The organism is Micromonospora sp. NPDC047548 (assembly GCF_040642975.1).
In the GTDB taxonomy this organism is placed as follows: Bacteria; Actinomycetota; Actinomycetes; order Mycobacteriales; family Micromonosporaceae; genus Micromonospora.
Genome location: NZ_JBEYTI010000005.1, coordinates 1 through 113,673, shown reverse-complemented (window position 1 = coordinate 113,673; position 113,673 = coordinate 1). Strand labels below are relative to the sequence as shown.

Annotated in this window: 104 protein-coding genes, 2 tRNA genes and 1 pseudogene (1 of these 107 only partly in view); 42 read left to right on the top strand and 65 right to left on the bottom strand. The window is 72.4% G+C overall.

What is annotated here, in order from left to right; genetic code table 11:
- On the bottom strand, positions 1–35 hold the start of the coding sequence (locus ABZ807_RS07305; protein ID WP_357153915.1) for a hypothetical protein. Its footprint begins 2,800 nt before the window's first position; only the first 35 of its 2,835 coding nucleotides appear in the window; the start codon lies at positions 33–35; its stop codon lies beyond the left edge, outside the window.
- 7 nt (positions 36–42) lie between these two features.
- Positions 43–1,830: an HSP90 family protein gene (locus ABZ807_RS07300; protein ID WP_357153913.1), complete on the bottom strand. Its 1,788-nt coding sequence runs from the start codon at positions 1,828–1,830 to the stop codon at positions 43–45.
- Between the two features lie 113 nt (positions 1,831–1,943).
- On the opposite strand from ABZ807_RS07300, the gene ABZ807_RS07295 reads away from it, so the two are divergent.
- Positions 1,944–3,239, top strand: coding sequence for an MFS transporter (locus ABZ807_RS07295; RefSeq protein WP_357153911.1), 1,296 nt, complete (start codon positions 1,944–1,946; stop codon positions 3,237–3,239).
- 34 nt (positions 3,240–3,273) lie between these two features.
- Positions 3,274–3,702 carry a hypothetical protein gene (locus ABZ807_RS07290; RefSeq protein ID WP_357153910.1) on the top strand — a complete coding sequence of 143 codons (429 nt, stop codon included), beginning with the start codon at positions 3,274–3,276 and terminating at the stop codon, positions 3,700–3,702.
- Here the strand turns inward: ABZ807_RS07290 and ABZ807_RS07285 are convergent.
- The 8 genes from ABZ807_RS07285 to ABZ807_RS07250 form a co-directional block, all read right to left on the bottom strand.
- Complete coding sequence (locus tag ABZ807_RS07285; RefSeq protein WP_357153908.1) at positions 3,674–5,308, bottom strand: hypothetical protein; 1,635 nt, start codon at positions 5,306–5,308, stop codon at positions 3,674–3,676. The two genes, ABZ807_RS07290 and ABZ807_RS07285, sit on opposite strands and share 29 nt — an antisense overlap.
- Positions 5,309–5,403: 95 nt before the next feature.
- Entirely contained in the window at positions 5,404–6,306 is a 903-nt protein-coding gene (locus ABZ807_RS07280) for a sulfurtransferase (protein ID WP_357153906.1), read from the bottom strand.
- A 138-nt stretch (positions 6,307–6,444) separates the two neighbouring features.
- Positions 6,445–6,858 (bottom strand): hypothetical protein, encoded by a 414-nt coding sequence (locus ABZ807_RS07275; RefSeq protein WP_357153904.1) that lies wholly within the window; start codon positions 6,856–6,858, stop codon positions 6,445–6,447.
- A gap of 35 nt (positions 6,859–6,893) precedes the next feature.
- Positions 6,894–7,661: an SGNH/GDSL hydrolase family protein gene (locus tag ABZ807_RS07270; protein ID WP_357153902.1), complete on the bottom strand. Its 768-nt coding sequence runs from the start codon at positions 7,659–7,661 to the stop codon at positions 6,894–6,896.
- 166 nt (positions 7,662–7,827) lie between these two features.
- Positions 7,828–9,198 (bottom strand): permease prefix domain 1-containing protein, encoded by a 1,371-nt coding sequence (locus ABZ807_RS07265; protein ID WP_357153901.1) that lies wholly within the window; start codon positions 9,196–9,198, stop codon positions 7,828–7,830.
- On the bottom strand, positions 9,195–9,569 hold the full coding sequence (locus ABZ807_RS07260; protein WP_357153899.1) for a PadR family transcriptional regulator: 375 nt from the start codon (positions 9,567–9,569) through the stop codon (positions 9,195–9,197). The genes ABZ807_RS07265 and ABZ807_RS07260 overlap by 4 nt, the downstream gene beginning before the upstream one ends.
- Before the next feature lie 440 nt (positions 9,570–10,009).
- The gene (locus ABZ807_RS07255) at positions 10,010–10,507 is read right to left on the bottom strand and encodes a hypothetical protein (RefSeq protein WP_357153897.1); all 498 of its coding nucleotides are present in this window, start codon (positions 10,505–10,507) and stop codon (positions 10,010–10,012) included.
- The gene (locus ABZ807_RS07250; RefSeq protein WP_357153896.1) at positions 10,476–11,534 is read right to left on the bottom strand and encodes a hypothetical protein; all 1,059 of its coding nucleotides are present in this window, start codon (positions 11,532–11,534) and stop codon (positions 10,476–10,478) included. Before ABZ807_RS07250 ends, ABZ807_RS07255 begins: the two co-directional genes overlap by 32 nt.
- A gap of 263 nt (positions 11,535–11,797) precedes the next feature.
- On the opposite strand from ABZ807_RS07250, the gene ABZ807_RS07245 reads away from it, so the two are divergent.
- The 4 genes from ABZ807_RS07245 to ABZ807_RS07230 all read left to right on the top strand — a co-directional run bounded on the left by ABZ807_RS07245 (position 11,798) and on the right by ABZ807_RS07230 (position 15,232).
- Positions 11,798–13,567, top strand: a complete 1,770-nt coding sequence (locus tag ABZ807_RS07245) for a proline--tRNA ligase (protein ID WP_357153894.1) — start codon at positions 11,798–11,800, stop codon at positions 13,565–13,567.
- A gap of 55 nt (positions 13,568–13,622) precedes the next feature.
- Entirely contained in the window at positions 13,623–14,042 is a 420-nt protein-coding gene (locus ABZ807_RS07240) for a CBS domain-containing protein (RefSeq protein WP_357153893.1), read from the top strand.
- 111 nt (positions 14,043–14,153) lie between these two features.
- Positions 14,154–14,579, top strand: a complete 426-nt coding sequence (locus ABZ807_RS07235) for a SufE family protein (RefSeq protein WP_357153891.1) — start codon at positions 14,154–14,156, stop codon at positions 14,577–14,579.
- Between the two features lie 20 nt (positions 14,580–14,599).
- Positions 14,600–15,232, top strand: a complete 633-nt coding sequence (locus ABZ807_RS07230) for a DsbA family oxidoreductase (RefSeq protein ID WP_357153889.1) — start codon at positions 14,600–14,602, stop codon at positions 15,230–15,232.
- Between the two features lie 56 nt (positions 15,233–15,288).
- Here the strand turns inward: ABZ807_RS07230 and ABZ807_RS07225 are convergent, their stop codons facing one another.
- The 5 genes from ABZ807_RS07225 to ABZ807_RS07205 all read right to left on the bottom strand — a co-directional run bounded on the left by ABZ807_RS07225 (position 15,289) and on the right by ABZ807_RS07205 (position 18,885).
- Positions 15,289–15,837 (bottom strand): YbaK/EbsC family protein, encoded by a 549-nt coding sequence (locus ABZ807_RS07225; protein WP_357154201.1) that lies wholly within the window; start codon positions 15,835–15,837, stop codon positions 15,289–15,291.
- A gap of 72 nt (positions 15,838–15,909) precedes the next feature.
- Entirely contained in the window at positions 15,910–16,104 is a 195-nt protein-coding gene (locus tag ABZ807_RS07220; protein ID WP_357153887.1) for a hypothetical protein, read from the bottom strand.
- Positions 16,105–16,141: 37 nt separating this feature from the next.
- Positions 16,142–16,924 carry an NAD(P)H-binding protein gene (locus tag ABZ807_RS07215; protein ID WP_357153886.1) on the bottom strand — a complete coding sequence of 261 codons (783 nt, stop codon included), beginning with the start codon at positions 16,922–16,924 and terminating at the stop codon, positions 16,142–16,144.
- A 231-nt stretch (positions 16,925–17,155) separates the two neighbouring features.
- Positions 17,156–18,535, bottom strand: a complete 1,380-nt coding sequence (locus tag ABZ807_RS07210) for an MFS transporter (RefSeq protein ID WP_357153883.1) — start codon at positions 18,533–18,535, stop codon at positions 17,156–17,158.
- A gap of 89 nt (positions 18,536–18,624) precedes the next feature.
- Positions 18,625–18,885 carry a hypothetical protein gene (locus ABZ807_RS07205; RefSeq protein WP_357153881.1) on the bottom strand — a complete coding sequence of 87 codons (261 nt, stop codon included), beginning with the start codon at positions 18,883–18,885 and terminating at the stop codon, positions 18,625–18,627.
- Positions 18,886–19,106: 221 nt separating this feature from the next.
- Here ABZ807_RS07205 and ABZ807_RS07200 point away from each other — a divergent pair, with 221 nt between their 5' ends.
- Entirely contained in the window at positions 19,107–23,615 is a 4,509-nt protein-coding gene (locus ABZ807_RS07200) for a cation-translocating P-type ATPase (protein ID WP_357153879.1), read from the top strand.
- Between the two features lie 94 nt (positions 23,616–23,709).
- Here the strand turns inward: ABZ807_RS07200 and ABZ807_RS07195 are convergent, their stop codons facing one another.
- Positions 23,710–24,672, bottom strand: a complete 963-nt coding sequence (locus tag ABZ807_RS07195; RefSeq protein WP_357154199.1) for an L-threonylcarbamoyladenylate synthase — start codon at positions 24,670–24,672, stop codon at positions 23,710–23,712.
- Between the two features lie 33 nt (positions 24,673–24,705).
- Entirely contained in the window at positions 24,706–25,086 is a 381-nt protein-coding gene (locus ABZ807_RS07190) for a hypothetical protein (protein WP_357153877.1), read from the bottom strand.
- 52 nt (positions 25,087–25,138) lie between these two features.
- Here ABZ807_RS07190 and ABZ807_RS07185 point away from each other — a divergent pair, with 52 nt between their 5' ends.
- Positions 25,139–25,261, top strand: coding sequence for a hypothetical protein (locus tag ABZ807_RS07185; protein ID WP_357153875.1), 123 nt, complete (start codon positions 25,139–25,141; stop codon positions 25,259–25,261).
- Between the two features lie 248 nt (positions 25,262–25,509).
- On the opposite strand, the gene ABZ807_RS07180 is transcribed toward ABZ807_RS07185, so the two are convergent.
- Positions 25,510–25,644: a hypothetical protein gene (locus ABZ807_RS07180; RefSeq protein ID WP_357153873.1), complete on the bottom strand. Its 135-nt coding sequence runs from the start codon at positions 25,642–25,644 to the stop codon at positions 25,510–25,512.
- A gap of 1,381 nt (positions 25,645–27,025) precedes the next feature.
- On the opposite strand from ABZ807_RS07180, the gene ABZ807_RS07175 reads away from it, so the two are divergent.
- A complete protein-coding gene (locus tag ABZ807_RS07175; protein ID WP_357153872.1) occupies positions 27,026–27,379 on the top strand; it encodes a tyrosine-type recombinase/integrase in 354 nt (117 codons plus the stop codon).
- 331 nt (positions 27,380–27,710) lie between these two features.
- On the opposite strand, the gene ABZ807_RS07170 is transcribed toward ABZ807_RS07175, so the two are convergent.
- A complete protein-coding gene (locus tag ABZ807_RS07170) occupies positions 27,711–28,727 on the bottom strand; it encodes a CU044_5270 family protein (RefSeq protein WP_357153871.1) in 1,017 nt (338 codons plus the stop codon).
- Positions 28,727–29,281: a sigma-70 family RNA polymerase sigma factor gene (locus ABZ807_RS07165; RefSeq protein ID WP_357153869.1), complete on the bottom strand. Its 555-nt coding sequence runs from the start codon at positions 29,279–29,281 to the stop codon at positions 28,727–28,729. Before ABZ807_RS07165 ends, ABZ807_RS07170 begins: the two co-directional genes overlap by 1 nt.
- 288 nt (positions 29,282–29,569) lie before the next feature.
- On the opposite strand from ABZ807_RS07165, the gene ABZ807_RS07160 reads away from it, so the two are divergent.
- Positions 29,570–30,064: a tyrosine-type recombinase/integrase gene (locus ABZ807_RS07160; protein WP_357153867.1), complete on the top strand. Its 495-nt coding sequence runs from the start codon at positions 29,570–29,572 to the stop codon at positions 30,062–30,064.
- A gap of 65 nt (positions 30,065–30,129) precedes the next feature.
- On the opposite strand, the gene ABZ807_RS07155 is transcribed toward ABZ807_RS07160, so the two are convergent.
- The 6 genes from ABZ807_RS07155 to gyrB form a co-directional block, all read right to left on the bottom strand.
- Positions 30,130–30,202 (bottom strand) — tRNA-Ala (locus ABZ807_RS07155).
- Between the two features lie 42 nt (positions 30,203–30,244).
- Positions 30,245–30,373 carry a DLW-39 family protein gene (locus ABZ807_RS07150; protein WP_357153865.1) on the bottom strand — a complete coding sequence of 43 codons (129 nt, stop codon included), beginning with the start codon at positions 30,371–30,373 and terminating at the stop codon, positions 30,245–30,247.
- Between the two features lie 40 nt (positions 30,374–30,413).
- Positions 30,414–30,490 (bottom strand) — tRNA-Ile (locus ABZ807_RS07145).
- A 355-nt stretch (positions 30,491–30,845) separates the two neighbouring features.
- Entirely contained in the window at positions 30,846–31,736 is an 891-nt protein-coding gene (locus ABZ807_RS07140; RefSeq protein ID WP_357153863.1) for a DUF3566 domain-containing protein, read from the bottom strand.
- Between the two features lie 4 nt (positions 31,737–31,740).
- On the bottom strand, positions 31,741–34,263 hold the full coding sequence (gene gyrA / locus ABZ807_RS07135; RefSeq protein WP_357153861.1) for a DNA gyrase subunit A: 2,523 nt from the start codon (positions 34,261–34,263) through the stop codon (positions 31,741–31,743).
- 130 nt (positions 34,264–34,393) lie between these two features.
- The gene (gene gyrB / locus ABZ807_RS07130) at positions 34,394–36,340 is read right to left on the bottom strand and encodes a DNA topoisomerase (ATP-hydrolyzing) subunit B (RefSeq protein ID WP_357153860.1); all 1,947 of its coding nucleotides are present in this window, start codon (positions 36,338–36,340) and stop codon (positions 34,394–34,396) included.
- A 520-nt stretch (positions 36,341–36,860) separates the two neighbouring features.
- On the opposite strand from gyrB, the gene ABZ807_RS07125 reads away from it, so the two are divergent.
- Entirely contained in the window at positions 36,861–37,415 is a 555-nt protein-coding gene (locus ABZ807_RS07125; RefSeq protein WP_357153858.1) for a hypothetical protein, read from the top strand.
- A gap of 50 nt (positions 37,416–37,465) precedes the next feature.
- On the opposite strand, the gene ABZ807_RS07120 is transcribed toward ABZ807_RS07125, so the two are convergent.
- Positions 37,466–37,951, bottom strand: a complete 486-nt coding sequence (locus tag ABZ807_RS07120) for a MarR family transcriptional regulator (RefSeq protein ID WP_357153856.1) — start codon at positions 37,949–37,951, stop codon at positions 37,466–37,468.
- A gap of 104 nt (positions 37,952–38,055) precedes the next feature.
- On the opposite strand from ABZ807_RS07120, the gene ABZ807_RS07115 reads away from it, so the two are divergent.
- Positions 38,056–38,286: a hypothetical protein gene (locus tag ABZ807_RS07115; RefSeq protein ID WP_357153854.1), complete on the top strand. Its 231-nt coding sequence runs from the start codon at positions 38,056–38,058 to the stop codon at positions 38,284–38,286.
- Between the two features lie 7 nt (positions 38,287–38,293).
- Here the strand turns inward: ABZ807_RS07115 and ABZ807_RS07110 are convergent, their stop codons facing one another.
- The 5 genes from ABZ807_RS07110 to dnaA form a co-directional block, all read right to left on the bottom strand.
- Entirely contained in the window at positions 38,294–38,845 is a 552-nt protein-coding gene (locus ABZ807_RS07110; protein ID WP_357154197.1) for a DciA family protein, read from the bottom strand.
- A 199-nt stretch (positions 38,846–39,044) separates the two neighbouring features.
- Positions 39,045–40,178, bottom strand: a complete 1,134-nt coding sequence (gene recF, locus ABZ807_RS07105) for a DNA replication/repair protein RecF (RefSeq protein WP_357153852.1) — start codon at positions 40,176–40,178, stop codon at positions 39,045–39,047.
- Positions 40,179–40,195: 17 nt separating this feature from the next.
- On the bottom strand, positions 40,196–41,068 hold the full coding sequence (gene gnd / locus ABZ807_RS07100; RefSeq protein WP_357153850.1) for a phosphogluconate dehydrogenase (NAD(+)-dependent, decarboxylating): 873 nt from the start codon (positions 41,066–41,068) through the stop codon (positions 40,196–40,198).
- Positions 41,069–41,109: 41 nt separating this feature from the next.
- On the bottom strand, positions 41,110–42,243 hold the full coding sequence (dnaN, locus tag ABZ807_RS07095) for a DNA polymerase III subunit beta (protein WP_357153848.1): 1,134 nt from the start codon (positions 42,241–42,243) through the stop codon (positions 41,110–41,112).
- Between the two features lie 786 nt (positions 42,244–43,029).
- Complete coding sequence (gene dnaA / locus ABZ807_RS07090) at positions 43,030–44,814, bottom strand: chromosomal replication initiator protein DnaA (RefSeq protein ID WP_357153846.1); 1,785 nt, start codon at positions 44,812–44,814, stop codon at positions 43,030–43,032.
- A gap of 636 nt (positions 44,815–45,450) precedes the next feature.
- On the opposite strand from dnaA, the gene rpmH reads away from it, so the two are divergent.
- The 9 genes from rpmH to ABZ807_RS07045 all read left to right on the top strand — a co-directional run bounded on the left by rpmH (position 45,451) and on the right by ABZ807_RS07045 (position 54,338).
- Positions 45,451–45,588 (top strand): 50S ribosomal protein L34, encoded by a 138-nt coding sequence (gene rpmH, locus ABZ807_RS07085; RefSeq protein ID WP_074478258.1) that lies wholly within the window; start codon positions 45,451–45,453, stop codon positions 45,586–45,588.
- A 34-nt stretch (positions 45,589–45,622) separates the two neighbouring features.
- Positions 45,623–46,039, top strand: coding sequence for a ribonuclease P protein component (rnpA, locus tag ABZ807_RS07080; protein WP_357153844.1), 417 nt, complete (start codon positions 45,623–45,625; stop codon positions 46,037–46,039).
- Positions 46,040–46,083: 44 nt separating this feature from the next.
- Complete coding sequence (gene yidD / locus ABZ807_RS07075) at positions 46,084–46,323, top strand: membrane protein insertion efficiency factor YidD (protein WP_357153843.1); 240 nt, start codon at positions 46,084–46,086, stop codon at positions 46,321–46,323.
- A 3-nt stretch (positions 46,324–46,326) separates the two neighbouring features.
- Complete coding sequence (gene yidC / locus ABZ807_RS07070) at positions 46,327–47,307, top strand: membrane protein insertase YidC (RefSeq protein WP_357153841.1); 981 nt, start codon at positions 46,327–46,329, stop codon at positions 47,305–47,307.
- A 211-nt stretch (positions 47,308–47,518) separates the two neighbouring features.
- A complete protein-coding gene (locus ABZ807_RS07065) occupies positions 47,519–48,100 on the top strand; it encodes a R3H domain-containing nucleic acid-binding protein (RefSeq protein ID WP_357153839.1) in 582 nt (193 codons plus the stop codon).
- A gap of 106 nt (positions 48,101–48,206) precedes the next feature.
- A complete protein-coding gene (gene rsmG / locus ABZ807_RS07060) occupies positions 48,207–48,920 on the top strand; it encodes a 16S rRNA (guanine(527)-N(7))-methyltransferase RsmG (protein ID WP_357154195.1) in 714 nt (237 codons plus the stop codon).
- Positions 48,921–49,183: 263 nt separating this feature from the next.
- On the top strand, positions 49,184–50,503 hold the full coding sequence (locus tag ABZ807_RS07055) for an AAA family ATPase (protein WP_357153837.1): 1,320 nt from the start codon (positions 49,184–49,186) through the stop codon (positions 50,501–50,503).
- Between the two features lie 27 nt (positions 50,504–50,530).
- The gene (locus tag ABZ807_RS07050) at positions 50,531–51,583 is read left to right on the top strand and encodes a ParB/RepB/Spo0J family partition protein (protein ID WP_357153835.1); all 1,053 of its coding nucleotides are present in this window, start codon (positions 50,531–50,533) and stop codon (positions 51,581–51,583) included.
- 1,873 nt (positions 51,584–53,456) lie between these two features.
- Entirely contained in the window at positions 53,457–54,338 is an 882-nt protein-coding gene (locus ABZ807_RS07045; protein ID WP_357153834.1) for a hypothetical protein, read from the top strand.
- 246 nt (positions 54,339–54,584) lie between these two features.
- Here ABZ807_RS07045 and ABZ807_RS07040 read toward each other — a convergent pair whose 3' ends face one another.
- Positions 54,585–55,553, bottom strand: a complete 969-nt coding sequence (locus ABZ807_RS07040; RefSeq protein ID WP_357153832.1) for a D-alanine--D-alanine ligase — start codon at positions 55,551–55,553, stop codon at positions 54,585–54,587.
- Positions 55,554–55,590: 37 nt separating this feature from the next.
- A complete protein-coding gene (locus ABZ807_RS07035) occupies positions 55,591–56,901 on the bottom strand; it encodes a PLP-dependent aminotransferase family protein (protein ID WP_357153830.1) in 1,311 nt (436 codons plus the stop codon).
- A gap of 296 nt (positions 56,902–57,197) precedes the next feature.
- Between ABZ807_RS07035 and ABZ807_RS07030 the strand changes: the two genes are divergently transcribed.
- Complete coding sequence (locus ABZ807_RS07030) at positions 57,198–57,863, top strand: GNAT family N-acetyltransferase (RefSeq protein ID WP_357153828.1); 666 nt, start codon at positions 57,198–57,200, stop codon at positions 57,861–57,863.
- A 104-nt stretch (positions 57,864–57,967) separates the two neighbouring features.
- On the opposite strand, the gene ABZ807_RS07025 is transcribed toward ABZ807_RS07030, so the two are convergent.
- The 7 genes from ABZ807_RS07025 to murJ all read right to left on the bottom strand — a co-directional run bounded on the left by ABZ807_RS07025 (position 57,968) and on the right by murJ (position 66,477).
- The gene (locus ABZ807_RS07025; RefSeq protein WP_357153825.1) at positions 57,968–59,125 is read right to left on the bottom strand and encodes an N-acetylmuramoyl-L-alanine amidase; all 1,158 of its coding nucleotides are present in this window, start codon (positions 59,123–59,125) and stop codon (positions 57,968–57,970) included.
- 207 nt (positions 59,126–59,332) lie between these two features.
- A complete protein-coding gene (gene trxA / locus ABZ807_RS07020) occupies positions 59,333–59,656 on the bottom strand; it encodes a thioredoxin (RefSeq protein WP_088959679.1) in 324 nt (107 codons plus the stop codon).
- A gap of 35 nt (positions 59,657–59,691) precedes the next feature.
- Entirely contained in the window at positions 59,692–60,645 is a 954-nt protein-coding gene (gene trxB, locus ABZ807_RS07015; protein ID WP_357153823.1) for a thioredoxin-disulfide reductase, read from the bottom strand.
- Between the two features lie 193 nt (positions 60,646–60,838).
- Positions 60,839–61,873, bottom strand: a complete 1,035-nt coding sequence (locus ABZ807_RS07010) for a hypothetical protein (protein ID WP_357153822.1) — start codon at positions 61,871–61,873, stop codon at positions 60,839–60,841.
- Positions 61,870–62,634 (bottom strand): RNA polymerase sigma factor SigM, encoded by a 765-nt coding sequence (gene sigM, locus ABZ807_RS07005; protein ID WP_357153819.1) that lies wholly within the window; start codon positions 62,632–62,634, stop codon positions 61,870–61,872. The genes ABZ807_RS07010 and sigM overlap by 4 nt, the downstream gene beginning before the upstream one ends.
- Before the next feature lie 43 nt (positions 62,635–62,677).
- Complete coding sequence (locus ABZ807_RS07000) at positions 62,678–64,288, bottom strand: protein kinase family protein (RefSeq protein ID WP_357153817.1); 1,611 nt, start codon at positions 64,286–64,288, stop codon at positions 62,678–62,680.
- 443 nt (positions 64,289–64,731) lie between these two features.
- On the bottom strand, positions 64,732–66,477 hold the full coding sequence (murJ, locus tag ABZ807_RS06995) for a murein biosynthesis integral membrane protein MurJ (RefSeq protein ID WP_357153815.1): 1,746 nt from the start codon (positions 66,475–66,477) through the stop codon (positions 64,732–64,734).
- A gap of 126 nt (positions 66,478–66,603) precedes the next feature.
- Here murJ and ABZ807_RS06990 point away from each other — a divergent pair, with 126 nt between their 5' ends.
- A complete protein-coding gene (locus ABZ807_RS06990) occupies positions 66,604–68,070 on the top strand; it encodes a CCA tRNA nucleotidyltransferase (protein ID WP_357153813.1) in 1,467 nt (488 codons plus the stop codon).
- A 45-nt stretch (positions 68,071–68,115) separates the two neighbouring features.
- Here ABZ807_RS06990 and ABZ807_RS06985 read toward each other — a convergent pair whose 3' ends face one another.
- Genes ABZ807_RS06985 through ABZ807_RS06975 form a run of 3 tightly spaced genes read right to left on the bottom strand, consistent with a single transcriptional unit; the run spans position 68,116 to position 70,365 of the window.
- Positions 68,116–69,645, bottom strand: coding sequence for an SPFH domain-containing protein (locus tag ABZ807_RS06985; protein ID WP_357153811.1), 1,530 nt, complete (start codon positions 69,643–69,645; stop codon positions 68,116–68,118).
- 42 nt (positions 69,646–69,687) lie between these two features.
- Positions 69,688–70,209 (bottom strand): hypothetical protein, encoded by a 522-nt coding sequence (locus ABZ807_RS06980; protein ID WP_357154193.1) that lies wholly within the window; start codon positions 70,207–70,209, stop codon positions 69,688–69,690.
- Positions 70,210–70,239: 30 nt separating this feature from the next.
- Positions 70,240–70,365 (bottom strand): hypothetical protein, encoded by a 126-nt coding sequence (locus ABZ807_RS06975; protein WP_357153809.1) that lies wholly within the window; start codon positions 70,363–70,365, stop codon positions 70,240–70,242.
- 164 nt (positions 70,366–70,529) lie between these two features.
- On the opposite strand from ABZ807_RS06975, the gene ABZ807_RS06970 reads away from it, so the two are divergent.
- The 3 genes from ABZ807_RS06970 to ABZ807_RS06960 are packed head-to-tail and all read left to right on the top strand — an operon-like array spanning position 70,530 to position 71,636.
- Entirely contained in the window at positions 70,530–71,009 is a 480-nt protein-coding gene (locus tag ABZ807_RS06970; protein WP_357153807.1) for a methylated-DNA--[protein]-cysteine S-methyltransferase, read from the top strand.
- Positions 71,010–71,046: 37 nt separating this feature from the next.
- Positions 71,047–71,253, top strand: coding sequence for a ribbon-helix-helix protein, CopG family (locus ABZ807_RS06965; protein ID WP_357153805.1), 207 nt, complete (start codon positions 71,047–71,049; stop codon positions 71,251–71,253).
- On the top strand, positions 71,250–71,636 hold the full coding sequence (locus tag ABZ807_RS06960) for a type II toxin-antitoxin system death-on-curing family toxin (protein WP_357153803.1): 387 nt from the start codon (positions 71,250–71,252) through the stop codon (positions 71,634–71,636). Before ABZ807_RS06965 ends, ABZ807_RS06960 begins: the two co-directional genes overlap by 4 nt.
- An 88-nt stretch (positions 71,637–71,724) precedes the next feature.
- Here ABZ807_RS06960 and ABZ807_RS06955 read toward each other — a convergent pair whose 3' ends face one another.
- Positions 71,725–72,804, bottom strand: a complete 1,080-nt coding sequence (locus ABZ807_RS06955) for an inositol-3-phosphate synthase (protein ID WP_357154191.1) — start codon at positions 72,802–72,804, stop codon at positions 71,725–71,727.
- A gap of 23 nt (positions 72,805–72,827) precedes the next feature.
- The gene (locus ABZ807_RS06950) at positions 72,828–73,466 is read right to left on the bottom strand and encodes a PadR family transcriptional regulator (protein ID WP_357153801.1); all 639 of its coding nucleotides are present in this window, start codon (positions 73,464–73,466) and stop codon (positions 72,828–72,830) included.
- A 174-nt stretch (positions 73,467–73,640) separates the two neighbouring features.
- On the opposite strand from ABZ807_RS06950, the gene ABZ807_RS06945 reads away from it, so the two are divergent.
- Positions 73,641–74,099 (top strand): DUF5318 domain-containing protein, encoded by a 459-nt coding sequence (locus ABZ807_RS06945; protein WP_357153799.1) that lies wholly within the window; start codon positions 73,641–73,643, stop codon positions 74,097–74,099.
- A 139-nt stretch (positions 74,100–74,238) separates the two neighbouring features.
- On the opposite strand, the gene ABZ807_RS06940 is transcribed toward ABZ807_RS06945, so the two are convergent.
- A complete protein-coding gene (locus ABZ807_RS06940; RefSeq protein ID WP_357153797.1) occupies positions 74,239–74,874 on the bottom strand; it encodes a hypothetical protein in 636 nt (211 codons plus the stop codon).
- On the opposite strand from ABZ807_RS06940, the gene ABZ807_RS06935 reads away from it, so the two are divergent.
- Together ABZ807_RS06935 and ABZ807_RS06930 are read left to right on the top strand one after the other, a co-directional pair.
- Entirely contained in the window at positions 74,843–77,080 is a 2,238-nt protein-coding gene (locus ABZ807_RS06935) for a transglycosylase domain-containing protein (protein ID WP_357153795.1), read from the top strand. The two genes, ABZ807_RS06940 and ABZ807_RS06935, sit on opposite strands and share 32 nt — an antisense overlap.
- A gap of 117 nt (positions 77,081–77,197) precedes the next feature.
- Complete coding sequence (locus ABZ807_RS06930) at positions 77,198–78,691, top strand: glycosyltransferase 87 family protein (RefSeq protein ID WP_357153793.1); 1,494 nt, start codon at positions 77,198–77,200, stop codon at positions 78,689–78,691.
- 124 nt (positions 78,692–78,815) lie between these two features.
- Here the strand turns inward: ABZ807_RS06930 and ABZ807_RS06925 are convergent, their stop codons facing one another.
- Together ABZ807_RS06925 and ABZ807_RS06920 are read right to left on the bottom strand one after the other, a co-directional pair.
- Positions 78,816–80,858 carry a hypothetical protein gene (locus ABZ807_RS06925; protein WP_357153791.1) on the bottom strand — a complete coding sequence of 681 codons (2,043 nt, stop codon included), beginning with the start codon at positions 80,856–80,858 and terminating at the stop codon, positions 78,816–78,818.
- Positions 80,859–80,863: 5 nt separating this feature from the next.
- On the bottom strand, positions 80,864–81,646 hold the full coding sequence (locus ABZ807_RS06920; protein WP_357153789.1) for a deoxyribonuclease IV: 783 nt from the start codon (positions 81,644–81,646) through the stop codon (positions 80,864–80,866).
- Between the two features lie 656 nt (positions 81,647–82,302).
- Here ABZ807_RS06920 and rpsF point away from each other — a divergent pair.
- From rpsF to rplI, 4 genes are all read left to right on the top strand, one after another.
- Positions 82,303–82,593: a 30S ribosomal protein S6 gene (rpsF, locus tag ABZ807_RS06915; protein WP_067301247.1), complete on the top strand. Its 291-nt coding sequence runs from the start codon at positions 82,303–82,305 to the stop codon at positions 82,591–82,593.
- Positions 82,594–82,675: 82 nt separating this feature from the next.
- Positions 82,676–83,218, top strand: a complete 543-nt coding sequence (locus tag ABZ807_RS06910) for a single-stranded DNA-binding protein (protein WP_357153788.1) — start codon at positions 82,676–82,678, stop codon at positions 83,216–83,218.
- 41 nt (positions 83,219–83,259) lie between these two features.
- On the top strand, positions 83,260–83,499 hold the full coding sequence (rpsR, locus tag ABZ807_RS06905) for a 30S ribosomal protein S18 (RefSeq protein ID WP_007073789.1): 240 nt from the start codon (positions 83,260–83,262) through the stop codon (positions 83,497–83,499).
- A gap of 14 nt (positions 83,500–83,513) precedes the next feature.
- Complete coding sequence (rplI, locus tag ABZ807_RS06900) at positions 83,514–83,960, top strand: 50S ribosomal protein L9 (protein ID WP_357153787.1); 447 nt, start codon at positions 83,514–83,516, stop codon at positions 83,958–83,960.
- Positions 83,961–84,042: 82 nt separating this feature from the next.
- Here the strand turns inward: rplI and ABZ807_RS06895 are convergent, their stop codons facing one another.
- Positions 84,043–85,470 (bottom strand): hypothetical protein, encoded by a 1,428-nt coding sequence (locus ABZ807_RS06895; RefSeq protein ID WP_357153785.1) that lies wholly within the window; start codon positions 85,468–85,470, stop codon positions 84,043–84,045.
- Positions 85,471–85,885: 415 nt separating this feature from the next.
- Here ABZ807_RS06895 and ABZ807_RS06890 point away from each other — a divergent pair, with 415 nt between their 5' ends.
- The gene (locus ABZ807_RS06890; RefSeq protein ID WP_357154189.1) at positions 85,886–88,552 is read left to right on the top strand and encodes a replicative DNA helicase; all 2,667 of its coding nucleotides are present in this window, start codon (positions 85,886–85,888) and stop codon (positions 88,550–88,552) included.
- Positions 88,553–88,630: 78 nt separating this feature from the next.
- Here ABZ807_RS06890 and ABZ807_RS06885 read toward each other — a convergent pair whose 3' ends face one another.
- From ABZ807_RS06885 to ABZ807_RS06865, 5 genes are all read right to left on the bottom strand, one after another.
- The gene (locus ABZ807_RS06885) at positions 88,631–89,311 is read right to left on the bottom strand and encodes a maleylpyruvate isomerase N-terminal domain-containing protein (RefSeq protein WP_357153783.1); all 681 of its coding nucleotides are present in this window, start codon (positions 89,309–89,311) and stop codon (positions 88,631–88,633) included.
- Positions 89,312–89,410: 99 nt separating this feature from the next.
- The gene (locus ABZ807_RS06880) at positions 89,411–89,827 is read right to left on the bottom strand and encodes a zf-TFIIB domain-containing protein (RefSeq protein ID WP_357153781.1); all 417 of its coding nucleotides are present in this window, start codon (positions 89,825–89,827) and stop codon (positions 89,411–89,413) included.
- 30 nt (positions 89,828–89,857) lie between these two features.
- Entirely contained in the window at positions 89,858–90,493 is a 636-nt protein-coding gene (locus ABZ807_RS06875) for a phosphoribosyltransferase (protein ID WP_357153779.1), read from the bottom strand.
- 10 nt (positions 90,494–90,503) lie between these two features.
- Positions 90,504–91,799: a glycosyltransferase 87 family protein gene (locus tag ABZ807_RS06870; protein WP_357153777.1), complete on the bottom strand. Its 1,296-nt coding sequence runs from the start codon at positions 91,797–91,799 to the stop codon at positions 90,504–90,506.
- On the bottom strand, positions 91,796–94,321 hold the full coding sequence (locus ABZ807_RS06865) for a bifunctional diguanylate cyclase/phosphodiesterase (RefSeq protein WP_357153776.1): 2,526 nt from the start codon (positions 94,319–94,321) through the stop codon (positions 91,796–91,798). The genes ABZ807_RS06870 and ABZ807_RS06865 overlap by 4 nt, the downstream gene beginning before the upstream one ends.
- Before the next feature lie 624 nt (positions 94,322–94,945).
- Here ABZ807_RS06865 and moaC point away from each other — a divergent pair.
- The 4 genes from moaC (at position 94,946) to ABZ807_RS06845 (ending at position 97,682) form a co-directional block, all read left to right on the top strand.
- On the top strand, positions 94,946–95,437 hold the full coding sequence (gene moaC, locus ABZ807_RS06860; protein ID WP_357153774.1) for a cyclic pyranopterin monophosphate synthase MoaC: 492 nt from the start codon (positions 94,946–94,948) through the stop codon (positions 95,435–95,437).
- Positions 95,434–95,904, top strand: a complete 471-nt coding sequence (locus tag ABZ807_RS06855) for a MogA/MoaB family molybdenum cofactor biosynthesis protein (protein ID WP_357153773.1) — start codon at positions 95,434–95,436, stop codon at positions 95,902–95,904. Before moaC ends, ABZ807_RS06855 begins: the two co-directional genes overlap by 4 nt.
- A 90-nt stretch (positions 95,905–95,994) precedes the next feature.
- Positions 95,995–97,254 carry a molybdopterin molybdotransferase MoeA gene (locus tag ABZ807_RS06850; protein WP_357153771.1) on the top strand — a complete coding sequence of 420 codons (1,260 nt, stop codon included), beginning with the start codon at positions 95,995–95,997 and terminating at the stop codon, positions 97,252–97,254.
- 14 nt (positions 97,255–97,268) lie between these two features.
- On the top strand, positions 97,269–97,682 hold the full coding sequence (locus ABZ807_RS06845) for a molybdenum cofactor biosynthesis protein MoaE (protein ID WP_357154187.1): 414 nt from the start codon (positions 97,269–97,271) through the stop codon (positions 97,680–97,682).
- A gap of 18 nt (positions 97,683–97,700) precedes the next feature.
- Here the strand turns inward: ABZ807_RS06845 and ABZ807_RS06840 are convergent, their stop codons facing one another.
- A complete protein-coding gene (locus ABZ807_RS06840) occupies positions 97,701–99,146 on the bottom strand; it encodes a glycosyltransferase 87 family protein (protein WP_357153769.1) in 1,446 nt (481 codons plus the stop codon).
- A gap of 203 nt (positions 99,147–99,349) precedes the next feature.
- Positions 99,350–99,895: a DoxX family protein gene (locus tag ABZ807_RS06835; RefSeq protein ID WP_357153767.1), complete on the bottom strand. Its 546-nt coding sequence runs from the start codon at positions 99,893–99,895 to the stop codon at positions 99,350–99,352.
- A 134-nt stretch (positions 99,896–100,029) separates the two neighbouring features.
- Between ABZ807_RS06835 and ABZ807_RS06830 the strand changes: the two genes are divergently transcribed.
- Positions 100,030–100,575, top strand: coding sequence for an N-acetyltransferase (locus ABZ807_RS06830; protein ID WP_357153765.1), 546 nt, complete (start codon positions 100,030–100,032; stop codon positions 100,573–100,575).
- Between the two features lie 21 nt (positions 100,576–100,596).
- Here the strand turns inward: ABZ807_RS06830 and ABZ807_RS06825 are convergent, their stop codons facing one another.
- Positions 100,597–101,838, bottom strand: coding sequence for an ATP-binding protein (locus ABZ807_RS06825; RefSeq protein ID WP_357153762.1), 1,242 nt, complete (start codon positions 101,836–101,838; stop codon positions 100,597–100,599).
- A 152-nt stretch (positions 101,839–101,990) separates the two neighbouring features.
- Positions 101,991–102,470: pseudogene (locus ABZ807_RS06820) on the bottom strand (flagellar basal body protein FliL); the annotation flags it as partial.
- A 294-nt stretch (positions 102,471–102,764) separates the two neighbouring features.
- Between ABZ807_RS06820 and ABZ807_RS06815 the strand changes: the two are divergent.
- Positions 102,765–103,748 (top strand): EamA family transporter, encoded by a 984-nt coding sequence (locus tag ABZ807_RS06815; RefSeq protein ID WP_357153760.1) that lies wholly within the window; start codon positions 102,765–102,767, stop codon positions 103,746–103,748.
- 11 nt (positions 103,749–103,759) lie between these two features.
- Positions 103,760–104,401 carry an A24 family peptidase gene (locus ABZ807_RS06810; protein WP_357153758.1) on the top strand — a complete coding sequence of 214 codons (642 nt, stop codon included), beginning with the start codon at positions 103,760–103,762 and terminating at the stop codon, positions 104,399–104,401.
- A gap of 134 nt (positions 104,402–104,535) precedes the next feature.
- On the opposite strand, the gene ABZ807_RS06805 is transcribed toward ABZ807_RS06810, so the two are convergent.
- The 5 genes from ABZ807_RS06805 to ABZ807_RS06785 all read right to left on the bottom strand — a co-directional run bounded on the left by ABZ807_RS06805 (position 104,536) and on the right by ABZ807_RS06785 (position 111,255).
- Positions 104,536–107,730: a UvrD-helicase domain-containing protein gene (locus ABZ807_RS06805; RefSeq protein ID WP_357153757.1), complete on the bottom strand. Its 3,195-nt coding sequence runs from the start codon at positions 107,728–107,730 to the stop codon at positions 104,536–104,538.
- A gap of 94 nt (positions 107,731–107,824) precedes the next feature.
- Positions 107,825–109,072 (bottom strand): metallophosphoesterase, encoded by a 1,248-nt coding sequence (locus ABZ807_RS06800; protein WP_357153755.1) that lies wholly within the window; start codon positions 109,070–109,072, stop codon positions 107,825–107,827.
- A gap of 12 nt (positions 109,073–109,084) precedes the next feature.
- Positions 109,085–109,330, bottom strand: a complete 246-nt coding sequence (locus tag ABZ807_RS06795; protein WP_357153753.1) for a MoaD/ThiS family protein — start codon at positions 109,328–109,330, stop codon at positions 109,085–109,087.
- A 3-nt stretch (positions 109,331–109,333) separates the two neighbouring features.
- Positions 109,334–110,344: a GTP 3',8-cyclase MoaA gene (gene moaA / locus ABZ807_RS06790; RefSeq protein ID WP_357153751.1), complete on the bottom strand. Its 1,011-nt coding sequence runs from the start codon at positions 110,342–110,344 to the stop codon at positions 109,334–109,336.
- Complete coding sequence (locus ABZ807_RS06785) at positions 110,341–111,255, bottom strand: fructosamine kinase family protein (RefSeq protein WP_357153750.1); 915 nt, start codon at positions 111,253–111,255, stop codon at positions 110,341–110,343. Before ABZ807_RS06785 ends, moaA begins: the two co-directional genes overlap by 4 nt.
- A gap of 185 nt (positions 111,256–111,440) precedes the next feature.
- Here ABZ807_RS06785 and ABZ807_RS06780 point away from each other — a divergent pair, with 185 nt between their 5' ends.
- Entirely contained in the window at positions 111,441–112,499 is a 1,059-nt protein-coding gene (locus ABZ807_RS06780; RefSeq protein ID WP_357153748.1) for a DUF4192 domain-containing protein, read from the top strand.
- 5 nt (positions 112,500–112,504) lie between these two features.
- On the opposite strand, the gene fdhD is transcribed toward ABZ807_RS06780, so the two are convergent.
- On the bottom strand, positions 112,505–113,362 hold the full coding sequence (gene fdhD / locus ABZ807_RS06775; RefSeq protein WP_357153746.1) for a formate dehydrogenase accessory sulfurtransferase FdhD: 858 nt from the start codon (positions 113,360–113,362) through the stop codon (positions 112,505–112,507).
- Between the last annotated feature and the right edge of the window lie 311 nt (positions 113,363–113,673).

The following is a 113,673-nucleotide window of genomic DNA, read 5'->3' as shown; positions in this document are numbered from 1 at the left end:
TCGTGCAGCACCCGCCACAGGTCGTCGTCGCTCACGGTCGGTTCACTCCCGTCCCGGTACGGCCCGGCCGAGCAGGCCGAGGAAGGAACTGTTCAGCAGCGCGGCGTCGGCCGCACGGATGGGGTGGTGCCCGAGCAGCAGCGCCTGCCCGTAGAGCGCCTCGACGGCGAGCCCGACCAGCTCCGGGTCGGTCAACGTGGTGACCCGGCGGACCAGCGGGTTGCGGTGGTTGAGCACCAGTTGCGGGCGGTCCGGCGGGGCGGAGGCGGCCAGCGCGTCCAGCACGCCGCCCCACAGCTCGTCGGCCTTCTCCCGGCTGGCGGCGAGCTGGTCGTTGAACGCCGCCGAGCGGCTGACCAGGTAGAGCGCCGGCAGCGAGACCGGGTCGTACGCCCGGACCACCACCTCGCAGCCGAGCCGTTCCAGGGCTCGCTGAGCGCCGGTCAGGAACGGCCGCAGGGCCAGCTCGACCTGCGGTTCGAGGGCGTCGAAGCGGGTGGTCAGGTCGCTCGGCTCCAGCCGTTCGATGAGCAGAGACCGGTCCACCGCGGGTAGCCGCTCGATCAGCTCGGTGTCGTACGTGTAGCCGCCGTTGACCACGGCCAGGTCCTGCGCCGCCGCGACCGCGGCGAGCTGGCGGAACTCGTCGAGGCTGGCGGCGTACCGGATGAGGCCGTGGCGCTGCCGGAACTCGGCGAGGGTGAGGGTGCCGACGTTGGTGTCCATCGGCCACCACTGGTCGACCAGGCGGAGCATCTCGTCGTCGTGCAGGGCGAGCGCCTTGACCCCCAGGTGGTGCACCTGGAGGAACTCGGCGAGCCGGCGCGGGTCGTGCTTGGCCAGCCGGACCAGCCAGCCGCGCACCTGGTCGCCGAGGGCGTCCCGGGTGCCGGTGAGCAGGGTGTCCTCGTAGAGCGCCTCGCGGCTGGCGGTGGGCCGCAGCTCGCTGGCGTCCACCACGCAGTGCGCGAAGAAGGCCCAGTCCGGCAGCAGCCCGTCGGCGTGCTCGGTGAGCAGCATCCGCTTGAGGTAGACCCGGTGCCCGGCCCGCGCCGCCGGGTTCACCGGGGTGGGCAGGATGAAGGCCACCCCGGTCAGCCCGGCCTCCGGCACGGCCAGCGGCACCACGTCGAACGGGACGAAGCCGAGGGTCTCCCGGGCGTAGCGGATCAGGGCCGCCCGGTCCAGCGGCGCGCCGGGGCCGGTCGGCCAGGGTGGCGGCCCGGCCGTGGTCGGGGTGTCGCCGACCCGGACGTCGACCGGCAGCAGGCTGCCGTAGAGGCGGGCCAGCTCGGTCACCGTCGGCACGCCGAACCACTGGTCGGCGTCGCGGCGGGGCACCAGCGTCACGGTGGTGCCGGGCTCCGGCCGGGCCTGCTCGGCCGGAGCGAGCCGGACGGCGTACCGGCCGTCGGACCAGCCCGTCCAGAGCACGGTCGGCTGGTCGGCGTGCCGGGTGACCACCCGGATCTCGTCGGCGACCAGGAAGCAGGAGAGCAGGCCGATGCCGAACTGGCCGAGGAACTCGTGCCGGGAGAAGCCCAGCTCGTCCCGCTTGGAGCTGCGGCCGATGGTGGCCAGCAGCTCGTGCACCTGCGCCTCGGTGAGGCCGACGCCGGTGTCGTGCACCCGCAGCGTGCCGTCGCCGGTCAGCTCCGGCGGCTCGATCCGTACCCGCGCGGGGGCGTCCGGCTCGGTCGCGCGCCGGGCGGTGATCGCGTCCACGGCGTTCTGGAGCAGTTCCCGGACGTACACCCGTGGGCTGCCGTAGAGGTGATGACTGAGCAGGTCGACCACGCCACGGAGGTCGACCTGGAAGGTGCGGTCCACACGCTCTCCCCGGTCCGATTCGGCGCTCACCGTACCGGTGATCACCGACGCTGTCCGACCCCTTTCCGGCCGGCTTGACCCTCGACCCGGTCGAGGCGACAGGGTCGGTCGGCATGACCGCCACCCCACTCGGCCGCGACTACTGGCTGCTCTGGTGCGCCGCCGTCTCCTCCCGGTTCGGCGATGCCCTGCGTACGCCGGCGCTGGCGCTGCTGGCCGCGACGCTGACCCGCGACCCCCGGGCGGTGGCCCTGGTGACTGTCGCGGCGCAGCTCCCGCCGCTGCTGTTCGGCCTGCTCGGCGGCGTGTACGCGGACCGCTGGGACCGCCGCCGGACGATGGCGCTGGTGGACACCCTGCGGGCCGTCGTGGTGGCCGCCCTCGCGGTCCTGGTCGCCACCGACCGGGCCGGTGTCCCGGCGCTGGTGGTGACGGCGTTCCTGCTCGCCGCGCTCGGCACCCTCTTCGACGCGGCCTCCTTCGCCGTGCTCCCCGCGCTGGTGGCCCCGGCCGCCCTGCCCGCCGCCAACGGCCGCCTCCAGGCCGGTACGGCGGTGGCCGGCGGCTTCCTCGGCGCCCCGCTGGCCGGCGTCCTCTTCGCGGTCTCCGCGGCCCTTCCCTTCACCGTCGACACGCTCACCTTCGCCGTGGCCGCCCTCCTCGTCCTCGCCCTCCCCCCCACCCGGCGATCTTGCGCCTGCGGCCGGGACAGCGCGCACGAGGAGGAGCGAGGTGAAAAACACCAGTGCGAGATCACCGCGAGCGGGTGGCGGGCCGGGGTGTGGCGGGAGGCGTGGGCGGGAGTGCGGTGGGTTCGGGGGGACCGGGTGTTGTGGGGCGTGACCCTGGCGACGGCCGGGTCGAACCTCGCGATCGGCGGGGTGCTGGCGGTGCTGGTGCTCTACGCGCTGGAGGTGCTGCGGGTGCCGGCCACGGCGTACGGGGTGTTCGCCGCCGGGGTGATGGTCGGCGGGCTGGTGGGGGCGCTCGCCGCCGGGCGGCTGGCGGCCCGGGTCGGCACCCTGCCCGCGCTACGCGGGGTGCTGCTGGCGCAGACCGTGGCGCTGACCGGGCTCGCGCTGGCCCGGAACCCGGTGCCCGGTGGTCTCGCGCTGGCCTGCTTCGCCGCCGGCACCACGGTCTGGAACAGCCTCTGGTCCTCCTACGGGCAGCGGCACGTGCCCGCCCACCTGCTGGGCCGGGTCGGTGCGGCGCAGCGGGTGGTCGGCCAGGTCAGCGCCCCGGTCGGGGCGGCGGTCGCCGGGTTCGCCGGTCAGGCGTACGGGGTGGGCCCGATCGGCTGGGCGGCGGCCGGGATCTTCGCCCTGGTCACGGCCGGGGCATGGCGCACGCTGCGCGGGGCGGGTTCCGTCGCCGAGCGCCGGACGGACCCGGTGCCGCGTCCCTAGGCTGGAGCGGACGGCGGACGGACGGAGGGGCGGCATGGCGCAGCGGGAGACCGGTACGCCCGGCCGGCGGCCGGTCCTGGCCGGCGTCCTGCTCACCGCGGCGGGCTTCTTCGACGGGCTCTCCGGGCTGGGCGACCTGGCCGACGACCGGTACGTGGTGTTCACCCGCGACGGGCTCTACCACCTCGACCTGACCGGGTGGGCGTGGGCGCACCTGGCCACCGGGCTGCTGCTGGTGGTGGGCGGGCTGCTGGTGCTCTCCGGGCGGCGCTGGTCGGTCCGGCTCGCCGCCGCCGCGGCGGTGGTGGGCATCGTCTTCCACCTGCTCGTGATCGCCTACGAACCGTTGTGGGCGCTGATGGTGATCGGGCTGGCGACGGCGGTCCTCTGGCTGCTCCGGCGCCGCCCGCGGCCGGAGGACGCGGGCGGCGAGGTCAGCGAGGCTGGCAGATCCGTCCGGTGAAGGCCGCGTCCGGCACCCGGCTGCCCTGCCAGACCGGGTTGACGGACAGCGGCAGCGGCGGGGCCTGCCAGGCGGCGGCGACCTCCTGGAGCAGGGCGTAGCCGCGCTCCGGGTGGCTGACCGGCTCACCGGCGAGGAAGTTGACCAGGCGTGCCTGGATCAGCGGCCTGGGGAGCAGGCCGCCGTGCACGCCCGGCATCTGGAAGACCGGGATGGCGCTGTACTCGCCGGGCGGCGCCTCGGTCGCCGTGGTGGTCGGCAGGAACGCCAGGATCCGTACGCCGGGTACCGGGCACATCAGGTCGTTCCGGTAGAAGGGCGCGTTGTCCATCAGTGACCGGACGAATGGCTCGTCGGGGCCGACGCCGCCGCCGAAGACGTCGGCGAGGCCGAAGACCGCGCGCAACTCCCAGCCCGCGGCCAGGCCCCACCCGCTGGACGCGCCGGGCGGCGGGTAGTAGGACCGGCCCGCGTTGATCAGCGGGCTGAACATGGCCAGCGTGTCCACCTCCGGGTGCGGCCGGACCGCCAGATAGGTCCGGGCCACCAGGGCGCCCTCACTCAGCCCGATCAGCGCCACCGGCCGGCCGGTACGTCGATGCAGCGCGTCCACCTGGGTCTCGAGCAGAGCGGTACTGGACCCGATCGACCGGTGGGTGTCCCGCGCCGAGTACGGCAGCGGTCGGCCGTCCGGGGCGAGCCCGCGGTAGGAGAACTGCTGCACGTTCGGGTCGGCGGCAGGTTCCCCGCCGTACGTGCTCCCGTGCCCGTCGATGAAGATCACCGCGTGCCTGACATCGGCCGGCAGGGGCCGGTTGAGCAACTGAATCCGGCTCCTCGACGACGTCGCGGGCAGGAGCAGGAGCAACGGCTGGACCGCCAGCGGCACGACGAAGGCGAGCAGGACGGCCAACGGCGCCACCGGCACCCGCGCCCACTTCACTGGACGACGCGGCAGCAGGGCGGCCGACACGGTGCGCTGCCAGAGCAACCCGTTGATCACCCCGGCGACCGCTGCCGTCGGTCCCGTCCACCCGATCGGCACCGCCCAGACCACGGCGCCGCCCACGGTGAGCACCACGAAGTTGAGCAGGGACCAGCCGACCAGTTCGATCGAGGGCAGCCCACGCCACCAGGCGCCGACCACGGCGGCGCGTTGCAGGAACGGCGCGAGCAGGAACATCGGCAGCAACGAGGCGAGCAACAGCCAGGAGAGGGCGACCACCGAGGCGGCGATCGACAGGGCCGCCCAGGGCGAGACCACCAGGGTGATCACCACGGTGAGCACGAGGTTCCGCCGGATCAGCCAACGCAGGCCCGGCCACGGCACCTGTCGGGGCCAGGCCAGGGCGACCAGCCCGGTGGTGAGCAACGCCCGGAACAGGATGAGCCCGACCAGTCCGACGGCAAAGGTCGGCCACGAGTTGTGGTAGACGAACAACCACCGCAGGTCGTGGTACGTGTCGTACGGCCAGACCGCGGTGACCTGCGGAGCGAGCCCCCAGGCGGCGCGGAAGTCCAGCGCATCGAAGATGACGCCCTCGATCGCGGGGGGCAGAGCGGCCAGCCCGAGCAGCGCGACGAACCGCTTGTCCAGACGTCCCACGCCCCCTCCTCGGCGGTCCGACGGCTGCTTCTTCGCAGCCTGCACCGCTGCGGGCCGGCGCGGCGGCGCAACGCCGGATTGCCGCCCGAAAGCGGTCAGCCGGCGAGGCCGCCCGGCTGGTCGCCCTTCACGACGGGGGCCCGGACCAGGTTGCCCCACTCGGTCCACGAGCCGTCGTAGTTACGCACCTGCGGGTAGCCGAGCAGGTGGTGCAGCACGAACCAGGTGTGGCTGGACCGCTCACCGATCCGGCAGTACGCCACCACGTCGTCCGCCGGGCTCAGCCCGAGCTGGTCGGCGTAGATGGCGCGCAGTTCGTCGGCGGACTTGAAGGTGCCGTCGTCGTTGGCCGCGGACTTCCACGGCTTGCTGACCGCGCCCGGAATGTGCCCGCCGCGCAGCGCGCCCTCCTGCGGGTAGTCCGGCATGTGCAGCATCTCGCCGGTGTACTCGCCGGGCGAGCGGACGTCCACCAGCGGCCGACCGGCGGCCACGTGCGCCATCACCTGCTCCCGGTACGCCCGGATCGGCGTGTCGTCGCGCTGCGGCACCGGGTACTCGGCGCGCGGCCGGGTCACCTTCTCCCGGGTCAGCTCCCGCCCCTCGGCGATCCACTTCTGCCGGCCGCCGTCGAGCAGCCGAACGTCGGCGTGGCCGAAGAGCGAGAAGACCCAGAGGGCGTACGCGGCCCACCAGTTGAAGTTGTCGCCGTAGAAGACCACCGTGTCGTCGCGGCCGATGCCCTTGGCGGCGCACAGCTCGGCGAAGCTCCTGGCGTCGAGGTAGTCCCGGGTGACCTGGTCGTTCAGCTCGGTGTGCCAGTCGACCTTGACGGCGCCCGGGATGTGACCGGTGTCGTAGAGCAGCACGTCCTCGTCGGACTCCACCACAACAAGGCCCTCGTCGCCCAGGTGCTCGGCCAGCCACTGGCTGGTGACCAGGCGCTGCGGATCGGCGTACGACTGGAGGCGGGGATTCGGATCGCTCGACACCGGCATGATCCCCAAGGTACGCCGGATCGCGGCACGACGGCCGGCCATCGGAAATCGGCAGCGGAGGTGACCGCCGGCCCGGGACAGTGACGGAACCCGCGGACCACAGAGGATCGACGCGCGCACCACGCGGACCGGCCGGTGTCAGGCGCGGCGGTGCACCAGCCGGCCGGCGACCACGGTGGCGAGGCAGGTGCCGTCGGCGGCGACGACGGCCAGGTCGGCCCGGCCGGCCGGGACCAGCGCCGGCGGCCGTACCCGGTCGAGCACCGCGACATCGTTGCGGACGGCGGCGGCCCGCAGGTCCGGCTCGGCCACGTGCGCGGCGAGCACCGCCGCGACGCCGAGCCGGAACAGCGCGTGCACCCGCTCGCGCGGGCTCGGTGCGGGCGGCAGGGGCCCGTCGTGCACCAGCGCCGGCCCGAGCGTGCCGGCCCACCGCCGCACCCGCACCTGCGGGTACGCCTCCGTCAGCTCGTCCAGCGGTGCGACCGCCTCGATCCGGTTCCCGCCGACGAGCACGGCCTGACCCGGGACCGGTTCGTCGTCAAGGGTCACCCGGAGCAGTGTGGCGGCGTGGATGGTCCGCACGGTCAGTCGGTGATCGGGCCGAGCAGCGGGCGCTTGGCGGTGACCGTGTCGCCGGAGGAGCGCCCGGTCAGCCGGCGCTTGACCCACGGGGCGAGGTGCTGGCCGGCCCAGCGCAGGTCGGCGGCGCGGGCGGCCAGCCACGGCGTGCGGGCGGGCCGCTCCGGGACCAGCAGCCACTCCTCGTCGCAACCCACCCCGAGCGCGGTCAGCACCTGGGCGGCGACCCGCCGGTGCCCGGCGGCGGAGAGGTGCAGCCGGTCGGTGCTCCAGAGCATCGGGTTGAGGAAGGTGTCGTCGGCGTACAGGTCGACCAGCATCGCGCCGTGCCGCTCGGCGGTCTCGCCGACCGCCCGGTTGAGCAGCTCGACGCGGGGGGCGACCAGGCGCTGGCCGGGCAGCCGCGCCATCACGTCGGCGAACCGGAAGAGGATCACGTCGGCGCCGCCGGAACGGAGCTGCCGGACGACGTCGTCGAAACGGGCGACCAGGGCGTCCGGGTCGAAGTTGCGGCGCAGCACGTCGTTGCCGCCGGCGGCGAAGCTGATCAGCTCCGGCTTCATCGCGAGGGCGGCGGGCACCTGCTCGGCCACCACGTTGGGGAAGAGGCGACCCCGGATCGCCAGATTGGCGTACCCGAAATCCGGTCCGGCCTCGGCGGCCAGCCGGGTCGCCACCAGGTCCGCCCAGCCGCGGTAGGTGCCGTCCGGGTACGCGTCGTTCATGCCCTCGGTGAAGCTGTCCCCCACCGCGACGAAGCTGCGCCAGCGCACGCCGCCTCCCTCACGCTCTTCGTTGCCTGCGGCGACCAGTCTGTCACCGGCCCCCTCCGACGCGCTGCTACCCGCCTGGGGAACGTGGCGAAGGTCATCGATCACGGTCTGGCCGCTCGATGACCGGCCTCCGGTACGGCCCCCAGGCGACGAACACCCGACACTCTCAGGCGAAGTGGAAAACGGGCGGGAAGGCGAGGACGACTGTCCAGGCCCAGACGGCATACACGATCATGTAACGGGTCTGCCAGTGTTCCAGGCGGGCGAAGGGCATGCGGCCACGCACGAAGCCGAGGAACAGCCATGCCGACCACGCCAGGTTGGTGAGCAGGATGACGTTCTCGCCCAATGCCGCGGTCTTGTTGGGGCTGAAGCCCCATTCGGTGATCCGGCCGGTGATCGCCAGCAGCACCATGACGTCGATGATCAAAGCGCTGACGACGAGCGCGAGTTGCAAGCGGTCAAAAAGACCGGGCCGGGCCACGAGGTCACGGGCGGAAATGGCATACAACAGCAGGCCCAGCACGACGACGAGCAGCAGGTCGAAGAGGATGAGCGCATCGCGCTCGACGTCGATGCCGTTGTTGGTCCAGATGATGGCGACCAGGAAGGCCAGCAGGGTGGCCGCGAAGAGCGGCGTGAAGACGCGGGTCAGCACCGGCGCCATGTTCTCGATGACGCTCTGCTTGGCCTCGACCAGCCATGCCGACACGATGACTGCGGCCATGGCGCCGCACGGCAGCAGCCACGATTCGGTGAATCCCTCGGCGTCAAGGCCGATGGCATTGAAGGTGCCCACCGTGAAGGCGGTGAGCACGCCGCCGCCCAGTCCAATGAGGCTCAGGTAGATCAGCCACTCCCCGGTGAACCGGATGAAGTCCATCCGTCGCCGGTCTGACCGCCAATCACCGCCCACATAGGCGACGCCGACAACCAGCCACAGCGCGAGCGGCAGGTGGATCGCCGTGAGCACAACGGTCTGCGAGTCATCGGCCAGCGGATACGCGTTCGCGGCGACCGCGCCGAGAATGAACAGCAACGCGAGCACCCCGATGATGCGAAGACCGACCCGGCGTTGCCAGGCGAAGTAGGCGGCCAGCGCCGGCAGCGCGAAAAGGCTGACGTTTCGCGCGTAGAAGGCGGCATCGTCCCCTGACATGTCAAGCCCGAACCAGGCCGGCACCTTGATCGCGAGCGCCGCGACGGCCGCACAGAGCACCATGACAGGCAGCTCGCGACGGGAGCGGGCGGCGGCGGGCGCGTCCGGCTCCCCGGGTAGCACGAGCTGCTTCCACAGCCGCTCGGAATGCTCGCGAGCGAACTCCCGCGACAGCTCATCGAGGCTGCCCATGCGTTTGACAGCGATGAGGAACGCCTCGTCGGCTCGCAGGCCCGCCTCGGTCAGCTCGGTGATCCGGCTACGAAGATGGTCTTCCAGTTCCTCGGCATCGGTGTGGTGCAGCTCCCGGCGGCGGTGCATGTAGGCCCGCCACTCGGCGATCTGGCCCTCCAGATCGTTGTCGCCGTCGACGGTCATCGTCCCGCCTCCCATGCCGGTGCCGTGATTGGCTTGATGGACTGCGCCGTGCTCCAGACGCCCCGCAGGGCGTCGACGACCGCGGCCCACTGGCGGCGCTGCTCGGCGAGCTCGGCCCGGCCCTGGTCGGTGATGCGGTAGTACTTGCGGCGGCGTCCTCCGGGCGGGGTCTCCCAGGCTGACTCGACGTGGCCGAGTCGCTCCAAGCGGTGCAGCAGCGGGTAGAGCAGGCCGTCGGTCCACTCCAGCTGCCCGCCCGATAGTTCGTTGACCTGCTTGAGGATTGCGTAGCCGTAGCTCTCGCCTTCGGCGAGGATCCCCAGCACGAGCGGCGTCGCCGAGGCCGCGACGAGGTCTTTGGTGATGCGCATGTGGCCGCCTAACCCTAGAACTGCAATGCATAGTAGTTCTAGGTATGGTGAGCGCGCAATCCCCGCCGCCATCAGGGCACCGCGCCGCCCTGCACCCGATCAGGAGGCGGCGGACGCGCGTGCCGATGCGCTCGTGGAGCGCGGTTTTGCCAAGGTGGGAACGCGACCAGGGGCCACGGCAAGATCCCGGAATGTCTGTTTCAGGTCATGCTTCGGGATGTGCGAGTCGCTTCGCCTTGGGCAGGTCGGTCAGCCGCTGTGCGGCTGGGTCGTCCGCGAGCAGAGCACAGCAGCCCGGTGGCCACTGCACATCTCCGATCACGGCGATCATGAAGCAGCCTGCTTGACGTCAACGCACCCTGGTCGCCGCTTGCGGCAGCGCCGCTGCGCTCGATTGCCCAGCTGGGAAGGGCCGTCACGCGCCAGGGATCGATCTGGCTTCACTGCAACGGCGCGACCCAGACGGGGAACGACCGCGGAAGCGCATCCTCGGCGGTGGGCGACGCCGTAGCAGCCTCGGCGACCACGAGTTCCTCCCATGGAACGAGCCCAGGGCTGGAGTCAGCGGCGGCCAGGGCGACGACCTCGTTGGCATCGGTAGTCGAGCGATATGGCGCCCCGAACGGAAGCCGGTGGGCCGGCGCAGCCACATCGATTGGTCCATCGGGTGCTCCGTAGCGCCAGGTGTTCACGCGATGCTCGCGGTCAGGGTCGTCGGGCAACAACATCACTTCGTCGTCGTCAAGGTACGAGCGCACCAGGGTTGCAAGATCGCTGCCGTCCACTGCCAGCTCGAGGAAGGGCTGGAATGGCTGAGAAATATCCGTACGGCGGGGCGAAGGGATCACGAGTTCCCGGACATGATCAGTCTCCAGTCTTGATCTTTGCAGGGCAGCGGCTGGGGACTCAGGTCCCCTGGGCTCCAGCAGCACGAACACCGGTTGATGTCGGTGCCGCGTCCAGCCGTTCGTACCGCCGTTCCGGGTAGGCCTCAGCAAGGTGGTACGCGCCGGTCACCGCGGCCAGCAGGCCGGACATCGTCTGGGCCGCAAGTAGCAGGCCGAACCCGCCGCCGCCGGACGCCTCGAACGGGCTGCCCGGGGCCAGCAGGATGATGAGTTGATAGGCACCGGAGCAGCACATCGATCCGGCACCGACCCAGACCGCCGTAACAGGCGCCCAGGCAGGCAACTCCCGCGGCCAGCGGGACACCAGGACGACCAATCCGAGCAGGCCAGTCAGCGCAAGGGCGGCCGATGAGGCGTCCACAACCTGTTGGGTGAGGCTCCGACCGGCATCGGAGGCAGCGGGCAGGCCTGCCCCACCGCCCCCGGCCCAGTACAGGCGTACCGCCACGACGAGCGCGGTGAGCCCACCGACGGCGACGGTCGACATGACCTGTACGCCGTGCGTGGCGCCCGGCGGATGGGAGCCGACAGAGCCGCGCACGATGCCGCCCCACCGCGCTCGAAGATGCAGCCCGAACGCGACGGCCAGGCCGGCGCCCTGCAGGATGAATCCGCTGTAGACGACGGCGTACACCCATCCCTGCAGGCCGGCAATCGGGGCGTCGCCGCTCTCCGTGCCGCCGGCTGCGACGCCCCCGGCCAGGGACTCGGCCAGGAAGCTGAGCGGCGCGGCAACCATCACCGGCGCGAGCAGCCCGCTGGCGACCCACATCGGGAACAGCACCAACCACGCCGGGATCCGGCACCCCCAGCGGTGGACGAGTGCCAACGCCAGCGCGGCCCCGGTGACCTCCATCCCTGCGGTGATCAGGTTGGCGACGACGAAGGGCGTCGTTTGCATCAGGCCGGGATCGTTGACGCCGACGTCACTTCCGAGGAGCCAGGCAGTCTTGATGGCGAGATACGGCAGCATCGCCGCAACAGTGGTGTAACCGACCACGAGTGGGAGGCGATCGGAACTGATCTTCATACGGTTCAGCCTGGTTCGGTCCGCCACCGATTGGCTCCCCGTTGAGAGTGGAGGTGCTCCCCCGCACAGGGGGTCTCGGGCTGCGGGTCGCTGCGGCTGGAAACGAGGGCGGGCCGTCCCGGTGGACGACCCGCCCCGGTCGTACCCGATGGGTCAGTCGACGGCGACGATGATCAGACGTCACTCCTCGCACCCCGGGTTGCCCTCATCGGCGCTGATTTCCGACAGTCCCGCGACCGTCCGGGCTAATTGGATCGCCGGTCCCGCCGCACCGGTCGTACGCTGCGCGGATGCTGCTACGTACGTCGACCCTGCTGCTGCGGACCCTGCGCGAGGACCCGGCGGACGCCGAGGTGCCGAGCCACCGGCTCCTCGTCCGTGCCGGCTACATTCGCCGCGCCGCGCCGGGAGGCTACGCCTGGCTGCCGCTGGGCAAGCTCGTGCTGGACCGGATCACCGAGGTGGTCCGGTCGGAGATGACCGCCATCGGCGACCAGGAGGTGCACTTCCCGGCGCTGCTGCCGGCGGAGCCCTACCGGACCAGCGGCCGGTGGACGGAGTACGGCGACGACATCTTCACCCTCGCCGACCGCAGGGGCGCCGAGCACCTGCTCGCCCCGACCCACGAGGAGGTGGCCACCCTGCTGGTGAAGGACCTCCTCACCTCGTACCGGGACTTCCCGGTGACGCTGTTCCAGATCCAGACGAAGTTCCGGGACGAGGCCCGCCCCCGGGCCGGCCTGCTGCGCGGGCGCGAGTTCCTGATGAAGGACGCCTACTCGTTCGACCTCGACGAAACCGGCCTCCAGGAGTCGTACGACCGGCACCGGGCGGCGTACCGGCGGGTCTTCGACCGGTTGAGGCTGGACTACACGGTGGTGCAGGCGATGTCCGGGGCGATGGGCGGCTCGGCCTCGGAGGAGTTCCTGGCCGCGACGCCGGTCGGTGAGGACACCTTCGTCGGCTGCACCGCCTGCGACTTCGCGGCGAACACCGAGGCGGTGACCACCCGCGCCCCGGCCGCCGGCGACCCGGAGGCGCACCGGGCGAGCGAGGCGCACGACACTCCGGAGACGCCCACCATCGCCTCGCTGGTCGAGTTGGCGAACACCCGCCGCCTCGCCGGCCGGGACGACTGGACCGCCGCCGACACGCTGAAGAACGTCGTGCTGGCCGTGCGCCGGCCGGGAGCGGAGGCAACCGACCTGCTGGTCGTCGGGCTGCCCGGCGACCGGGAGGTGGACCTGAAGCGGGTCGAGGCGGCCCTGCACCCGGCCACCGTGACGGTCTTCGACGGCTGGGCGGAGCACCCCGAGCTGGTCCGCGGCTACATCGGTCCGCAGGTCATGGCAAAGCTGGGCGTCCGCTACCTGGTCGACCCCCGGGTGGTCACCGGCAGCGCCTGGCTGACGGGCGCGAACGAGCCGGGCCGGCATGCCACCGACGTGGTCTGCGGCCGGGACTTCACCCCGGACGGCACCATCGAGGCGGCCGAGGTGCGTCCCGGCGACCCCTGCCCGGCCTGCGGCACCGGTGAGCTGACCATGCGCCGGGGCATCGAGATCGGGCACATCTTCCAGCTCGGCCGCCGGTTCACCGACGCGTTCGCCCTCGACGTGCTGGGCGCGGCCGGCAAGCCGGTCCGGCCGACCATGGGCTGCTACGGCATCGGGGTGTCCCGGGCGGTGGCCGCGATCGCCGAACAGCACCACGACGAGCGGGGACTGGTCTGGCCGGCGGCGATCGCGCCGTGCGACGTACACCTGATCGCCGCCGGCAAGGGGCCGCAGCTCGACGCGGCGCTGGACCTCGGCGACCGGCTGGCCGCCGCCGGCCTGCGGGTGCTGGTCGACGACCGGGTGAACGTCTCCGCCGGGGTGAAGTTCACCGACGCGGAGCTGATCGGCATCCCGCGCGCCGTCGTGGTCGGCCGCCGTCTCGCCGACGGGTACGTCGAGCTGCGCGACCGGGCCACCGGCGAGCGGGTGGAGCTGCCGGTGGACGGGCTGGTCGACCGGCTGGTCGACGAAGTGGGTCGCGCACTCGGCAACCGGGTGTAGCGGACGCGCCACGGGGTACCGCTGCGGGATCGACCAAGGTGTTTCGGAGGCTCTCATGTACCGGGTCAGTGACGTGATGACGAAGCAGGTGGTCTACCTGCCGGCGGAGACCACCCTGGACGAGGCGGCCAGGGTGATGAAGGAGGCGGACATCGGCGACGTGGTGGTCACCGACGGCGCCACCCTCGCCGGAGTGCTGACCGACCGGGACATCGTGGTGCGGGCGGTGGCCGAGCGCAGCGACCCGTCGACCACCACCATCGGTGCGATCATCACCCGCGAGGTGATGATGATCGAGCAGCACTCCACCGCCTCGGAGGCGACCGCGCTGATGCGCGAGCGCAACATCCGGCGGGTGCTGGTCTGCGACAACGAGCGCAGGCTGGTGGGCATCGTCTCCCTGGGCGACCTGGCCATGCAGCTCGACCCGACCTCGGCGCTGGCCGACATCAGCGAGGCGGCGCCGAACGCCTGACCCGATCGACCCGGTGCCCCTCGCCGACGTGGCGGCACCGGGTCGGCCGGGTCGTTCGCCGGCCGCCGCCGACCGCCGAGGCCGCCGGGCCGGCGGCGGTAGCCTGACGGGATGCCCGAGATGCCGACGAAGCTGGCCGAGATCGTCGAGGAGTTCGCCGCCGCGCCCCGCGACCTGGTGCTGGAGATGCTGCTCGAATACGCCGACGTCATCCCGCCCCTGCCGGTCGGGGTGGACCGGGAGGGCATGGAGCAGGTGCCCGAGTGCCAGACCTCGTTCTTCCTCCGCGCCGAGGTCAACCCGGACCGCACGGTGAGCACGATCTTCGACTGCCCGCCGGAGGCGCCGACCACCCGGGCCTTCGGCGGCATCCTCGCCGAGGGCCTGGACGGGGCGAGCGCCGAGCAGGTGCTGGCCGTGCCGGACGACCTCTACCAGCGGATGGGGCTGGCCCAGGCGATCAGCCCGCTGCGGGTGCGCGGCGGCACGGCGATCCTCGCCCGACTCAAGCGCCAGGTCCGGGAACAAGCCGGCTGAGCTGGGTGTTCTCCCCCGTTATGGAGATCGAGATCTACGCCGACGTGGTCTGCCCCTGGTGCTGGATCGGCAAGCGCCGACTGGAGCAGGCGCTGGCGTCGTATGGCGGTGAGGTGACCGTCCGCTACCGCCCCTTCCAGCTCGACCCCACCCCCGTGACCGAGCCGAAGCCGCTGGTGGAGGCGATGGCCGCGAAGTTCGGCGGCCGGGAGCGGGCGGAGGCGATGTTCGCCCAGGTGACGCAGGTCGCGGCCGGGGTGGGGCTGGACATGCGCTTCGACCGCGCGGTGCAGGCCAACACCTTCGAGGCGCACCGGCTGATCCGGTTCGCCACCGAGCGGGGCCTGGCCGGGGAGATGGTCGAGGCCCTCTACGCGGCGCACTTCACCGACGGGGTCGACCTCGGCTCGCGGGGCGCGCTGGTCGAACTGGCCGCCAAGGTCGGCCTCGACGAGACCGAGGTGCGCGAGCACCTCGACTCCAACCTCGGTCGCCGCGAGGTCGCCGCCGACCTGACCGCCGCCCAGCAGCTCGGGGTGAGCAGCGTGCCCACCTTCGTGCTGGCCGGCCAGTATGCGGTCACCGGCGCGCAGGAGCCGGAGACACTGCTGGCCGCACTGTCCGAGGTGGAGCGCCGCGAGTCGGGAGCCTGACCGACCATCGACGGTTGTGATGTTTCACGTGCAACCACATCGACCGGCGTGACGCACTATGCCGGCCTGGCCAGCCCTTCGACCACCCGGGCGCCGGGCAGCGCGCCGAGCACCGGGCCCGGAATCGCGATCTTGCTGTGCCGCACACCGGATCCGATGATCACGTGTGGGGTCGTGATCACCCGGGAGTCGACCAGGATCGGCCAGCTCTCCGGCAGGCCGATCGGGGTGATCCCGCCGTACTCCATGCCGGTCAACTCGACCGCATCGGCCATCGGGGCGAAGCTCGCCTTGCGGACGTCGAGTGCGCGCCGGGCCACCCCGTTGACGTCCGCGCGGGTGGTGGCCAGCACAACACAGGCGGCGTAGCGGATCTCGCCCTCCCGCTTGCCGGCGACCACCACGCAGTTCGCCGACACGTCCAGCCCCACCTCGTACGCCTCGCAGAAGGCGGCGGTGTCGGCGAGCGTCGCGTCGATCGGCGCGACCAGCACGTCGTCGGCGTCCACCGGAGCCTCGACGGGCCACCGCTCCAGCGCGGCGACGACCGGCGGCGCCAGCAGGTCCAGTCGGAGGCGGGCGGGTTCGGCCTTCAGGGTCCCCATCACGGTTGCGATCCTCGCACCCGCCGCCCTGGTCCGCCCGTCGGGTCCGCCGGCCGGCGGACCCGACGCGGCTCAGTTGCCGCCGAGGAAGGCGTTCTCCCGCATGAAGGCGCGGTCGTCGACGAAAGCCGACTGGGCGACCCGCTGCACCTGCGGCCGGCGGGCCTCCAGGTCCTCCATGCCGTGCCGGACGGCGAGCCGGATCACGCCGTAGAGGAAGACGAACCCGAAGACGTAGAGGATCACGGTGGCGATGAACGTGAACATGGCGTCACGGTAGGGCGAACGTGAACGGGGAGAGGTTTCATCTCCGGCCGGTTCCCCCGTACGTGTCAGCGAGGTGGTCCGCCCAGGTCCGCCGGCCTGTCGGGGTGGCGGTGGTGGTCAGCCCGCCCTCGCGCAGGGCCCTGCCGAGGCGGCCGGGGATCCGCACCGGCAGCAACGGACGGTGCGATCTGCGGGCTGCCCGCCAGGCGCGTACCGCCTCGTCGAAGCGCAGCACCTGCGGGCCGCCGTACTCCTCGATCGCGCCCAGCGGGCCCGCGGTGAGCCGTTCGCTGAGCCGGCCGGCAACCTCGTGCTGGTCGACCGGCTGGGCGAGCACCGCCGGGTCGCCGATCACCGGGCCGAGCCGGCTCGCCGTACGCAGCAGCGCGTCGAGGAACGGCGGGAACTGGGTGGCCCGCAGCACCGTCCAGGGCACCGGACCGGCGGCCACCACCCGCTCGGCCGCCAGCTTGTGCCGGTAGTAGGCGAAGGGCACCCGGTCGACGCCGACGATCGAGACGTACAGCAGGTGGGCGACGCCGGCCTCACCGGCGGCGACGGCCAGTCGCCGGGTGCCCAGCACGTCCACCTGGTGGGTACGGCGGCTGTTCGGCAGCGACGCCAGGTGCAGCACCGCGTCCACGCCGGCCACCGCCTCGGCCAGCCCCGCCCCACTGCCCACCTCGGCGACCACCCACTCCGCCGCCGGGTCGTGCCGGGGCCGCCGGCTCATCGCCCGCACGGCGACCCCGTCCGCCCGCAGCCGGGGCAGTACCGCCCGCCCAAGCGTGCCACCCGCACCGGTGACCAGCACCTTCATCTCGACTCCTTCCAGTCGACGGTTCGACGGGACGGCCGAGCCAATCGTGACGTCAGGTGCGCAGATGCTGGCGCAGGAAACTCATCGCCTCCCCATCCTCCCGACCCCACCCCGCCGGCCAGGGCCGATTCGCCCGCATCACCGGACCGCCGCACCGCCCGCCGGGGACCGCCGTCCGGCACGCGGACCGGTCGGGTACGCCACCGGCCGGGCGCCCCGGGGGGGGGCAGGTCAGCTGGGTACGGCGGCGGGCACCACCCGCCCGGCGAGCAGCAACCCGAGCAGGCCGCAGCCCGCCGCCACCGCCAGCATCCCCGCGTAGTCGGCCGGGCCCGGTGCCGCACCGGCGGCCAGCACGGTGCCGGTGAGCGCCAGGACCGTGGCGGCGAAGAGCGAGTCGCCCAGTTGCAGCGACGAGGTGTTGCGCCCCTGCTCGCCCGGGGCGGACAACGCCAGGGTGAGCACCGACAGGGACGGGAAGAGCAGGCCCATCCCGGCCCCGGCCACCGCCCAGCCCGCCACCCCGACCGCCACCGGCACGGCCGGCGCTACCGCCAGCGCGACCGTGGCCGTTCCCACCGTGATGCAGGCCAGCCCGGCCCGGGGCAACGTCGCCGAGGATCGGGGCGCCCGCACCCGCCCCTGCAACCAGGAGCCGGCCGACCAGGAGACCGCGCCGACGGTGAGCACCAGGCCCGCAGCAGTCGGTGTGAAGCCACGCTCGCGGGAGAGCATCAGCGGGATCACCACCTCGGCGCCGGCAAACGCCGCCGAGGCCAGGCCACGCAGTCCGATCACCGTCGGCAGCCCGCGCGCCGCCCGCAGGAACCCCGCCGGCAGCAGCCGGGGCGCGCAGCAGGCCAGCCCGACCAGCGCCAGCAGCACCAGCGGTACGGCGAGCGGGCCGCGCTGCTGCCCCCCGTGGTGCAGCAGTGCGGCGCTCACCCCCGCCCCGGCCGCCCAGCCGATCCTCGCCAGCGCCCCGCCGGGCAGCCGGCCGGCAGCCGGCGCGGGCAGGGTGCGCAGGCCGGAGTGGACCAGCAGCGCCGCCGGCACCGCCACCGCCGGCACGGCGAGGAAGACCCAGCGCCACCCCAGGTGTTCCACGATCAGCCCGGCCACCGCCGGCCCGACCAGCGACGGTACGACCCAGGCGGCGGCGAACGCCGCGAACACCCGCCGCCGCAGCTCCTCCGGGTACGCCTGCCCAACCACCACGTACAGCGCGACGGAGAGCAGGCCGGAGCCGAAGCCCTGCACCGCCCGGCCGACGACGAGCTGCCCCATCCCGGTGGCGGTGCCGGCCAGCAGCAGCCCGGCCACGAAGAGCCCGACCCCGCTCCACATCGGCACCCGGGGGCCCCGAATGTCGCACCAGATGCCGGAGAGCACCATCGCGAGCACCCCGGCGGCGAACGTGCCGCCGAAGGCGAGCGCGTACAGGGCGAGGCCGTCCAGGGCACGGGCGACCGTGGGCATCGCGGTGCCGACCGCCAGCGCCTCGAACGCCAGCAGGGAGACCAGGGCGATGCTGCCCACCGTCATCGCCCGCCGGCGCGGGTCGTACAGGCGGGCGGCCGGGGTGAGCGGCGTGGTGGCGGTGGCCGTCACCGACCCGCCCCGCCCCGGGGAGATGTGATCGACATAGACTCAGCCTGCGACCTCAACCCGGGTTGAGGTCAACCGTGAGCCCGGTCTCGTCAGGCCGACTCCAGCGCCTCACCGAGCCCCTTGGCCAGGCCGGACAGGTGCTGATCGGCCAGGAGATGACCGGCGGTGATCACCAGGGCTATCGGCCACTCGATGACCTGGAGGGCAGCCAGCACCCCCAGCCCCGCGTAGTAGACGACCTTGTCCGGCGGCGGGACCGCCACCTCGCCCAGCATCGGGACCTCCACCCGGCGGGTGTACGCGCGGACCGTCTCCTGACCACCGCTGAGCTGTCGCGTGATCGTGCTCATCCCAACCTCCCCCGGCTCCGGCTCCTCCGACGTCCACCCGGATTCCACGATCACCGGCCGCCATGCGCCGGCACCCGGCGGAAACTTCCCGGCACCGGGCGGAATAACGGGCGGCTCGCCGGGAAGCCAGGCCTCCTGACGAGCGCGGGAGGCGAGATGGCGTACGGCAGCAGCGGCGGGCACGGTGGGGAGCGGGGCCGGCGGCTCGGCCGTACCGCTCGATGACGGCGCTGGGCCGGGTCGCCGGCCGCGTGCTCCCGCCGGTGCCGGTGCCACCGCTGGTCGCCGACGCGTCCCGTACCGTCGGCTCGGCCGCGGCGCGGCTGGCCCGCGCGGCCGGCCTGACCCGGCGCCGGGTCTGGTCCCGCGACGGACGGCATCACATCGAGGTGCACGGCGTCTGCCAGAACGGCGGTGACCGGCTGGCCCGGCAGGTCGAGACGGCGCTGGAACGAATGCCAGGGGTGGCCTGGGCCCGGGTCAACGCGCCGTCGGGCCGGGTGGTGGTGGCCGTCGAGAAGCCGAAGCCCCGGCTGCCCGACCTGATCGCCACGGTGGCCCGGACCGAACGAATCTGCCCGCACGAGCCGGACCCGGACATCGCGCCCCCGCACCCGCCGGAGGAGGGGCCGCGGACTCCCCGGACGCTCGGCGCGCTCGCCTCCGACGCGCTCGGCCTGACCATCTCGGCGGCCACCCGGATCCTGCCGTACACCCCGATCCCCGCCGAGGTGGCCGGCCTGCTGGGCGCGATCGACCTGCACCCGAAGCTGCACGCGCTGGCCGACCGGGGGCTACGCGCCGACCCGCGCGCTGAGGTGCTCTTCCCGCTGGCCGAAGCGGTGGTCCAGGGACTCACCGGCGGCTGGACCGGCATAGTGCTGGACAGCGTGCAGCGGATCGTGCAGTGGGGTGAGGCCCGGGCGCAGCTCGCCGCCTGGAACAAGGCCGAGCCGCAGCTGACCGGCGACCCGGAGCGGGCCGCCGCCCGCTCGCCCACCAACGAGCGGCCCCGGCCCAGGCCTGACGGCCCCGTCGAGCGGTACATCACCAAGGCGCTGGTCGCCGGGGCGGCGGCCGGTGCCGCCGCCCTGCCCGTCGCCGGTCACAAGCGCGCCGCCGCGCTCGGCCTGGCCTCGCTGCCGAAGGCCCCGGGCAGCGGTCGCGAGGGGTACGCCGCCCAGCTCGGCCGGATGCTCGCCCGGCGCGGCGTGATCGCGATGGACCGCAGCGTGCTGCGGGAACTCGACCGGATCGACACGGTGCTGCTGGACTCGGCCGTGCTCGGCTCGGCGCGGGGCGTGCTCGCCGACCTGGCCCCGCTGGCCGGCGCGGCGACCGGCGAGGTGGCCGGCCGTGCGTTCGCGCTCTTCGACCCGGCCGATCCCGACGCGTCACGGGAGGCGGACGGGTGGCGGCTCGGACCGCTCGACGGGCTCGACGTAGCCGACCCGGGGGACACCCCGGACAGCCGCCGGCTGCGCGACGGCGGCGGCCTGCTCCTCGGCCTCGCCCACCGCGACACCCTCGCCGCCGTGCTCCGGGTCGAGCCGGAGCCGGCACCCGGCGTCGACGCGCTGCCCACCGCTGCCCGGCAGGCCGGTCTGCGGCTGGTGGTGGCCGGCGACGACCCGCAGCGGTACGGCTTCGCCGACACCGTACTGCCCGGCGGTGACCGCCTCGCCGAGTCGGTGCGCAGCCTGCAACGCGAGGGCGCGGTGGTGATGCTGGTTTCCGGGGACCGGGCGGCGCTCGCCGCGTCCGACTGCGGCCTCGGCATGGCCGACCCGGAGGCGCTGCCGCCCTGGGGCGCCCACCTGCTGGTCGGTGCCGACCTGCGGATCCCGGCGCTGATGATCGAGGCGGTCGGGGTGGCCCGCCGGATGACCCGGCAGAACATCCGGGTCGCCATGGCCGGCGCCGGCCTGGGCGCGCTGGGCGCCTTCACCGCCGCCCCCCAACAGCTTCCCGGCCGCACCTTGTCGGCCGTGAACGGGGCCGCAGCTGTGGCCTTCGCCCACGGGGTGTGGCGGGCGCACCGGCTGCCCCACCCGGACGGGACGCCCGCAGCGACCACCACCGCCTGGCACCTGATGCCGGTGGACACCGTGCTGCGGCAGCTCGACAGCGGCCCCGGCGGGCTCGGCGAGGCCGAGGCGCGCAGCCGGCACGTCGAGGGCACGGGCGCGACACCCGGGTCGGGCGGCGGCTTGCTGCGCGCCTTCGTCGACGAGCTGTCCAATCCCCTCACCCCGGTGCTGGCCGCCGGCGCGGTGCTCTCCACCGCGTTCGGGTCGCTGGTCGACGCCGCCCTGGTCGGCGGGGTGGTGGGCGGTTCCGCGCTGATCGGGGCGGTCCACCAGCGCAACACCGAACGCTCCCTGGCCGAACTGCTGTCCCGCACGGAGGTCACCGCCCGGGTCCTGCGGGACGGGGCCGAGCGGGTGCTCCCCGCCGAGGAACTCGTGCCCGGCGACGTGGTCACGCTCGGTCCGGGCGACGCGGTGCCGGCCGACTGCCGGGTGCTCACCGCCGACGGGCTGGAGGCGGACGAGTCGTCGCTGACCGGGGAGTCGCTGCCGGTGGGCAAGACCGCCGAGCCGGTGGTGGCCGCCGCCGTGGCGGACCGGCACTCGATGCTCTACGAGGGCACCACCGTCGCCGCCGGGCACGGCACCGCCGTGGTGGTGGCGACCGGCGCCGACACCGAGTCCGGCCGCAGCCTGGCGCTGGCCCGGCAGGCCCCGCCGGCCAGCGGGGTGGAGGCCCGGCTCGGCAAGCTGACCAGTGCGGCGGTCCCGCTGGCGGCGGGTTCGGCGATCGCGGTGGCCGGGGCGGGGCTGCTGCGGGGCGTACCGCTGGCGGAGACGGCCGCGACCGCCGCGAACCTGGCCGTGGCGTCCGTGCCGGAGGGGCTGCCGTTCCTGGTCAGCGCCGCGCAGCTGGCCGCCGCCCGGCGGCTGGCCGAGCACGGGGCGCTGGTCCGCAACCCGCGCACCATCGAGGCGCTGGGCCGGGTCGACGTGCTCTGCTTCGACAAGACCGGCACCCTCACCGAGGGGAGCCTGCGGCTGGCCGGCGTCGGCGACGACGGCCGGTACGCCCCGGTGGACCGGCTCGACGACGGGCTGCGGCTGACCCTCGCCGCCGCGCTGCGGGCCACCCCCGCCGCTGAGAACCCGGACGAGCTGCCGCAGCACACCGACCGGGCGGTCCGCTACGGCGCCCGGGAGGCCGGGGTGGTCGAGCAGAACGGCGCGGACGGCTGGGGGGCGGTCGGCGGGCTGCCCTTCGAGCCGTCCCGCGGCTACCACGCCACCATCGGGCGGACCGGTGACCGACTGCTGCTCAGCGTGAAGGGCGCGCCGGAGACGGTGCTGCCCCGGTGCAGCGCCTGGCGTACGCAGGGTGGACGGGACGAACAGCTGGACGACAAGGGGCGGGCCGGGCTGCACGCGATGCTCGCCGACCGGGCCAGGGCGGGCCACCGCATCCTCGCCGTCGCCGAGTGCCAGGTCGACGCCGAGACGGTCACCGACGACGAGGTGCACGACCTGGTCTTCGTCGGCTTCCTCGCCCTCGCCGACGGGGTTCGCAAGAGCGCCGCCCCCGCCGTACGCCGAATCCGGCAGGCCGGCGTGCACACCATCATGATCACCGGTGACCACCCGGCCACCGCCGAGGCGATCGCCTCGATCATCAGCGCCGACCACGACGCGCAGCGGGTGGTGACCGCCGCCGAACTCGACCAGCTCGACGACGACGCGCTCGGCGAGCGGCTGTCCCGCACCGACGTGGTCGCCCGCTGCACCCCGACGCACAAGGTGCGGATCATCCAGGCGTTGCAGAAATGCGGGCGTACCGTGGCGATGACCGGCGACGGGGCCAACGACGCGCCGGCGATCCGGCTGGCCGACGTGGGCATCGCCCTCGGCCAGCGGGGCACCCCGGCCGCGCGGGCCGCCGCCGACCTGGTGGTCACCGACGACCGGCTGGAGACCATCATCGCCACCCTGGTCGAGGGGCGGGCCATGTGGTCCTCGGTACGCCACGCGCTGAGCATCCTGGTCGGCGGCAACCTTGGGGAGATCGCGTTCAGCGTGCTGACCGCCGCGGCGACCGGCCGGTCGGCGCTCACCGGACGGCAGCTGCTCCTGGTCAACCTGCTCACCGACCTGGCGCCGGCGCTGGCCATCGCGGTCCGGCCGCCCAGCCACGACCACGCCGACGGGCTGCTGCGGGAGGGGCCGGACACCTCGCTCGGCGAGACGATGACCCGGGAGATCAGCCTGCGTGCCGCGGCCACCACCCTCGGCGCGACCGCCGGCTGGACGTTGGCCCGGTACACCGGCGGCCAGCCCCGGCGGGCCGGCACGGTGGCGCTGGTGTCACTGGTCGGCACCCAGCTCGGGCAGACGGTGCTGGCCGGCGGCACCAGCCCGATGGTGCTCGCCTCCACCGCGGTCTCCCTCGGCGTGCTCGGCGCGGTGGTGCAGACACCCGGGGTGAGCCAGTTCTTCGGCTGCACCCCGCTCGGGCCGGTCGGGTGGGGCATCGCGGCCGGCTCCGCGTTCGGCGCCACCTTCGCCAACGGCGCGCTGACCCGACTGGTCGACCGGCTCCCGCCGGCCGGGAACGGGCCGGCCGACGACGGGCCGACCGGGGACGAGCCGACCGACGACGGGCCGACCGGGGACGGGTCCGCTCCGGAGGAGGCGTCCGGCCGCTAGGACGACAAACGGCATGGCCGCGCCTCGGTGAGTATCCCCTCGAGCCGGTTGTCGTCGCCGCAGGTCGGCAGCGGACCGACACCCAGTGTGACCCTCAGCCGGCCGCGTCCCAGGTGGCCGCGGCGCGGCGCAGCCGGTCGTTGATCGCGCGGCCCACCCCGGCGTCGGGCGCCGCCTCGGCCAGGATCTCGGTCACCCCGGCCGCGTCGAGCCGGTGCAGGGCGTCGAAGAGCCGGGCGGCGGCCTCCGTCACGTCCCCGGCGGGCGAGAGCACCTCGACCGCCGCGTACCCGTCGGCCGGTCGCTTCCGGAAGGCCAGGAAACCGCGCCGGCCGCCGTCGCCGGGCGCCGGCTGCCCCTCCGCCACCACCCGCAACGGGGTACGCGGCGCGTAGTGCGCGGCCAGCGTCCCCGGCGCCACCGGCTGCCCGGAACTGCCCGGCCGTACGCTCATCGGCCCGACCGCCTCGACCAGCTCCTCCAAGGCGAGCGCGCCGAGCCGCAGCACCACCGGCTGCGTGCCGCGCGCGTCGACGATGGTCGACTCGATCCCGCACCGGGTCGGCCCGCCGTCGAGCACCACGTCCACCGCCGCGCCGAGCCCCTTGACCACGTGCTCAGCGCGGGTCGGACTGAGCTGCCCGAACCGGTTCGCGCTCGGGGCCGCCACCGGCACCCCGGCGGCCCGGATCAGCGCCCGGGCGGACGGCTCGTCCGGCACCCGGACGGCCATGGTGTCCAGCCCCGAGGTGACGATCGGCGGGATCTCGGCGGGCCGGTCCACGATCAGGGTGAGCGGCCCCGGCCAGAACCGGTCGGCCAGCGCGGCCACCGCCGGGGGCACCGGCCCGACCAGCTTCTCCAGGTCGGCGGCGTCGGCCAGGTGGGTGATCAGCGGGTCAAAGCTGGGCCGGGCCTTGGCCTCGAAGATCCGGGCGGCGGCCCGGGCGTCCAGGGCGTTCGCGCCGAGGCCGTAGACGGTCTCGGTCGGGAAGGCCACCAGCCCGCCGTCGCGCAGGACGGCGGCGGCCTCGGCGACGCCGCTGTCGGCGGGCAGGACGCGTGGGGATCCGGTGCTCACGCCCCGACGCTAGCCTGCCGCCGTACCGGTCTCCCGGCCGGCCGCGCGGAACGCCGCCCGGTCCCTCAGGGCCGGGCGGCTGTCCGCCCGGCGGGCGTCACGGCCGGCCCGCCTCGGCCCGGCACGCCCCGCCCCGCCCCGGAACTCCACCCCCGGCACGCCGTCGATGATCCGGCTGATGTCGGCAACGGACCCGAGCGCCCCGGTCAAGTCGGCGCGCAGCTCCGCGGCCGCCGAGTCCAGGTCGTCCTCCTCCCGCGACCAGTCGATGTCGGCCGCGCGGAGCTGGGCCACCGCGTGTGCGGTCAGCGCGGCGGGATCGGTGACCGCCACCTCGACCCGGCAGTACAGCTGGAGGGCCCGCGGCGCGGACCGGTCGGCGTTCGTCATGGCGGAAGGATGCCGACCGGATCAGGTCGACACCACGGCATATCCGGCCGGGATGTCGTACTACGCTGCCCGGCCGCTCACCGATGAGGTTTTACGCCGACTCAACCCGGACCTGTCGCTGGCCGACCTCGCCGACGACCTCGACGCCATGGGTCACCGGGTCGGGCGGAGGTAACCGGATCGCCGGCTCGGGGCATGCGTACGTGCCAGGCTGAAGCGGGTGCCTGGTGTTCGTGCTGGTGAAAGCCGGAGCAGTACGCGTACGACCCGCTGCCACGTGCCCGGAGATCTGGCCATGCGGCTGCGATAACAGGTCCGCCGGGGTACGGGGGGGTGTCCGGGCCGGTGCGCCGCCTCGGCTGCTCGCGTGGCTACTCAGCCCGGAAAGGTGTAACCGCGTCGGCGCACCGGCAGGTGTAACGGTTAATGGGACAACTGGAAGCAGGCGACGTCGTACTGCGCGACAGATTTTGGGTTCTTCGAGTTCTGCGGCTGCTCCCCCGCGTAGTGCATCCCGGCGATGCCGTCCGGGTTGAACGCGGAACCGCGAGCGGACATCGCGCTACCCGGCCTCACGTTGTTGCCTTCCTCGCCGCACGTCACTGACGGCTGGCCCGTACGATTGTCGTCGGTGTGGGGGTTGGCGGCGAATGCCGCACCGCTGGTCGCTGCCAGCCCGGCCGCGAGTACCGCACTGCTGGCACAGAGCACCGCGCTACGTACAAGACTTCTCATGTCTTCCTCTCATGTGGTGGACGGCCCGGGGCCAGCTCATGCCAACGCGCTATTCGGAAGCAGCCGTCGTCAGGGAATCACGACCCCGGTCGAGTCCGAACCTATGGCCATTTTGTCCTCTACGCAGCGAATCGTGGATTTCACCTGCTGCGGGCTACCCCAAGATGACCAAGGGCGAAGCCGAGGCGCCGTGAACTGCGGCGCAGCACTCATCCCAGAGAAGGGACGACCCCCGTCGGGAGGACGCGGGTCCAGGCTGTCGATCGGTTCCTGAGTTTGCCGTACTGCCTCGGTACGAACTCCTGCACGTACGGCTCGAAGGTCGAGCCGAAGCCTCCGGTCTACGAGTAACCGGCTCCGTATCCCGCAAGACCGTCGTTCTCGTCACCGGTGGAGCCAACCCCTACACGACGAAGGCCGAGGCGGCACGCCAGTTCAAGACGCGCACCGTCACACCCGACGTCTTCGCGGAACTGGTCCACTACATCCAGCCCGTCCAGGTCGAGACCGAAAAGAGCACCCGCACCGCAAACATCCCACCCTTGCAGCCAAGACAGGCACAGACGGCGGCCAGCGCGACTACCACCCGTACGAATGGCTGTACAGCCAACTCTTGATCTTCCTGGTGTCTCCGTTCACAATCCTCGGACGGGCAGGCCTCGGGGCGCGGACCTAGGGCATTTGAGTGGCCAAGCGAAGGGTTAAAACAGCCATGACCGGTCGGCTCTCTGAGAATCAGCGAGGGCATAACGTACTGGCGATTACGGCCTGTTGCATGGGCCTGGGACCGATGCTGTACGTCGGCTCTGGCCTTGCTGGGCTGTCAGAGCTGCTGATCGAAGCTCTAGTCCCTCTGCTGCTGCTCAGCGGATGCGCGGTTGCCCTGGGCGCAGTGGGACTGAAGCAGATCAAGACGACTGGGCAACGTGGTCGCGGTCTGGCGATTGCCGGGTGCGGGGCTGGCGCAACCGTACTTGCGGCCGTGTCTCTTCTCGTCGTGGCTCTGATGGGAGGGCTGGTTGGCTGACATCCATCCAGGAATCTGGCTGGGCGCTGGGCACGGCTGCCGGCTGGGTACGCACCACAGCAGCACGGCGGCTTTTATCTCAGCGAGCCCAACACAGGCTCATCCGGCACGGTTGACCTGGACCCGGTTGTCGGCCAGGTCCTCGCCGAGCGCATACGCGAGTTTCCCCCGGTGCCGGTGGAGCTGATCGACGTGACTTCCGGCGATCCCGTCCGGCGGTCAGTGCCGCTGCTGTTCACCACCCGCCGCGGTAACCCGTTCACTGACCGGACGTGGTCCCGGGAGTGGGCGGACTGGCGGGATGCAGCCGGCTGGCCGAAAGAGCACGGAACGTTTCACGCGCTGCGGCATTTCTTCGCCACCACGCTTATCACGAACCACGCGGAGCCACAGGACGTGCAGCGGCTGCTCCGGCACAAGACGCTGCGGATCACGTTGGAGACGTACGTGCACTGGTGGCCGAAGCGGGAGCGTCAACGCGGCCTGGTGAGTTCGATCCTGCAAGCCGCTGCGAGGAAGCCGCGGAGCTGAGAGGGGGCAAGATCAATGCTGGGTTGTGCCCGATCTGGGCCGCTTGATCTTGCCGACCAAGGTGGCCCCAGCGTCCGGTCCGCGACGGACGCGATGCTGCCCGCATGCCGGAAGACGCCTTGGTTCGAGCGGTGGAGCTTCAGTTTGGAAGAGCGCGCTCAACGGGCCGTGCTGCCCGAAACGCCTGCGGCCGGCGGCGGAGTCGGGTGCCGCTCGTGCCCCCTCATGACCGCTGGGCGCCACGGTTACTGGCCCGTGGATGGCCCGACCTGACCGTCGCGGTGAAACGCGGACCAGGGCCACCCCCGTAGACGCGGCCCCGGCACCAATTTCAGTTGAGTCGATCGGTCCAGGCAGTGTCGAGGATTACCTGGTACGCGCTGATCCGTACCGGTGAGAGGGTTAGCCGCTCCTGGGCGAGCAGTTCGCCGGTGTTGGGGTCGAAGATCAGGAGGGACTGTGCGTTGTTGTCGCGGTCGTCGAAGGTGATGGCTACACCCGGCCGGCCGGCCCGATCGGTCACCTGGCCCCGCCACCGGAAACCGGGCACGTCGGCAAGGACTCGCAAGATCTCAGCGCGCGTCTGACGCGGAACGACATACCGCCCGTACACCATGCTGACTTCCTTGCTGACCGAGGCGGCACCGAACCTGACCTTGAGCAGGTCGTTCAGCTGTGCTCGACCCGACGGCAGCGGCACGAGGTCCCTCGGTGGCAGCGGAATGCTGGCAGGCGCGGGGGTGGCGGAGGCGGCAGCCTTGGGCTTGAGGTTACGCTGCCAGTAGTCCCGGGACTCCTGGTCCGGATACTGAGGCTCGAGTTGAACCGTGACCTGCTGACCGGTCCCGTCGGCTGCCTGCCAGACCTTGGTATCGCCCGCGAAAGCGACGTGGTAGCGACCGTCGGCAGACGTCATCACTGGGTCGCCCCACGTCTTCGTGTGGTGGAACATGTACCGACCGGTGCGGTTGTCGTACTCCGCGTCAACGAGCCTGCTCGCCAGCGCGCGCAACTGGCTTCCAGCATCACCGGCGCCAGAGCCGTAGGCCACCGGCACGAGCACCACCCCTGGATCCGCCCCGGGCGGACCGGCGATCTCCGAGGTGTCCGGACTGGACGGGCCGAAGGTCTGGGTGATTGCGACGGCGCCGACCGCTGCGGCCAGCGTCCCGGCCGTCAGAACCAGCCTGCGGGTCGGGCGTGCCTGACGGCGATGGGCGAGCGGCTCGCCGATAGCCCCCGCGCGGTTGATCAGGTCGTGTGCCGACAGCCGGGGCGGTGCGATGGTGCTGTGCCGGGCCGGGTCAATCGGCTTGAGGAGGGTGCGCGTTCGCTGTACTCCGAACATCACATAGCCTTTCGAGGATTAGCCAGCACCGGCTGCTGCGCCGGTGGTCCAGATCGGTACGACATCGCGTCGTTAAGGCGTCGACGGGCGCGGTGCAAGCGCACTGCGGCGGTGGTGCGGGTACAGCCGAGGACCTGAGCGGCTTCGGAAACCGTCAACTCCTCCCACCCGACCAACCGGAGGATTTCCTGATCGAGGTCGGCGAGGGTGGCTAGAGCGGCCTGAAGATCGGCGACGCCCACAGTCGCGTCGGCGCCCGACACGCCCGGCTTCTGCAGAAGGCCAGCGTCGGTCATCGGTAGTACATCCGGCGCACCTCTTCGCGCTCGCCATTCGTTCGCAAGCAGGCGCCGAGCCACCCCATACAGCCACGGCAGGCTGCGGTCCGGAACCTCGCGGCGACGCCGCCAGGCGATGACGAACACCTCCTGAGCGAGTTCAGCCGCCGCTTCCATATCGGCAAGCCGCCGCTGGCCGTACTTCAGAACGTGTCCGTAATCGGCGGTGTAGACCCTGGTGAACCAGTCCTCATCGCGTTTTCGCGGTGGACCCATCCAAAACTCCTGCCTGGTTGACGAACTCTCACCCTGGCTTGTGTCACCTCCGGCCCAATGATTACCGCCAACCGCCTACCGGCGCCTCACCCCCGCAGTGCTGCTGCCCGCCGGCACAGCTCCACCAGGTGCGACCCTCGACGGGCTCCCACACGCTCAGCACCTGACCGCACTCCCTGCGGCTCAAGTCCCTGCGGACTCAAGCAGATCTCCTCGTCGGCGCTCGGTTTTGAGCACGGGCCGCGCTGCCTGGACGCGGAGCACGAGGAGCTACACGTCGTCCAGCAGTTGCGGTACGCGCCGCAGGAGTACCAAGGCGGCTTCTACCTCAGTACGCCCAAGGGCGGCTCGGCCGGCACGGTCGACCTGGACCCGATGGTCGCTTCCGCGCTGCGCCGCCACATGCAGGAGTACCCACTGACCGAGGTCGACATGATCGACGTAACCTCGGGCAACCCAGTGCGCCGTCGCGTCCCGCTGCTGTTCACCACCACCCACAAGAACCCGTTCACCGACCGCACCTGGTCGGCCGAGTGGGTCAAGTGGCGGGAGAAGGCGGGCTGGCCCAAAGAGCACGGCGGCTTCCACGCTCTGCGGCACTTCTTCGCCACGACGCTGATCATCAACCACGTGGACCCGAAGGAAGCCCAACGGGCACTGCGGCATAGCACCCTGCAAATCACCCTGGAGACCTACGTCCACTTCTGGCCCCGCCGAGAGCGCCGACGCGGTGTCGTGGGTGACGTGTTGCGGGCCGCCGCTGGCCACCAGGACCATCGGTAGGGTGGTCCTGATGTGGTCCCGATGATCTTACGAGGTCATCCGCCGCAGGTCAGAGGCGAAATGAGTGGAGCCCAGGGGACTTGAACCCCTAACCCCTGCCTTGCAAAGGCAGTGCTCTGCCAGTTGAGCTAGGGCCCCGCGGGCGGTCAAAGCCGCCTGGTGCTGGCAGTGACCGGCGGGTCAGCGCAAGTCGGGCGCGGTGGTGGCCTCGTGCCAGAGGGCGCGCTCGTCGTTGGAAGCCTTGATCTTCTTGGCGACCAGAGCGGCCACGCCGACGACACCAGCCAGGAACAGAAGCTTCTTGAACATGGGGCGACCCCTCGCGCTCGACTGCCGTCGGAACGGTGTGTGGTGGGGCTAGCTGGAATCGAACCAGCGACCTCAGAGTTATCAGCTCTGCGCTCTAACCGACTGAGCTATAGCCCCGCGTGGCGACGGCCAAGGTTAACCCATCGCCACGTCCGGCCCCAAATCGGGGTGGTCGTGGCGCCGCGCCACTTGTGACCGTACCCGGACCGGCCACGCGGCGGCGACCGCTTTCCCCGGGCGGCCCGGGCCAAGATCGACTCCGTTTGCGGCGTGTCGCGGTGTCAGCTCGCCGGGTTACCGCGACACGCCGCAAAGCGCGTGCGCAGAACACACCGCAAAGCGCGTGCGCAGAACACACCGCAAAGCGCGTGCGCAAAGCGGCGCCGCCGCGCCGGGCCGGCGTCAAGGAGCCCGGACGCGACGACGCCGGGGCGACCGCGGTCGGCGGTGCCCCGGCGTCGTACGTCGGAGATCAGTCGCGCTCGGCGAGCGTCAGCTCGATCCCGCCGACCAGGTCGGCGCAGACGTTGTAGACGAACGCGCTGAGGGTGGCGAGCGCGGTGAACAGGACGACGTTGACCAGGCCGATCAGCGCCGAGCTGAGGATCACGCCCTGGGCGGTGATCTGGAAGCCGCTGGTGCTCTGCCCACCGCCGGCGTTGACCAGGTCGGTCAGGCTGTCGTTGACGCTCTGGAAGACCCCCATCGCGTCCAGGGCCAGGTAGAGCACCGAGGTGGCGACCACCACCACGATGAAGAGCACCACCGAGACGGCGAACGCGAACTTCATCACGGACCACGGGTCGATCCGCTTGAGGTTCAGCCTGGCCCGGCGCGGTCCGCGGGACGCGGCCGAGCTGACCGAGGTACGCGCAGCACGTACCGCGTCACCCACCCGCGCGGCTCCGACGGCGGCCGCGCCGCTGATGCCCGGCGGCAGGCCGCCCCCGTTGGCGGGGCGGCCTGTGCCGCCCGGACGGGGGCCGTCGGGCGACGGCCTGGTCGCGCCGCCTACCTTCGGCTGGGTGCCGGTGCTGGGCGGGAACGTGGCGGCGCCCGCCTTGATCGGCTGGGTCGTGTTGCTCGACGCAGCCGGGGCGCTGACCGACGCGGCGGCGGAGGTCGCCGCGGCGGTCGCCGGTGTCTCGGCCGGCTCGCCCGCCCCCGAGTCCTCCCCGGGCGTGTCCGGCGGCGGTGTCATGCCGGGGGCCCGGGTGAACTTCGGGGCAGGCGCGTCGGCGGGGACGGTCGCCCGACCCACGGCGGCGCGGCCGGCCGCCGATGTGCCGCCTTTGGCGGCCTCCTCGTCGACCGGGGTGGCCGAGGTCCCCTTGTTCCCCGACTTCGCCTGTGTCTCCGTCATTCAACTAGTCCTGTTCGTCAGGCTCGTCGGCATTGCGAGCAATCGCCACGATAGTCACGCCGTCCGGGAGGTCCATCAGCTTTACCCCCATTGTGTTCCGGTCACGCGTACGGCGTACAGGCTTCACCGGAGTCCGGATGACGCCACCGTTGCTGGTGATCGCGAACAGCTCGTCCTCCGGGTCGATCACGACCGCGCCGACCAGACCACCGCGTCGCTCGGTGATCTTCGCAGTCAACACGCCCTTACCTCCCCGGCCCTGGACCGGGTATTCCTCGATCGGGGTACGTTTTGCGTATCCCCCGTTCGTGGCCACCAGAACGTCCAGGCCCTCCCGAACGACCTCCATGGCCAGCAGGACGTCGTCGTCGGTGAAGCGCATGCCGATCACGCCCGTGGTCGCCCGCCCCATCGGCCGCAGCGCCTCGTCGGTGGCGTTGAACCGGATCGCCTGCGCCTTTCTCGACACCATCAGCAGGTCGTCGGAGGGCGCGACGAGGGCAGCACCGACCAGCTCGTCCTCATCGCGCAGGTTGATCGCGATGATGCCGCCGGAACGGGGGGAGTCGAACTCCTCGAGCCGCGTCTTCTTCACCAGGCCGTTCTTCGTGGCGAGTACCAGGTAGGGAGCCACCTGGTAGTTCGGGATTTCGATGATCTGCGCAATCTGCTCGTCCGGTTGGAAGGCGAGCAGGTTGGCCACGTGCTGGCCCTTGGCCACCCTACTGGCTTCCGGCAACTCGTACGCCTTGGCCCGGTAGACCCGACCCTTGTTCGTGAAGAACAGGATCCAGTCGTGAGTGGAGCATACGAAGAAGTGGCTGACAATGTCGTCCTGCCGCAGCGTCGCGCCGCTGACACCCTTGCCACCGCGCCGCTGCGAGCGGTACAGGTCGACCTTGGTCCGCTTGGCGTACCCGGTGCGGGTGATCGTGACGACCACATCCTCACGGGCGATCAGGTCCTCCATCGAGACCTCGCCGTCGAACGGCACGATCTGGGTACGCCGGTCGTCGCCCCACTTCGCGACGATCTCGCCGAGCTCCTCCGAGACGATCTTCCGCTGTCGCTCCGGCTTGGCGAGGATGTCCTTGAGGTCGGCGATCTCGATCTCGAGCTTGTTGAGGTCGTCGACGATCCGCTGCCGCTCCAGGGCGGCCAGGCGGCGCAGCTGCATGTCCAGGATCGCGGTCGCCTGGATCTCGTCGATCTCCAGCAGCCGGATCAGGCCCTGCCGGGCGTCGTCGACGGTGGGCGAGCGCCGGATCAGGGCGATCACCTCGTCGAGCGCGTCGAGCGCCTTGGCCAGACCGCGCAGGATGTGCGCCCGCTCCTCGGCCTTGCGCAGGCGGAACGCGGTCCGCCGGCGGATCACGTCGATCTGGTGCTCGACGTAGTAGCGGATGAACTGGGCCAGGTTCAGCGTGCGCGGCACCCCGTCGACCAGGGCCAGCATGTTGGCGCCGAAGGTCTCCTGGAGCTGGGTGTGCTTGTAGAGGTTGTTCAGCACCACCTTGGCGACCGCGTCGCGCTTGAGCACGAGCACGATCCGCATGCCGGTACGCCCGGAGGACTCGTCCCGGATGTCGGCGATGCCGGCAAGCTTGCCCTCCTTGATCAGCTCGGCGATCCGCTCGGCCAGGTTGTCCGGGTTGACCTGGTAGGGCAGCTCGCTGACCACCAGGCAGGGACGGCCGCGCTTGTCCTCCTCAACCTCGACCACGGCGCGCATCCGGATCGAGCCGCGCCCGGTCCGGTACGCGTCCTGGATCGCCTGGGTGCCGACGATCAGGCCGTGGGTGGGGAAGTCCGGGCCCTTGACGATCTCCAGCAGCGCGTCGAGGGTGGTGGCCTCGTCGGTGTCCGGGTTCTCCAGGCACCACTGCACCGCCGCGCCGATCTCGCGCAGGTTGTGCGGCGGGATCTTGGTGGCCATGCCGACCGCGATGCCCTCGGAGCCGTTGACCAGCAGGTTGGGGATCCGCGACGGCAGGATGGTGGGCTCCTTGGCCCGGCCGTCGTAGTTGTCCTGGAGGTCGACGGTGTCCTCGTCGATGTCCCGCAGCATCTCCATGGCCAGCGGGTCGAGCTTGCATTCCGTGTAGCGCATCGCGGCGGCCGGGTCGTTACCCGGCGAGCCGAAGTTGCCGTTGCCGTCGACCAGCGGGTACCGCAGCGACCAGGGCTGCGCCATCCGGACCAGCGCGTCGTAGATCGCCGAGTCGCCGTGCGGGTGGAACTGGCCCATCACGTCACCGACGACGCGGGAGCACTTCACGTAGCCGCGGTCCGGCCGGTAGCCGGAGTCGAACATGGCGTAGAGGATCTTGCGGTGGACCGGCTTGAGCCCGTCCCGGACGTCCGGCAGGGCCCGCCCGACGATGACGCTCATGGCGTAGTCGAGGTACGAGCGCTGCATCTCGACCTCGAGGCCGACCGGCTCGATCCGATCGTGCTGCGCGACGACCACGGCGGGTGTCTCCGGGGTCTCCGGCTCGTTCGGGATGGACTCGGGAGTATCGGTCACTGTTAACCCTTATCAGACTCAGAGTCGTTTTCGTGCTGTGGATAACGGCTGTGGAAACCGGCCAAGCTGTGGATAACTCTGTGGACCGCCGGGTCGGCCGGGGACTGCCCGGCCGACCCAGGCGGCGCCGTCAGATGTCGAGGAACCGCACGTCCTTGGCGTTGCGCTGGATGAACGAGCGGCGCGCCTCGACGTCCTCACCCATCAGCACGCTGAACAGCTCGTCGGCGGTCGCGGCGTCGTCGAGCGTGACCTGGCGCAGCGTACGGGTGGCCGGGTTCATCGTGGTCTCCCACAGCTCGGGATAGTTCATCTCGCCGAGGCCCTTGAACCGCTGGATGTCGTCCGGCCGGGCGTTGGCCTTCTTCTGCTGGCGCAGCGCGATCAGCCCGTCCCGCTCCCGGTCCGAGTACGCGTACTGGGCGTCGTCGCCCCGCTTGTTCCACTTGATCTTGTAAAGCGGCGGGGCGGCCAGGTAGACGTGGCCCAGCTCGACCAGCGGCCGCATGAAGCGGAAGAGCAGGGTGAGCAGCAGCGTCTGGATGTGCTGGCCGTCGACGTCGGCGTCGGCCATCAGCACGACCTTGTGGTACCGCAGCTTCTCGATGTCGAAGTCGTCGTGGATGCCGGTGCCCAGCGCGGTGATCAGCGCCTGGACCTCGTTGTTCTTCAGCACCCGGTCGATCCGGGCCTTCTCCACGTTGAGGATCTTGCCGCGGATCGGCAGAATCGCCTGGGTGCGCGGGTCGCGCCCCTGCTTGGCCGAGCCACCGGCCGAGTCACCCTCGACGATGAAGACCTCGGATTCGCGCGGGTCGGTGGACTGGCAGTCGGCCAGCTTGCCCGGCATCGAGCCGGACTCCAACAGCGACTTGCGCCGGGCGAGCTTGCGCGCCTGCTGCGCGGCGATCCGGGCCCGGGCCGCCTGGGACGCCTTGGTGATGATCATCTTGGCCTCGGCCGGGTTCCGGTCGAACCAGTCGACCAGCCACTCGTTGCAGACCCGCTGCACAAAGCTCTTCACCGGGGTGTTGCCCAGCTTGGTCTTGGTCTGGCCCTCGAACTGCGGGTTGGCCAGCTTGACCGAGATGATCGCGGCCAGCCCCTCCCGGATGTCCTCGCCGGAGAGCTTCTCGTCGCCCTTGAGCAGCTTCTTGTCCGCGCCGTAGCGGTTGACGACGCTGGTCAGCGCGGCCCGGAAGCCCTCCTCGTGGGTGCCGCCCTCGTGGGTGTTGATCGTGTTGGCGAAGGTGTAGACCGACTCGCCGTACGACTCGTTCCACTGCATGGCGATCTCGACCGACATGCCCTCCTCCTCGGACCCGAACTCCACCACGGTCTTGTGGATCGGGTTCTTCGAGGCGTTGAGGTGCCGGACGAAGTCGGCGATGCCACCCTTGTAGCAGAAGGTGACCTCGCGCGGCTTGCCCTCCTCGCCCTCCTGAACCCGCTCGTCGAGCAGGTGGATGGCCAGGCCACGGTTGAGGAAGGCCATCTCCTGCAGGCGCCGGTAGATGGTCTGGAAGTCGAAGTCGACGGTCTCGAAGACGTCCGGGTCCGGCCAGAAGGTGACCGCCGAGCCGGTGCGGTCGGTGGTCTCGCCCTTCTCCAGTGGAGCCGGCTTGGAGTTGCTGTACTGCTGCCGCCATACGAAACCGGACTTGTGGATCTCCACCGCCATCCGGGTGGAGAGGGCGTTCACCACGGAGACGCCGACGCCGTGCAGACCGCCGGAGACCGCGTACGCCTTGCCGTCGAACTTGCCACCCGCGTGCAGCACGGTGAGCGCGACCTCGACACCCGGCTTCTTCAACTTGGGGTGCAGGTCGACCGGGAAGCCACGGCCGTTGTCGGTGACCCGGACCCCGCCGTCGGCGAGCAGCACCACGTCGATGGTGTCGCAGTACCCGGCCAGCGCCTCGTCCACGGCGTTGTCCACGACCTCCCACACGAGGTGGTGCAGACCGCGCTCGCCGGTCGACCCGATGTACATACCGGGCCGCTTACGGACCGCCTCGAGCCCCTCGAGGACGGTGATCGACTCGGCGCCGTACTCCTGCTTGTCCTGCGCTGCCACCCTCGGCCACTTTCTCGCGCCGACCGCGCCAGGGCGCGGGGGCGCGGGTTCGGCGGACAGGACGCGACGTCGGCGCACGGACCGCCCCGAGAACTCCGGGTGACGGATCGCGTACGCCGGTCGCCGCGGTTGCCCGCGGATCGCGATCGGCTCGACCCGCCGCAGGACTTCGACCAAGGGCCTGGGCCCCGTGCCGGTCGCTCCGCGTCGGGTCTTCGTCTCGCCGTCAATCCTACTGTGCGCAAACGACAGAGACGCCACTCGGCACCCCCTTTGTGGCCTCTGAGACCTCCGTAGCGGGCCGAATCGCGCTATCCGCGACTCCCCCTACACGCCAAGGGGGGATCGGGGGCGGCGTTGCCACGGAATCGGGCCGGGCCGCCGGCCGGTCGGGGGTCGCGCGCAGGGCGGCCGTACCGTAGCTTTGCGGCGCCACGGGTGCTCGTCTTTATCTTTTCCATCCGCAACCCGGACGATCGACCTGATCGATCCGACACGTGCTCACAAGGGGTGACGCCAGATGGGGCTGGACAACGTCGCGGTGCACTGGCCGCGGACCGGCCGCTTCTACGATCCGGTCGCGCCGGCCGAGTTCGTCGACTTCGGGGAGATCGTGGACATCCCGCAGATCTCCGCTCCGACCACGGCGCTCGCCGAACACATCGCCAAGACCGGGACGATTCGGGCGACCGCTTACACCGAGCTGGTCGACCTGATCCTCGGGCTGGAAAATGTGCTCTACGCCACTGACGCCGCCGCCGAGGACGAGGACCCGGTGATCGACCCGGACGGGTGTTCCTGGGTCGCCGGCGGGGTGGAGAAGTTCGTCGCCCAGCACCGGCCGTTCGGCGAGGCGGTCACCTTCGAGTCGGTCAGCGAGGTGCTCCGTTCCCTGCTGGCCGACGGGCGGCTCGCCGAGCAGCAGCTGCGCTGGCTGGACACCCGGCTCGACGCGCTGCGCGACGAGAGCGGCGACCCGCCGCAGTGGGACTTCACCTGCGCCGAGCTGGGCGTGCTGGCGGCCTTCTACCGCCGCTGCGCGGACCGCGGCTTCGCCGTCTACGCCGACGCCTGATCCTGACCCCGACCCCGTCGACCGGACGGGGTCGGGGTCGCCGACCGCCGTCAGGGGGTCGTCGGGTCCGGTGGGGAGAGGGCGGCCGCCGCGGCGCGGTTGGCGGCGGCGATCACCCCGGTCAGCATCGTGTGCAGGTGCCGCAGCTCCTCGACCGGCATCCCGAGCCGGGCCACGATCGCCGGCGGGATCTGCTCGGCGCGGGCGCGCAGCGCCTGTCCGTCGGCGGTGAGCCTGACGGCGAGGCTCCGCTCGTCCGTCGCGTCCCGCTCGCGCCGCACGTAACCCGCGGCCTCCAGTCGCTTGAGCAGGGGCGACAGCGTGCCGGGGTCGAGCTGGAGCAGACGGCTGAGCTCCCGGACCGACAGCGGCGCGTGCTGCCACAGCGCGAGCATGACCAGGTATTGCGGGTGGGTCAGCCCCATCGGTTCGAGCAGCGGCCGATAGACGGCGACGACCCCGCGCGCGGCGATGGAGAGGGCGAAACACACCTGCTGCTCCAGCGCCAGCGGATCCCCGTCGAGCTGGTCACGCACCGATCGGCCTCCTCATGGTCGTTGCTATCGTACCAATGATTGGTGTACCAATCATTGGGGTACAAAGCGTGTGGCGGCACACCGAGGAAGAGGTCGGGCGCGAGATGAGCGAGGCGAACCGGGGCCAGAAGGCCCCCGGCGAGGGCGGCAGGCTCTTCGCCTGGGCGTACAAGTACCTGGCCGGCCCGGCCGAGGGAGTGCAGGGCGCCATGCAGGGCGGTTCGACGCAGGCCCGGGAACTGTGGAAGCAGGACCTGGAGAACCGCAAGCGCTGGAGCCGCGAGCAGCGGGAACGCAAGCGCGCCGAGCGGGAGGCCCGACGCGCCGAGCGGTGACCCCGCGTCAGCCGTAGGTGTCGCGGGGGCCCCGGCCCCGGACCCGCCGCGGGCCCTTCGACCAGGACGGCGCCGCCGGCCCGTGGATGTGCAGCTTGCGCACCACGTTGTGGCCCACCTCGCCGGCGATCCGCTTGAGCAGCGACCCGGCCAGCAGCCGCAGCTGGGTGGCCCAGGCCGTCGACCGCGCCTCCACGGTCAGCTCGCCGTCCTCCAGCTTCACGGGGCGGCTGTGCTGGGCGATCTCCGGCCCGACGACCTTCTCCCAGGCGCCGAAGACGGTCGCCTCGGCGGCCGGCTGCTGCCAGCCGCGCGCCTTCATCAACCGTTCCAGCACCACGCCGAGCGGCTGCGGGTCGCGCGGGTCCGGTCCGGGCCCGGAGTAGCCGCGCAGCCGCCGCTCACCACCGCCGTCGCCACCGACCGCGCTCCTGCGGCGGGTCTTCGCCGTTGCGTCCCGGCGGGCCTTCGCCGCATCCAGCACCGCCCGCGCCAGCTCCGGCCCGGACGCACCCGCGCCGGGCGCGGCGTCCGCACCGCCACCCGCCGGGCGCGCCACGTCGCCGTTCCCGGCCGTCCCGGCTCCCCGCCCACCGGGCGCGGCGTCCGCACCGGCACCGGCCACGCGGGCGGCGGCACCGCCCGCGTCGGTTTCGACCCCTTGAGGGGTACGCGCACCGCGCCGGCCGCCCGAGGCGGCGCGGCTCGGGCCACCCGTCCGGCGGGTCGGCTGACCGCCCTCGCCGGCGCGCTCCGGTTCAGTCGACACGTCGCACCGTCCCATCGCCCACCGCGTACCGGGTGCCGCGCAGCGCCGCCGGCACGTCGTCGTCGACCGCGCAGGTCACCAGGAGCTGACCAGCCCCGCCCACCAGCTCCGCCAGCCGCTCCCGGCGGCCCGCGTCCAGCTCGGCGAAGACGTCGTCCAGCACCAGCACCGGCTCGATGCCGTCGGCGCGCAGCAGGTCGTACCCGGCCAGCCGCAGCGCCAGCGCGTACGACCAGGACTCGCCGTGGCTGGCGTACCCCTTGGCGGGCAGCGGGCCGAGAGTGAGGCTGAGCTCGTCGCGGTGCGGGCCGACCAGCGTCGTGCCCCGTTCGATCTCGGCCGACCGGGCCTCGGCCAGCGCGGCGGTCAGCGCCTCGGTCAGTGCCGCGCGGTCGGTGGTCGGCTCGGCCAGCTCCAGCGACGGCCGGTACGCGATCCCCGCCGCGCCCCGGCCCGCCGCCACCGCGTCGTACGCCTTCGTCACGTGCGGGGCCAGCGCGGCGACCAGTTCCAGCCGGCCGGCCAGCAGCTCGGCGCCGTGCCGGGCCAGGTGGGTGTCCCAGACCGCCAGGGTGGACAGGTCCCCCCCGCGCGTCCCGCCCGTCTTGCGGGCCAGGTACGCGGTGCGCAGCAGGGCGTTGCGCTGCTTGACCACCCGCTCGTAGTCGGCGCGCACCCCGGCGTACCGAGGCTGCCGGAGGACCAGCAGGTCGTCCAGGTAGCGGCGGCGCTCAGCGGGGTCGCCCCGGACGAGTTCCAGGTCCTCCGGGGCGAAGAGCACCAGCCGCAGCGCGCCGAGCACGTCCCGGGCCCGCCGGGCGGGTGAGCGGCCCAGCCGGGCCCGGTTGGCCTTGCCGGGAACGATCTCCAGCTCGACCAGGAGTTCCCGCCCCTCGTGCACCACCGCGCAACGGATCACCGCCGAGGCGGCGCCCATCCGGACGAGAGGGGCGTCCGTGGCGACCCGGTGCGAGTCCAGGGTCGCCACGTAGCCCAGCGCCTCGACCAGGTTGGTCTTGCCGACGCCGTTGGCGCCGATCAGGACGTTCGGCCCCGGCTCCAGGTCGACGCCGACCCGCTCGTACGAGCGGAAGTCGACCAGTTCGAGCCGGCGGACGTACACAGGTTCGTGGCTACCGGTCAGCGCTTGTGGACGGCGTGGCCGCCGAACTGCTGGCGCAGCGCGGCGACGGCCTTCATCGCGGGCGAGTCGTCCTGGCGGGAGGCGAACCGGGCGAAGAGCGAGGCGGTGATGACGTTCAGCGGCACCGCGAGCCGGACCGCCTCGTCGACCGTCCAGCGGCCCTCGCCGGTGTCCTCGGTATAGCCGCTCAGCTCGGCCAGCTCCGGGTCCTCGTCAAGGGCCCGGTCGAGCAGGTCGAGCAGCCAGGAGCGGACCACGGTGCCCTCACGCCAGGACTTGAACACGCCCGGCACGTTGGTCACCAGCTCCGACTTCGCCAGCAGCTCGTAGCCCTCGGCGTAGGCGTGCATCAGGCCGTACTCGATGCCGTTGTGCACCATCTTGGCGTAGTGGCCGGCACCGACCGGTCCGGCGTGCACGAAGCCGAACTCGCCCGCTGGCTTGAGCGCCTCGAAGATCGGCAGCAGCCGCTCGACGTGCTCCTTGGCGCCGCCGACCATCAGGGCGTACCCGTTCTGCCGGCCCCAGACGCCGCCGGAGACGCCGGCGTCCAGGTAGCCGATGCCCCGCTCGGCCAGCCGCTCGGCGCGGGGAGCGTCGTCACTGAAGCGCGAGTTGCCGCCGTCGATGATGATGTCGCCCTCGCCCAGCACGCCGGCGAGCTCGTCGATGGTGGTGTCGGTGACACCGGCCGGGACCATCACCCAGACCGCGCGGGGCGCCTCCAGCTTCTCGGCCAGCGCCGCCAGGCTCGCGACGTCGCTCAGCTCCGCGTTGTGGTCGAAGCCGACCACCTCGTGCCCGGCAGCGCGCAACCGCTCGCGCATGTTGCCGCCCATCCGGCCGAGTCCTACCAGGCCGAGCTGCATCTGCTCCTACCTCCGTGCGTCTGGGTCTGCTGGGGCTGCGATCAGCGGGACACGCGGATCGGCATGATGAGGTACCGGTACCCCGGGATGACCTCGCCATCCTCCCCGGCGGGGGACATCACCGCCGGCTTGAAGGCGTCGACGAACTTCAGCAACGCGAACTGGGCACCCAGGTTGGCCAGGCCGTCGATCAGGTACTGCGGGTTGAAGCCGATGGTCAGCGGCTCGCCGGTGAAGGTGGCCTCCATCGCCTCGCTGGCCCGCGCCTCCTCGGTGCCGCCCGCCTCGACCACCAGGCCGTCGGAGCTGAAGCTCAGCAGCACCGGGGTGGTCCGCTCGGCGACCAGGGCGACCCGCTTGACCACCTCGATCAGCGTGCTGACCGGCACCCGCGCCTCGGCGTTGTGGGCGGCCGGGAAGAGCGAGCGCACCGGCGGGTAGTTCGCCCCGTCGAGCAGCCGGCTGGTGGTACGCCGGGTGCCGCCGGCAAAGCCGATCATGCCCTCGCCGGCCCCGCCCTGAGAGAGCGCCATGGTGACGTGGCCACCGAGCGGGCCGAGCGCCTTGGCGGTGTCGTGCAGGGTGCGCGCCGGCACCAGCGCGTTGATGCTGACCTCGGGGTCGTCCGGGTTCCACTCCATCTCGCGCAGCGCGAGACGGTACCGGTCGGTGGCGAGCATCGCCAGCGTGCCGCCGGAGAGCTCCAGCCGGACGCCGGTCATCATCGGCAGCGTCTCGTCCCGGCCGGCGGCCACGGCCACCTGTGCGACGGCAGCGGCGAAGGCGGCCGCGTCGAGGGTGCCGGCGCTCTCCGGCATCTCCGGCAGGGCCGGGTAGTCCTCGACCGGCATGGTCGGCAGGGTGAACCGGGCGCTGCCGCAGACCAGTTCCAGGTGGGCGCCGACCGCGGCGATGTCCACCGGCTTGGCCGGCAGCGCCTTGGTGATCTCGGCGAGCAGGCGGCCGGAGACGAGGGCGGCGCCGTCGGCGTCCCCCTGCACCTCGACGGTCACCTGGCTGGAGACCTCGTAGTCGAAGCCGGAAACCTGAAGGTTGCCGTCGGTGACCCGGAGCATCACCCCGGCGAGCACCGGTACGGACGGCCGGTTGGGCAGGCTCTTCGCGGTCCACGCCACCGCTTCGGCGAGCGCGTCACGCTCCACTCGGAACTTCATCAATGCCTCCGCGTCGACGTCAGCGACAACTCTCTCATGCCGACCGCTGCCCACCGTCCCGCCCGACCGTGCGGGTACCCATCGCACCTTAGGGCGCGGGGGCATCGGCTGTGCGCCCGACCCCATGGATCCAGGTGCTGGAGCAACCGCCGACGGCGGCGTTCCAGCCCGATCCACAGGAAGTCCAACGGTGATGATTGGTTTTTGTTCTCTAGAAGAGATAACTCATCGTCTTCATCGCACCTGTGCAAACTGTGGAGAACTCGCGTTCGACCAGGTCAGGCAGGTTATCCACCGGTGGTTTGGCTGTGGAGAACCGGGGGGTAAACCCGTGTGCCGATCCACAGCCCGGCCGGGTCCCCAGGTTGTCCACGGTTGTCCACCGGTTGTCCACCGGTAATCCACCGGGTTTCTCCCCAGTGCTGTGGACAGCGCCGACGGCCACCGACCCCGTCGTCCCCAGAACCTTCAACAGGCCGTGCACAGGTCGACCGTCGTCGGTGGACAACCCGACCGTCGTCCCCAGGCGTCCACAGCACTGTCCCCAGGGTTTGTCCACAGTTTGTGGGTAACCGGGTTCGGACGCTGCGTGGTTTTCCACCGCCTGTGGAACAGTGGATGTGGACAACCGGGCCGTGCTGTGGACGAACACGACGCCGATCCTGGGCCCTCGACCCGGTGCAGGGTCAACCTGCCGGCTCTCCACAGGCACGAAAAAGCCCGGCCGAGATCGGCCGGGCGGGGCTTCGCACTGCTCGTCCGGCGCGCGCCGGCGTGACGTACGCCTCAGGCGTTCTGCTTGATCCGGTTGGTCAGCTCGGCGATCTGGTTGTAGAGCGAGCGGCGCTCCGCCATCTGCTGGCGGATCTTCCGGTCGGCGTGCATCACCGTGGTGTGGTCCCGGCCACCGAAGGCCTGCCCGATCCGGGGCAGCGACAGGTCGGTCAGCTCCCGGCACAGGTACATGGCGACCTGGCGGGCGTTGACCAGCACCCGGGAGCGGGAGTGGCCCCGCAGGTCCTCCAGGCTCACCCCGAAGTAGTCGGCGGTGGAGACCATGATCTGGTCGGCGGTGATCTCCGGCCCGGCACCGTCCGGGATGAAGTCCCGCAGCACCTCCTCGGCCAGCGACAGTTCGACATTCGACCGGGTGAGGCTGGCGAACGCGGTGACCCGGATCAGCGCCCCCTCCAGTTCCCGGATCGAGTTCGACACCCGGGAGGCGATGAACTCCAGCACGTCCGGCGGGGCGTACAGCCGTTCCTGGGCCGCTTTCTTCTGCAGGATCGCGATCCGGGTCTCCAGGTCCGGCGGCTGGATGTCGGCGAGCAGGCCCCACTCGAACCGGGTCCGCAGCCGGTCCTCCAGCGTCGCCAGCTGCTTCGGCGAGCGGTCGGAGGTGATCACGATCTGCTTGTTGGCGTTGTGCAGGGTGTTGAAGGTGTGGAAGAACTCCTCCTGCGTCCGCTCGCGGTTCTCCAGGAACTGGATGTCGTCGATCAGCAGGATGTCGACGTCGCGGTAGCGGCGCTGGAACGCGCTGGTCTTGTCATCGCGCAGCGAGTTGATGAAGTCGTTGGTGAACTCCTCGGTCGAGACGTACCGAACCGAGCGGGCGTTGCCCAACGTGGTGGCGTAGTGCCCGATGGCGTGCAGCAGGTGGGTCTTGCCCAGCCCGGAGCTGCCGTAGATGAACAGCGGGTTGTACGCCTTCGCCGGCGACTCTGCCACCGCGACGCTCGCCGCGTGCGCGAAGCGGTTCGACGAGCCGATGACGAACGTCTCGAACATGTACTTCGGGTTGAGCCGGTTGCCGCCGCCGTCCGCGCCCCCCGGGCGGCGGTCGTCCCGCCCGCCGGGGCGGTGGTGGTCCGCGCCGGCCCGGCCGGGACCGCTGTCCGTACCGCCGTCGCGGGATAGGCCGCGCGGCCCGTGCTGATCGCGCGGCGGCCCGGCCTCGCCCCGGTACGCGGGCTCGAAGCCGCGCCCGTCGAGCTCCGGCCCGTCGGGGAGGGCGCGCTCGGAGAAGCCGCGCCGGTCAGGACCGGGACCGCCGCCCCGTAGCGGCTCGGCGAACGTGGCGCCGAACAGGGTGTCCTGGCCGCCGTCCCGGCTGGCCGGGATGCGCCCCGGGCGGTGGCCGTCGTGCGCCGGCGGCTCCGCCTCCGCGGGCAGCTCCGGGTAGGCCGGTGCCCGGTCCGGGAACGCGGGTGCTCCGGTGGCGAAGTCGTCCGCGGGAACGTCGAGCCCGAGCTGTGTGGGCTCGGGGCCGCTGCGGTAGACGGTGCCGGCGGGGTGGCCGGAGACATCCTCGGCGACCCGTACGGTGACCGCGACCTGGATCGGCCGGCCCAGCCGGCGGGTGAGCGCCTCGGTGATGGCCGGGCGGAGCCGGGACTCGATCACGTCCCGGGTGAACGCGTCCGGGACGGAGAGCAGCGCGGTGTCCTCGACGATCGCTCGCAGCCGGGTCAGCCGCAGGTAAGCGCGTTGCTGCGCGGAGATGATCTCGTCGGCGAGTTCGTCCGTCGCCGCGGTCCATACCGCAGCCAGGTCGGTCGTACCGGCCACCGTCGTGCCACCCCCTCGCCTCTGCTCCCGGCCGCCGCTGTGGTCCAGTCGGCCATTCCGGGCCCGCCACCGCGTTCGAGCGGGTGGTACCTCACCCCACCGGGCGGCTGACCGACCGGCATCCACAAGTTATCCACAGCCTGTGTGTACCGACCGATTGTGCCGTCCGCCGTGCGCGGGTCGGACCTGCCCCCCCTGGTCGGGCGGGACGTTGAGCGGGTTCATCGTGCCGAACGATTCACTGCCGTGTCCGGCCTTGCCTACCAGCGACAACCCGGAACTACCGACGCTGACCGCAATCGGGCACGGTAACAGCGACGGCGGGGCACCAACAACCGCCGACGCTCCGGCCGCTTGTCGGCATCAGTGAAAACCGCCGGTTCGGTCGCGCCGTCGCCCTGCTCGTGCCTCCGGTGACCTGTTTGACGGTCATTGCCCCCCTGCGTAGGCTTGAGCGGTTGCTCTGTCGCCCTCTGCTAGGGTGATGGGTGCTTGCTGTCCGCGGTCGCTTCCCCGCATCGCCGAGGTCCCGCATCGTCGGGCAGCACGGATCGGGGGCCACCGCCGAGGTGGCCTGGACCACCACACGACCTCGGCGATCCCGCGCCGTGGACGTACGAAAACGGAGAGCCTGACGTGAGCAAGCGCACCTACCAGCCGAACAACCGCCGGCGCGCGAAGACCCACGGCTTCCGGCTGCGCATGCGCACCCGTGCCGGCCGCGCCATCATCTCGACCCGCCGCGCCAAGGGCCGCACCCGCCTGTCGGCCTGAGCCGACGGGTCCGGTCCGGGGGACGTGGGCAGTCGTGCTGACGGCCGCACAGCGACTGCGGCGCAGTAACGACTTCGCCGCAGCGGTCAGGGGTGGACGGCGCGCCGGACGAGGCGCCGTCGTCGTCCACCTGACCGTGCCGCTGACCCCCGAACCCGCCGCGACAACCTCGCCGGAGCCGGCGCGGGCCAGTGACACGGAGACGATTTCCGTGCCGACCCGCGCCGGCTTCGTCGTGTCCAAGGCCGTCGGCCCCGCCGTGGTCCGCAACAAGGTCCGGCGCCGGCTGCGGCATTTGGTCCGCGAGCGCCTGGCCGCGCTGCCCGAGGGGAGCACCCTGGTGGTACGCGCGCTGCCCGCCGCGGCCGAGGCGTCCCACCTCCGGCTGGGTGCCGACCTGGACGCGGCGATCGCCGCCGCCCGGGCACCCCGGGGGCGGCGGTCCCGATGAGCACCGGATCCGCCGGTTCGCGGCCGACCAGCCTGGCTGCCCGAATGCTGAGTGGCCCCATCGTCGCGTACCGTCGTTGGATAAGCCCGGCGCTGCCGGCCCGCTGTCGGTTCTACCCGTCGTGCAGTGCGTACGCCCTGGAGGCGGTGGCCCGGCACGGCGCGCTCCGGGGAGCCGGCCTGACGGTCCGGCGCTTGTCGCGCTGCCATCCTTTCCACCCAGGTGGACACGACCCGGTGCCGGAGCCGGGCGGCCGCCGCCGTGCCGACGTGACTGGAGCCTGAGAATTGAGTCTCGACTGGATCTACTACGCGATCTCGTGGATCCTGCTGACCTGGCACTCGGCCTGGGACGCCATCGTGCCGGCCGGCGCGGTGATCAATACGAACTGGCCCTGGATCCTGGCCATCGTCTTCCTGGTGGTGACGGTCCGGGTGATCCTGTTCCCGGTCTTCGTCAAGCAGATCAAGTCGCAGCGGGCGATGCAGGCGCTCCAGCCCAAGGTCAAGGAGCTGCAGGAGAAGCACAAGGGTGACCGGGAGACGCTCCAGAAGGAGATGATGGAGCTCTACCGGAAGGAAAAGGCCAACCCGCTGATGGGCTGCCTTCCGATGTTCCTCCAGATCCCGGTCTTCCTCGGCCTGTTCCACGTGCTGCGTCGCCTCGACCCGGACAAGTTGAACAAGACCCTCTACGGCTGGACGGTCGACCAGTTCGACAGCGCCTCCCACGCCAAGCTCTTCGCCGCCCCGATCGCCGCCAAGTTCGGCTCCACCCCGGAGGAACTGGTGCGCCTCGGCGCCGACGGCCACACCGTCAAGCTGGTCGCCGGCATCCTGGTGGTGATCATGATCGCTACGACGTACCTGACCAGCCGCCAGATGATTCTCAAGACCGGCTGGGCGGAGGACCCGCAGCAGCGCATGGTCCAGCGGCTGATGCTCTACGGCATCCCCCTGTCGCTGCTGATCTCCGGCTCGATCTTCCCGATCGGTGTGATCATCTACTGGGTCACCAACAACCTCTTCACGCTCGGCCAGCAGCAGTGGGTGCTGCGCAAGTTCCCGCCGCTGGTGACCAACCCCAAGGCCGGCAGCACGACGCCCCGCGGCCCGGTGCAGCCGTCGAAGATCGGCAGCTTCCTCAACCGCGCCAAGCCGGCCGCGCAGGTGCCGGCCAAGCCCGCCGCGCCGAAGGTCGCCGGGCCGAAGCCGGGCGCGAAGCCGACCAACCCGAAGAAGGGTCGGCCGGCCAAGCGGCAGGGCTGACCCACCGGGCCGCCGTCGGGACCACCGGCGGCGGCTGAGGCACCGCGCAGCCGCCGTACGGCCGGCGCCGGGCCGGAACCGCCGCGCCTGGCGCGGTCACGGGCGAGACTGCCCGTACAGACGTGCCCGTGGGCACCGGCCATCTCCCGCCGGACGCCCCGGGAAACCAGCGGACCCGACGGTCCGGCCGAGCGAGTACGGAGATGAGACCGTGACCGACACCAGCATCCCCAGCGCGGAACAGTCCGTGGACGAGGAGACCGTGCCGACCGCCGCGACCGGTGACGGCGAGCCCGAGGCCGAGGCGGGCGCCCCGAAGAAGGCCGTCGGCGAGAGCGAGCTGTTCGGGCAGAGTGAGATCGCCGCGGACTACATCGAGGGCCTGCTCGACATCCTCGACTACGACGGCGACATCGACGAACTCGTCTCCGGCGGACGCCCGGTCGTCGAGGTGGTCGGCGGGCGGCTGCAGAACCTGGTCGGCCAGCGCGGCGCCACCCTCGAGGCGCTCCAGGAGCTGGCCCGGCTCGCGGTGTTCCGGCAGACCGGTACGCCCAGCCGCCTGCTGCTCGACGTCGGCGGCTACCGCGCCACCCGGCGCAAGGAGCTCGCCGCCGTGGCCAAGAACGCGGTGGAGAAGGTCAAGGAGCACGGCGAAGCGGTCCGGCTGGAGCCGATGTCGGCCTTCGAACGCAAGTGCGTGCACGACGTGGTCAACGCCATGAGCGGTGTGGAGAGCGAGTCCGAGGGTGTCGAGCCGAACCGGCGCATCATCGTCCGGCCGGCGGACTGACCGGGTGACCCACGACGACGCCGCGGCCGATGCCGTGTCCGGCCCGGGTGGTACGCCGCCCGGGCCGTCGCCTGTCCGCCCCGTCCCCTCCCCGGAGGACGCCGCGCTGCCGGCCGAGCTGGCCCCGGCGGCCCAGGCGCTCTTCGGTGACCGGCTGGATCTGGCGGCCGCGTACGCCGAACTGCTCGCCACCGACGGAGTGGTGCGCGGCCTGATCGGCCCGCGCGAGGCACCCCGGATCTGGGACCGGCACCTGCTCAACTGCGCCGCCGTCGCCGAGCGGATCCCGGAGGGCGCGAGCGTCATCGACGTCGGCTCCGGTGCCGGGCTGCCCGGGCTGGTGCTGGCGATCGCCCGCCCCGACCTTCAGGTGACCCTGGTCGAGCCGCTGGCCCGGCGTACCTCCTTCCTCATCGAGGCGGTGCAGCAGCTCGGGCTGGCCAAGATGGTTCGGGTGTTCCGTGGCCGAGCCGACGAGGCGGCGTCGGGCGCCACCGGCATCGGCCCGCTCAGCGCGGACGTGGTGACCGCGCGAGCGGTCGCGCCGCTGGACCGGCTCTCCGGCTGGTGCCTGCCCCTCGCCGTGCCCGGCGGCCGGTTGATCGCCCTGAAGGGGTCCTCCGCCGCCGACGAGGTCGCGGAGCATGCCGAGGCCGTTGACCGGCTCGGCGGTGGCGAGCCGAGCGTGCACCTCTGCGGGGTCGAGCTCATCGATCCACCCGCCACCGTGGTGGAGATCGTGCGCGAGCGGGTGGTCCGGCCGCCGGCGGCCAAGAAGGCGCCGAAGCGCTCGCGCGGCGGACGCAAGCGCGCCCGCTGATTCCGTGCCGGGAATTCGGGCGGGTCGTGATGGCCCGGGGGCCAACCGAGATGGACCCGCCTCGCCCGTCCCCCGTAGGCTGGCCGCGCGTCGATAGTGTGGAGCGGGCGGGCGTCGGGCGCACCGGGTCCCGACCGCTCCCGCCGGGCCGTACGCGTTGTGGTGTGAGTGCGCGTGCGGCCTGATTGACGGGGTGCGGACCGACCATCCGGAGCGGGCAGGGATGACAGGTGCATGACGACGGCAGGTACGACGATCCACGGGTGAGACGCCCGGAGGGCTTTCCCTCCGGAGCGGACCCTGTTTCACGTGAAACCGACCACTCCCGGCTCACTGCCGGCCAGTCAGGCCCCGCCGGCCCGCCCGACTGCGACCCGGTGGTACGCCAGGACGTGCCCGCGGTCGGCGGGGTGTGCCCGTCGCCCGAGTCGTACGTTCCTCCGCCGTCCATCGCGGACGACGCGGGCCGGCCGATCAACGCGTCCGGCGACCACACCGCCCCGGTCCGCCGTAACTCCGGCGTGCCGTCCCGCTTCGAGACACCGGTCGGCGGCAACGTGCCGGCCGTACCGCAGCAGCCGCACCCCGGGGCGGTGCCGGACTCCGCGTCCGACACCCGGGACACGCCGGGGCCAGCCGCCGGGGGCGTGGCCGTCCACCAGGCTGCCGCCGCGTACGTTTCACGTGAAACCCCGACGCGCGAAGAGGATGACCCACCGTTGGCTATGGAGGCGATGCGCGCCGTGCAGATCCTTAATCCGAGTGGCGAGGTGACCATGCCTCGGCCCGAGCGGACCCGGGTCATGGGCGTCGCGAACCAGAAAGGCGGCGTGGGCAAGACCACGACCACGGTCAACCTGGCGGTGGCGCTCGCCCTGCACGGCAACCGGGTGCTGGTGGTCGATCTCGACCCGCAGGGCAACGCGTCGACCGGGCTCAACGTGCCGCACCATACCGGGGTGCCCGACGTCTACGACTGCCTGATCAACAGCGTGCCGCTGGAGGAGGTCGCCCAGGAGGTCGAGGGCATCCCCAACCTGTGGTGCGTGCCGGCCACCATCGACCTGGCGGGCGCGGAGATCGAGCTGGTGTCCGTGGTCGCTCGGGAGTCCCGGCTGGCCCGGGCCATCGCCGCGTACCCGGGGCACTTCGACTACGTCTTCATCGACTGCCCGCCCTCGCTCGGCCTGCTGACGGTCAACGCCCTGGTGGCCGCGCAGGAGGTGCTGATCCCCATCCAGTGCGAGTACTACGCGCTGGAGGGCCTGAACCAGCTGATCAACAACATCAACCTGGTCCGCAAGCACCTCAACCCGAAGCTCGAGGTCTCCACGATCCTGCTCACCATGTACGACCGGCGTACCCGGCTGGCCGACGCGGTCGAGCAGGACGTCCGGAACCACTTTGGCGACAAGGTCCTCCAGGCGGTCATTCCGCGCAACGTCCGGGTCTCGGAGGCACCCAGCTACGGGCAGTCCGTGATGACCTACGATCCCGGTTCGCGGGGGGCGACGAGCTACTTCGAGGCCGCCCAGGAAATTGCTGAGCGCGGTGTCAAGGAGCCGGTGAGCCGGAATGCGTAGTGCGGACGAGTCGCTGGGAGGCGTCGCATGAAGAACCGTCCCCGTGGCGGTCTGGGTCGAGGGCTTGGAGCACTGATCCCGACCGGGCCGGCGCCGGAGGCGCCGGGCACCACAGTCGCCGCGCCCGCCGAGGCCGAGTGGCTGGACGCCTCCGGCGCGGTCGTCGACGCCGGGCGTGCGGCGGTGGATACTCCGGTCGAGGCGGTGACCGCGCCGGTGGCCACGCTGCCGGCCCAATCCGAGCCCCAGCTGAGCCCGGTGCCGGGTGCCCGCTTCGCCGAGATCCCGGTTGACGCGATCGTGCCGAACCCCAAGCAGCCCCGCCACGTCTTCGACGAGGAGGCACTGGAGGAGCTGAAGACCTCCATCCAGGAGGTCGGCTTCCTCCAGCCGATCGTCGTCCGTCAGCTTGACGCCGAGAAGTACGAACTCGTCATGGGCGAGCGCCGGTGGCGGGCTGCCCAAGCGGTGGGCCGGGAGAGCATTCCGGCAATCGTTCGGGACACCAAGGACGACGCGATGCTCCGGGACGCCCTCCTGGAGAACATCCACCGGGCGAACCTCAACCCGCTGGAAGAGGCCGCGGCCTATCAGCAGCTGCTGGAGGAGTTCGGCGCCACCCATGAGGAGCTGGCGCGGCGGATCGGCCGGAGCCGGCCGCAGATCTCCAACACGATCCGCCTGCTGAATCTCCCGGCGCAGGTGCAACGCCGGGTCGCCGCTGGCGTACTCTCGGCCGGCCATGCCCGGGCGCTGCTGAGCCTCGACGAGGCGGGGGCGCAGGAGCAGTTGGCCCTCCGGATCGTCGCCGAGGGCCTGTCCGTACGCGCGACCGAGGAGATCGTGGCGCTGGCGCTCAGCGACGGGCCGGCGAAGACTCCGGCGGCGAAGCGGCGTATCAAGCCGCACGCCCCGGCGCTCACCGATCTGGCCGACCGGCTGTCCGATCGATTCGACACCCGCGTGAAGGTCAACATCGGCCAAAGCAAGGGCAAGATCACGATCGAGTTCGCCACGGTGGACGACCTGGAGCGGATTGTGGGCATCATCGGCGTTGGCGAGCAGGAGCCGGAGAGCTGATCCCGCCTTCGTTCCGTCGACCGGCCGCGTCGCCTCTGTGGGGCACGCGGCCGGTTTGTATTCTCCCGCGATCTCGATGCATTGGGTGGGGGCGGCGGCTCCGCTGCGGGGCGGGCGGGGCTTCCCCGTTTCACGTGAAACGGGTGCCCGGGAGGTGCGGCTGACGGTGTGCAGTGGTACGCCCGACCAGAAGCAACCCCTCGCGCGGTAGGTCGATCCGGCCGGCCTCGTCGCCGAGGCGCCGGTGGTGTGAAGCGGAAGCAGCCCTGCCGGCGGGTCCGATTTCAGGCCGGCGGCGTGGCGGACGAGTTGTTGCGGGCGCTACGTGGGCGTCTGAGCGGATGGAAGAGTCCGGAGGGTCCCACGGGTGGCGGGCAGGCGTCTTCTTCGGCCTACGGCGATTGCAGGCGCCTTGCCGGGCTGCCTCCAGGAAGGAGGGGCGCGCTGCGTCGACGGCTTGCGCTGCTCCATCGGCCGCCGCGACCGAACGTCCCTCGTTTCACGTGAAACGAGGGACGCGGGAATCCAGCTTCACGACATGCCGGGGTGCCCAGGCCTTCTCCGGCGTCGACCTGGCCGGGCCCGCCCCGACGCCCTACGCCGACGCCCTGCGCCGGACCGCGACCCCGACGCGTCGGGGCACTCGGGCCGAGTCCGCAGGACTTGTTCGGGCGCGTTCGGGGCGGGGACGATTCCCTGCCGCCCTGATTCCACCGGTGGCGCCACCGGCTCGGGTCCAAGTGGTCCTCGGGCCCCGAGCAGCGACTGCCGCTGCCGTCGCTGAGTAGCTGCCGGCGGATCGGCACCGACATCTCGCCGGGGTCGGCCGCCGGGCAGCCCCCTGGTCGAACCCGACTGCACCCGCTTGGCGCAACGAGGTCGAGCAGTGGCGCGGTGGGTCCGGGGCCGGGGCCCCCGCGACACCTACGGCTGAGGCTGCACGACCTGCAGTCGTTGGTGGGGACAGGGCCGGCCAGCGCGTTGGTGGGGTGGTGCGAGGCCCCGCCGCGCGATGCCTCCAGGGCTGGTCCTGATGTCAGCGCCGCATCGCACGCCCACGACCGGGCCTGTGGCGGTTCCGACCGCCCCGGGCCGGCGCCGACGTTGCGCCCACCGTCCGCCACCCGCTGCCCGCCACCCGCTGCCCGCCGTCCGCCACCCGCCACCCGCCGCCCGCCACCCCGCTGCCCGCCACCCGCCGTCCGCCACCCGCCGTCCGCCACCCGCCGTCCGCCACCGGTACCCGGCCTACGACGCCGACTCATGACGCGACTTCAGATTCCGTCGGCTCCATTCCGTGGCCCACGCGGATCATTCCGCTCGCGGCGTTCCACGTGAAACAAGCGCCCGACCCCACACGACATCTACGTGATCACTCCGCCCCCGATCGGACATGAGTGATGGCACCGGAACGACGGGCACCGAGGATGGCCCAGCCGGGACAGCAGAGGGCACAGCGTCAATCCTGGAGGGTCGGGCATGAGGGCGTCGGGGACGGCCGGAGTCGGCTTCGGTGCGGCCGGGACCGCGATGGCCGGCCGAAAAACGAGGGCCCTGCCAGCAGCCAACCGGCGCTTCGATCGTTGGGAGAAACGGGCCTGCCGCGCCTGTGGCTCAACTTGTGGATGGAGGTCGTCGGTTATCCACAGCAGTTTTCCACAGGCGCCCCCGTTTCACGTGAAACACGCTGTCAGACGGTGTGCTGGCCTGTGGATGACGTGGTGTGCTGATGATCTCACCAGCCTGTGGACAACTGCTCTCCGGTGGATTTCGTGCGCCCTCGGTGAGCGCACCCTCGACCCGCGAGACGTCCCCACGATCGCCGACCATTGGGGTAGGGACAGGTGTCTCCGACTCGGTTAGGGTCAGCCTCGTGCACGACACCCCTCCCGCAGTCCCGGACTTCACCCAGTGGCCATCCTTCCCCTTCGAGGGCGATCTGCGCATCAAGGACCTCGATGATCCGGTCCCGGTCGAACCACCCCGCAAGGGCGAAGGGCACCGGGAATGCACCGCCTGCAACGCCCCCGACGACGCCTACATCTGGGTGGGCGAGCGGTGGCGGGTACGCGCCATGGATCGCCCTACCGGCCTGCCGATGGTGTTGATCCTGGAGTCCCGCTCCCACCTCGACCTCGGAGACCTTCCCAACCTGCTCGCCGCCGAGCTCGGGGTCATGACGGTGCGGCTGGAACGCGCCATCCGGTCGCTGGACGGCGTCGCTCGCGTTCACGTCAACCGCTGGGGCGACGGGTCGGCGCACCTGCACATGTGGTTCCTGGCCCGGCCGTACGGGCGGCTCCAGCTGCGGGGCACCTTCCTGTCGCTGTGGGACTCGATCCTCCCGCCCATCTCCGAGTCGCAGTGGCGGGAGAACCTGGCCATGGTGGCCGCCTGGCTCGCCGAGTTCGGTGGCCGCCCGCTGGCCGAGCCGCCGCGCATCCAGTGGCAGGCACCGTCCAGCCTGTCCGCGCAGGCCTCCCGGGAGGAGCAGGCCTCCCGGGAGGAGGAGGTCGTGGAGGAGGAACCGGTGTCGGTGATCGAGTCGGACGAGGAGATTCCCGTGCCGGCGGACGATGCGAGCGACACCGCCGACACCGAAGATCGCGACGGGACCGGCGACGGTGGTGTCGGCGGCGTTACGAGGTACGCCGGGGTGAACGACTACGCCGAGGACGACGACTTCCAGGACAGGAGTGACGCGGGCGACCCGGCCGCCGTGGAGTCCCACCGAGGGATCGAGCCCGCCAGGTAAGGCCGGAACGAGGCCGACGGCCAAGCCGCCGGGTCGAGCACAGTCGCCGGACGCGTCGGCCAGCCGAGGCGCACGGTTGTCGAGCGGCGGCGGGGTGTGGACGTGGCCGCAGGTTGCCGGCAGCCCACGAGGAACAGTCCCCGAACCCCTCAGCGCCCGGGCGCCCACCCAGGGTGGAGACCAGATCAGACCCGGCCGGCGTGGTAGCGGCCGGGCTGCCGTCGTCGGCTCTGTCGGGGGAAGCTGTCAGCCGCGCCGGGCGGCGGCGCGGCTGACCAGCGACCCCAGCACCCGCCCGAAGTCCAGCCCGGCCGCCTGGATCGCCAGCGGCAGCAGTGACGTCTCGGTCATGCCCGGCGAGACGTTGACCTCCAGCACGTGCGGTCGACCGTCGGCGTCGACGATCAGGTCGACCCGGGACAGGTCGCGCAGGCCCAGGGCGGTGTGCGCCGCCAGCGCCACCTCGGTGACGGTGTCGGCGACGGCGCTGTCGAGCCGGGCCGGGGCGTGCCAGGTGGTCCGCCCGGCGGTGTAGCGGGCCGCGTAGTCGTACACGCCGTTGCGCGGCACGATTTCCACCGGCGGCAGGGCGCGCGGGCCGTCACCGAGGTCGACCACGGAGACCGCCACGTCCATGCCGGGGACGTACCGCTCGACCAGCGCGGTCGAGTCGTACGCGAAGCAGCCGACCATCGCGGCGGGGAGCGCCGCGGCGTCCCGGACCACGGAGGCGCCCAGGCCCGAACCGCCCTGGGTCGGTTTCACCATCAGCGGCAGCCCCAACCGGTCCACGATTCGGTCGAGCACCGCCACCGCACCCAGCTCGGAGAAGCGGTCGTGCGGCAGCGCCACCCAGTCGGGGGTGGGGATGCCGTTCTCCCGCAGCACCGCCTTCGCCGACGGCTTGTCCCAGGCGAGCCGGGAGGCGCGGGCGTCACAGCCGACATACGGAACGCCGCAGAGGTCGAGCACGCCGCGCAGCGAGCCGTCCTCTCCGGTCGCCCCGTGCAGCGCGATCACCACCGCGTCCGGCGGGTCGGCGGCCAGTGCGGGCAGCAGCGCCACATCGGCGTCCCGCAGCTCCGCCTCCACCCCGACGGCGCGCAGCGCGTCGAGCACCCGGCGGCCGGAACGCAACGAGACGTCCCGCTCGTAGGAGAGGCCACCGGCGAGCACCAGGACGTGCAGGTCGGTGGTGACGGCGGGAGCGGTCACGGGGGATGTCCCGGCAGAGGTCACGACCATGCCGGAATCATGCCAAGTCGGGTCCCGGCGCGTCCGCGCCGCCCTGCCGCCGGCGCCCGGCCGGGGTCACCGCGCCGAAGACCCGGCGCATGGCGATGTCCTGCTCCATCACGCCGGCCAGCCGGCGGACGCCCTCGCGGATGCGCTCAGGCGACGGGAACGAGAAGTTGAGCCGCATGTTGCCCGTGCCGGAGCCGTCCGCGTAGAAGCCGGTGCCCGGCACGTAGGCGACCCGGGCGGCGATGGCGCGGGGCATCATCGCCTTGGCGTCCAGCCCGTCCGGCAGGTTCGCCCAGACGAACAGACCGCCGGCCGGGGTGGTCCACGTGGTGCCGGCCGGCATCAGGTCCTCCAGCGCGGTGAGCATCGCGTCCCGCCGCTCCCGGTAGACCTCCCGGTAGACCTTCAGCTGCTCCCGCCACGGCATCGTCGACAGGTAGGTCGCCACGGCGGCCTGGGCGTAGCCGCTGGGGCAGAGGATCTGCGCCTCGCTGGCGATCACCAGCTTGTCGCGGACCGCGTGCGGGGCCAGGATCCAGCCGACCCGCAGGCCTGGGGCGAAGGTCTTGGAGAAGGTGCTCAGGTAGAAGACCCCGTCGCGGCGGCGGGCCCGCAGCGGCGCGGGCGCCTCCCCCTCGAAACCGAGCTGACCGTACGGGTCGTCCTCCACCACGAGCAGGCCGGCGCGTTCGCAGATGTCCAGCACCCGCTCGCGGCGCTCCTCGCTCAGCGTCACGCCCGTCGGGTTCTGGTAGGTGGGGATGGTGTAGAGGAACTTCACCCGTCGCCCGGCGCGGGCCAGGTCGGCGATGGCCACCTCCAACGCCTCGGGAATCAGCCCCTCGTCGTCCATCGGCACGTGCGCCACCTGGGCCTGGGCGGCCTGGAACACCCCGAGCGCGCCGACGTACGTCGGGCCCTCGGCGAGCACCACGTCCCCCGGGTCGAGGAAGAGCCGGGCCACCAGGTCGAGCGCCTGCTGGCCGCCGACGGTCACCACCACGTCCTCCGGGGAGGCGCCGCAGGACGCGTCGATGCCGGAGAGCGCCATCACCTCGCAGATCCGCTCGCGCAGCTCCAGGGTGCCCTGGCCGATGCCGTACTGAAGGGTGGTGGCACCGTGCTCGGAGCCGAGCCTGCCCAGCATCTCACCGACCGCGTCGAGCGGCAGCGCGGCGATGTAGGGGGCCCCACCGGCGAGCGAGACGACCTCCGGGCGGCTGGCCACCGCGAAGAGCGCCCGGATCTCCGAAGCGGTCATCCCGCGGACGCGCCGGGCGTACCGGTCGGTGTAGTCGTCGAGCGTCGTGCCGGTCATGACATCACCTCGATCGGGTGTCGGTCGGGCTCCCGCCCCGTGTGGTACCCGCGGAGCCGGCGACCATGGCGGCGCGGGACGCCGGTTGGTCGATCCTAGTCCGCGGCCGCAGCTCCGGACCCGCTGACGTGGCGTACGTCCACATCCCGGGCCCGGCGTCCCCGGATCGGGTGGTCGTACGCGCGTCCCCTCCCGTACGGTCGGCTGGCGGCGTACGATCGCTCGTCGGGGGGCAGGAAGGCGGCGGCGTCGTTCCGCGCTGGTTTCACCTCGGAGCCTATTGTGGGGATGCGCCAATGTCGCGACGTCTGGTCAGTCTGACCCTCGACACCTTGGAAGACCTGCCCCGTCCGTGCCGGCAGTGCGTCTACTGGGAGCTCGACCCCGTCTCCGCCGACCGGGCCTGCGCGGCCGGCGACCCCGGCCTGGAGAAGGAGGCATGGGTCTCCCAGACCCTGCTCGAATGGGGCTCCTGCGGCAAGCTGGTCTACGTCGACGGCATGCCCGCCGGCTTCGTCATGTACGCCCCGCCGGCGTACGTCCCCCGCTCGATGGCCTTCCCCACCTCTCCGGTGTCCGCCGACGCGGCGCTGCTGATGACCGCCAACGTGGTCCCCTCGTTCGCCGGTGGCGGGCTGGGTCGGATGCTCGTCCAGGGCGTCGCCCGGGACCTCACCAAGCGCGGCATCAAGGCGATCGAGGCGTTCGGTGACGCCAAGTTCGGCGACGGTGACGATGCGACCCGGGCCTGCGTCGCCCCGGCCGACTTCTTCCTCTCGGTGGGCTTCAAGACCGTCCGGCCGCACCCGCGCTATCCCCGGCTGCGGCTGGAGCTGCGCACCGCACTGAGCTGGAAGTCCGACGTCGAGTACGCGCTGGAGAAGCTGCTCGGCTCGATGAACCCGGAGACCCTGCTCCGCCCGGTACGCCCCGCCGCGGCCACCCGCGCCACCACCGGCTGAGGCTCAGGCGCACGCCGGCTGAGGCTGAACGCACGCCGGCTGAGGCTCAGGCGCACGCCGGGGGCCGGGGGCCGGGGGCCGGGGGTGTCCCCCCGGATGGCGGCTCAGTCCACCACCGCGCCCGCGGCCACCACTGCACGCAGTTCGCTGACGTCGATCGAGCCGGTCGGCACGTCCCGTTCGATCGGGAAGAACATCCGCTGTACGGCGGCCACGATCGCCTCGACGACCCGGTCCCGGAACCGGGGGTCCACCAGCCGGGCCCGGTCCTGCGGGGAGGTGAGGTAGCCGACCTCGACGCGTACCGCCGGCATCCGGGTCAGCCGCAGCAGGTCCCACGCCTTGGCGTGGGTACGGCAGTCCCGCAGCCCGGTACGCGCCACAATCTCCCGCTGCACCAGCCCGGCCAGCCGCTCCCCGGTCGCTGAGGTGACGCCGTTGTCGGTGCCGTAGTGGTAGGTGGCCACTCCCTCGGCCTCGGGGTTGACGTGCCCGTCGGTGTGCAGCGAGATGAACACGTCCGCGCCGAGGGAGTTGGCCAGCTGTGCCCGGTCCACGTCCGGTAGGCAGGTCGCCGGCGCTGGGCCACGGGTCAGCTGCACCCGTACGCCGGCGGCGGCCAGCCGCCCTTCCAGCCGGCTGGCCAGGTCGTGCACCAGCTCCGTCTCGGTCCAGCACAGCGGACCGTCGGGCACCACCACACCCGGGTCGGTGCCGCCGTGGCCGGGGTCGATCACCACCGTCCGCCCCACCAGGGCCGGCCCGGACTGCCGGATCGCGTCGGACTCGCGCAGCCACTGCGGTCGGCCGCCGACCACCTTGCGACCGAGCCGGCGCAGCGCGCCCATGGTGTGCGGGCCGCAGGAGCCGTCCGGCTTCAGCCCCACCTCGCGCTGGAACTGGGCCACCGCGCGCGAGGTGCGGATGCCGTAGATGGCGTCGGCGCCGCCCACGTCGTACCCCATTTCGAGCAGCCGTTCCTGGAGCGACCGGACGTCCTCGCCGCAGAGGGGCTCGGGCACGGCGTGGTAGAGGGTGCGGGCGCCGAGCCGCCAGCGGGCGGCGTCCAGGGCGCGCCAGGTCTCCGCGCCCACCCGCCCGTCGACGCTGAGCCCCCGGGACTGCTGGAAGGCGCGGACGGCGCGCTCGGTGGCGACGTCGAACTCGTCGCCGGTGGCAGGCGGGAGCAGGTCGAGGCCGGTCAGGACCGTGCGGATCTCCGTCACCGCGGGCCCACGGTCACCGGGTCGGATCGGACGCACGCACGACCCCCTCTGCACGGATGCTGGCTGGCCGGGTGCCACGGTCGCGTGACCGGACTCCGACGGAGTGCTTGCTCTCCGCCTAGCGGATGCCTACGGAGCGTACCGTGACCGGTGCCCGGCCATCCGTGGTTCACCCAGCTCAGGGCCCAGGACGACGGAACCCCCGCACCCGGGGAGGGTACGGGGGTTCCGGTGCTACGAGCGTCAGAGCGCCGACTCGATCAGCCGGACCAGCTCGCCCTTGGGCTTGGCGCCGGCGATCGACTGCACCGGCTCGCCGTTCTTGAAGATGGTGAGGGTCGGCACGGACATCACCCGGTAGGCGCGGGCGGTTTCCGGGTTCTCGTCGATGTTGAGCTTGACGATGGTGACCTGGTCGCCCATCTCGCCCGCGATCTCCTCCAGCAGCGGGGAGACCTTGCGGCACGGCCCACACCACTCGGCCCAGAAGTCCACGAGCACCGGCTTGTCGGACTTCAGCACGTCAGTGGCGAAGTTCGCGTCGGTGACGACCTTTGTTGCTCCCACTATGACCCTCCTCCGGGACTTTGGTTCTCTGTCGTTCAGCCCTGCAGCGTGGCGATGAAGCGCTCGGCGTCGAGGGCGGCGGCGCAGCCCGTGCCGGCCGCCGTGATGGCCTGCCGGTAGGTGTGGTCCACCACGTCGCCGGCGGCGAAAACACCCGGCACGCTGGTCCGGGTGCTCGGCGCCTGGACCTTTACGTACCCCTCGTCGTCCAGCTCCACCTGCCCCCGGAAGAGCTCGCTGCGCGGGTCGTGGCCGATCGCCACGAAGACGCCGGTCACGTCGAGCACCTTGGTCTCGCCGGTGTGCACGTCACGGACCCGCACCCCGCTGACCTTGCCGTCGTCGCCGATGATCTCCTCGACGGTGGTGTTCCACTCAACCTTGATCTTGTCGTTGCTGAGCGCGCGGTCGGCCATGATCTTGCTGGCCCGGAACGAGTCGCGCCGGTGGATGATGGTGACCGAGTCGGCGAACCGGGTGAGGAAGCTCGCCTCCTCCATCGCGGAGTCGCCACCGCCGACGACGACGATGTGCTGGCCGCGGAAGAAGAAACCGTCGCAGGTGGCGCAGGACGACACGCCGTGGCCCAGGTACTCCTGCTCGCCGGGCACGCCCAGCGGACGCCAGGCCGAGCCGGTGGAGAGGATGACGGCCCGGGCCCGGTAGGCGGTCTCACCGACCCACACGGTGCTGACCGCGTCCGACCCGATCATGCCGGTGTCCTTCAGCTCGACCCGGGTGACGTCGTCGGTGAGGAACTCCGCGCCGAACCGCTCGGCCTGCTTGCGCATGTTGTCCATCAGCTCGGGGCCGAGGATGCCGTCCGCGAAGCCGGGGAAGTTCTCCACCTCGGTGGTCGTCATCAGGGCGCCGCCGGACTGCACACCTTCGATGACGAGCGGCTTGAGGTTGGCACGAGCGGCGTAGACCGCCGCCGTGTAACCGGCCGGCCCGGAGCCGATGATGATCAGGTTGCGGACCTCGTCCACTGCCGTCTCCCGATGTGTGTGTTCGACATCCGTTCCCGGCTGACCTGCCGCCGGGAGGACGCCGATCCGAGTGCCGACGGCTCAGCGACGCCGGCGACTGACTTGCAGAACGTCATCGTATGAACCGGGGATTCCCGAACCGGTCATCCGGTGGGTCACGTCACGCGGCGCCGGACGACCGGTGACCGCGACCTCACCCTACCCGCGCCTGGTAGCGGGTGTCCGCGCCGGATCCCGGCACGCCACACTCCGCGCCGCTCGCCCAGGCCCAGCGCCCGCCGGACGGGTCGACAAAGCGGAGCACCAGCGCCGGCTCCCCCTGGAAGCTGGCGTAGTCGAGCAGCTCCACCGTGATCGGCCCCTGTCCGTGCTCGGCGGAGACCTCGCCGAGACAGGCGTCCAGCGCGCCCGGGGCGGCGAGCCGGTCGAGCCCACCGGCGGACGCTCGCAGGCCCTTCGTGGGGACATCGTCGGTCGACCCGCCGCTGGATGCGAACCCTGGGCCGGCGGTGGCCACCCGGGGCAGCACGGTCGCCGCGGCACCACTGGCCAGCGTCTGCGGCGTCCAGTCGGTGCCGCTGCGCTGCGCCGCGCCGGCGACCCGGAACGGCGCCGCCGCGGGGGCGCCGCCCCGGCCCTCGGCGACGGTCGTGTCGGCCGCGCCGCCGACCCCCGATCGGTCGAGCAGGTGGTCGACGCCGAGCCCTACGGCCGCGAGCGAGGCCGCGGCGAGCGCCACCGGAGCGGCGAGCCGCGCCCAGCGCCGGCGCTGCCGACCGGGCCCGGTCGCGTCGCCCCGCCGGGCCCCGGCGGTACGCCCCGCACCCGGCCGGGGCTGCGCCGGCACCGGCTGCCGGGTGCCCTGGCCGCCGGCCGGGGTGACGGCACCCGCTGGCGTGACGGCACCCGCTGGCGTGACGGCACCGGCCGGCGTGGTGTGCTCACCGGCAGCCGGGGCGTCGGCCGCGGCGGGCCCGGCGCCGGCCAGCGCGGCGGTGAGCCGGTCGACGAGCGCAAGCGGCATCGGCGGGGCCGGCTCGGCCCAGCCGGCGAGGTCGGCGCGGACCTGGGCGACGGCGGGCGCCAGGGCGGCGTACGCCTCGGCCCAGGCTGGATCCTCCTCGACCAGCCGCGCGACGGACACCTTCTCGGGGGTGTCGTCCAGCACCCCGCCGAGGTAGTCGGCGAGCAGGTCGTAATCGACCCCGCTGAACTCCCCGGTTGTCACGTGTCCTCCTGGTTGGCGTCCCGCCGGGAGTGCCCCGACCCCGATCCGACGCCCTCCGGCGCCCGCGGGTTCCCGACGGTGACGCCGGGCACGTCCCGGCCGACGGCCGGCGCGACGTCGGTGGAGCCGGTCCGCAGGTGCCCCAACTGGACGGCCAGCCGGGCCCGGCCGCGGGCGCAGCGGCTCTTCACCGTCCCCTCGGCAACGCCGAGGATCCGGGCCACCTCGGCGCCCGGGTAGCCCTGCACGTCCACCAGGACGAGCGCGGCCCGCTGCTCGACCGGCAACGTGGCCAGGGCTTGCCGGACGACCAGCGCGGTGTCGTGGTCGGGGGCTGGAGCGGCCGGCTCGGCTCCGCCGGAGCCACCCTCGTCGGTGCGGGTGCCGTCGGGCAGCGGGACGGTCGGGTGCGCCTGCCGGCGTCGGATCCGGTCCAGGCAGGCGTTCACCACGATCCGGTGCAGCCAGGTGGTCACGGCCGAGTCGCCGCGGAACCGCGCGGCGGCCCGGTGGGCGGAGAGCAGCGCGTCCTGGAGGGCGTCGGCGGCCTCCTCGCGGTCGCCGAGCGTACGCAGGGCCACCGCCCAGAGGCGGTCGCGGTGCCGGTGGAAGAGCTCGGTGAAGGCGTCCCGGTCACCGGCGACGTGGGCCCGGAGCAGCTCGACGTCGGTCGCCTCGGCGAGCGGGACCGGGCGCGGCGGTACGACCGGCACCGCGTCGCCGGTCGCCGGATCGGGCGTACGCCCGCCGCGACCGGCCATCACCACGTCCGTCGGGTGCGGTGCCGGGCTCGCGGCGGGCGGCTCACGACCCGTGGACCGTGATTTCCTGGACGCCGAGCTTCCAGCCGCCTCCACCGTCCTTCTCCGGCAGCTCCGAGATCCAGAAGAGCAGGTAGCGGTAGGTCTTGTCGGCGTCGAAGCCGTTGAAAGTCATCTTGGTGCCGTCGTGCTCCTCGAACGGCTGCCCGATTCGGGTCGTGTAGGCCGCCGTCAGCTGCTTGTCGCCTGCGGAGCTGGACGGGAAGTCGGCGTCACCGGCGAGGAGCTGGGCGGAGGCTCGGGTCGACGAGAGGACCGCCTGCACCGACTTGACGGTGTGCGGCGCGCCCAGGTCGATCCAGATGCCCATGCCCTTCTTGAGGCCGCCGAACTTGCCGTTGTTCCGGTATGTCTGGGTCTCCCAGCCCTTGTCCTCGTCGCCGTCGATCACCTTCTCCGCGTCGCGCACCTCTTGGCGATCCCGGCTGTCCGGGTCGATGATCCGGACGTCCTCGATGTTGAGCTTGCGCACCGAGGGGCCGGGCGGGGCGGCGTCGGTGGAGGGGGCGCCGCTCGACGGTCGGGCGACCGGCCTGGTCTCGGGCGTCTTGTCGTCGCCGCCCAGCGCGCTGATCCCGATGAGCAGCCCGACCAGGGCGACCGCCAGCAGGCCGGCGATGCCCACGGCGACCTTCCGCCCACCTGCGGCGGCCAGCGGGGACGGGTCGTCGCCCGGGTCCGAGGTGAAGCGGATCGTGCCCGTCTGGTCGAGGAAGTGGTCCTCGGCCGGGACGTCGAGCCGGGCCAGCTCGGCGGCGAGCACGTCGGTCGAGGGCGGGGCGATCTCGGCGTCGAGCAGGTCCATGGTCAGGTCGTCGAGGTACGCCGGCACACCGGCCCGGACCTGCCGGGGCGCGGCGATCGCGCCGCTGGCGTCCCGGACCGCGTCCGGGATGGCGGCCCGGCCGTGCCCGGCGGTCGCGCCGCGCAGCGGGGCCTCGGCGTGTGGCCAGTGCCCGGTGAGGGCGAAGTAGAGGATCCCGCCGACCGCCCGGATGTCGTTCTCCTGGCTGTCCGCGCCGTCGGTGCGCGCGTCGGCCAGCACCACCCGGCCGTCCTCGCTGATCATCACGGTGCCGGGGTGCACGTTGCCATGCACCATGCCGGTGGCGTGCACGGCGGCCAGCGCGCTGGCGACGGCGTTGCCGATGGCCGTGGCCCGGGCCGGGTCCAGCGGCCCGTCGGCGACCAGCTCGCGCAGGGAGTTGCCGTCGACCCACTCACGGACGACGTACGCCCGCTCGTCCTCGTCGATCGCGTCGTAGACGCCGACCAGGTTGGGGTGGATGACCCGGCTCGCGGCCACCGCGGCCTGGAGCATCTCGGTGGCCGAGTCGCCGCCGGGATAGCGCAGCACGACCGCGACCGGTCGGCGCAGCACGACGTCGACCCCCCGCCAGACCAGCCGCCCGGCGCTGTCGTTGTTGATGTGCTTGACCAGCTCGTACCGCTCGGCGAGGATCTCACCGGCCGTGGGAGCACCGAAGGTCATGACCGGCGGAGCAGTCTCCTCCGCCGCCTGACCCTCGCCGACCTGGGTCACCCGTCCTCCCTCGGTGATCGTGTCGATCGATGGACCCGCGCTGCTGGGCATGTGGCTTCCCGCTCTGCCTTCGAAGGAACCGGCCGGCGTGTCGACGCGTACGTCGGCCACCTGCCGTGTCCGTCGAGAGCGACCTTACCCGGACTGCCCGTCATACCGACATGTCATCTTCCCGCCGTTCCCGGCGACGTGCCGGAAGTGGACGACCTCGCCCGGTTACGACCGTTGTCAGCCACGTTGCTGGCACATGTACGAACCAATCTAGAGGTTGACCGCAAGTAGTCGCAGCAGGGGCCGGCCCGGGTGTGGCGGTCCGATGCCGTCGGCTCAGGTTCCCTCTGAATGGCCCTCCATGCTCAGCCGTACGGTTGGTTGTCCACAGGCTGATCCGGTGGCTGGCCGGGGAAACACGGAGTTATCCACAGGCGCATCCCCAGGTTGGTGATCCTCGTTCACGCTCCGTGCCGGGCGGTCCGTCGCGGCCCGGGGACCGATCACCGGCCGAGCCGGCGGCGGACCATCCCGACCACCTCGGTGATCTCGCCGATCCGCAGCACCATGGCCAACCCGAGATAGGTCAGCACGATCACCGCCCCGCCGATCACCGCCTGCACCACCGACTGGAACAGCGTGGGCGCGTCATCTCCGGGCAGCAGCTTCACCACGAGGAGGCCGACCACGGTGGCGCCCGCGGCGGCCACCGCCACCTTGGCGAAGGTCCGGACGATGCCGCCGAGACCGATCCGGCCGACCCGTCCCCGGAGCAGCCACGCGGAGATGACGGTGGCGGCAAGGTAGGAGACGGCGTTGCCGAGCATCATCCCCGCTGCGGCGAAGCTCGCCGCGAAGGCCGAGAAGAGCCCGATCTGCACGGCGACCCGCAGCGCCACCACCGGGATGTTCACCAGCGCCGGGGTGCGGGTGTCGGGCAGCGCGTAGAAGGCGAAGGTGAAGAGCTGGCTGATCGCGAACGGCACCAGCGCGATCGCGGCGACGGCCAGCACCGGGACGGTGTCCCGGGCGTTCTGCTCGGTGAACGCGCCGTGCTTGAACAGGGCGAACGCGATCGGGGTGGCGAGCACGGCGTAACAGACGCCGATCGGGGCGAGCACCGCGGTGACCGTTCGGGTGCCCCGGGACAGGTCGGCGGCGAGATCGGCGTACCTGCCGTCGGCGGCGGCGGCACTCATCCGGGGCATCAGCGCGGTGATGATCGAGACGGCAATGATGCCGTGCGCCATCATCAGCACCAGGAAGACGTTGTTGTAGATCAGTGGACCGGCCGCCTTCGACCCGCTGGCCCGGCTGAGCAGGTTGAAGACCACGATCAGGCCGATCTGGCTGACCGCCACGTAGCAGAACATCCAGACGCCCAGGCGGCCGAGTTCCCGCAGCCCCAGGAGGCCGAAGTCGAACCGCCAGCGCCAGCGGAAGCCGACCTTACGCAGCGCCGGCAGCAGCCCGGCGGCCTGGACGGCGACACCGAGCAGGGTGCCGCCGCCGATCAGCAGGACCCGACCGAGAGTCATCTCCTCCGGCTCGATGATCTTCGCCCCGAAGATGGCGATGTACAGGCCGGCGGTGGCGATCACCACGAGGTTGTTGAGGATCGGCGCCCACATCGGGGCGGCGAAGTGACCGCGGGTGTTCAGGACCGCGCTGACGAGCGCGCTCAGGCCGGTGAAGAAGATCATCGGCAGCATCAGCCGGGACAGCGCGTTGACCAGGTTGCGGTAGTCGCCGGTCTGCTGGTCGCTCGCGTACAGCCAGGTCAGTACCGGCGCGATGGCCACCGCGAGCACGGCTGCGATGGCGAGCGCGATCACCGCAAGGGTGAGCAGTCGCTGAGCGTACGCCTGGCCCTGGTCGTCGTCGGTCTTCCGGCGGCGGACCAGCACCGGGATGAGGACACTGGTCAGGATGCCGCCGAGCAGGAACTCGTAGACCATGCCCGGGAAGATCTGGGCCGTGGTGTAAGCGTCGCCGACCGCCGCGCCGCCCAGGGCCGCGGTCAACGCCAACGTGCGCAGGAAGCCCGTACCCCGGCTGATCAGGCTGCCGACGGCCATCACCGCGCTGTTCGCCGCGGCGCTGGTCTCCGCGATCACCTCCGGCGGCGGCGCGACCGCCTCCGCCCCCGGCTGGTTCAGCGGCTCGGCGGAGATGAAGGTCGCCTCATCGGTCGGCGGGATGGCGCCGTCCGGCGTGGCGTTCGCGCTGCGGTAGAGCCCGCCGCTCATCTCCAGCCTCCAGGGGGGTACGTCGGAGCCGGACGGCCCGCACGCCCAAGACCTTAGTCAACGCCGTCCTCATTACCCGCGCCCGCCGGATCAGATCCCGCCCCGGCCCGATAGGCTGGCGATCCCATGTCCGAAGCCTCTGCATCCCACGCCGCCGACCGCCGCGAGCTCACCGCCGCGCAGCGCAACGCCGTCGCCGAACTGCTCCGCGTCTCGCCGGTCGCCGACGAGCTGGGCCGCCGGTTCGCCAAGGCCGGGCACGAGCTGCACCTGGTGGGCGGTTCCGTCCGCGACGCCCTGCTCGGCCGGCTCGGCAACGACCTGGACTTCTGCACCGACGCCCACCCCGACCAGACGCTGCGGATCATCAAGGGCTGGGCCGAGTCGATCTGGGAGACCGGGCGCGAGTTCGGCACCATCGGCCTCCAGCGTGACGGGCTCCGGCTGGAAATCACGACCTTCCGCGCCGAGGCGTACGACCAGGTCAGCCGTAATCCGGTCGTCGAGTACGGGACCAACCTCGCCGACGACCTGAAGCGGCGGGACTTCACCATCAACGCGATGGCGGTCAGCCTCCCGGACCATCGGTTCACCGACCCGTACGGCGGCCTGGACGACCTCGCCGCCAAGGTGATCCGTACCCCCGGCACGCCGCAGGAGTCCTTCCGCGACGACCCGCTGCGGATGTTGCGGGCGGCCCGCTTCGCCGCGCAGCTGCGCTTCGCCGTGCACCCCGGCGTGCACGAGGCGATGACCCGGATGGCCGCCGACCTGGACCGGATCACCGCCGAGCGGATCCGGGACGAGTTCACCAAGCTGCTCTGCGGCGCCGACCCGATCACCGGGCTGCGGCTGCTGGTCGACACCGGGCTCGCCGAGCGCTTCCTGCCCGAGCTGACCGGGCTCAAGCTGACGATCGACGAGCACGCCCAGCACAAGGACGTCTACGAGCACACCCTCACCGTGGTCAGCAACGCGGTCTCCTTCGAGACCGACGGCTGCGACTTCGTGCTCCGGATGGCCGCGCTCATGCACGACGTGGGCAAGCCCGCCACCAAGTCAATCGGGCCGGACGCCAGGGTCAGCTTCCACCACCACGAGGTGGTCGGCGCCCGGCTGACCAAGGCCCGGATGAAGGCGCTGCGCTACCCCAAGGACGTTACCGCCCAGGTGGTCGCCCTGGTCGCCCTCCACCTGCGGTTCTACGGGTACGGCCGGGGCGAGTGGACCGACTCGGCGGTGCGCCGGTACGTCACCGACGCCGGTGACCTGCTGGCCCGGCTGCACAAGCTGACCCGGTCGGACTGCACCACCCGCAACCGGCGCAAGGCGGCCCAGCTCGCGGCCGACTACGACGCGCTGGAGGAGCGGATCGCCCGGATCGCCGCCGAGGAGGACCTCGCCCGGGTCCGCCCCGACCTGGACGGCAACGCGATCATGGAGCTGCTCGGCGTACCGCCGGGGCCGGTGGTCGGGCGGGCCTGGCAGCACCTCAAGGAACTGCGCCTGGAGCGCGGCCCGCTGGAGCGGGACGAGGCCGAGGCGGAGCTGCTGCGCTGGGCCCGCGAGCAGGGCATCGTCGAGCAGAGCTGACGACCGGGGCGCCGCCCACCGGGGGACGGCGCCCTGGTCAGGTGGTCAGCGGTTCTCGACCGCGCTGCCCTCGACCGAGGCCTTGCCGTTGTCCGCCAGCGCCGGGCCGGCGGTGGACGCCGAACCGAGCCGGGCGAGCAGGCCGGCCAGGTCGATGCCGGTGAGGTCGGAGCCGAGCTGGAGGCCCTGCGCCACGTTGCCGGCCACCGACTTCGTCAGCGACGACGCGCCGTCGGTGGAGATGACGGTCATCTTGTCGATCGCGCCGATCGGGGCGCTGGCCGCCTCGACCACCTGCGGCAGCACCTTGACCAGCAGGTCCAACACGGCCGCCTCGCCGTACGCGGCGAACGCCTCCGCCTTGCGGGCCATCGCGTCGGCCTCGGCCTGACCCCGGGCCAGGATGGCCGCGGCCTCGGCCTGGCCCTCCCGCTCGACCGCCTCGGCGATCGCGGAGCGCCGGCGCTGCTCGGCCTCACCCTCCTTGGCGCCTTCGATCGCGTTCGCCTCGGCGAGCGCGGCCCGGCGGGCCCGCTCGCCCTCACCGGTCAGCCGGGACTGCTCGGCGACGGCCTGGGCGGCGGCGATGGTGGCCTGCCGCTGCGCGTCGGCGTTGAGCACCGCCGCGTTGCGGGCGGCCTCGGCCTCCTGCTCCACCTTGTAGCGCGCCGCGTCGGCGGGCTTGCGCACCTCGGTGTCGAGCTGGCGCTGTTTCAGCTCGGCGTTGCGCTCGGCCACCTTCTGCTGCTCGGAGAGGATCGCCTGGTCCCGCTCGGCCTGGGCGAGCGGGCCGGCCGCGGCGGACCTGGCCTTGGCCGCGTCGATCTCGGCCTGGATCGCGGCCTGCTTGAGCGAGAGGTTCCGGTTCGCCTCGGCGATCGCCTCCTCGGCGAGCAGCCGCTCCTGCTCGGCCTGCTGGCGGGCGCGCGCCTCGGCGATGGCCGCGTCCTTGAGCACCCGGGCGGCCTCCGGCCGGCCCAGATCCTGCAGGTAGGAGCCCTCGGCGAGGATGTCCTGGAGCTGGAAGGTGTCCAGCACCAGACCCTGGTTGGTCATCGAGTGCTCGGCCTCCTCGGCGACCGCGCTGGCGAACGCCGCCCGGTCCCGGATGACCTCCTCGACCGTGAGCCGGCCGACGATCGAGCGCAGCGCGCCGGCCAGCACCTCCCGGGTGAAGTTGTCGATCTCGTCCTGCTGGTGCAGGAAGCGCTGGGCGGCGGCGCGGATGGCGTCCTCGGTGCCGCCGACCTTGACGATCGCCACGCCGTGCAGGTCGGCGCGGATGCCCTGCTTGCTCACCGCCCCCCGGATGCCCACGTCGATGCGGCGGCTGGACAGGTCGAGCGACTGGAGCTTCTGCACCACCGGCAGCACGAAGACCGAGGCGCCGAGCACCACCTTCTGGCCCGACGTGTCGGTGGAGCGACCACCGTCGGCGGTCTGGGTGGTCCGGCCCTTGCGGCCGGTGACGATGAACGCCTCGTTCGGGCCGGCGACCTTGATCCGGGAGAGCACGAAGAGCACCAGGACGAGCGCCAGCAGGACCGCGCCGCCGACGGCGATGACAAGGATCATGGGCAGGTTCCGTCTCTGCGAAAGGGGGGTGAGGAGGGGGTTTCAGTAGGTCTCGACGTGGACGCTGGTCTCGCTCAGCGCCTGCACCACGAAGACCTGCGCGCCGATTGGGATCGGGTGGTCGGCGCGGGCGTTGAGCTTCACCGGCTGGCCGGCGACGCGTACCCGGACCTCGCCGTAACCGACGGCGGGCACCGGGGTGACCACCAGGCCGAGCGCGCCGACCAGGTCGTCCCGGGTGGGGGTGGGGTCGGTCCGCATGTCCCGGGCTGCCCGGCTCAGCCGCGCCGCGAGCCACGCCGTGGGCACGGCGGCGAGCGCCCCGCCGGCCACCGCCGCCGCGATCATCCCCGGGGTACGGCCACCGACCAGCTCGTTGACGATCGCGGCGCCGAAACCGAACGCGCCGAGGAAACCGGCGACCGCCTCGACCGACACCGGGCCGTCGACGTCGGGGTGGCCGAAGTGGAGCAACTCGGCGCCGAGCAGGGAGAGCGCCAGCACGGCGACGCCCGCCCCACCGATGATCAGAAAGATGAACGTCCCCGTGGCCACGACCTGCACGGTATCGACATCACGCAACGCCCCGCTTGATCATTTCGGTGCGACGGTGATCCCCCGGTCGACCAGTTCCCGGGGCAGCGGCTGCCGTTCGAGCTCCCGGCCCCCGGTGTCGGCGAGCACGAAGTCGCCGCTGCCGTACGGCCGGCGGTAGAGCAACCGGTCGTTCGAGACCCAGGTGACGTCCGCGTTCGGTCGGCCCCGGCGGCGGGCACCCGTCGCCGTGCGGTCTCCGTGGCGATCTGCTCCGTGGTCGTCACGACGAAGGCTGGTGGTCGGACCGGCGTACCGGTGACCCGTGGCGCAGGGGAAGAATGGCGGGCATGCGTTGGACTGTGCTCGACTCGCCGATCGGCGAGTTCTCCGTGGCCACCGACGACGACGCGGTGTGCGGCGCGCACTTCGGCCGGGTGGAGTCGGCGGTCGACGAGCCCGGTGACGAGTTGGCCCGGCGCGCGGTGGCGGACCTGCGGGCGTACTTCGCCGGGGAGCTGACCGACTTCGGCGTGCCGGTGGCGATGCGGCGCGGCTCCGAGTTCGAGCGCGCGGTCTGGCGGGAGATGACCCGCATCCCGTACGGGGAGACGCTCACCTACGGCGAGGTGGCCCGGCTGGTCGGCGACCAGGGCGCGGCCCGGGCGGTCGGGGTGGCCTGCAACCGCAACCCGGTCCCGGTGCTCGTCCCGTGTCACCGGATCGTCGGCGCAGGCGGCAAGCTGGTCGGCTTCGGCGGTGGGCTGCCGCGCAAGGTGCGGCTGCTGGAGCTGGAGGCTGGCGTCGCCCTGCGACGCGCCTGGTCCTGACGTTGACGCTGGCGCTGTTGCCCTATACAAATTCGGTATGGCATTCACCTTGACGCTCAAGCCCGAGGTCGAGCAGCGGCTCAAGGAACTCGCCGAGAGTGAGCGACGTTCAATGCACAAGACCGTCGAGGTGGCGATTCAGGCATATCTCGACCGTCACGAGCGCGACGAGTGGACCCGAAACGCTGCTCGGCGCGTGTTCGCCGAGGACGCGGAGTTCTTCGAGGCGCTGGGCGACCGGTGACAAGACCCTGGCCGGACGCTGAGGACCTTCTGACGCTGTTGGCCGGATGGACCGGACCGCAGAGCCGGGTCCGGGACGCCGGGATCCTGGTTGCCGCAGCGGCCCGGCCACAGGCCCGGCTGGTCGGACGCTCGGTCTACCCGACGGTGCTCGACAAGTCAGCGGCACTCCTGCACGGGTTGGTCATGTGGCGACCACTGGAAGTGTGGAACGCCGGGTTGGGTTGGGCGGCCACCCGGGTATTCCTGAGCCGGGCTGGGTTCACGCTCAACATGCCTGCAAAGGAGCGGATGGCGCTGACCGACGCGCTGGTCAGCGGTGAGGTCGACCTGGTGGAGGAACTCGCGCTGCGGCTCTCGCCGTACCTGGAAATGATGGACTGAACGCGGCGAGGGCCGGGTCCGTGCGGACCCGGCCCTCGGCCGTGCTGGTGCGGGTTTGAGCCCGCTCCGGCGATGCAGCGTCAGCGCTTCAGCGCTCGACGTCGCCCTTGATGAAGGACTCGACGGCGGCGTGGGCGTCGTGGTCGGCGTACTGCACGGGCGGGGACTTCATGAAGTACGACGAGGCGGACAGGATCGGGCCGCCGATCTTGCGGTCGAGGGCGATCTTCGCGGCGCGGACGGCGTCGATGATGACACCGGCGGAGTTCGGCGAGTCCCACACCTCGAGCTTGAGCTCGGCGTTGAGCGGGGTGTCGCCGAAGGAGCGGCCCTCCAGGCGGATGTAGGCCCACTTGCGGTCGTCCAGCCACGGCACGTGGTCCGACGGGCCGATGTGCACATCGCTCTTGCTCATCTCGTGCGGGATCTGGGAGGTCACCGACTGGGTCTTCGAGATCTTCTTCGAGATCAGGCGGTTGCGCTCCAGCATGTTCATGAAGTCCATGTTGCCGCCGAAGTTGAGCTGGTACGTGCGCAGCAGCTCCACCCCGCGGTCCTCGAACAGCTTCGCCAGCGCCCGGTGCACGATCGTCGCGCCGACCTGGCTCTTGATGTCGTCACCGACGATCGGCAGGCCCGCGTCCTCAAACTTCTTCGCCCACTCGGGGTCGGAGGCGATGAACACCGGCAGGGCGTTGACGAACGCGCAACCGGCGTCGATCGCGGCCTGCGCGTAGAACTTGTCGGCCTGCTCCGAGCCCACCGGCAGGTAGGACACGACCACGTCGACCCGCGCGTCGCGCAGCGCCTTGGCCACGTCGACCGGCGTGGCGTCGGACTCCTCGACGATCTCGCGGTAGTACTGGCCCAGGCCGTCGAAGGTCGGGCCACGCTGCACCGTGACGCCGGTCGGCGGCACGTCACACAGCTTGATGGTGTTGTTCTCGCTGGCCACGATCGCCTCGGCGAGGTCCATGCCCACCTTCTTGGCGTCCACGTCGAACGCCGCGACAAAGTCCACGTCCGAAACGTGGTAGTCGCCGAAGGTGACGTGCATGAGACCCGGGACGCGGTCGTTCGGGTCGGCGTTCCGGTAGTACTCCACGCCCTGCACGAGGGACGAGGCGCAGTTACCCACACCGACGATGGCGACGCGGACGGAGCCCATAGCGTCTGCCTCCTTCTTCTTCATCACGGCCGCTCTTTCCTGGACTCTCCAGGCGGGGGCGGGCTGTTGTTGTCTCGTCGGCCGCCGGCCGTCCCGGGGTTCGGGACTGTCGGGGCACGGCCGGAGCGCTCGTTGGCGATGAGCTCCTCCAGCCAGCGGACCTCGCGCTCACAGGCGTCGAGCCCGTGGCGTTGCAGTTCCAGGGTGTACGCGTCGAGGCGCTCGGCCGCCCGGCCCAGCACGTCACGAAGACCTTCGCGACGCTCCTCGATCGTGCGTCGGCGACCCTCCAGGATCCGGAGTCGGGTTGCCTGGTCGGTCCGGGCGAAGAACGCGAAGTGCACACCGAAGCCGGTGTCGTCGTACGTCTCGGGCCCGGCCTGTCCGATCAGTTGGGCGAAGCGTTCCTTGCCCTCCGCGGTGATTTTGTAGACCACCCGACCTCGTCGGCTGGTCAGCGCGGGAACCTCCTCGGCGGTCGCGGGTGTCTCGGCGGCTTCGGTGATCCACCCCGCCGCCTGCAGCCGGCGCAGAGTCGGATAGAGCGAGCCGTAGCTGATCGCCGCCCGGATCGCTCCGAGCTTGGCGGTGAGCTCCTTGCGGAGTTCGTAGCCGTGCATCGGAGACTCCTGCAGGAGGCCGAGGATGGCGAGCTCGAGCACGGGCCATCCTTCCTACCCCTGGCACAGGGTCGTTAACCGCTGCGATGTATCGGACCGATACATCGCACGTTAGTACCTCGTCAGCGATCAGGGCAAACCCTCGTTCCGGGATGTTTACGTCACTCATCGTGACGGTGGTCGCCTCACCCGGCCGGACCGCGTACCCTTCACCGCATGCGTACGCAGCGCCAGGTGGTGGACTACTCGCTCCAGAAGCGGGCGGTGCTGCGTGAACTCCTCGCCGGCCGGGTCGGCACATACGACGTCTGCGACGCCTCGCCGTACCTGAAGAACGCTGCCAGGTTCCACGGGGAACCGACCGAGGAGCGCTGCCCGATCTGCCGGAGCGAGAACCTCACCCGCGTCCATTACATTTACGGGGACGAACTCAAGCAGTCCGCCGGCCAGGCGCGCACCTTGGCCGAATTGCCCGTGCTGGCGATGACGCTGCGTGAGTTCCAGGTCTTCGTGGTGGAGGTGTGCCTCGGCTGTGACTGGAACCATCTCGTCGAGCAGTTCCTGCTCGGCCGGGATGGGCTGGCCGAGGGCGGGTCGGAGCAGGGCGCGGTGGGCGGCGTGACCGCCCCCGGGGCCGGTCCGGTCCAGGGCAGAAGGCGAGAGGCGCAACGGTGAACCTGGCTGGACCGGTCGCTACCGGTGCCGTCGACGACGGACACCCCGCCCGGCAGCTCGGCCGCCCGATTGGTCCGAATAGTACGCATACGATGGCGCTGCTCCAGTCGAACCAGGGGCAGTCGTCGCGTGTGTCAACTCACGGCAACCCGGTGGCGGCGCCCCCGCGTCCCACCGCGACCGGCAGGGTGTGAGGAATGAACTCGTACGGCGATCCCAGTTCCCCGCGTGCGCGGGCCCAGGTACCGGGCTCGAACGGTGACCCCGGTCCGGCGGCGGACGACGCGTACCGCAGTGGCGGCTCGGCATCTGCCGGCCGGGCCTCGGTCGGCGGCGCGCCCAGCGGGCGGGCCTCGGCCTCGGTGCCGCCGTCACCGCGCGGAGCGGGCGCGTCCGGTTCGGCCTCGGTGGGCCGGGCGGGCGCGGGACGGGCCTCCGTGCCGGTCTCCCCGGCGCCCGGCGGCCGGGCGGGCGCGGGACGCGCGTCCGTGCCGGTCTCCCCGGCGCCCGGCTCGGCCGGCCGCGCCTCGGTGGGCGCGGGCTCTGCCGGGCGGGCGAGCGTCGGCTCGGCCGCGGTCGGCGGCCGGGCGGCGGTGGCCCGAGCGGGCGTGGCGCCGGTCTCCGGCGGTGGCCCCGGCGGGCCGGGCGGCCCCAACGGGCCCCGGCGCGGCGGCCGTGGCGGCGGACGCGGGCCGGGCGACCCGGACGCGGTGGCCCGGGCCAGGAAGCGCAAGCGGGGCAACATGCTGATCGCGGGCTTCGCGGTCTTCATCATGCTCGCCGGCATCGGCGTGGTCGGCTTCACCTACTACTCGACCACCGTGGTGCTGCCGAACGAGGTGCCGCTGCCGCTGTCCACCACGATCTACGCACAGGACAACAAGACCCAGCTGGCGAAGCTCGGCGACGAGAACCGCACCTTCGTCACCATCAACGACATCCCCAAGCACGTGCAGGACGCGGTCGCCGCCGCCGAGGACCGCAACTTCTACGACCACTCCGGCGTCGACTACAAGGGCATCACGCGGGCCGCCTGGAACAACCTCACCGGTGGCGAAAAGCAGGGCGCCTCGACGATCACCCAGCAGTACGCCCGCAACGCCTACGAGAACCTGAAGGACGACACGTACGCCCGGAAGGTGAAGGAGGCGATCCTCGCCTCCAAGCTCAACGACAAGTACGACAAGCCGACGATCATGCAGCACTACCTGAACGTGATCTACTTCGGCCGGGGCGCGTACGGCATCGAGGCGGCGGCGCTGACGTACTTCAACACGCGCACCAAGGACCTGGACGTGGCCCAGGCGGCGGTGCTCGCCGCGCTGATCAAGCAGCCGGTCGCGAGCACCGACCCCAACGGGCACAAGGGGTACGACCCGGCGGTCAACCCGGCCGAGGCCGAGAAGCGGTGGACCTACGTCCTCGACGGCATGGTCACCAAGGGTTGGCTCAACGCCCCCGGCAAGCCGCAGCGCCCCACGGTCTACCCGACCAAGTCGCTGCAGAAACCCAAGGACGGCGGCGCCGGCTTCGGCGTGAAGACGCCCCGGGGCAACGTGGTCAACTACGTCCGCGAGGAGATGGAGGGGTGGGGCCTCTGCACCAACTCCAACGCTCCGGGCAAGCCGAGCTGCGTGAACGAGCTGCGCGACGGCGGCTACCGCATTCAGACCACGATCGACCCCAAGCGGCAGGCCGCGGCTGAGAATGCCGCCCAGCGCAAGAAGGGCTCGGAGATCTTCCCCGAGCCGAAGAACCTGATGGCGGCGGTGGTGTCGGTCGAGCCGAAGACCGGTCGGGTGCTCGCCTACTACGGCGGCGACTCCGGCGCCGACTTCGACTACGCCGGCAAGAACATCGACTCCGGGGGCAACCTCACCGGTGGTCACCCGCCGGGTTCGTCGTTCAAGGTCTACACGCTCGCCGCGGCGATCAACGCCGGCATCTCGGTCAAGTCGCACTGGGACGCCAGCCCGTTCAAGCCGGAGGGCTTCGACAACCCGGTGCAGAACGCCGGTCGTGACGTGAGCAAGACCTGTGGCAAGTGGTGCACGCTGGAATACTCCACCATCCAGTCGTACAACGTGCCGTTCTACCACGTGTCGGAGAAGATCCAGCCGTCCAAGATCGTCGACATGGCGAAGGCCGCTGGCATCACCACCATGTGGACGACGCCCCCGAAGGGGTCGTCGGAGCCGGTCAACCTGCTGAAGACCAAGGGCGAGGACGTTGCGCCGGAGCCCTTCTTCCACGTGGTCGGCTACGGCCAGTACCCGGTCACCGTGCTGGAGCACGCCAACGGCCTGGCCACCCTGGCCAACCACGGCGTCTACAACAAGGCCCACTTCGTCATCAAGGTGCAGCAGCAGAACCGCGACACCGGCAAGTGGGAGGTGGTCCCGGGCACCGGGGAGAAGCGCAACCCGAAGCAGACGATCCGGCCGGAGGTCGCCGACGAGGTGACCGGTGTGCTCAAGCAGATCCCCAGGCCGAACAACCGCTCGCTGGACAACGGCCGGCAGGCGGCCGGCAAGACCGGTACCTGGGAGTACGGTGGGGACGCCAAGACCAACGCGCACGCCTGGATGGTCGGCTACACCGAGCAGCTTGCCACCGCCGTCTGGGTCGGCAGCAAGGACTCGAAGAAGCCGAAGATCCTCGACCGGAACGGCAACAACATCGGTGGCTCCAAGCTGCCCGGTGCCATCTGGCAGCGCTACATGGACGACGCGCTCGACGGCAAGGACCGCATAGAAATGCCGAGTGTCACCGGCATCGGGGACCAAAACGCCGGCAACGGCATCGAGACCGCGCCGCCGCCGGTGCCGGACCAGGGGCAGCCGCAGGACTGCGGACCGTTCGGCTGGCTCTGCCCGCAGGACGGCAACCAGGGCCCGGGCACCCCGCCCGGTCCGGGCCGCGGCAACGGAGGAACCGGCGGTGGTCTCCTGCCGACCCTCTCGCCCCGCCCCCGGGAGTAGCCACCCCTGACACCGCCGACGGCGGCCGGACCCCGCGTCCGGCCGCCGTCGCCTTTTTCAGGTTGTCGCGCTCCGGGACGCGACGGAGACCCCGGACGTACGGCAGGATGCCTCTCCATGAGCACCCAGTCGACGGCCGGCCTCGACGACGCCGGGACCAGCGATCACCCGTCCCGGTCGGACGGCTTCGTCCGCGGCGTCTCCGAGGTGATCGGCGGCCCGCTCGGCGACCACGCGGTCGCCCTGGACCGGCCCGCCGGCCGGGAACGACGGTTCTGGACCGCGGCGCGGATCGTGCTGGCATTGGCCTGCCTCACCCTGGCCCTGCACTGGGTGCAGAAGTCGCCCTGCCAGGACGGCGCCTGGCAGAACAACGTGCAGTACACCCGGCTCTGCTACACCGACGTGCTCGCCCTCTACTACGCCGAGGGGCTCAACGAGGGCAAGGTCCCCTACCAGGACCACCCGGTCGAGTACCCGGTGCTCACCGGCTACTTCATGGGCGCGCTCGGCCTGCCGGTGCACGCCCTCGGTGTCGACGACCCGCAGCTCAACCAGGGCCAGTGGTTCTACAACCTCAATGCGCTGACGCTCAGCGCGCTAGCGGTCGCCACCGTCGGGGTGATCCTTGCCCTGCGCCGCCGACGACCCTGGGACGCCGCGCTCTTCGCGCTGGCCCCGGCGCTGCTGCTCACCGCCACCGTCAACTGGGACTTCCTCGCCATCGGGCTGGCCGCCTTCGGCCTGGCCGCCTGGGCCCGACGCCGACCCGCACTCGCCGGCGTGCTGCTCGGCCTCGGCGGCGCGGCCAAGATGTGGCCGCTGTTCCTGCTCGGGCCGATCCTGGTGCTCGCACTGCGGGCCGGTCGGCTGCGCGCCGCGCTGACCGCGCTCGGCACCGGGCTGGTGGCACTGGTCGCGGTGAACCTGCCGGTGGCGATCCCGTACCGGGACAACTGGAACCGCTTCTTCGAGCTGAACAATGAGCGGCCGATCGACTGGGGCACGCTCTGGTACATCGGGCGGTACCTCGACGGCAAGGTGAACACCGGCGTGGCCGGCGACCAGGGGCCGTTCCAGTGGTTGAACGCCCACATCCCGACGCTCAACATCCTGTCGTACGCCCTGTTCTTTCTGGCCTGCCTCGGCGTTGCCGCGCTGGCGCTGCTGGCGCCGCGCCGCCCCCGGTTGGCCCAGCTCGCCTTCCTGGTGGTCGCCGCGTTCCTGATCTTCAGCAAGGTCTGGTCGCAGCAGTTCGTGCTCTGGCTGCTGCCGCTCGCGGTGCTGGCCCGCCCCCGCTGGGGCGCCTTCCTCGCCTGGCAGCTCGCCGAGGTCTGCTACTTCGCCGCCTTCTACGGCGAACTGCTCGGCGCGGCGACCAGCCGGCCCGTCTTTCCCGAGGGCGTGTTCGTGCTGGCCGCGACGCTCCGGCTGGGCACCGTCGTGCTGCTCTGCGTGCTGATCATCCGGGACATCCTGCACCCCGAACGCGACGCGGTGCGGCGTACCTACCCCGACGACCCGGACGGCGGCGTGCTCGACGGCGCCCCCGACGCCACCTGGCTCGCCGACCGCCGGGCCACCCGCTCACCCGAGCCAGCACCCGCCTGAAGCCGCGCAAGTCAAGGACGGCCTCGGGAAGTCAGGTTTTCGGGGGAGCCCGGCCGGCGCAGGGATCAAGCCTGACCGCCCGGAGCCGGCAGGGCTCCCCCGAAAACCCCACCCCGCAGCCGACTCAGAGACGGAACACCACGGCGTCGCCGACCTCCTCGCGGGTGATGCCCAGCTGGTCGACCGGCGCGTTGACGGTCACCTCCCACGGGGTCCCGACGATCTGGTCGCGCAGCAGCACCACGTTGCGGACGCCGAGCGTGCGCAGGTAGTCGACGCTGGTCTGGTCGGGGAAGGCGAGCGTCACCCGGCGCACCTCGTCGAGCTGGACGGGGGTGAAGCCGCTGCCACCGTTGACCATGTCCGGGAAGCCGCTGGTGGACCAGAGCATCACCGGCTGGTCGAGGTTCTGGCTGCTCGGCAGCACCAGCATTGGGCCGTCCACGGTCCGCATCGCCACCGGCTGCTCCGGTACCACCGGGTGCGGGGTGGTGTTCAGCCCCTCCACGAGGACCAGCAGCAGCGGCAGCAGGGTGGCCGCCCGCAGCCACAGCGACGGCCGGTACGGGACACGCTCCGCGGCGATCTCGCGGACCCGCTCGGCGAAGGCGCTCACCGCGCCGGCCGCGAGGAGGCCGAGCAGCAGTGTGGTCCAGAGCATCATCCGGCCCGGTGTACGCAGCCCGTTCCAGCCCGGCAGGTGCTCGAAGAGCAGGCCGTAGGTGAAGGTGCCGCCGAAGAACCGGGTGCCCATGGCCAGCACCATGGTGACCAGCACCCCCGCGAGCAGCAGCAGCCGGTGCCGCAGCCGCCAGACCGAGAAGAACAGGCCCCCCGCGGCCAGCGCGTACAGCACGAAGCCGGGCAGCAGGGTCATCTCCGGGTGCCAGGGCAGCGCCGACCGCGCCCCCTCGTGCAGCCCGCCCCAGATCCGGGACTCCGCCGGGGCGGTGAAGAAGCCGCTCGCCGGTGGCGAGTAGACCGCGATGTCGCCGATCGTGCGTGCGGCGTTCTGATGCAGGTCGGCGACCTTGAAGTACGGGATGGCCAGCAGCGCGCCCACGCCGGCGAAGAGCAGCCCGCCGACCACGTCCGCGGCGAGCAGCCGGGCGCCGAACGGGCGCTTCACCGGCCGGACCACCCAGCGCCGCAGGAACCAGGTCACCGCCGCGACCAGCACCGTGCCGGCCAGGACGTACGCGAACGGCAGGCCGATCCCGAAGCCCAGGCTGAGCTGCCAGGCCGCCACCAGCCACCCGGTGTACGCCCAGCCCTCGTGCCGCCGTTCCGGGCGGTAGCCGTACCGCAGCGACCAGCCGTGGCCCCGGGCCAGCATGGCCAGCGCCAGCGGGATGCCGCCGTTGGAGATGATGTGCAGGTGCCCCGCCTGGGCGAGCAGCCACGGGGCGTACGTGTAGCTGATCCCGGCCACCGCGGCGCCGGCCCGGCCCGCACCCAGCTGACGGGCCAGCGCGTACGCCCCGAGCGTGGCCAGCGCATGGGCCAGTACGAACATGATGTTGTAGCGCAGCACGGCCGCTTCGGGGCCGGTGCCGATCATGCCGGCCGGCGCGTAGCCGAGCAGCATGTCGGAGAAGGCGAAGCTCCACTGCTCCGGAAAGAACGTGTTCGAGTGGAACAGCTGCGCCGGCTCGGTCCGCAGGGCGTGCCCCGACCAGGCCATCTGCCAGGCCTGCAGGCTCGGGTCCCAGTAGTCCTGAGGCAGGGTGTAGAGCGGGTAGCGCAGCGTCGGCCAGGTCATGCCGACGGCGAGGGCGAGCGCGGCCAGGGTGGCCAGCGTCCACTCGTGGACCAGGAGCCGGCCGACGGCGCGAGCCGCCCGGCGGGGGCGGCCCGGCACCGGCTCGGGGGCTGGGGCGAACGCCGACCAGCGGTCCGGCGGCTCGGCGTCGCCGTCTTTCTTCTTCCCGTCGGACCCGATGGCCTCGTCGCTCTTCGGGCCCTGGTCGCCGTCCGGCCCGGCCTTCGCGGCGTCCGTGGTGGTCGACTTCGCGTCGGTGTCGTCGTCCTTGCCGGCGTCGCCGGTCCCGGACTTCACGGTGTCGGCCCTGGCCGAGCCTGCCGCGGCGGGGGACGTGGCATCCCGGTCGTCGGTGCCGCCGGTCTGCCCGGTCGGCTGGCCGCCGCCGGTCGCGTTCGTGGTCATCCGGGTCAGGCCCCCGTGACGAGCCGGTCACGCAGGAAGGCGATGTCCGCTCCCTGTCCCGCCGCCCCGCCGGGCGTCTCCACGATCACCGGCGCGCCGGCGGCACGGATCACCGCGACCACCAGGTCCGGGTCGATCGTGCCGCCGTCGAGGTTGTCGTGTCGGTCGTGCCCGGAGTTGAAGCCGCCCTTGGAGTTGTTGGCGTGCACCAGGTCGATCCGCCCGGTGATCGCCTTGACCCGGTCGACCAGGTCGAGCAGCTCCTCGCCGCCCGCGTACGCGTGGCAGGTGTCCAGGCAGAAGCCGACCTCGTGGTCACCGAGGGCGTCCCAGAGCCGGGCCAGCGCGTCGAGCCGCCGGGCGCAGGAGTTGTCGCCGCCGGCGGTGTTCTCGATCAGCACCGGCAGCGGGAAGCCGCCGGAGTCCGCCGCGTACGCGAAGGTCTTGCGCCAGTTGTCGAAGCCGACGGCCAGGTCGTCGCCGGCGTTCACATGCCCGCCGTGCACGATCAGCCCCTTGGCGCCGATGCCGGCCGCCGCGGCCGCGTGCCCGAGCAGCAGCTTGCGGCTGGGAATCCGGATCCGGTTGTTCAGGGTGGCCACGTTGATGACGTACGGGGCGTGGACGTAGAGGTCCACCTCGGCGGCGCGCAGCCGTTCCGCGTCCTCCCGGGGTTTCGGGGCCTTCCAGCCCTGCGGGTCGGAGAGGAAGAACTGCACCGCCTCGGCGGAACGGGCGGCCGCCTCCGCCAACGGGTCGGCCTGGTCGACGTGGGCTCCGATACGCATGCAGGCGAGCCTACGTCGCATCCCCGACGCCCGGGGTGACGGTGGCGGGGAGTCGGGGCACCGGTTCGGGTCCGGTCGCGTCACCGTCGGGCCGGGCGGTCGTTGACCGGGGTGGGATCGATGGTCGGCTCTTCCGGCACGTGCGGTCGAGGCCGCCTTGGTCGAGGTCGCCGTGGTCGATCCCGGTGCGGGTCACCCCCGTCGTGCGGCCCGGCACGTCGGGGGCGGGACCCGCGGGGCCCAGGTCCGGCGTCGACCGGCAGGAAATCTCGGACTAATAGTTGCATTTCCGTCAACTGGTGACGAGAGTCGTTGTACCGTCGGATAACAACAGGAAAAAGCTCCGCGGGGCGCCTCCGATCCAACCTCATCGGTGTGGTCGTTCCTCCCCAGGTCCCACCCAAGGAATGCGGACGGGACGCCCCGCGGTCCCGTGGACAGGGGTCCGCCACCGGCCTTCGGGCGCCGGGGCGGGCCCCTGTCGCCACGCCCGGCCGGCCACTCCGACCTGCCCGGGCATGATCGTCCGGACCGGGTATCCTGGTCCGGTTGTCCGCGTCCGGCCGGGTTCCCCCGGGCCCCGGAGCGGGCAGCGACGCACGACCTCCTGCCACGGAAGGACCGTGGCCGCATAGCCCACAGGAGGTGAGCACGTCTTGCGTCATTACGAAGTCATGGTGATCCTCGACTCCAGCCTCGAGGAGCGCACCGTCGCCCCGTCGCTCGACACGTACCTGAACGTGATCCGGACCGCGGGTGGCTCGGTGGAGAAGACCGACGTGTGGGGCCGCCGGCGCCTCGCGTACGAGATCAACAAGAAGGCCGAGGGCATCTACGCCGTCATCGACCTCCAGGCGACGCCTGAGGCGGTGGCCGAGCTGGACCGTCAGCTGCGGCTCAACGAGTCCGTGCTGCGCACCAAGGTCATTCGGCCGGAGATGCGCTAAGCATTCAACCCCCCGGTTCGCCCGGATCAGCCTCATCGGCGCTGTCGGAGGGCTCTGAGAGCCTGTACGGCAGAACTGATGAGTGCGCGAGGAGATGGTCATGGCAGGAGACACCACCATCACGGTCATCGGCAACCTGACCGATGACCCCGAGTTGCGGTTCACCCCGTCCGGTGCGGCGGTCGCCAAGTTCCGGGTCGCTTCGACGCCCCGGTTCATGGACAAGACCACCAACGAATGGAAGGACGGCGAGCCGCTCTTCCTGGCCTGCACCGTGTGGCGGCAGGCGGCGGAGCACGTCGCCGAGTCGCTCCAGCGGGGCGCCCGCGTGATCGTCTCGGGTCGGCTGCGTCAGCGGTCGTACGAGACCCGCGAGGGCGAGAAGCGCACCGTCATCGAGCTCGAGGTCGACGAGATCGGCCCGTCGCTGCGCTACGCCACGGCGAAGGTGCAGAAGATGTCGCGCTCCGGTGGCGGTGGCGGGGGCGGTGGCTTCGGTTCCGGTGGCGGTGGTGGCCAGGGTGGCGGCGGAGGCAACTTCGACGACCCCTGGGCTTCGGCCGCGCCCTCTCCGTCGCGCTCCGGTTCGGGCGGCGGAAACTTTGACGAGGAGCCCCCGTTCTAATGGCGCCGAGCGCCCGCGATCGCAAACCAGGAGCAAGGTCAATGGCCAAGGCTGCGGCACTTCGCAAGCCGAAGAAGAAGGTGAACCCGCTCGACAAGGACGGGATCACCTACATCGATTACAAGGACACCGCGCTGCTGCGCAAGTTCATCTCCGACCGCGGCAAGATCCGCGCTCGGCGGGTGACCGGCGTCACCTCGCAGCAGCAGCGGCAGATCGCCCGTGCGGTCAAGAACGCCCGTGAGATGGCGCTCCTGCCGTACACCGCCACGGCCCGCTGAGAGGAGGCACCGAAATGAAGATCATCCTGACCCAGGAAGTTTCCGGTCTCGGTGCCCCCGGCGACATCGTCGAGGTCAAGAACGGCTACGGCCGTAACTACCTGCTGCCGCAGGGCTTCGCGATCAGCTGGACCAAGGGCGCGGAGAAGCAGGTCACGGTCATCAAGCGGGCCCGCTCGGCCCGGGAGATCCGCGACCTCGGCCACGCCAACGAGGTCAAGGACCAGATCGAGGGCCTGAAGGTCACCCTGAAGGCCCGCGCCGGTGACGGTGGCCGGCTCTTCGGCTCGGTCACCCCGGCCGAGATCGTCGATGCCGTCAAGGCAGCCGGCGGCCCGACCCTCGACCGTCGTCGGCTGGAGCTGCCCGGTCACATCAAGTCGACCGGCTCCTACCCGGTGCGGATCAAGCTGCACCCCGAGGTGACCGCCAAGTTCGACTTCAACGTCGTCCAGGGCTGACACCCACCGCACGACGGAAAGGCCCGCACCGGACTCCGGTGCGGGCCTTTCCGCATCCCAGCGCGCGACGCGGGTACGGCGATCAGCCGATCGGCTGACCGGTCACCGCGCTGATCATCACGGTGGAGAGACCGCCGCCGACCACCGCCGCGGCCAGCGCCACCGTCGCCGACCGCCAGGTCGTACCCACCCGACGCAGCAGCCCCGCGACGACGAGGCTGCTCACCAACGCCAGCCCGAAGCGCGGCGCCACGGCCACCAGCGACCCGAACGCGTGCGCCCGCGGCGAGTCGCAGCCGCCACCGCTGATGTCCGTTACGCACCCCGCCGGCACCTGGCCGTCCAGGGTCAGCAGCCATAGGAACACCAGCGCCGCCGGCACCAGGTAGCAGGCCGCGGTGTAGAGCAGCGGGCGGAGCGGACCACCCGGATCCGGATCCAGCAGATCGCCTTCGAGCCGGCGGTTCCACACCCCGCCGCCGACCGACTCGATCCGGTCCCGCCGAGATGGCGCAGCGACGGGCGCGGCCGGCTCCACCTGACGCCGGGGTGACGGCCGCGGGCGCGGCGCGGTGTAGGTGACCGCCGGGGAACGGGGCGCCGACGCCGGGGGGTCCATCCACCTCGGCTCGTCGTACCGACCCCGACCGGGGAGGTCACCACGGTCCCACTGGCCGGTGTCGGTGAACCGGTCCCACTGGCCGGTGCTGTCACCCTGATCCCACCGGGCGGCGCCACCGGACCGGTCCCAGCGGTCCTCGGGGCCCGAGCGCTGCCAGGCGTGCACCCCGGAGGCGTCCCACGGGTCCACCGCCGGCCGGTATTCCGGCTCCGGCTCGGCCATCGGCTCCGTACGGCTCCACGAGTCGACCGCCGGGCGGGACCAGGCGTCGGCCGAGGCCCGCCGGCTGCGCCGGGTCGGCCGCTCCACCTCCCGACCGGCCGCGCCCGGCTCGTCGTCGGGCTCCTCGACACCCGACCAGGTCACCTGCGGACGGCGGGACGCTGACCGGCGCGGACGAGGCGTCGGCGCCGCACCGGAGATCGGATCGTCCTCGGCGGAATCGGCGCGCCGGCTGCCGACGTACCCCTGCTCCTGCGGATGGTCGAAGGTCCACTCCCGGGTGTGGTCCGACTCGGGTGCGGCGCCGAACGCCCGGGGCTCGCCCCAACTGCGCTGGCCCCAACTGCGCGGGCTCCGCCGGCCGGCGGAACGTCGCCCGCCCCCGGAGACCGGACGGTCCTCGTCCTCGTCGTCGTCCGGTGCGGCGTGCCGCCCCCGCCCGTCGGCGTGCGCGATCCCCGACTCCACGGCCCAGCGCGGCAGGTAGGAGTCGACCTGCTCCTGCCGGCCGCCCTCGACGGCGCGGCGGCGGCTGGACGTGCGGTAGCGGTCCGCCCCTGAACTGTAGGGATCGGCCGGGACGGCCTCGCCGAGGTCGTCCCACGGGGCGACCGGCTGACGCTCGCGCGGGCTGCCCTCCCCGCGCTCCCAGTCCCGGTAACTCACGGCCGGAGCGTGACCCTTCTCAACCGAAAGCGCAATCCGCTGTCCAGGTGTAGCCGTTCGCAGGAGATAGTACGGGAAATCCGACCCTGAAGGCTCACCGGAAAATATCCGTCCACAGGGTGGGGATCATGTTTACCCAGCTCAGAGGCGATCCGCCAAGAATTCCCCACCGGTTATCCACAACCTGTGCACACGCTGCGCACATGCTCGTCCACCCCAGTCCACAGGTTGTCCCGAGGCTCGTCCACCGGCCTGGTTGGGGTCTGACCTCGGGTTCCGTATCGTGGGGCACCGACCGGTCGCGCGATCGCCCCCGATCGACCGGCCGGGTCGATCGGAAGTTGTCGCACCCGGCCGGTAGAGCTGGTATTCGACCCGACGCAGTGGAGGGGGATCCGTGTCGGTCACCGACGACATGCGGGCGGAGCCCCGGGCCGGCGGGCAGCCGCCCGCCCCCGCGCAGCGCGACGGGCAGTTCGACAAGACCCCACCCCAGGACGTCGCCGCGGAGCAGTGCGTCCTCGGCGGCATGCTGCTCTCCAAGGACGCCATCGCCGACGTCGTCGAGATCCTCAAGACGAACGACTTCTACCGACCGGTGCACGCCACCGTCTTCGACGCGATCCTCGACATCTACGGTCGAGGCGAGCCGGCCGACCCGATCACCGTCGCGGCGGCCCTGGCCGACTCCGGCGACCTCGCCCGGATCGGCGGCGCGCCCTACCTGCACACCCTCATCGCCAGCGTGCCCACCGCCGCGAACGCCGCGTACTACGCCCGGATCGTCGGCGAGCGGGCGGTGCTGCGCCGGCTGGTCGAGGCCGGCACCCGCATCGTGCAGCTCGGCTACGGGACCGCCAACGGCGGCGGCCGGGACGTCGACGACATCGTCGACCTCGCCCAGCAGGCCGTCTACGAGGTGACCGAGCGCCGGGTCAATGAGGACTTCGCCGTGCTGGCCGACATGCTCCAGCCGACGCTCGACGAGATCGAGGCGGTCGGGGCGCAGGGCGGGGTGATGACCGGCGTGCCGACCGGCTTCACCGACCTGGACCGGCTGCTCAACGGCCTGCACCCGGGGCAGCTGATCATCGTGGCCGGCCGGCCCGGTCTCGGAAAAAGTACCGCTAGCATGGACTTTGCCCGAAATGCAGCTATTCGCGCCAACCAGGCGGCGGCGATCTTCTCGCTCGAGATGAGCAAGGTCGAGATCGTCATGCGACTGCTCTCGGCCGAGGCCCGGGTCCCGCTGCACGTGCTGCGCAGCGGCCAGCTCTCCGACGACGACTGGACCAAGCTGGCCCGCTGCATGGGCGAGATCAGCGAGGCGCCGCTCTTCGTTGACGACACGCCGAGCATGAACCTGATGGAGATCCGGGCCAAGGCGCGCCGGCTCAAGCAGAAGCACGACCTCAAGATGATCGTGGTCGACTACCTCCAGCTGATGACCTCGCCGAAGCGGACGGAGAGCCGCCAGCAGGAGGTCGCGGACCTCTCCCGTGGCCTGAAGCTGCTGGCCAAGGAGGTCGAATGCCCGGTGATCGCGGTGAGCCAGCTGAACCGTGGCCCCGAGCAACGGACTGACAAGCGCCCACAGTTGTCCGATTTGCGTGAGTCGGGCTGCCTGACCGCCGACACCAGGCTGATCCGGGCGGACAACAACTCGGAGATCACTCTGGGGGAGTTGCTCGAGGCGGGCGCGAAGGAGATCCCGGTCTGGGCGCTCGATGAGAATCTCCGGTACGCACCGCGAACCATGACCCATGTCTTTCCCAGTGGCAATCGCGAGGTGTTCCGTATGACCCTCGCGTCGGGGAAGCAGATCGACGCGACAGCCAACCATCCCTTCCTCACCTTCGCGGGGTGGGTCCCGCTCGGTGAGTTGACGCCGGGCACGCGCCTCGCCACGCCGAGACACGTACCCCCGCCCCTGGCCATCCGGCCGTGGGTAGAAGCCGAAGTGGTGCTGCTGGCGCACCTGCTCGGTGACGGTTCATTCGTACGGCGGCAGCCGATCCGTTACGCCAGCCGGGACGAAGAGAACCTGCAAGCCGTCGCCGAAGCCGCGAAGCACTTCGGTATTACCGCCGTTCGTGACGAGTACGAGGCCGCCCGGGTCACGACCCTTCGGCTGCCCGCCCCCTACCGGCTGGCTCGGGGCCGGCGCAATCCGATCGCAGAGTGGCTGGACGGCCTCGGACTGTTCGGCCTGCGGTCGCATGAGAAGTTCCTCCCCCAGTCGGTCTTCAGCATGCCCAAGGAACAGGTGACGCTCTTCCTTCGGCATCTGTGGGCGACCGACGGATCGGTTTGCGTGAACAAGTCGGGCCGTGGTGGGCGGGTCTACTTCTCCTCGACCAGCCGCCGGATGCTCGAGGACATCTCGCGTCTCCTGCTCAGGTACGGAATCACCGCCCGGCTCAAGGTGGTGCCCGTGGCGCGCCATCGACCGCAGTACACCCTCGACATTTCGGGGCGGGACGATCAGTTGCGGTTCCTCCGCGAGATCGGAGTGCATGGTGAGCGGGCCCCCAACTGTGCTGAGCTGCTCGCCTCGCTGGAGTCGATGACGAGCAACACGAACGTCGACACGGTGCCGCCAGAGGTGTGGACCAGAGTTCGGGAGATCCTGGTCGAGCAGGGCATGAGCCATCGGGAGTTCGCGAAGGCGATCGGCACCCAGTTCTGTGGAAGCACGCTCTGGAAGCACGCACCGAGCCGGTCGAGGCTCGCCAAGATCGCCTCTGTTCTCGACGCCGCTGACCTCGAGCTGCACGCCACCAACGACATCTTCTGGGACGAGATCGTCTCGATCGAGTCCCTCGGTGAGCAGGATGTCTTCGACGCGACCGTGCTCGGGACTCACAACTTCATCGCCAACGGCATCGCCACCCACAACTCGATCGAGCAAGATGCCGACGTTGTCATCCTTCTGCACCGGGATGACTACTACGACAAGGAGTCGCCGCGCGCCGGCGAGGCGGATTTCATCGTCGCCAAGCACAGAAATGGTCCGACCGACAGCATCACCGTCGCCGCCCAGCTGCACCTGTCCCGCTTTGTCGACATGGCGATCGTCTGACCCTGCGCCGGGCGGCCGGCATGACCGGCACGGTGGCCAACGTCAGCGCGGGCGCGGTGCTGGACTGACGGTGGCGGTTCAGCCGAGCAGCGGGAACCAGCCGGCGGCCTCGCCCAGCTCCAGCCGGTCCCGGTCGGTGAGCGGCTCGCGGCCGGTGGCCTTGAGCAGGTACTCGGCGTCGTCCCAGCCGCTCGGGCGGACCGCGTCGTCGCTGAGCAGCCCGTCCATGGTGGCCACCGCGACCCGCACGGCGAGCCCGCCGGGCAGCGGTGCGTGCGGCAGGTCGAGCACCAGGTCGAGGTGATGGATGACGGCTTCGGTGGTCAGCGTGGCCAGGAGGTCGGGTACGCGCAGCACGTGCCCCTGGGTGCTGACGCAGCCGTCCGGATCGGCGGCACCGGCGGCGCGGACGGCGGCGGGGGCGGTGTCGCACCAGAGCCGGACCACTCCGCTCGGCCGGTCGAAGGCGGCGGCGGAGCGGCGGGCACACCAGGCGTGCCGGGCGCCGTCGCCGTCACCGCCGGGCGGGAAGGACCGCCAGTAGCTGACGTCGTCGGTGTCGGGCGGCCCGGCGGCGGGGCTGGCCAGGGCGACCAGGGCGCGCTGGGCGTCGCAGAGCAGGTGGAAGAGCAGGTCGGCGACGAGCCAGCCATGGCAGCGGGTGGGTCGTTGCAGGTCCGCGTCGTCGAGGTCGGCGACGACCCGGATGACCCCGTCGTACGCCTGCGCCAGCGCGATGTGCCGTCCGGTGGGCGTCATGGGGAGCAGCGTCGCACGGTACGCGTCGGTCGGCACGCCGGCCGGGGCCGACGTGATCCGACCGGGCCGGCTCTCCAGCCGGCCCGGCCGTCGCGGTACTCAGCCGAACATCTCGTCGAGGAAGCTCTTGTGCTTCTTGCGCTTGTAGTGCCCGTGGTAGCCGTAGTGCTGCTGGTGCCCGCTGTGGCCGTAGGCCGGCTGCGGCGGGTAGGCCGGCGCGTGCGGCGGCGGGGGCGGGGGCGGCACGGCCGGGTAGCCCGGCTGGTGCGGGGGCGGCGGCGGGGGCGGGGCGTACCCACCCGCGGCGTGGCCGGGCTGGGCGGGGCCGTGGCCCGTGGGCTGCCCGGGCGCCGGGGCGGCCTGCTGCTGGTTCCAGTTCGCCTCGGCCTCGAACAGCTTCTCGAGTTCACCGCGGTCGAGGAAGATCCCCCGGCACTCGGTGCACTGGTCGATGACGACTCCGCTGCGCTCGTACTGGCGCATGTCTCCGTGACACTTGGGGCAGGTGAGCTGCATCGCTCGACGGTACCTGGTCGGGACGAGGATTCAGGCGGTGGCGATCAACGCCTCGGTGACCTCGTCGTCCGAGACCTCGTGGAAGTCCTCGTAGTAGGCGCCGACCGCGCCGAACTCGGGCGGGCGCTGGAGGCAGACCACCTCGTCGGCCTCGGCGGCCAGCATCTCGTACGCCTCCTGCGAGCCGACCGGCACCGCGACGATGACCCGGCGGGCGCCGAGGTGGCGGGCGACCTCGACGGCGGCCCGGGCCGTCGCGCCGGTGGCCAGCCCGTCGTCGACGATCACGGCGGTACGCCCGGTGAGGTCCAGCGACGGCCGGCCGGCCCGGTAGCGGGCCTCGCGGCGTTCCAGTTCGACCTGCTCCCGGCGCTCCACCTCGCCGATCTCGTCGGGACCGAGCTGGGCGGCGATCACGTCGTTGAGCACCCGGACGCCGCCCGGGCCGAGCGCGCCGAAGGCGACCTCGGGCGCCCAGGGCATGCCGAGCTTGCGGACCACCAGGACGTCCAGTGGCGCGCCGATCCGGTCGGCGATCACCCGGGCCACCGGCACGCCACCCCGGACCAGCCCCAGCACGATGACGTCGGGTTGCCCGACGAGTCCGGTCAGCCGCTCGGCGAGCTGTCGGCCGGCGTCCTCGCGATCGCGGTAGGTGCTGCTCATGTCCTCAGGTTTACGCCCTGGGGCGGGCCCACGTCGGCGAGTCCGGCGAAACTGTCGCCGGTGGCCCGGCCAGCGCGGGCGCCCAGACGAGCAGGGCGAGCGGATAGAGCAGGTAGCCGAAGCGGGTGGCGGGCATCAGCAGGATCGCCGCCAGCAGGCCGTACCCGCAGATCAGCGCGGTGGCGGCGGCGGTGCCGGGCGGGCGGCGCAGCAGCCGGACGGCGATCGCCACGCCGACCGCGACGAGCAGCGCGGCGGCGACCACCCGGCCGGCGGGCAGCGCGGTCGCGATCAGGTGCCCCGGGAAGGGTGACTGGGCGGGGCTGGTCACCAGGCCGTGGCCGAGTGGGAACCGCAGCACGTTCTCCGCCAGGGCGTCCCGGTCGACCAGCAGCGCCGGGACCAGGGCGAGCAGCGGCAGGCCGAGCGCCCCGAGGGCGACCCGGCGGCCGGCCCGCCGGGTGGCGCCCCAGAACACCAGGACCAGGGCGACCGGCCAGGCGAAGAGCTTCAGCGCGCCGGCGAGCCCGACCGCCACGCCGGCCGCGCCGGGCCGGCCGGCGGCGGCGAACGCCAGCGCCAGGAGGCAGAGCGCGAGTACGGGGAGGTCGTCGCCGCCGGTGGCGAGGGTGAGCGCGCAGACCGGCAGGACGGTCGCGGCCTGCACGCCCCGCAGCACCGCGGCCGCGCCGGGGCGGCCCGCCCAGCGGCGGCCGGCGCCGCGCAGCGCGCCCACCGCGATGGCCAGCACCAGCGCGGTGACCAGCGCGAACCAGACGCGGGAGTCGGTCCACCAGGCCTCGACGCCGGCCCGGGGCAGCCCGAACAGCGCCATCCCCGGCTGGTACGGCGTGTAGCCGAGCAGCCGCTCGTCGGCGGGGAGCGCGGCGATCGCGTCGTGCCCCAGGTAGGGGGTGCCCTGCTCGGCGAGCCGGATTCCGGCGTGCTCGACGACCACCACCTCCTCCTGCGCCCGGTCGGTACGCCCTGATGCCCGCTGCGCGCTCTGCAGCGCCAGGGGCAGCAGGGCGGCGGTCGCCCAGGCGAGCCCGGTCACCGTCCAGCGGGCGGTGATCCCGGCCAGCCCCGGCCGGCGACCCCGGGCCAGGAGTTGCCCGCCGACCAGGAGCGCCGCGAGCAGGTAGCCGCCGGCGGCGACGCTCCCCCAGGCCCGGTGCGGGGGCAGGGTGGAGGTGGCGGCGGTGACCGCGGCGAACGTGGCGGAGACCGCGTACAGGCCGAGGTCGAGGGCGAGGCCGCCGGCGGCGGAGTCCAGGGCCCGCCAGGTGCGGGAGGCGGCGGTCACGCCGGCAAGTGTGGCAGACCCGTCGGACGGCTCCGGCCGGGCTGGCGGCGGCCGGGGGCGAGGCGGATGACGGCGCCGGTGTCGTGCAGCGGCGGGACGAGGGCGCCGGGACGGCCACCCGAGCCGCGTTGCAGGGCGGCGAGGACACTGCCGGCGGGCAGCGGACGTGCGAAGAGGTGGCCCTGGCCGGCGGCGCAGCCCAGCTCCCAGAGCGCCCGGCGCTGCGGCTCGCTCTCCACCCCCTCGGCGACCACCGTCAGGTCGAGGCTGCGGCCCAGGTCGAGGGTGGAGCGGATGACCGCCGCCGCCTCCGCCGAGCTCTCCATCGCGGTGACGAAGCTGCGGTCGATCTTCAGCTCGTGCACGGGGATGCGGGAGAGCAGGGAGAGCGAGGAGTAGCCGGTGCCGAAGTCGTCCAGGGCCAGCCGGACGCCGGAGTCGCGCAGCCGGCTGAGCACCCGGTCCACCACGTCGAGCTGGCTCAGCGTCAGCGTCTCGGTCAGCTCCAGCACCAGCCGGTCGGGCGGGAGGTCGTGCGCCCGCAGCCGGGCCAGCACCGCGCCGGGGAAACGGGCGTCGAGCAGGCTGCGCGGGGAGACGTTGACCGAGACCGGCAGGTCGAAGCCGGCCGCCCGCCAGCTGCCGGCGGCCAGCAGCGCCTGGTCGAGGATCGCCTCGGCGAAGGCCGGGAGCATGCCGGAACGCTCCACCGCCTCGATGAAGCGCAACGGGTCGATCATGCCGTGGGTGGGGTGGTGCCAGCGGGCCAGCGCCTCCGCGCCGGTCACCTCGCCGGTGCCCAGGTCCACGATCGGCTGGAAGTTGACGGTGAACTCGTGGTCGGCCACCGCCCGGGGCAGCTCGCCGCCGAGGGTGAGCCGGCCGAGGTCGGCGGTGTCGCGGGTCGGGGCGTACGTGGAGACCCGCTGGCCGGCCCGCTTGGCCTGGTACATCGCCACGTCGGCGCGGCGCAGCAGCTCGGGCATGCCGCCGCTGGCGGGGGCCACGGCGATGCCGCCGCTGGCCTCGATGCTGATCCGCATCCCGTCCACGTCCAGCGGCTCGTGCAGGGTGCCGATCAGCGCCTCCGCCCGGTGCGCGGCGATTGCCGGTGCGGGCAGCCCACGCAGCAGCACGGCGAACTCGTCACCGCCGAGGCGGGCCACCAGGTCCTCGGTCTGCGCGGCGGCCCGCAACCGGTCGGCGACCTGCATCAGGACCTGGTCGCCGGCGGCGTGGCCGAGGGTGTCGTTGACCTCCTTGAAGTGGTTGAGGTCGATCAGCACCAACGCGGTCACCCCTTCGGCGTGCCGGGTGCTGAGCTGCTCGGTGCCGCGCTCCAGCAGGTGCCGCCGATTGGCCAGGCCGGTCAGCGCGTCGTGGGTGGCGGCGTGCGCGTGTTCGGCGGCCACCCGGGCCAGCTCGGCGTACGCCTGGGCGTTGCGGACCGCGGTGCAGAGCGCCGAGGCGAAGGTACGCAGCGTGTACTGCTCCCGCTCGGAGAGCTGGACCGGCCCACGGAAGCGCAGCCGCAGCACACCCACGTCGGCGCTGCCGTCGTGCCCCTCCAGGCGGGCCGGCAGCACCGCGCCGTCGACCGTGCTGGGCTCGCCGGCCGGCCCGTCGTACCCGATGGTGCCGCCGGCGCCGCGGACCGTGCGGCCGCCGTCGCGCAGCTCGATTTCGACCTCGTCGGCGGAGAACAGCTCGCCGGCCTGGGTGACCGCGGTGGTGAGGACCTTGTCCAGGTCGACGACGTTGAGCGCGTCAGTGGTCCGGGCGAGGCGCTGCCAGGCCTGCTGCTCGGTGCGGGCCTTGACCCGGTTGGAGTAGAGCAGGTGGAGGCTGAGGACCAGCGGCGGCACCGCCAGCAGGAGCCGGCTGTCGCCCAGGGGGATGAGGACGGTGCCGATGATGACGACGAGTCGGGCCAGCGCGGCGGCCACCCGGAGGCCGGCGTCCTCCTGGAACAGGTCGGCGAGTCGTTCACCGGTGGCCAGGGCGATGACCGGAAGGGCGACCAGCTCGTCGAGCAGTACCGCGGCCAGGTAGGCGAGGGAGAGCGGCAGGATCGCGCTGACCGCGGACTCCTCGCCGAGCCGCCAGCCGGCGGCCTGGAGGACCATCCCGGAAAACGCTGCCACCAGCATGTTCTTGCCCACGCCGAAGGCCACCTTGACTGGAGTCAGCCGGGCGAGGGACGTGGCGACCGCGAGGCCGATGCCCGTGGCGAGGACCACCATGGAGGTGGGGGCCACGGTCAGCCCGATCACGATGGCCGTTTCCGTCCAGGCGATGTAGTGGTTGGTCGCCCGGATCCGGATCCGTACCTTGACGGTGAAGCCGACCGCCGCCAGGGAGATCAGGGCCAGCCACATCGCGGGGGCGTTGGCCGGGGCGTGCCGGTGCCCGTGGAGGTCGACGATCGATGCGACGGCGGAGACGGTCGCCAGAAAGACGACGAGACCGATTAGCGACAACAGTCGCCGATCGGTCCCGTTTCGTCGGTCTTGTGGAGCCATCCATCGTCCTCATTCGTCACCGATGGCTGCGCGCTCCGCAAGCGTACTGCTCTTTGTGTTGTTGTAGAAAGCTCTCTACCCCCACTCGTGCGACTTCACCGCGACCCCCAACTGTTGTCGTTCCTGTCCTGCCGATGGGGGAAGCGTAAAGCCAATTCGCGCGGTCTTGTACGGATAAATGTCTGTATGCGCAATATCAGTGAAGTCGAGGACATTTGTGACGTTCTGTCCACGCATTCGGTGCGGAGCGCTGTGGTCCGTGGCCGGATCGACCGCAGCTCAACCGATCGGATGCGGGACGACCCAACCCGAACAATGTTCAGTGTGGCGTCACGGCCGCCTGTTTCAATACACAAATCGGGCCATCTCCCCGGCAATACTTCACGACGTCCGGGCGCCTCGAACGTGAAGGGCACCGGGCACCCGCGATGACGTGCAGGCGAACATTCCCCGTCGTCGGCGACATCCCTGGCGTGATCATGTGAATACCCTCGCCGCAGGTCAGGGAATCGGTGCGGATACGAGTTCACCACGCAATTCCAGGGTGACGGACCGGATCAGGGCCGGCCGGCGTCCGGAGTGGGCAGGGTGTTCCGGTCGTACCCGGCGGATATGCTCGCCACCGTGACCGATTCCGCGCAGCTCACCCACGTCGACCCGGCGGGCGCGGCCCGTATGGTCGACGTCTCCGCCAAGCCGGTCACCGGCCGGCGCGCCGTGGCCGCCGGCCGGTTGCGCACCACCGCCGAGGTGGTCGACCTGCTGCGCCGCGACGGCCTGCCCAAGGGCGACGCGCTGGCGGTCGGGCGGCTCGCCGGCATCATGGGCGCCAAGCGCACTCCCGACCTGATCCCGCTCTGCCACCCGATCGCGCTGCACGGCGTGACGGTCGACCTGCACCTCACCGAGGACACCGTCGAGATCACCGCGGCGGCGCGGACCGCCGACCGGACCGGGGTGGAGATGGAGGCGCTGACCGCGGTGGCGGTGGCCGGACTGGCCCTGGTCGACATGGTCAAGGCGGTCGACCCGGCCGCCTCGGTCGACGCGGTGCGGGTGCTCCGCAAGGAGGGCGGCAAGACCGGCGAGTGGGTCCGCCCGGAGGGTCGGCCGTGATCCGGGCCCGGGTGGTGGTGGCCTCCAACCGGGCCGCCGCCGGCGTCTACGCCGACACCAGCGGCCCCCTGCTGGTGGCCGGCCTGCGCGAGCTGGGCTGCGCCGTCGACGAGCCGGTGGTGGTCCCCGACGGCGAGCCGGTGGGCGAGGCGTTGCGCGCCGCCCTGGCCGATGGGGTCGACGTCATGCTGACCAGCGGCGGCACCGGGATCACCCCCACCGACCGGACGCCCGACGTGACCCGGGCGCTGCTCGACTACGAGATCCCCGGCATCGCCGAGGCGATCCGGGCGCACAGCCGTGACCGGGTGCCCGCCTCGGCACTGTCCCGAGGGCTCGCCGGCGTGGCCGGCCGGATGCTCGTGGTCAACCTGCCCGGGTCGACCGGCGGCGCGCGGGACGGCCTCGCCGTGCTCGGCCCGATCCTCGTCCACGCCGTCGATCAGCTGCGCGGTGGCGACCACTGACCCACGGCCCACCCGTCCACGGCGATAGGCTCGCTCCGGTGGGTGCGCGGAGGTGACGCGCGCACCGCAGTTGGTGAACGGAGGCAACCGGTGAGCACGGAAACCGCCACCGCCGCGGCGCAGGTCGCGGCGCCCCCGCCGGCCGGTTGGGAGGAGGCCCGCTCCCGGGTGTACGCGGTGGGCCGCGCTGCCGCGCTCCCCGCGGTCCAGCGGTCGCTCGCCGAGACCGACGGGCACACCCTCGCCGAGCCGCTGACCACCCGGACGGACCTGCCCGCCTTCCCGACCTCCAGCGTGGACGGCTGGGCGGTGCGCGGCGAGGGCCCGTGGGACGTGGTCGGGCGGGTGCTGGCCGGCAACACCCCGCCCGCGCTCACCGCCGACGGCACCACCGTCGAGATCGCCACGGGCGCGATGGTCCCCGAGGGCGCCACCGCCGTGCTCCGGATCGAGGAGTCGACCCGCACCGCCGACGGGCGGGTGGACGGCAGGCCGCGGCCGAGCCCGGATTGGCGGAAGCCGGGCGAGGAGGCGTACGCGGGTGAGGAACTGCTCCCCGCCGGCACCCCGGTCGACCCGGCGCTGATCGGGCTGGCCGCCTCCTGCGGCCACGACCAGCTGCGGGTGCGCCGCCAGCCCCGGGCCGCGCTGCTGGTCTTCGGCGACGAGCTGCTGACCGCCGGCCCGCCCGGCGCCGGCCGGGTACGCGACGCGCTCGGCCCGGCGGTGCCGGCCTGGCTGCGCCGGTACGGCTGCCAGGTGCGCTCCTCCGACGTGGTCGGCCCGGTGGCGGACACCCTCTCCGCCCACGTGGCGGCCCTGCGGTCCGCGCTGGCCAACGCGGACCTGGTCTGCACCACCGGCGGGACGATGCACGGCCCGGTCGACCACCTGCATCCCGCGCTGGAGGCGCTGGGCGCGGACTACGTGGTCAACACGGTCGCGGTCCGTCCGGGCTTTCCGATGCTGCTGGCCCGGCTGGTCGGCGCCGACGGCCGGGTCCGCTTCGTCGCCGGCCTGCCGGGCAACCCGCAGTCCGCGATCGTTGCCCTGGTCTCGCTGGTCGCGCCGCTGCTCGCCGGGCTGACCGGCCGGCCGCTGCCGGCGTTGCCGCACGCCACGCTGGCCGAGCCGGTGCCCGGCCGCGGCGACTACACCCACCTGGCCCTGGTCCGGCTGGACCGGGCCACCGGCACCGCCCACCCGCTGCGCCACGTCGGCTCGGCGATGCTGCGCGGGGTGGCCGGCGCCGACGGGTTCGCGGTGATCCGTCCGGGCACCACCGGCGAGGTCGGGGCGCGGGTGCCGGTCGTGCCGCTGCCGCTGCTGTCCGGGGAGCGCTCGTGGTGACCGCCGGTCCCTCGGTGAGCGTCCTCGCGGTCACCGACCAGCCGCTCGACCTGGCCGCGCACGAGGCCGCGGTCGCCGACCGCCGGGCCGGCGCGGTGGTCTCCTTCCAGGGCGTGGTCCGCGACCACGACCACGACCGCCCCGTCACCCTGCTGGAGTACGAGGGCCACCCGAGCGCCGCCGACGTGCTGCGCGAGGTCGCCGCCGAGGTCGCCGCCGACCCCGACGTGTACGCGGTCGCGGTGTCGCACCGGATCGGCCGGCTGGAGATCGGTGACGTGGCGCTGGTCGCCGCGGTCAGCACCGCGCACCGCGCCGCGGCCTTCGCGGCCTGCGCCCGCCTGGTCGACGAGGTCAAGGCGCGACTGCCGATCTGGAAGCGCCAACTCTTCGCCGACGGCACCGAAGAATGGGTCAACTGCCCCTGACCCCCCCCACGGGAGGGGTCAGCGGCGGGCGGGGACGGCGGCGGTGCGGGGGAGCCGGTCGGTGTAGAAGGCCGGCTCGGCGCCCGGTCGCCAGGGCAGCCCGGCGACCAGCACGATCAGCGCCAGCGCGAGGGAGTTCTCCATCAGCGCGCCGAAGAGCCCGTCCTGGTAGTGCGACACCTCGGGGAGTTGGTGTTCGTACGGCCAGATGGGCGAGACGAGGAAGAGCAGGTAGAGCCCCACCGCCGCAACGGCGTGCCGCAGGCCGGTCAGCGTCGGGTACCAGATCGGCGGGCGCAGCCCGTTGACGCCGGGCGGCCCCCCGTACGAGGAGGCCTGGCCGGCGCGTAGCGCCAGGCCCCGGCTCGCCTCGTGCCGGCGTACGGCGGCGTCGGCGAGCACGACGATCGCCGGGATGACCCAGACCAGGTGGTGCGTCCAGGAGATCGGGCTGATCACGTTGGCGGTCAGCCCGACCAGGGTGAACGCGGTCAGCTCGTCGCCGTCGGCCCGCGCGGTGGCGGCCCGGGAGAGACCGACCGCCAGGATCAGCACCGAGAACGACAGCCAGAGCAGGCCGGGCGTCTCGATCGAGTCGTACAGCCGGGCGAGCAGGCCGGCCAGCGACTGGTTGGGCGTCATGTCGGCGGCACCGACCCGCTCGGTCTGCCAGAGCACGCCGCCGAAGTAGGCCCGGGACTCCGTCTCGACCAGCGCGAACGTCCCCAGCGTCACGCCGATGGCGGTGGCGACGGCGGTGGCCGCCGTCCGCCACTGCCGGGTGATCAGCAGGTAGACGATGAAGAGCGCGGGGGTCAGCTTGACGGCGGTGGCCAGGCCGATGCCCATGCCGGCCCACGCCCCGCTGTAGAGGAAACGCACGAACGGGCCGTCGGTCGGGCGGCCGTGGGTGCCGCGCCGCGACCGCCAGCGCAGCCCGACCAGGTCGGCCATGATCAGCGCGAAGAGCAGCAGGTTGACCTGGCCGTACCCGAGGGTCTCCCGGACCGGTTCGATGGCGACGGACATCGACGTCGCGATGCCGACGGTGAACCAGAGCGGCCAGGCGAGCCGGTCCACGATCGGGCGCAGCAGCGCGGCCAGCACGAGGGCGAGGGCGGCGATGCTGCCCGCCGCGTTGATCCACCCTGCCGCCTCGATCGGCAGCCGCGCCATCGGCACCATCATCAGGGCGGCGAAGGGCGGGTAGGTGAACCCGAGGGTGGTGGTGGGCGCGATGAACTCGTACAGCTCGTGACCGCTCGCCCACCACACCACCGCGCCGTGGTAGATCTTCATGTCGAAGAAGTTGTACGGCCGCCCGAAAGCACCGATGGCGAGCCATGCGGCATAGGCGACGGCGGCCACGACGCCGATTCGTACGACTGTCCTGCGATCGATACCACGCGTTGCGCGACGGACTGGGGCGAGGCGGTCCAGCCCTCTACCGACGATCGCCGGCATGGCGTGGCCACCCCCGTACCAAGCTCGTCCTATCCGTCCAGGTCCGGTACGGAGCCTAGAACGGCGCCTCACGTTGATGCCTCCCGCGTTATGCGACCGTGTCCGATCCCACACATGTTTTTGATATTTCCACCGTGTTAACAGCACTCGGGTGGTTCAGGTGATTCGCGGCCTTGCGGGGGTGGCGGCCGTATTGACGCAGGTCAGCCCGGAAGTCGCCGGGCCGCAGACGCCGAGCGGACGGCGATCCGCGCTTCCCGTCGGGCGGTGCGCACCGCGCGGGTCACGGAACGTCGAGAGTGGCCGATGCGGTGGCCCGTTCGCCAGCGCAGACCCGGCTTCCCCTCGGTGTCGGCGGCGGCGAGCAGCAGGCCGCCGAAGAGCCCGAGGTTCTTCAGGAAGTGCACCTGGTTGTTGCTGCGCATCGTCGGGTCGTCGTTTTTCCAGAAGGGATGCCCGGCTGCGGTGATCGGCACGAGCGTGCCGGCGAGCACGAGCGCGGCCGGCCGGGCGAACCTTCCGCTGGCCAGCATCAGACCGGCGGCGACCTGCACCGCGGCATTGGCGCGGATCAGTGTCGCGGTGTCGGTGGGAAGTTGGGGCGCGGCGTTGGAGATCAACGGAGCGATCCGGTCGGTGATCGGCTGGGCGGCCGGCACGAGAGGCTGGGGGTGCTGGAAGTTGCGGGCGCCGCTGACCACGAAGATGCCGCTCAACATGACGCGGGCGAGGGAGCGCACGGGTTTCATGGATCAGTCATACCCCGTCGGGGCGTCGGCTACCCCGGCAACGGCCGATCCGGATCGGCCGACATGGACGCCGCGCCACGCCGATCCGAGCGACCGTCGCTGATGGACCCGCCTCGACCGGTAACGTCGCGCGGGTGACGACCCTGCGGCTGCGACCCGAGGACCCGGCGGACACCGGTCCGGTCCGGATGGTGCTGGCCGCCGCCTTCGCCCGCCCGGACGCCGCCGTTCCGGGTGAGGTGGCGCTCGTCGATGAGCTGCGCGACGGTGACGCGTGGCTGCCCGAGCTGGCGATGGTGGCCGAGTACGGCGGCGAGGTGGTCGGGTACGCGCTGCTCAGCCGGGTCTTCGTACGGTCCGACGACGTCCGCGCCCCGGCGCTGGCGCTCGGGCCGGTCGCGGTGGCCCCGCACCGGCAGCGGGTCGGGCACGGCACGGCGGCGGTGCAGGCCGTGCTGGACGCGGCGACCGAGTTGGGCGAGTGCCTGGTGGTGGTGCTCGGGGACCCCGCCTACTACCGGCGCTTCGGGTTCAGCCGGGCGGACCGGATGGGCCTGACCAGCCCGTGGTCCGGGCTGGGGGAACCGTGGCAGGCGCTGGCGCTGCCGGCGAGCGCCAGCGGCGAGGGGCCGCCGCCGCGCGGCGAGGTGTTCTTTCCGGCGCCCTGGTCCCGCGTCTGAGGCCAACGGCCGAGGCGGCGGTCAGGTCGGCTGGGTGCGCAGGTAGCGGCCGAAGTGTGGGACGGTGAAGGCGACCGTGCCCCGCTCGCCGGAGTAGATCAGCCCCTTCTTGATCAGCGCGTCCCGGGCCGGGGAGAGGCTGGCCGGCTTGCGGCCCAGCGCCCGGGCGATCTCGGCGGTCGGCACGGCCGCGTCCATGTCGTCCCGGCCGCCGCCGTCGGCCTCCCCTTCCACCAGGGAGAGCGTCGCCATGGCGCGCATGTACTCGCGCTCGGCCGGGGTGGCCCGCTCGAACCGGGAGCCGAAGAAGCCGACCGCCAGCTCGGCCTCCGCCTCGGGCGCGGCCACCCGGACGTCCGCAGCGGTGATTGGCGAGCGGGGCGCGTGGTCCCAGGTCGCCTTCCCGTACGCCTGGACGAAGTAGGGATAGCCGCCGGACTTCTCGTAGAGCAGGTCGAGGGCCTTCTGCTCGTACTCGACCTCCTCCCGCTCGGCCGGGGCGCAGAGCGCCAGGTCGGCGGCGATCCGGTCGAGCCGGTCGATGCGCTGGTAACGGAAGAGACGCTCGGAGTAGGACTTTGCGGCGCTGAGCACGGCCGGCAGGTGTGGCAGGCCGGCACCGACCACGATCAGCGGCGCGCCGAGCTGGGACAGCTCGTGGCAGGCGGCGCAGAGCGCGGAGACGTCCTCCGCGCCGAGGTCCTGCATCTCGTCGATGAAGACGGCGATCCCGGTGCCGACGTCGGTGGCCACCCCCGCCGCGTCGCTGAGCAGCTCGACCAGGTCGATCTCGATGTCGCCGGAGTCGGCCCGGCCGCTGCTCGCCGGTACGTCGATGCCGGGCTGCCAGCGGTCGCGCAGCTTCGGGGCGGCGGCCCCGCGCCCGGTCGGCGCCGAGCGCTGGGCGAACGCCTTGAGCACGCCGAGGAAGGCGTCGATCCGGTCCGGGGCGCGGTGCCGGGGGGCCAGCTCGCGGACCGCCATGTGCAGGGCGGCGGCCACCGGTCGGCGCAGTGACTGGTCGGGCCGGGCCTCGATCTTGCCGGTGCCCCAGAGGTGGTTGATCGCCTGCGAGCGGAGGGTGTTGAGCAGCACGGTCTTGCCGACGCCCCGCAACCCGGTGAGCATCAGGCTGCGCTCGGGGCGGCCCCGGGCGATGCGTTCCAGGACCACGTCGAAGACGTCCAGCTCCCGCCCCCGGCCGGCGAGCTCGGGCGGGCGCTGGCCGGCGCCGGGGGCGTACGGGTTGCGGACCGGATCCACGCATCGCACAGTATCGGGCCGTCTAGCCGCGAGACTAGAGATGCGTAGACGGGGCTACCGGCGTGTCTCCCGGTCTCGACAGAGATCTAGGGCTGTCTAGCGTCCACGCTAGACAGCTCAAGATTGGCCTGGTCTCGTCCTCGCGGATGGGATCAGCGCTGCTTCAGGCAGAGGACGAAGTCGAGGGTGTCCAACTCGCTGTCGAAGAAGTACCAGTTGGTGTAGCCCGCCACCTTGGCGCACTTCGCCTCGGCGTCCTGCTCACCGCTGGTCTCCCCGTCGAAACGCCGCAGCACCTCGTACGTCTGCGGGGCGCAGTCGCTGATCAGCAGCCTGGGCTTGCCACCCGACGGGCCCTCGTTGCGGACGCACTGCCCTGCCTTGACGAAGCGCGGGTCGGCGGAGGAGGCCGGCGCGGGGGTGGTGGGCGCCGGCTCGGCCGACCCGGGCAGCGCCGCGCCCGGCTCCGCGGACGCGGTCGGCGCGGCGGTCGACGCCGGTGCGTCGTCCCGACCGGCCAGGTACCACAGCGCGGCGGCGCCGCCGAGGACGAACACCGCCAGCACGGCCAGCACCGCGACCAGTGGACCCCGGCCCCGCTTCGGGCGCTGCGGCGGCTGGTCGCCGAGGTACCCGGCCGGGCCGGCCGACCGGTACGGCTCGGTGGGCGGGTGGACCTCGGTGGCCGCGTAACCGGCCTGCGGGTAGGGCTGGTAGCCGGTGGGCGGCTCGCCCAAACCGGGCGTGCCATGCGGATCCGGTGCGGCGCCGTACGCGTCGTCGGGGCGTCGTCCACCCCACGGCTCCGGGTCGCCGCCACCCGGTGGTCCGTAGTTCGCCATGCACGCCTCCTGCGTACTCGGTGCTGAGAGGCCGGCCACCCGCGCGGGACACCGACGCCGTGGTCACCGTAGCGTGGTCCCCCGATGAGCTCACCGCCCGCGAGTGCGACACCGACCCGGCCCGGCCTGATCTGGACGGCGCTGGTGCTGGTCTATGTCCTGTGGGGCTCCACCTATCTCGGCATCCGGATCGTCGTGGAGTCCATTCCGCCGTTCGCCTCGGCCACCCTCCGGTTCGCCGTCGCCGGCCTGGTACTCGCCGTCGTCCTGCGGGTACGCCGCGGTCCGGGGGCGTTGCGGGTCGACCGGCGTCAGCTCGGCTCCGCCGCACTGGTCGGGGTGCTGCTGCTGGCCTGCGGCAACGGCCTGGTGGTGCTCGCCGAGTCGGGTCCGCCCGGGGTGGCCGTGCAGTCGGGCATCGCCGCGCTGCTGGTGGCCACCGTCCCGCTGCTGGTGGTGCTGCTCCGCACGGCCACCCGGGACCGGCCGCCCGGGTGGACGTTCGCCGGGGTGGTGCTCGGCTTCCTCGGCCTGGTGCTGCTGGTGCTCCCCACCGGCGGTACGGACGCGGTGCCGCTGGCCGGCGCGCTCACCGTGGTCGCCGCGGCCACCTGCTGGTCGATCGGTTCGTTCCTCTCCGGCCGGCTGTCCATGCCCGCCGACCCGTTCGTCGCCACCGTGTACGAGATGTTCGCCGGCGCGGCGGCGCTCGCCGTGGTCGCCCTGACCCGGGGCGAGCTGCGCGACTTCTCGCCGGCCGAGGTGACCGCCCGGTCCTGGGCGGCGCTGGCGTACCTGATGGTGGCCGGCTCGCTGGTCGCCTTCACCGCGTACGTCTGGCTGCTGCACCACGCGCCCATCTCGCTGGTCGCCACGTACGCCTACGTCAATCCGGCCGTCGCGGTCGGGCTCGGCGCGCTGCTGGTCGCCGAGCCGGTCACCGCGCCGGTGCTGCTCGGCGGCGCCGTGATCGTGGCGGGCGTGGCGTTGGTGGTGAGCACCGAGCGACCTCGGCGGCCGGCGGCGGAGGCCGCCGACGGGACAGCCGCGGAACCGGCGCACCGGTAACGTCCCGGCCCGTGTCCGTCGGGCTGGTGACCTCCGCCGCGCTGTGCGGCGCGCTCGTCGGCGCGGCGGCGCCGGCGGTCGCCCGCCGGTTCGCCGCCACCCCGGACCTGTCCGCCGCCACCGCGGCCTGGTCGGCGAGCGGCTGGGCTCTCGTCGGGGCGATGGTGTTCGCCGGGCTGGCCGCCGCACTCGGGCCGGATCCGGCCCTGCCGGCGTACCTGCTGGTGGCGGGCTCCGGTGTGGTCCTGGCGGTGATCGACCTGGCCTGCCTGCGGCTGCCCGACCCGCTGGTGGGTGCGGCCGCCCTCGGCGGCGCTGCCGGCCTCGGCGTGGCCGCCCTCGCCGCCGGCACGCCGGGCCGCCTGGCGGTCGCCCTCGCCGGGGCCGCGCTTTCCTTCACCGGGTACGTGGTGCTGGCGCTGCTGCCCGGCGCCCGGCTCGGCTTCGGCGACGTGAAGCTTGCCGCCGCCCTCGGCCTGCCGCTCGGCTGGCTGGGCTGGTCGACCCTGGGCCTCGGGATGCTCCTGCCCCACCTGCTCAACGGCGTGGTGGTGCTCGCCCTGCTGGCCGCCCGACGGGTACGCCGGGACACCGCCCTGCCGTTCGGCCCGGCGCTGCTCGCCGGCGCCTGGCTGGCCGTGCTGCTCGCCTGACCGGTGGCGGTGTCCGGTGGACGCCCCGATGCGCGCACATCGCCGACATGCAGCGCCGGGCGCGTCGGCAGGGGGAGGTCGCCGGGATCTCCGCTCGGACGGAGGTCACCGTCCGTAGGGGCGGGCCAGGCCGGTCAGATCAGGCGAAGCTGGCGGTCCTTCGGCCGGCGGGGCTCGGTCTCGCCGAAGCGCTCGAACAGCCCGGGGTCGATCACGTCGAGGAACGGCGACGGCCGGCACTCCCGTTCCGACCCGTGCCGTACCCGGCGGTCGGCGTGACTGACGTAGAGCCGGTCCTGGGCGCGGGTCAGGCCGACGAAGAAGAGCCGCCGCTCCTCGGCGACCGCGTCGGCGTCCGGCTCGGTGCCGGGCCAGCGCAGCGGCAGCAGCCCGTCCTCGGCTCCGACCAGGAAGACCACCGGGAACTCCAGCCCCTTGGCGGCGTGCAGGGTGAGCAGGGTGACGGCCTCGGCGCGCGGGTCGAGCGCGTCGACCTCCGCGCCGGTCGCGAGCTGGGACAGGAACAGCCCCAGGTCGTCGCCGCAGCGGCGGGCCAGCGGGGTGAGCAGGTCGACCGCCGTGCGGACATCCTCGGGGCGTACCGCGCCGGAGCCGTCCAGGGTGGGCGCGGCGAACCGCTCGGCGAGCACCTGACCGGCGAGGCGTACCCGGGCGGGCAGGCCGCCGCCGAGGCCTTCGGCGTGCCGCAGCTCCCGGGCGATGGCGGTCACCCCGGGCCGGTCCCGCAGCCGGTCGTGCGAGCGCTTCTGCACCGGGATGTTCGCCCGGGCGAGGGCGTCCAGGATCGGGGCGGCCTGCGCATCGGTGCGGTAGAGCACCGCGATGTCGGAGAACGAGAGCGTGGTCGACCGGCCGTCGATCCGTCCGGAGTCGAGCGACCGGTGGGAGAGGCCGCCGACCAGCTCGTCGATGGTGCGTACCAGGAAATCGGCCTCGTCGGAGACGGAGGCTGCGGGGTAGCGACCGACCAGCGGGGCCTCCGGGTCGAGCCGGGCCGGGTCGAGCCGGCGGCCGCGCACCAGCGACGACGGCGCGATGGCCTGCACGGCGGCGGCGAGGATCGGCGCCGATGAGCGGTAGTTGCGGTTCAGGCGGACCAGCCGGGCATCGGTGAAGTCCTGCGAGAAGCGCAGGAAGTAGCCCACGTCCGCACCCCGGAACGAGTAGATCGCCTGGTCCGGGTCGCCGATCGCGCAGAGGTTGCCGTCGGCGGGGCTGAGCAGGCGCAGCAGCTCGTACTGGACCGCGTCGACGTCCTGGTACTCGTCGACGAAGATCCACCGCCAGCGCTCGCGGTAGGCACGCACCAGCTTCTTGTCGGCCCTCAGCAGCGCCACCGGCAGGGTCAGCAGCTCGTCCAGGTCGACCAGGTCCTGCTTGCGCAGCAGCGCGGTGTAACGGTCCGGGTCGTCCCCGGCCTCGGTCCGGGCGGCCGCCCGGTCCGCGTCGTCGGCGATCCGGAAGTCCGCCGGCAGCCCGGCGGCCTCCGCGTTCTCGCGCAGGATGGCCAGCCCGAGCGAGTGGAACGTGCCGACGGTGACGTCCTCGGCCACCGGGCCGAGCAGCCCGTCGAGGCGGTGTCGCAGCTCCTCGGCGGCCCGCCGGGTGAACGTGATCGCCAGGCACTGCTCGGGGAAGACGTTCAGCTCCGCGCAGAGGTAGGCGATCCGATGGGTCAGGGTCCGGGTCTTACCGGTGCCGGGGCCGGCCACGATCAGCAGCGGGCCACCCGGCGCGGACGCGGCCACCCGCTGCATCGCGTCCAACCGGTCGAGCAGGCCGGTGCCGACCTCCTCCATGCCGGCGAGCATCGGCTCGAACGGCTCGTGCGGCGAGGGTGCCGGCGCGATCGGCGGCGGGGGCGGCGGTGCGGCCTTCCGCTTCGGCTCCGCCTTCGGTGCCGCCGGGCGCCCGGCCTTCGCCTTCGCCGCCGGCCCCGCGGGCCGGCGCTGCGCCGGCACGGGTACGTCGAAGAGCGTCTCCGCCTGCGTTCCTGTCGCCTTCGCGCCCAACTCGGCGGGGTCGAAGAGGGTGATCACGCCGTACTCGCCGTCGTAGCCCGGCACCCGGTGGACGTCGCCGCGGCGCAGCCGACCGATGCCTTCGGCCAGCAGTTCGCCGCCGACCCGCCCGATCTCGTCCAGCGGGGTACGGGTGAGGATCTCCAGCTCCGGGCCGAGCGCCGCGACCAGCTCGTTGAGCTTTCCCTCGACCTTCTTGGCGCGGGCGCCCACCCTGTTGATCTCGCCGAGGATCTCGGCCAGCGGCACCAGGTGGGTGACCTCGCGGGCGTGCGCGGGGCGGTGTCCCGCCGGCCGGTCGGCCAGCTCCTCGACCCGGCTCAGCACGCCGACCGTCAGCGGTTTGCCGCACTCCGGGCAGCAGCCACCGGCCGCCCTGGTCCGCTCCGGCGACCAGTTGACGCCGCAGAGCCGGTGCCCGTCCGCGTGGTACTTCCCCTCTTCCGGGAAGAACTCGATCGTCCCGGCCAGCCCGTCGCCGGTGCGCAGGGCCTCCCGGATCGCGAAGTAGTCGCGGCCGGAGGCGAAGACCGTCGCCTCCCGGGCCAGCGCCGGCGGGGAGTGCGCGTCGGAGTTGGAGACGAGCTGGTAGCGGTCCAGGCTGCCGACCCGCCAGTTCATCTCCGGGTCGGAGGAGAGACCGGTCTCCACCGCGAAGACGTGCTCGGCCAGGTCGGCGTAGCAGTCGGCGATCGCGTCGAAGCCGGACTTCGAGCCGAGCGCGGAGAACCAGGGCGTCCAGATGTGCGCCGGGACCAGGTAGCCGTCGCCGCTGGCCTCCAGGGTGATCTCCAGCAGGTCCCGGGAGTCCAGGCCGAGGATCGGCCGGCCGTCCGAGCCGAGGTTGCCGATCCGGCCCAGCGCCGTGTTGAACCTCGCCACCGCGTCCAGGTCGGGCAGGTAGACCAGGTGGTGGACCTTCCGGGTCCGGTCGTCCCGCTTGTAGATGGTGGAGATCTCCACGCTGAGCAGGTACCGGACCGGGTCCGTCTCCGCCTCGCTGGCCAGCCGGGGCGGCAGCCGGCGGGCGATGTCCCGCTCCGCCTCGGGACTGAGCCGGTAGAGCCCGGGCTCGGCGGGGTGCAGCGTCTCGCGCAGGTGGTCGTACCAGGCGGGGTGGGTGAAGTCCCCGGTGCCGAGCACGCCAATGCCCTTGCGCCGGGCCCACCAGCCGAGGTTGGGCAGGGTGAGATCGCGGCTGCACGCGCGCGAGTACTTCGAGTGGATGTGCAGGTCCGCGACGAACGGCGGGACGCCACCGGGGGGTGCGGCGCTGAACGGGGGCACGCCGCATCCTGTCATGGCCGGTCCACTACCCGCCCGCCGCCACGCATAGGCGTGACCTGAGTAATCCGGTGCTGGACTCCGCTGCCCGGGCGCGCTATGGGGCGCGCAGCTCGACCAGGGTGATTTGGGGAGGGGCGCCGACCCGCACCGGCGGGCCCCAGAAGCCGGCGCCGTTGGTGACGTACACCTTGGTGCCGTCCACCTCGCCGAGGCCGGAGACGACCGGCTGCTGGAGCTTGACGGCCAGGTTGAACGGCACGATCTGGCCGCCGTGGGTGTGCCCGGAGAGCTGGAGGTCGACGCCGAACTTCGCCGCCTCGTGCGCGGCGACCGGCTGGTGGGCCAGCAGGACCACCGGGCGGCTCGCGTCGCGGTCGCCGAGCGCAGCCGCGTAGTCGGCGGGCGCGGCCAGGCCGGTGCCGGCGGCGGTCACGTCGTTGACGCCGGCCAGGTCCAGCACGCCGCCCCGGGCGTGGATCTCCTGGCGCTGGTTCTGCAACACGCGCAGGCCGAGCCGGTCCACCTCCTGGACCCACTCCTCCACGCCGGAGTAGTACTCGTGGTTGCCGGTGACGAAGAAACTGCCGTAGCGGGAGCGCAGGCCGCGCAGCGGCGCCGCCGCCTCGCCCAGTTCGGCGACCGAGCCGTCGACCAGGTCGCCGACGACCGCGACGAGGTCGGCGTCGAGGCGGTTGATCGCGGCCACGATCCGTTCGGTGTGCTCCCGCCCGCGCAGCGGCCCGAGGTGGATGTCGGAGACGGTGGCGATCCGCAGGCCGTCCATGCCGCGCGGCAGCTTGGCCAGCGGGATGCGGACCCGGTCCAGCTCGGGCGGGCCTGTCGCGACCCGGACGCCGTACCCGGTGACACCGGCGGCGGTGAGCCCAGCGAAGATCGCCGCGCCCCGGGCGAGCAGCAGCCGGCGCGAGGCGTCGTGGTCCGGCTGGTCGACGGCCTCGACGGCCGGCGGGTCGGCGGTGCCGGCCGCCCCGACCAGCACCGGCTCCGGCGCGGCGGCGGTCGACTCGGCGACTGCCGACCGGCGGCGCAGCACCAGCCGGGCGACCGCCATCGGCACTTCCAGCACCAGCAGCAGGACCAGCAGGTAGAACATCACCGCCAGCCAGAGGTAGCCCGGCCAGGCCAGCCAGAACGCCCCGACGGCCCGGGTGCCGGCCATCGTGGCCGGTACGAGCAGCGCCAGCACCAGCGCGGTCACGCCGCCGATCCGCCGCCATCGCCCCGGACGGGTGGTGTCCTTGACCAGCCGCTTCCACAGGTAGAAGTGGATCAGACCGGTGATCAGGGCCAGGGTGGCCACGAACGCCAGGATCGCCAACATGCCAGCCCTCTCTCAGCCGCCCGCGAAGGGGGGTAGCACGTCGATCGTGACCCCGGCCGGCAACGGCGTCCCCCGATCATGGCAGTGCACCCCGTCGACCAGAAAACTCGCCACCTCCAGCACGGCGGCCAGCCGCGGCCCGTGCCGCTGGGCGAGTTCACCGAGCAGTTCGTCCAACGACCTGCCCGCGGATGTGGTCTCCTCGGTACGGCCGGCGGCGGCCCTTGCCCCGGCGAAGTAGCGGACGGTGAGGTCCACGGTTCAGCCTCCGATCGCCGACATCGGCCGAGCCGGTTGCAGGAAGGTGGGATCGTCGATGCCGTGCCCGGCGCGCTTGCCCCACATCGCCGCCCGCCAGCGGCGGGCCAGTTCGGCGTCGTCGGCCCCGCCGCGCAGCGCGCCGCGCAGGTCGGACTCCTCGGTGGCGAAGAGGCAGGCCCGGACCTGGCCGTCGGCGGTGAGTCGGGTCCGGTCGCAGTCGCCGCAGAACGGCCGGGTTACGCTGGCGATCACCCCGACCCGGGCCGGCCCGCCGTCGACCAGCCAGGTCTCCGCCGGGGCCGCGCCCCGCTCGGCCGGGTCCGGCGTCAGGGCGAACTCGCCGGCCAGCGAGGCCAGGATCTCGTCGGCGGTGACCATGGTGGCCCGGTCCCAGCCGTGCTGGGCGTCCAGCGGCATCTGCTCGATGAACCGCAGCTCGTAGCCGTGGTTCAGGGCAAACCGCAGCAGCGCCGGAGCCTCGTCGTCGTTGACGCCCCGCATCAGCACGGAGTTGACCTTCACCGGGGTGAGCCCGGCGGCGGCGGCCCCGGCCAGCCCGGCGAGCACGTCGGCCAGTCGGTCCCGCCGGGTCAGCCGGGTGAACCGGTCGCGGTCCAGGGTGTCCAGCGAGACGTTGACCCGGTCCAGCCCGGCCGCGCGCAGCGTGGGGGCGAGCCGGCCCAGGCCGATGCCATTGGTGGTGAGGGAGATCCGGGGGCGGGGCGCCAGCGCGGCCACCGCGGCGACGATGCCGGCCAGCCCGGGCCGGATCAGCGGCTCGCCGCCGGTGAAGCGGACCTCGGTCACCCCGAGCCGTTCCACGGCGACCCGGATCAGCCGGACGATCTCGTCGTCGCCGAGCAGTTGCGGCCCGGCCAGCCAGGGCAGACCCTCCGCCGGCATGCAGTACGTGCAGCGCAGGTTGCACTTGTCGGTCAGCGAGACGCGCAGGTCCCGGGCGACGCGGCCGTACCGGTCGACGAGGACGCCGTCGGTCGGGGCGGCAGTCACCCGTCGACCGTAGCGCGGCCGGTCCCGCCCAGCGCGGCCCGGGCGGCCCGGGTGACCGCGTCGCGGTAGACCGCGCCGAACGCGGCGGTGTGCACCAGCAGCAGGTGGAGCTGGTGCAGCGGCAGCCGCTCCCGCCAGCCGTCGGCCAGCGGCCACTCCTCCCGGTACGCGCTCACGATCCGGTCGAGGTGCGGCGCGCCGCCGAAGAGGGCCAGCTGGGCCAGGTCGCTCTCCCGGTGCCCGCCGTGCGCCGCCGGATCGACCAGCCAGGCCCGGTCGTCCGCGCCCCAGAGCACGTTCCCCGGCCACAGGTCGCCGTGCACCCGGGCCGGCGGCTCGTCGCCGCCGAACTCGCCGATCCGGGCGACGACCTGCTCCACCAGCGCGGCCTCCGCGTCGCCGAGCGCGCCGCCGTCCACCGACAGCTCGAGGTACGGCAGCAGCCGGCGTCGGGCGAACCAGTCCGGCCAGGGCCCCTCGTCGGGGGTGTTGTCCTGCTCCAGCGGGCCGATGAAGCCGGGCCGGTCGGCGCCGAACGTGGACGCCCCGGCCCGGTGCATACCGGCCAGTTCCCGGCCGAACCGTTCGGCCGCCTCCGGGGACGGCTCGCCCGGCTCCACCCAGTCCAGCGCCAGCAGCTCCGGCAGCGCCACCACCACCTCCGGTACGGCCACCGTGCCCGCCGCGCGCAGCCAGCACAGCCCGGCGGCCTCGGTGGCGAAGAAGCCCTCCGGCACCGGCCGGTCGGCCTGCTCGGGCCAGGTCTTGGTGAAGACGGAGTGGCCGTCGTCCAGGGTGAGTCGGGAGGCGGCGCAGACATTCCCGCCGGAGACCGGCGTCTCCCGGATCCGCTGGTGGGTCAGGAACGTCGGCAGGTGCTCCGGGTGCGTCCGCAGGTACGCCAGGTCCATCAGCGCAAGGTAGCCGTTCCGCGCGCTCCGGGTGGTCCGGCGCGACGGGTGGTCTGGCGCGACGGGTGGATCGGCGCGACGGGTGGATCGCGCCCACCTGCGGGAACACTCTCCGTGTCTGTGGATAACCCGAGTGTCGTCCACAGGGTCTGTCGGGTGCGTCCCGGGAGCCGCAGGCTGCCGGCATGACCGCGACCGACCGCCCCCGGCTCACCGTCCGCTCGCCCGCCGACCTCCTCGCTGCCGTGCCGTACCTGCTCGGCTTCTACCCCGCCGACAGCGTCGTCGTGGTGGCGATGCGGGCCCAGCGGGTCGTCTTCGCCGCCCGCGCCGACCTGCCCGACCGTGGCGCCGACCCGCGGTTGCCCGCCGGCCACCTCGGCGACGTCCTCGGCCGGCAGGACGCCGACGCCGCCACCGTCGTCGGGTACGGCCCGGCCGACCGGGTCACCCCGACCGTGGACGCGGTACGCGCGGCACTGACCACGGCCGGCCTGACCGTGCTGGACGCGCTGCGGGTGACCGACGGTCGGTACTGGTCGTACCTGTGCGCCGAGGCGGCGTGCTGCCCGCCCGACGGCACCCCGTACGACCCGGGCAGCAGCGAGGTCAGCGCCGCCGCGGTCTTCGCCGGTCAGGTGGCGCTGCCCGACCGGGCCGCCCTCACCGCCCAGGTGGGGGCCGCCGACGGGCAGGACCGGGCGGCGATGCGGCGGGCCGGCGTCCGGGCCGAGCGGCGACTGCTCACCCTGCTGGCGGAGGCGCCCGCCGCCGACCTGCTCGGCGGTCGCTCGGTCCGGGCGGCCGGGGTCGCCGCCGTCCGGGAAGCCTTTCGCGCGTACCGCCGGAGCGCCCGGCTCACCGACGACCAGGTGGCCTGGCTGAGCCTGCTCCTGACCCACCTCCCGGTCCGCGACCACGCCTGGGAACGCACCGACGGTCGGGAGGAGGACATCAGCCTCTGGGGCGACGTGCTGCGGCGCGCCGAGGACGAGCTGATCGCGGCGCCGGCGAGCCTGCTGGCCTTCGCCGCCTGGCGGGCCGGGCAGGGGGCCCTGGCCGCGGTGGCGTTGGAACGCGCGCTGGCCACCCACCCCGACTACTCCCTGGCCCAACTCCTCGACGACCTGCTCCGGCGCGGCGTGCCCCCGTCCGAGCTGGACGGCTGGCCGGCGGTCGGTGAGCCGGGCGTGGTCCGCCGCCGTCCCCGCCGCCCACGACGCGTACGACGGGGCATCGGGTGAGCCGGTCAGTCGACGAGCACCCGGTGCCCGCCGGCGTAGACGTTCATCGTCCGGCCGCGCAGGAAGCCGACCAGCGTCATCCCGGCCTCCCCGGCCAGGTCGGCGGCGAGCGAACTGGGCGCGGAGACGGCCGCGAGCAGCGGCACGCCGGCCATCCACGCCTTCTGGGTCAGCTCGAAGCTGGCCCGGCCGGAGACCAGCAGGAGGTGCCCGGCCAGCGGGAGGCGGCGTTCCCGCACCGCCCAGCCGACCACCTTGTCCACCGCGTTGTGCCGGCCGACGTCCTCGCGCAGCACCACCGGCTCGCCGTCGGCGGTGAACAGCCCCGCCGCGTGCAGGCCACCGGTGCGGTCGAAGGCCCGCTGGGCCGCCCGCAACCGGTCCGGCAGCGCGGCGAGCACGTGCGCCCGGACGGTCAGCGGGTCCTCCGCCACCGGGTAGGACGACCGGGTCCGCACCGCCTCGATGCTGGCCTTGCCGCAGACCCCGCACGAGCTGGTGGTGTAGAAGTTCCGCGACGGGTCGGTGGCGGGCTCCGGCACGCCCGGGGCGAGCACCACGTCCACCACGTTGTAGGTGTTCGGGGTCTCCGCCCCGGCGCAGAGCTGGGCGGTGAGTACGTCCCCGGTCGACCGGATCAGCCCCTCGGTGAGCAGGAAGCCGATCGCCAGGTCGATGTCGTCGCCGGGGGTGCGCATGGTGACCGCGAGCGGCCGGCGTCGGCCCGGGCCGGCCGGGCCGACCCGGATCTCCAGCGGCTCCTCCACCGAGACGGCGTCCTGCCGGCGCACCGCAGCGCGTCCGTCGGCCACCGCGTCGAGATCGATGCGGAGCACGCTCCGCCGGTCAGTCGCCCGTCCCATCCCGCCATCCTCCCCCGCGCGCCCGGCGACCCGCACGGCGACGTGGCGGGGGCGGACGGGTCCGCGCGGGGCTACGGTGGCGCGGTGACGGCGTACGCGGCGGTGGTGCTCGCGGGCGGTGCGGCCCCGACACGACCACCGCCGCCCTGGTTCGACTGCGACACTGACTCCGACGTACGCCGGGCGGAGGAGCAGCGACTAGTGGTTGCTTCTCCGCTTAGAGCTGTCTACAGTTGACTGTTGTGAGCAGCGTTTATCGGATCGGCGAGTTCGCCAAGCGGGTTGGCCGCTCGGTGAGCACCGTGCGTCGG

Bases quoted from the DNA above. Each gene is read 5' to 3' on its own strand.
- ABZ807_RS07225 (WP_357154201.1), bottom strand. From the start codon at position 15,837: ATGGGGACCCTGAAGGCCGAACCCGCCCGCCTCCGACTGGACCTGCTG.
- ABZ807_RS07265 (WP_357153901.1), bottom strand. From the start codon at position 9,198: ATGACCGTCGACGGCGACAACGATCTGGAGGGCCAGATCGCCGAGTGG.
- ABZ807_RS06940 (WP_357153797.1), bottom strand. From the start codon at position 74,874: ATGATGAAGACCGCGAAGCCCGCGATCAGCATGTTGCCCCGCTTGCGC.
- ABZ807_RS07140 (WP_357153863.1), bottom strand. From the start codon at position 31,736: ATGACGGAGACACAGGCGAAGTCGGGGAACAAGGGGACCTCGGCCACC.
- ABZ807_RS07125 (WP_357153858.1), top strand. From the start codon at position 36,861: ATGGGGCTGGACAACGTCGCGGTGCACTGGCCGCGGACCGGCCGCTTC.
- ABZ807_RS06985 (WP_357153811.1), bottom strand. From the start codon at position 69,645: ATGATCCTTGTCATCGCCGTCGGCGGCGCGGTCCTGCTGGCGCTCGTC.
- ABZ807_RS06835 (WP_357153767.1), bottom strand. From the start codon at position 99,895: ATGAAACCCGTGCGCTCCCTCGCCCGCGTCATGTTGAGCGGCATCTTC.
- ABZ807_RS07150 (WP_357153865.1), bottom strand. From the start codon at position 30,373: ATGTTCAAGAAGCTTCTGTTCCTGGCTGGTGTCGTCGGCGTGGCCGCT.
- ABZ807_RS06840 (WP_357153769.1), bottom strand. From the start codon at position 99,146: ATGCCGGCGATCGTCGGTAGAGGGCTGGACCGCCTCGCCCCAGTCCGT.
- rplI (WP_357153787.1), top strand. From the start codon at position 83,514: ATGAAGATCATCCTGACCCAGGAAGTTTCCGGTCTCGGTGCCCCCGGC.
- ABZ807_RS07220 (WP_357153887.1), bottom strand. From the start codon at position 16,104: ATGTTCACGTTCATCGCCACCGTGATCCTCTACGTCTTCGGGTTCGTC.
- ABZ807_RS07115 (WP_357153854.1), top strand. From the start codon at position 38,056: ATGAGCGAGGCGAACCGGGGCCAGAAGGCCCCCGGCGAGGGCGGCAGG.
- sigM (WP_357153819.1), bottom strand. From the start codon at position 62,634: ATGGCCGGTCGCGGCGGGCGTACGCCCGATCCGGCGACCGGCGACGCG.
- ABZ807_RS07290 (WP_357153910.1), top strand. From the start codon at position 3,274: ATGGCGCAGCGGGAGACCGGTACGCCCGGCCGGCGGCCGGTCCTGGCC.
- ABZ807_RS06965 (WP_357153805.1), top strand. From the start codon at position 71,047: ATGGCATTCACCTTGACGCTCAAGCCCGAGGTCGAGCAGCGGCTCAAG.
- ABZ807_RS06925 (WP_357153791.1), bottom strand. From the start codon at position 80,858: ATGACCACGAACGCGACCGGCGGCGGCCAGCCGACCGGGCAGACCGGC.
- ABZ807_RS06970 (WP_357153807.1), top strand. From the start codon at position 70,530: ATGCGTTGGACTGTGCTCGACTCGCCGATCGGCGAGTTCTCCGTGGCC.
- ABZ807_RS06955 (WP_357154191.1), bottom strand. From the start codon at position 72,804: ATGGGCTCCGTCCGCGTCGCCATCGTCGGTGTGGGTAACTGCGCCTCG.
- ABZ807_RS06945 (WP_357153799.1), top strand. From the start codon at position 73,641: ATGCGTACGCAGCGCCAGGTGGTGGACTACTCGCTCCAGAAGCGGGCG.
- dnaN (WP_357153848.1), bottom strand. From the start codon at position 42,243: ATGAAGTTCCGAGTGGAGCGTGACGCGCTCGCCGAAGCGGTGGCGTGG.
- ABZ807_RS07295 (WP_357153911.1), top strand. From the start codon at position 1,944: ATGACCGCCACCCCACTCGGCCGCGACTACTGGCTGCTCTGGTGCGCC.
- ABZ807_RS06875 (WP_357153779.1), bottom strand. From the start codon at position 90,493: ATGAGCAGCACCTACCGCGATCGCGAGGACGCCGGCCGACAGCTCGCC.
- ABZ807_RS07165 (WP_357153869.1), bottom strand. From the start codon at position 29,281: ATGGGTCCACCGCGAAAACGCGATGAGGACTGGTTCACCAGGGTCTAC.
- rpsR (WP_007073789.1), top strand. From the start codon at position 83,260: ATGGCCAAGGCTGCGGCACTTCGCAAGCCGAAGAAGAAGGTGAACCCG.
- ABZ807_RS07215 (WP_357153886.1), bottom strand. From the start codon at position 16,924: ATGAAGGTGCTGGTCACCGGTGCGGGTGGCACGCTTGGGCGGGCGGTA.
- ABZ807_RS06800 (WP_357153755.1), bottom strand. From the start codon at position 109,072: ATGTTGGCGATCCTGGCGTTCGTGGCCACCCTGGCCCTGATCACCGGT.
- fdhD (WP_357153746.1), bottom strand. From the start codon at position 113,362: ATGGGACGGGCGACTGACCGGCGGAGCGTGCTCCGCATCGATCTCGAC.
- ABZ807_RS07170 (WP_357153871.1), bottom strand. From the start codon at position 28,727: ATGTTCGGAGTACAGCGAACGCGCACCCTCCTCAAGCCGATTGACCCG.
- ABZ807_RS06890 (WP_357154189.1), top strand. From the start codon at position 85,886: ATGCGGGCGGAGCCCCGGGCCGGCGGGCAGCCGCCCGCCCCCGCGCAG.
- ABZ807_RS06815 (WP_357153760.1), top strand. From the start codon at position 102,765: ATGAGCTCACCGCCCGCGAGTGCGACACCGACCCGGCCCGGCCTGATC.
- ABZ807_RS07235 (WP_357153891.1), top strand. From the start codon at position 14,154: ATGCCCGAGATGCCGACGAAGCTGGCCGAGATCGTCGAGGAGTTCGCC.
- ABZ807_RS07180 (WP_357153873.1), bottom strand. From the start codon at position 25,644: ATGTCCGCTCGCGGTTCCGCGTTCAACCCGGACGGCATCGCCGGGATG.
- ABZ807_RS07230 (WP_357153889.1), top strand. From the start codon at position 14,600: ATGGAGATCGAGATCTACGCCGACGTGGTCTGCCCCTGGTGCTGGATC.
- ABZ807_RS07050 (WP_357153835.1), top strand. From the start codon at position 50,531: ATGAAGAACCGTCCCCGTGGCGGTCTGGGTCGAGGGCTTGGAGCACTG.
- yidD (WP_357153843.1), top strand. From the start codon at position 46,084: ATGCTGAGTGGCCCCATCGTCGCGTACCGTCGTTGGATAAGCCCGGCG.
- ABZ807_RS07185 (WP_357153875.1), top strand. From the start codon at position 25,139: ATGTCGTACTACGCTGCCCGGCCGCTCACCGATGAGGTTTTACGCCGA.
- ABZ807_RS06930 (WP_357153793.1), top strand. From the start codon at position 77,198: ATGAGCACCCAGTCGACGGCCGGCCTCGACGACGCCGGGACCAGCGAT.
- ABZ807_RS07245 (WP_357153894.1), top strand. From the start codon at position 11,798: ATGCTGCTACGTACGTCGACCCTGCTGCTGCGGACCCTGCGCGAGGAC.
- ABZ807_RS06780 (WP_357153748.1), top strand. From the start codon at position 111,441: ATGACCGCGACCGACCGCCCCCGGCTCACCGTCCGCTCGCCCGCCGAC.
- ABZ807_RS07200 (WP_357153879.1), top strand. From the start codon at position 19,107: ATGACGGCGCTGGGCCGGGTCGCCGGCCGCGTGCTCCCGCCGGTGCCG.
- ABZ807_RS06920 (WP_357153789.1), bottom strand. From the start codon at position 81,646: ATGCGTATCGGAGCCCACGTCGACCAGGCCGACCCGTTGGCGGAGGCG.
- ABZ807_RS06785 (WP_357153750.1), bottom strand. From the start codon at position 111,255: ATGGACCTGGCGTACCTGCGGACGCACCCGGAGCACCTGCCGACGTTC.
- ABZ807_RS06935 (WP_357153795.1), top strand. From the start codon at position 74,843: ATGCTGATCGCGGGCTTCGCGGTCTTCATCATGCTCGCCGGCATCGGC.
- gnd (WP_357153850.1), bottom strand. From the start codon at position 41,068: ATGCAGCTCGGCCTGGTAGGACTCGGCCGGATGGGCGGCAACATGCGC.
- ABZ807_RS06880 (WP_357153781.1), bottom strand. From the start codon at position 89,827: ATGCAGCTCACCTGCCCCAAGTGTCACGGAGACATGCGCCAGTACGAG.
- ABZ807_RS07260 (WP_357153899.1), bottom strand. From the start codon at position 9,569: ATGCGCATCACCAAAGACCTCGTCGCGGCCTCGGCGACGCCGCTCGTG.
- ABZ807_RS06865 (WP_357153776.1), bottom strand. From the start codon at position 94,321: ATGGCTCCACAAGACCGACGAAACGGGACCGATCGGCGACTGTTGTCG.
- ABZ807_RS06885 (WP_357153783.1), bottom strand. From the start codon at position 89,311: ATGACGCCCACCGGACGGCACATCGCGCTGGCGCAGGCGTACGACGGG.
- ABZ807_RS07190 (WP_357153877.1), bottom strand. From the start codon at position 25,086: ATGACGAACGCCGACCGGTCCGCGCCGCGGGCCCTCCAGCTGTACTGC.
- murJ (WP_357153815.1), bottom strand. From the start codon at position 66,477: ATGAGCGGCGGGCTCTACCGCAGCGCGAACGCCACGCCGGACGGCGCC.
- ABZ807_RS07000 (WP_357153817.1), bottom strand. From the start codon at position 64,288: ATGCCCAGCAGCGCGGGTCCATCGATCGACACGATCACCGAGGGAGGA.
- ABZ807_RS07035 (WP_357153830.1), bottom strand. From the start codon at position 56,901: ATGACCGGCACGACGCTCGACGACTACACCGACCGGTACGCCCGGCGC.
- ABZ807_RS07205 (WP_357153881.1), bottom strand. From the start codon at position 18,885: ATGAGCACGATCACGCGACAGCTCAGCGGTGGTCAGGAGACGGTCCGC.
- ABZ807_RS07280 (WP_357153906.1), bottom strand. From the start codon at position 6,306: ATGCCGGTGTCGAGCGATCCGAATCCCCGCCTCCAGTCGTACGCCGAT.
- ABZ807_RS07030 (WP_357153828.1), top strand. From the start codon at position 57,198: ATGTCGCGACGTCTGGTCAGTCTGACCCTCGACACCTTGGAAGACCTG.
- ABZ807_RS06990 (WP_357153813.1), top strand. From the start codon at position 66,604: ATGTCCGAAGCCTCTGCATCCCACGCCGCCGACCGCCGCGAGCTCACC.
- ABZ807_RS07240 (WP_357153893.1), top strand. From the start codon at position 13,623: ATGTACCGGGTCAGTGACGTGATGACGAAGCAGGTGGTCTACCTGCCG.